The organism is Aeromicrobium sp. Leaf245 (genome assembly GCF_942548115.1).
Lineage (GTDB): Bacteria > Actinomycetota > Actinomycetes > Propionibacteriales > Nocardioidaceae > Aeromicrobium.
In genome coordinates this window covers 2,480,540-2,594,614 of record NZ_OW824151.1, presented here as the reverse complement: position 1 = coordinate 2,594,614, position 114,075 = coordinate 2,480,540, and the positions used below count along the sequence as shown (strand labels likewise).

Here is a 114,075-nt window from a genome sequence, read left to right as displayed (position 1 = left end):
GGGTCGCCCAGGCCGAACGCGATGTCGCTCAGCGTGATCGTGGCCTCTCCAACGGGGTCCTGAGCCGGCCACTCCGCGATCAGCCGGTGCACGAGCCCGGCGAGCACTGCGCTCGACATGGCCCGGTCGATGCGGCGCTCCGCGCCGCGTCCGTCGGGCACGGTGCCGCGCACGCGGACCTCGGGCAGGCCGAACTGGGCCAGTCCGTCGGTCACCAGATCACCGTCGAGCAGGGCCGCGTGGTCCAGCACGTACCACTGGGCCGCGTGCGCGAGGGAGACCTGCTCGCTCGTCAGCTCCACCACGCGCGGTGTCAGCAGCTCCACCACCACACCGTCGTGCCGGGCGGCCATCTCGAGGGCCTGGATGCGCGCGTCGCGCGCTGCGGCGGCGGCGGTCTCGACCGGTGCCTGGCTCTGCAGCACGACCTGGTGGGGGCACCGCTCGAGGCGGGCGAGGCCGACCTGCGAGGTCCCGTGCGCGCGCAGGAGCGCCGCGTTCGGGAGGGGCAGGTGGTCCTCGTGCTCGAGGGGCTCCGGCGTCATCACCGCATACATCCACTCGCACGTGGTGGGCACCGGCACGGGTCGAGAGGTCATAGCCGTCCATCCTAGGTCGGGCGCCGACTAGACTGGCGCGCGTGATCAGCGACGAGTTCCACGTCTACGACACCACGATGCGCGACGGTGCCCAGCAGGAGGGTCTCAACCTCTCCGTGCAGGACAAGATGCACGTGGCGCGCCACCTCGACGACCTCGGGGTGGGGTTCATCGAGGGCGGTTGGCCGGGCTCGAACCCGAAGGACACGGAGTTCTTCGCGCTGGCCGCGAAGGAGCTCGAGCTGCAGAACGCCACGCTCGCCGCGTTCGGCGCCACACGCCGTGCCGGCGTGGCCGCCGCCGACGACCCGCTCGTCGCCGCTCTCCGGGACTCGGGAGCCTCCGTGGTCACGCTCGTGGCCAAGAGCCACGACCGGCACGTCGAGCTGGCCCTGCGCACCACCCTCGAGGAGAACCTCGCCATGGTGCGCGACACCGTGGCCCACCTGCGCGCCGAGGGGCAGCGGGTCTTCGTCGACTGCGAGCACTTCTTCGACGGGTACGCGGCGAACCGCGACTACGCGCTGCAGGTCGTCGCCGAGGCGGCGGGCGCCGGCGCCGACGTGGTGGTGCTCTGCGACACGAACGGCGGCATGCTTCCCCACCAGGTGGAGGAGGTCGTGGCCGACGCGCTCGGGGTCGGGGCGCGTCTGGGCATCCATGCGCACAACGACACGGGCTGCGCCGTGGCCAACTCGATGGCGGCCGTGCGGGCCGGTGCCACGCACCTGCAGGGCTGCATCAACGGCTACGGCGAGCGCACCGGCAACGCCGACCTCGTCACGTCCGTGGCCAACCTCGAGCTGAAGCTCGGCATGAGCGTGCTGCCCGAGGGCGCGCTCGCCGACGCCACGCGCATCGCCCATGCCGTCGCGGAGATCACCAACTACCCGCCGTCGGCGCGTCAGCCCTACACCGGGGTCTCGTCGTTCGCGCACAAGGCGGGCCTGCACGCCAGCGCCATCCGGGTCGACCCCGACCTGTACCAGCACGTCGACCCGGCGCTGGTCGGCAACGACATGCGCCTCCTGGTCTCGGAGATGGCCGGCCGGGCCACCATCGAGCTCAAGGGTCGCGAGCTCGGCTACGACGTGGCTGCCGACGCCGGCCGGCTCGCCCGGGTGACCGACCGGGTCAAGGCGATGGAGCAGCAGGGCTACACGTTCGAGGCCGCCGATGCGTCCTTCGAGCTGCTCCTCGCCGAGGAGATGGAGGGCGGCCGCCCTTCCTACTTCGACGTCGAGTCCTGGCGCGTGCTGGCCGAGTCGGCCCGGGGCACGGAGGCGACCGTCAAGCTCCGCGCGGCCGGACAGCGGCTGGCCGTCATCGGTGAGGGCAACGGCCCGGTGAACGCCCTCGACCACGCCCTGCGCCAGGCCATCGAGCAGCTCTACCCCGACGTCGCGCGGTTCCACCTCATCGACTTCCGGGTGCGCATCCTCGACCAGGGCCACGGGACCGACGCCGTCACACGGGTGCTCATCGAGACGTCCGACGGTCAGGACTCCTGGGTCACGGTGGGCGTGGGAGCCAACATGATCGAGGCCTCGTGGGAGGCCATGGTCGACGCCCTCACGTACGGGCTGCGCCGCCACGGTGTCCCGGTCGGCAGTGCCTGAGGAGCGAGCGGCGTGACCCGGGGCCGCCTCCTCGCGCTGGTCCTCGCGCCGACGCTCGTCCTCGGGCTGGTGATCGGTGGGTTCGTCGTGGTCGACGCCCGCGCCCGTCAGGCGGACGTGGAGCGGGCCGACGACGTCGCCCAGAAGTACGCCGGCGAGGCGGCCGGCTTCCGTGCGGCGCTCGTGAAGGACCTGGAGGCCGTGGACGCTGCCGATCCGACCGACGTCGCCGAGGTGATCGAGGCACGCGGTGACGACCTGCCGGAGCTGGCGTCGGCACCCGAGCGCGGCGAGTCGGGGTCGAGCGCCTACGCCGCAGCGCGCCAGGACGTGGTGACCCTGCGCGAGTCGTGGCAACGGCTGGGCGACGTGGTCGACGTCTCCGTCGACGCCCGGTCCTTCGTGCTGGCCGCGAACCGTGCCCTCGACCTGAACCCGGCCGAGCTCGCGCCGCCGACCGTCGTCACGAGCGGCGATCCGCTGCGGACGCAGCTGCTGCCGCCGATGCGCTCGGCCCTCGCCACGTTCGAGTCCACGGACGCGCCGGAGGCCGCCACGCCCGCTCGCGACGCCGTGCGCGCCGCCTTGCAGCACGTGGTCACCGAGGCCGAACGGCTCGCCGCCCGCCTCGACGCCGGGCAGGGTGGGAGCTTCCAGTACGCCGAGCAGTACACCGCGGCGCGCGCGGCCGTTCGCCAGTACGCCGACGGCGTGCGCGCCGACCTGCGTGAGGCGCTCGACGCCGTCGTGGCCGACTCCACGGTCGTGGGCTGAGCGTCACGCACCCGGCGCGCGGCGCATCGGGACGTGGTCGATCCCGGCCTCGAGGAAGTTCTCGCCGCACCGTTCGAAGCCGAAGCCGGCGTACCAGTCGTGCAGGTACGCCTGGGCGCCGAGCCGGATCTCGGCGTCGCCCCACCGGTCGAGCACCTCGCGCAGGAGCCGGCTCGACAGGCCCTGCCCGCGGCTGTCGGAGCGGGTGGCCACGCGGCCGACCTTGCGCACGCCCGCGTCGGTGACGTAGGTCCGCAGGTAGCTGGTGGGTCCGGCCTCGTCGGCGTACCAGAGGTGGGTGCAAGTCGGGAGCAGGTCGATGCCGTCGACGTCGGGCTCGTCGCACTGCTGCTCCACCGCGAAGACGGCGTCGCGGATCTTCCAGATCGCGTAGACCTCCGCGGCGGTCAGGGCGTCACCGGCGCGGATGATGGGGAGGTCGGCCACCCGATGAGCCTAGTACCGGCGAGGACCGTCGATCCGCGACGGTGGTGGCTTCGACGGCGGGGGTGGCGGCTCCTAGTCCGGGGCGTCGAGCGCGGGGTGGGCGAGGAGCCGGTCGACGTGGTCGAGGAGGGTCCGGCGCAGTGGCTCGGCTCGGTCGGCGAACGCCCGTTGACGCCGCACGTACTCCGCCTTCCCCTCGGGGGTCTCGATCGCGATCGGCTCCAGCCCGAAGGCGCTCACGTCGTAGGGAGAGGCCTGCATGTCGACCGCGCGGATCTCGAGGGCCAGCTCGAAGGCGTCGAGCACCACCGTCGACTCCACGAACGGCAGCAGTCGGAAGGCGATGCGGTACAGGTCCATGTTGGCGTGGAGGCAGCCCGGCTGCTCCTGGTCGAGCTGGTGCTCGCGACCGAGGTGCTGGGCGTTCAGCGGCGCAGCCTGCGGCGTGAAGAAGCGGAAGGCGTCGACGTGGGTGCACCCGAGGGGGTGGGACTCCACGACCGCGTCGGTCCCGGAGCGTCCGAGGCGCAGCGGGAGGTCGTGGCGCGGTTGCTCGGCGCGGTAGACCATGGCCCACTCGTGGAGCCCGAAGCAGCCCCACCGGGCCGGCCGGTCGAGGGTGGCCGCCAGCAGGGCGCGGGTCCAGCGCAGGCCGGCCGCGCGCGACGTCAGGCGCTGCGCGTCCACGGTCGTCACCCCCTCGTGGGTGACGTAGGCGCCGAGGGCGGCGTGCGTCGGGGCGTGGAGGAGTCCGGTGCCGAGTCCGGGGTGCCAGCGCTCGAGCTGGCCGGGGGAGAGGTTGTAGTACTCGAACAGGAAGTCCACCACGGGGTGCGGCTCACGCCGTTCGCGTCGCAGCAGGTGCGGCGCGGTCCAACGACGAGCTCGGTCGCGATGGGCCAGTGCGAGGGTCTTCCACCGCTCCGGAGGCAGCGTCGTGGCAGGGAGCGTCGTGCTGGGGAGCGTGGTCACCGGGAGCAGTCGGCGCAGGTGCCGAAGATCTCCAGCGTGTGCTCGACGTCGGTGAAGCCGTTCTCCGACGCCACCTTGGTGGCCCACGACTCGACCGCGGGGCCGGCCACCTCGACGGCGCGACCGCACGAGCGGCAGACCAGGTGGTGGTGGTGGTCGCCGGCCTCGCAGCGGCGGTAGAGCACCTCGCCGTCGTTCCCACGCAGGGCGTCGACCTGCTCGGCGTCGACCAGAGCCTGCAGGTTGCGGTACACGGTGGACAGACCGACCTTCTCGCCGCGCTGGCCCAGCTCGCCGTGGATCTGCTGGGCGCTGGCGAAGCCCTCCAGCTCGTCGAGCACCGCGCTGACGGCGCGGCGCTGCCTGGTGTTGCGTACGTCGACCATGGTCCTCCTCAGGGCGAGCGTACCGACCGGCGCCGGAGCCCGACGGTCACTCCCCGAAGGACCGCGGCGAGGGCGAAAGCCACGAGGGCGAGGAGCACGATCGTCGGGCCGGGCGCGGTGTCGGCCTCGAAGCTGACGACCACGCCGGAGACCGCGGTGACCAGTCCGATCGCCATCGCAGCCAGGTGGGTGGAGCGGAAGCTCCGGCTGACCTGCTGCGCTGCGGCCACCGGCACCACCATCAGGGCCGAGACCAGGAGCAGCCCGACGGTGCGCATGGCGACCGTGATGGTCGCCGCCGCGAGCACCGCGATGAGCACGCCGTACAGACGCACGGGCACGCCGCACACCCGGGCGTGCTCCTCGTCCTGGCAGACCGCGAACAGCTGGGGCGAGAGCACCAGGCACAGGGCGACCACGACGACACCCAGCACCGAGACGACGGTGACGTCGGACGGCGTGACGGTCGTGATGGAGCCGAAGAGGTACCGGTTCAGCGTGGCGGCACCCTCGCCGGCGAGACCGATCAGCAGCACGCCTCCGGCGATGCCGCCGTAGAACAGCATCGCGAGGGCGACGTCGCCGCTCGTGCGGGTGAACGTGCGCAGCACCTCGATGAGCACGGCTCCCAGCACCGCCACGACGAGGGCGGTCAGGAGCGGCGCGGTGCCGGTGAGCAGGCCGATCGCCACGCCCGTGAGCGCCACGTGGCCCAGACCGTCGCCGAGCAGCGCGAGGCGGCGCTGCACCATGTAGGTGCCGATGGCGGGAGCGGCCAGGCCGGTGAAGACGGCGGCGACGATCGCCAGCCGCATGAACTCGTAGTCGAGGATCTGGAGCATCACCACACCCCTTCCTCGGGCAGGGGTCGAAGGCGACCGGGCTGGGCGGAGTGCGGGTGGGCGTCGCCGTGGTGCTCCTGGTGGGCCCCCGCGACGTGGTCGTCGACGGGCCCGTCGTGGACGACCCGGCCGCGATCGAGCACGACCGCACGGTCGATCAGGGGGAGCATCGGGCCCAGCTCGTGGGCCACCAGCAGCACGGTGGTGCCGTCGGCGGCGAGATCGGCCAGCAGCCCCGCGAGGTCCTGGGTGTGGTGGGCGTCGACGCCTGCGGTGGGCTCGTCCATGACCAGGAGGTCCGGCTCCCCGGCGAGCGCCCGAGCGATCGAGACCCGCTGCTGCTGCCCGCCGGAGAGCTCCACGAGCGGGGAGCCGGCACGGTGGGCGAGCCCGACGCTCTCGAGCGCCGTCGTCACGGCCTCCCGGTCGGGACGACGGGGCAGCCCGAACCGGGGCCGGCGCGACAGCCGACCGCTCGCGACGACCTCACGGACGGTGGCCGGGACACCCGCCACGGCCGCCGACCGCTGGGGCACGTAGCCGATGCGCTGCCAGCCGTGGAACCCGTCGAGCGGCTCGCCGAACAGCTCGATGGTGCCGGTCGACGGCACGAGCCCGACGGCGGCGCGGACGAGGGTGGACTTGCCTGAGCCGTTGGAGCCCAGCAGCGTGACGAACTCACCCTGCGCGACCTCCAGGTCGACGTCGCGCAGCACAGGGTCCCCGCCGAGCGTGACGTCCACGCCACGCATCAGGAGCGGAGGGTGTGTCATGAGCAGTCGTTGGCCTTCTGCAGGGTGGCGAGGTTGGTGCGCATGATCGAGAGGTAGTCCTCGTCGGACGTCGCCTTGGTGAGTCCCTCGATCGGGTCGAGCGTAGCCGTCTCGACCCCGGCCTCGCGGGCCACGGTGTTCGCCACGGCGGGGCTCACGAGCGTCTCCGTGAAGACCGTGGTGATGCCGTCGGTCCTGACCAGGTCCGAGATCGTGGCGAGCTGGGCGGCGGACGGCTCCGTGCCGGGGTCGATGCCGGCGATCGGGATCTGCGTCAGGTCGTAGGCCTGGGCGAGGTAGGCGAAGGCTGCGTGGCTCGTCACGATGTCGCGGACCTTGCAGTCGGCGAGCCCGGTCGTCAGGTCCTCGTCGAGGGTCGTCAGGTCCTCGACGAGCGCGGCGGCGTTCGCGCGGTACTCGTCGGCGTGGTCGGGGTCGATCTCGACCAGGGCGTCGCGCACGTGCTCGGTGACCGGGACGAGGTTGGTCGGGTCGAGCCACAGGTGCGGGTCGACCCCGCCGTGGTCGTGGCCGTGGTCATGACCCTCGTGCTCGTCGCCCTCCTCGTGCGCGTGCTCGTCACCCTCCTCGTGGGCATGGTCCTCGCCCTCGGCCTCATCCTCGGACTCCTCGATGAGCGTGACGCCGTCGGCGGAGTCGATGGTGGTGCCCTTGGTGCGGTCGGCCTGCTCGACGGCCTCGTCGACGGCCGTCTGGAACTGGCTCTGGTAGACGACCAGGTCGGCGTCCTGCACCGCGGCGACCTGCCGCGGGCTCAGCTCCAGGTCGTGCGGCTCCCCGCCGGGGGCCGTGAGGTTGGTGACCTCGGCGCGGTCGCCGGCGACGCGCTCGGTGACGAACTGGACGGGGTAGAACGACGTGACGACCGAGACGTCGTCGGTGCTCCCTCCGGAGCTGCCGCACCCGGCCAGCACGAGAGCACAGGACGACAGCAGGACGGCGGGGCGCACGAGGGAGAACGTCATGAGAACGATTCTCAAGAGTCACGGGAACGATTGTCAAATCGCCACCGTGTCGACCCGGTCACAACCGGCGTGGGTACGCTGAGGCCCACTCGGGCGCGCGCGGCCACGGACGCGCGCACGGCCCGCCGACACCCAGCCGGAACGGAGCGCCTCACCATGGCCACGAGCCTCATCGACACCGTCATCTCCCTCTGCAAGCGCCGGGGATTCGTCTACCAGTGCGGCGAGATCTACGGTGGCACGAAGTCGGCCTGGGACTACGGGCCGCTCGGCACCGAGCTCAAGGAGAACATCAAGCGTCAGTGGTGGCGCTCGATGGTGCAGGGGCGTGACGACGTCGTCGGACTCGACTCCTCGGTCATCCTTCCCACGTCCGTGTGGGAGGCCTCGGGCCACCTCGCTGCCTTCGTCGACCCGCTCGTCGAGTGCCTCTCCTGCCACCGTCGCTACCGCCAGGACCACCTGCAGGAGGCGTACGCGGAGAAGAAGGGCCTGGCCGACCCCGACGCCGTGTCCATGAGCGACCTCGTGTGCGCCAACTGCGGCACCAAGGGCCAGTGGACCGAGCCGCGGATGTTCAACGGCCTGCTCAAGACCTACCTCGGTCCCGTGGAGTCCGAGGAGGGTCTGCACTACCTGCGCCCCGAGACCGCGCAGGGCATCTTCGTGAACTTCGCGCAGGTCATGACCACCTCGCGCAAGAAGCCGCCGTTCGGCATCGGGCAGATCGGCAAGAGCTTCCGCAACGAGATCACGCCGGGCAACTTCATCTTCCGCACGCGCGAGTTCGAGCAGATGGAGATGGAGTTCTTCGTCGAGCCCGGGACGGACGAGGAGTGGCACGAGCGCTGGCTCGAGACGCGCATGAGCTGGTACACCGGCCTCGGCGTGGATCCGGAGAACCTTCGCTTCTACGAGCACCCCGCCGAGAAGCTCTCGCACTACTCCAAGCGCACCGTCGACATCGAGTACCGGTTCCGCTTCCAGGGCTCGGAGTGGGGCGAGCTGGAGGGTGTGGCCAACCGCACCGACTTCGACCTGCGCACGCACAGCGAGCACTCCGGGAAGGACCTGTCGTACTTCGACCAGGCCACGGGCGAGCGCTACACGCCGTACGTGATCGAGCCCGCGGCCGGCGTCAACCGCTCGATGATGGCCTTCCTCGTCGACGCCTACGCCGAGGACGAGGCCCCCAACACCAAGGGCGGCGTGGACAAGCGCACGGTGCTGCGCCTCGACCCGCGGCTCGCCCCGGCCAAGGCTGCGGTGCTCCCGCTGTCGCGCAACGAGCAGCTGTCGCCCACGGCCCGCGGGCTGGCCGATGAGCTGCGCGGCTTCTGGAACGTGGAGTTCGACGACGCCGCCGCGATCGGCAAGCGGTACCGCCGCCAGGACGAGATCGGCACGCCGTTCTGCATCACGGTCGACTTCGACACCCTCGACGACCAGGCCGTCACCATCCGTGACCGTGACACGATGCAGCAGGAGCGGGTGGGTCTGACCCAGGTGCGCGACTGGCTCGCGGCGCGCCTGCCCGGGTGCTGAACCCCGCCAGGGCCACAATCGTCCCGTGAGCACGCGCACCGGTCCCGTCGCCGCCTCCGTCCTGGTCCTGGCGCTGGCCGCTGCCTGCTCGTCCGAGGACGAGGCGCCGCCGGTCCCCACGCCGAAGGGATTCGACGTCCCGGCCGGCGTCACGCTCACCCAGCCGGGCACGTCCCTCGCCCTCGGCAAGCCCGCGACGGTCGTGCTGGACCTCGGCGACGGTGCCGCGAGCGCGGTCACCGTGATCGTCGACGAGGTGCGCAAGGGCACGCTCAAGGACTTCCGGTTCTTCAGCCTCGACGAGCAGAGCTCGACCGCGACGCCCTACTACGTCGACCTCACCGTGCGCAACGACGGACCGGCCGGTCTGGGTGGGTCGTCCCTGCCGGTGCTGGCGCACTCCAGTGCCGAGACGGTGTACCCGGCGAGCGAGCTGGTCGGTGACTTCGAGCCCTGCCCGTCGTCGGCGCTGCCGGGCCGCTTCCTGTCCGGCGCCTCCGCCACGCTGTGCTTCATCTACCTCGTGCCGAAGGGGGAGACCCTTCGGACGATCGACCTCCAGCCGTCGGACGCCTCCTCGGCGGTGCGCTGGAAGGCCTCGTCCTGACGGGGACCCGTCGCGGTCGACCGGTGGGAAGAATGACTTTTTCATGTTCTTTCTGTCATTCAGGAAGTTCTTTCCGGCGAGGTGTTCCGTTGTCGGGTGCCGTGTGCTCAAGATGGACGAGGATCACGCGTCGACCAGGGGCACGCAGATCTGCTGGGAGCATCGACGACGTTCGTCGACCCGGACCGGCGGCGAGCTCGTCGGTGCTCCCAGACCTCGGGTGGCGGCACCCGGCCCCCTGGCACAATTGAACTCGGGGTCGAACGCAGGGCCCCACTCGAGCCTCCTCGTGGGACATGCCCACGGCAGGCGAGCGGCGCCGGACGACTCTCCCATTCGCCCGGCCTGTACGTCGCCCGCCCTCGTCGCCGGGAACGGAGCCACTCCCGCTCCGGGCCCACCGGGCCACTGCTCACGAGGAACCCACCAGGGTCGGCGTCCGGCGACGGTCGGACGCCGACCCTGAGTGCTGTCCCGTGCACGAGCGACGAGGGCGACCAGGGATACTGGAACCCTCATGACCGTCACCGACCCGAGCGCCGCGCCCGGACTCCGCGAGCCCGCCGCGCTGCGCCTGGGGGGCCTCGAGGTCGACGTCCCGGTGGTCTTGGCGCCGATGGCGGGCGTCACCAACGTGGCGTTCCGGCGGCTGTGCGCCGAGCAGGGCGCCGGTCTCTACGTGTGCGAGATGATCACGTCACGCGGGCTCGTCGAGGGTGACGCCACCAGCCTGTCGATGCTGACGTTCGCCGACAACGAGACCGTGCGGTCGGTGCAGCTGTACGGCGTCGACCCGGTGGTGATGGGCCGGGCCGTCGAGATCCTCTGTGCGGACCACGGCGTGGAGCACGTGGACCTGAACTTCGGCTGCCCCGTCCCCAAGATCACCCGCAAGGGTGGCGGGGCCGCGCTGCCGTGGAAGGCCGGGCTGCTCGGACGGATCCTGGAGGAGACGGTGCGTGCGGCGCAGCCGTACGGCGTGCCGGTCACCATGAAGACCCGCCTGGGCATCGACGAGGACCACCTGACGTACCTGGACGCCGGCCGGATCGCCGAGGACGCGGGCTGCGCCGCCATCGCCCTGCACGGTCGCACCGCGGCGCAGCACTACTCCGGGCGGGCACGGTGGGATGCGATCGGCGAGCTCAAGGCCGCGGTCGGCATCCCGGTGCTCGGCAACGGCGACATCTGGGAGGCCACCGACGCCGCGAGGATGATGGCCGAGACGGGCTGCGACGGCGTCGTCGTGGGTCGCGGATGCCTGGGTCGGCCGTGGCTGTTCCGCGACCTCGCCGCCACCCTCGGCGCCGACCCCGGGGGTGGAGCACCCACGCCGACCCTGCCGAGGCTCGGCGAGGTGGCTGCCGTCATGCGGCGGCACGCTGAGCTCCTGGGCGACTGGCTGGGGGAGGAGCGCGGCTGCATCGAGTTCCGCAAGCACGTCGCCTGGTACCTCAAGGGCTTCGCAGCGGGCTCGCGGATCCGGACGGAGCTCGGCGGCGTCTCGTCGTACTCCTCGCTCGACCGGCTGCTCGGCGACCTGGACCCCGACGAGCCCTACCCGGTCTCCGAGCTCGGGACGCCGCGCGGTCGTCAGGGCAGTCCCCGCAAGGTGGCCCTGCCCGACGGGTGGCTCGGTTCACGCGAGGTCGTGGGTGCCGTCGACCCCGCGGCCGAGGACGCCACGAGCGGCGGCTGACCCGACGTCGGCCCGGGCCGACCGGGCTGCACCGACCGCCCGGAGCGCGACGTCCCGGGCGACGGGTCCCGCCAGGTGGTGGGCGTCGACGTCCACGGGTCCGTCGGGCGTGTGCAGCTCGACCGTGGCGACGCCGAGACGCCGCTGCAGCGGTCCCTGGCGCAGCGCGATCGACTGCACCTTGGCGTGGGGGGCACTGCTGGTCCGTCGTGCCAACCACCCCGTCGACGACGTCGCGCGCCGCGGGCCCAGGTCGATCCAGCGGTAGCGCCAGCCGATCGGTGCGAAGGGCCACGACCGCCGGCTCGCTCGGACCGGCCCCGTCCGGTCGACCTCGCCGACGACCGTCTCGGGAACGAGCTCGTCGACCAGAGCGGCGGCCAGGGCGCGGTCCGCGATGGGCAGCAGGGTGGTATCGCGGGCTGCCTCGTCGCCGGTGCCGCTTCCGGCGACGTCGACCTCGAGACGGCACCAGCCGAGAGATCGCCAGAGGATCGGCTCGACCACGGCGATGCCCTGCACCCGGGCGAACGGGATGGTCTGCGAGGTCAGGGACAGCAGACCTCGCTCGATCCGCAGACCGTGTGGCGTGCGCCAGAGGGTGAAGCCCCACTCCGCCACCACGCGCCGCGAGATCAGCTGGACCGCCCAGGAGAGCGCCGGGAGCACGCCACCGAGGAGCACGAGCGGCGCGCCGAAGCCGATGGCGGCCAGGACCACCGCGGCGACGGCCGCCAGCGCGGTGAGCAGGTCCAGGCTCAGGAGGGCGCCGAGCATCGTGCGCTCCGGCGTGACCCGGGTGATGAGGTCGCGGTCGTCCAGCGCCTCGACCGGGTCGGCATCATCGGCAGCGCCACCGTGCGCCCGCCTCAGGAGCAGTCGACGGACGTCGTGGGCCTGGTCGAGCGGGAGGAACCTGACGACGAGCCGGGACTCGTCCCCTCCGGCCAGCTCGATCCGCACCTCGGCGAGGCCCACGACCCGGGCCAGGAGCGGTTCGGCGACGTCGACGGCCTGGATGCGCTCGAACGCGGCACGGCGCGACCGACGGTTCAGGACACCGCTGTCGATGCGCACCTCGTCGTCGTCGACGACGTAGCGGGTGAACCACCAGGAGACGAAGCCTGCGGCCTGGCCGAGCAGGAGGCCTCCGCCGAGGACGCCGAGCAGGGCGGCCCACCACGGCACGCCGTCCCAGCGGTCCCCCTGGAGGTAGGAGGTGCCGATCGCGATCACCGCGGCACCGGCCCACAGCCCGCCCTGCACCGCACCGGTCAGGGGGTGGGTGCGGCTGCCGACGGTCGGCAGGGCGGTGCCCGGGTCGCCGGAGGTGGCAGCCTCGACGGGCTCAGACCCCGCCATCGCGCGCCTGCCCGAGCTCGGTGAGCCGGTCGCGGAGCAGGCGCGCCTCGTCGGCCGGGATGCCGGGCACGACGGCCGCGGTCTCGGTGCTGGCCGTGTGCAGGGAGACGCGGGCGATGCCCAGCCGTCGCTCGACCGGCCCGCCCTCGACGTCGACGAACTGGACGCGGCCGTAGGGCACCACCACGAGTCGGCGGAACATGACGCCCGAGGTGACGAGCAGGTCGTCCTCGGCCTCCGCCCAGCCCCAGGACCGACGGTTCCGCTCGGCCCACCACCAGGTCGTCGCGGCGGCCGCGGCGGCGCACGCCGCCAGGGCCCCGAGCCCGACGCTCACGAGGACGTGCGCGTCGACGGCGGTGGCCGTCGCGGCACCCGCGGCCAGCAGGACGGCGAGGACGACGAGCGGGATGACGAGCACGATGCGGCGACGCGTCGTGAGGGCAGGGGAGACGGGACGCCAGGTCTCGGCGACGGGCCGGAAGAGAGATGCGTCCACGTCCTGCAGCCTAGGTGCACGCGGGGCGGGTCCCGGTGGACGCCCGAGGTTTGACCCGGGCCCGGTCGCGGTGGGACACTGGCAGACGCAGCCGCCGCTGTACCCCAGTCCCGCCGCCCGGCACTCGAGCCGGAGCCGCGACCTTCCTGCGGAGGATCACTCATGGCCAAGGCTCTCGTCGGATTCGTCGGTGGACCGACGCTCGACCAGCTGAACGAGGTCGCGCGGCTGCGCCGACGTGTCGCCGACCTCGAGGCCGAGGTGCTGCGACTGAACACCGAGAACGACGGTCTGCTCAAGACCCTGTCCGAGCGGGTCGACCAGGTGACCGCGGGCGACCTGCTCGAGCCGCTCTCGCGCTGATCCCAGTACCCTCGCTCGCCTCCGAGGGCGGGACACGACGACGCACTAGGGTGGTCGCGTGTACCTGAAGAGCCTCACGCTGCGCGGTTTCAAGTCGTTCGCGTCGAGCACCACCCTGGAGCTCGAGCCCGGCATCACGTGCGTGGTGGGGCCAAACGGCTCCGGCAAGTCGAACGTCGTGGACGCCCTCGCCTGGGTCATGGGCGAGCAGGGTGCCAAGTCGCTGCGCGGCGGCAAGATGGAGGACGTCATCTTCGCCGGCACCTCCGGCCGCCCGCCGCTCGGCCGCGCCGAGGTGGTCCTCACGATCGACAACACCGACGGTGCACTGCCCATCGAGTACAGCGAGGTCACGATCTCGCGGACCATGTTCCGCAACGGCGGTTCGGAGTACGCGATCAACGGCACCAGCTGCCGTCTGCTCGACGTGCAGGAGCTGCTGAGCGACTCCGGCATCGGCCGCGAGATGCACGTGATCGTGGGACAGGGGCAGCTCGACTCGGTGCTGCGGGCCACCCCCGAGGAGCGTCGCGGCTTCGTCGAGGAGGCCGCCGGTGTGCTCAAGCACCGCAAGCGCAAGGAGAAGGCGCTGCGCAAGCTCGACGCGACGCAGGGGAACCTGACGCGTCTGCAGGACGTGCTCACCGAGCTACGGCGCCAGCTCAAGCCGCTCGGCCGGCAGGCCGAGGTGGCGCGGCGTGCCGTGACCATCCAGGCCGACGTGCGCGACGCGCGGTCCCGCCTGCTCGCCGACGACATCGTCACCGCGCGGTCCACGATCGCCGAGGAGATGGCCGACGAGGCCGCGCTCAAGCAGCGACGGTCGGCCGTCGAGCACGCGGTGTCCGTCGCGCGCCAGCAGGAGACCGAGCTCGAGGACCAGCTGCGCGAGGACTCGCCGGCGCTGTCGGCCGCCCAGGAGACCTGGTACGCCCTGTCGGGGCTGCGCGAGCGCATGCGCGGCACCGCCGGGCTCGCCAACGAGCGGATCCGACTGGCCGCCGTGGAGTCCGACGACCGGCCCTCCGGTCGTGACCCCGAGGAGCTCGAGGCGGAGGCCCGACGGGTCGAGGAGCAGCACCAGGCCATGACGACGTCGGTCGCCGAGGCGCGGGCCGCGCTCGAGACCGCCGTGGCGGCGCGGGGCGAGGCCGAGACGTCCTACGGCGAGGAGGAGCGACGGGTCGCGGGTCTGCTGCGGGCCGCCGCCGACCGTCGTGAGGGTCTCGCGCGCCTGCACGGGCAGGTCAACGCGCTCAAGAGCCGCGCCGAGGCCGCCGACGCGGAGGTGGCCCGCCTGCGCTCGGCGCGCGACGAGGCGCTCAAGCGGTCCGAGGAGGCGCAGAAGGCGTTTGCCGTGCGCGAGAGCGAGATCGCCGGGCTGAGCCAGGGCGAGTCAGGGCTCGACGAGGCGCTCGAGTCGGCCGAGGCCGCGCTGGCCGACGCCGAGGCGAAGGCCCGCGAGGTCACGACGGTGGAGCAGGAGGCCGGCCGCCGGCAGGCAGGTCTGGCCGCTCGTGTCGAGGCGCTGGAGGTGGGCCTGGCGCGCAAGGACGGTGCGGGTGCCCTGCTGGCGGTCTCCGACGAGATCAGCGGGCTGCTCGGCTCGGTGGCCGCGCTCATCACCGTGCGCCCCGGCTTCGAGGCCGCCATCGCCTCCGCGCTCGGGTCCGCCGCCGACGCCGTGGCCGTCGACCACCTCGACACCGCCGTCACGGCGATGGAGCTGCTCAAGACGGAGGACCTCGGTCGTGCCGGGCTGCTGCTCGGCGGTGACACCGAGCTGGACGACACCGGGTGGCCGGGTCTGCCGGACGGTGCCACCTACGCCGTCGACGTCGTCGACCCGCCCGCCACCCTGCACGCGGCGCTGCGTCGGCTGCTGTTCAAGGTCGCGGTCGTCGACGACCTCACGGCCGCCAAGGTGCTGGTCGCCCAGGCGTCCGACCTCACGGCGGTGACGCGCGACGGGGACATCCTCGGGGCGCACTACGCCTCCGGTGGCTCGTCGTCGCAGCAGAGCCTGCTCGAGGTCCAGGCCGCCATCGACCAGGCGCGCGAGGAGCTGGGCGAGGCCGACCGACAGCTGGAGACGCTCCGCTTCGATGCGCAGCGCATCGCGCAGGAACGTGCAGCGGCGCAGGAGCGGGTCGATGCGGCGATGGAGAAGCTGCACGAGTCCGACGCGGAGATGTCGGCCGTCGCGGAGTCCCTCGGCCAGCTCGGGTCGACGGCGCGCGCGGCCAAGGGCGAGGCCGAGCGGCTGACGGCGGCGATCGCGTCGGCCCAGGAGGCGCACGAGCGCGACCTGGGCGGCCTGGCCGAGCTCGAGGAGCGCCTCACGCAGGCCGAGGAGGCGCCGGAGGAGGAACCCGACACCTCGGCGCTGGAGGAGCTCGCCGAGGTCGCGTCGACCGCGCGTCGCACCGAGACGGAGGCGCGACTGGCGCTGCGCACGAACGAGGAACGGGCCCGCGCGCTCGAGGGCCAGGCCAGTGCGCTGGTGGCGTCGGCGGCTGCCGAGCGCGAGGCGCGCATCCAGGCCCGGTTGCGGCGTGAGCAGCAGCTGCGCGAGGCCGAGACGGCGCGCGCGGTGCTGGCGGTGAGCGACGTCGCGCTCGCCCGGCTCGAGACCACGATCGCCGAGGCGGCGGCGCTGCGGACCGAGATCGAGCAGTCGCGCTCGGGCCGTGAGACGGAGCTGCGCGACGTGCGCGCGCGGCTGCGGACGCTGGCCGAGGAGCTCGACGGTCTCACCACCTCCGTGCACCGCGACGAGATGGCTCGGGCCGAGCAGCGGCTCCGCCTCGAGGCGCTCGAGGCGCGCGCGCTGGAGGAGCTCGGCGTCGAGGTCGAGGCGCTCGTGGCCGAGTACGGTCCCGACCAGCTGGTGCCGCCCCCCGCCCCGGAGGTGGTCGAGGCCACCGACGACGCCGTCGCGACCACCGGTGACGCGGACGACCCGCAGGCCGAGCCGGAAGGTCGGCCCTTCGACCGGGCCGAGCAGACCAAGCGGTTGCGGGCCGCCGAGCGGGCCATGGCCATGCTCGGCAAGGTCAACCCCTTGGCGCTCGAGGAGTTCTCGGCCCTCGAGGAGCGTCACCAGTTCCTGTCCGAGCAGCTCGACGACCTCAAGCGCACCCGGCAGGACCTGCTCGACATCGTGGCCGACGTCGACGAGCGGGTGCAGCAGGTCTTCAGCGAGGCCTGGACGGACGTGTCGCGCGAGTTCGAGGGGGTCTTCTCCCGACTCTTCCCCGGCGGCGAGGGCCGTCTGCTGCTCACCGACCCCGACGACCTGCTCACGACCGGCATCGACGTCGAGGCGCGCCCGCCCGGAAAAAAAGTCAAGAGGCTGTCGCTGCTCTCCGGTGGCGAGCGGTCGCTCGTGGCCGTCGCGTTCCTCGTGGCGCTGTTCAAGGCCAGGCCCAGCCCGTTCTACATCCTCGACGAGGTCGAGGCGGCGCTCGACGACACCAACCTCGGGCGTCTGCTGGAGATCTACGAGGAGCTGCGCGCCAACTCCCAGCTCATCGTCATCACCCACCAGAAGCGCACGATGGAGGTCGGCGACGCCCTCTACGGCGTGTCCATGCGGGGTGACGGCGTGACGACGGTGATCAGCCAGCGACTGCGTGAGGACGAGATGGCGTGAGCGAGAAAGATCGAGCACCGGCCGACGACGGGTCCCGACGGCGCGATGATTTTCCCGTCGTGCGTCGCATCTCCACCCGGTGGGAGGACGAGGACGTCTACGGGCACGTCAACAACGTCGTCTACTACTCGTTCTTCGACACGGCGGTGAACGGCTACCTCATCGACGCGAGTGGCACCGACATCCGCACCCTGGACGCGTACGGGGTGGTGGCCGAGACGGGGTGTCGGTTCCTGCGCGAGCTGCGCTTCCCCGGCGACGTCGAGGTGGGCCTGCGGGTGGTCCGGCTGGGGACGTCGAGCGTGGTCTACGAGATCGGCCTGTTCCAGGGCGCGGCACCCGAGCCGGCCGCGATCGGACGGTTCGTCCACGTGTACGTGACCGGCTCCGAGCGCGCGGTCACCCCAGTGCCCGACGTCGTCCGCGCGGTCCTCGAGCCGCTCACCTGACGCGACGGGCGCGGGTGGCCCGTACCGGCAGCGTCGCACCGACCGGGGGCGGCGCGGCGTCGGTGCGCATGAGGACCCGGCGGCCCGGCAGGTCGAGCTCCACGAGCCACTCGTGACCGCGGTACGAGCGGCGCGCGACGACCGCCGGCGTCGCAGCCTCGTCGACCACCACGTGCTCGGGCCGTACGACCAGCCGGGTGCCGTCGTCGCCGTCGATCGTCGCGGCCGCGACCAGTGGGTCGTCCTGGGCGAGCACGGTGGCCTCACCGAGGAAGGTCGCGGTCCACGCGTGCTCGGGCTCGCGGTAGAGCACCTCGGGCTCGGCCTGCTGCAGGACCGTCCCGTCGTGCATGACGGCCACCTCGTCGGCAAGGGTGAGCGCCTCGGCCTGGTCGTGCGTGACGAGCAGGGCCGTCGCCCTCTCGGCCACGAGCAGCTCGCGCACCTCGTGGCGCAGGTCGTCGCGCAGACGGGCGTCGAGAGCGGAGAACGGTTCGTCGAGCAGCACGAGGGCAGGGCTCGGTGCCAGGGCGCGCGCCACGGCGACCCGGTGCTGCTGGCCGCCGGACAGCTCGTGCGGGCGACGGTGCGCCAGCTCGGTGAGACCGACGAGGTCGAGGAGGTGCAAGATCCTGTCGCGCGACCCGCGGGGCAGTCCGAAGCCGACGTTGGCCGCGACGTCGAGGTGGGGGAACAGCGCCGCCTCCTGCGGGACGAGGGTGATCGACCGGTGATGCGTGGGCACCGACGCTCCGGGTGCGTCGAGCGGTCGTCCGAGCAGGGTGGTGCTCCCCGAGAGGGTGGGGTGCAGACCGGCGACGCAGCGCAGCAGGGTGGTCTTGCCGCAGCCGCTCGGCCCGACGAGCGCGACGAGGGTCCCCGCGGGCACCCGGAGGTCGACGCCCTGCAGCACGGCTGCGTCGTCGTACCCGGCGACGAGGCCGGAGACGACGAGCCCGCGTGCCACGGGGTCCATGTCGTTCATTCCCATCGGCGGGCCTCCCAGGACGTCGGTCGGGACAGCAGGAACGCGGGGATCGCGGCGAGCGCCACGACGGCGAGCGCGTAGGGAGCAGCGGCCCCGTACGCTGCCGAGCTCGTGCGGCTCCAGACCTCGGTGGCGAGGGTGTCGAGACCGGTGGGGCGCAGCAGGAGCGTGGCCGGGAGCTCCTTCATGACGGTCAGCATGACGAGCAGCGCACCTGCGGCGACTCCCGGAGCGGCAAGGACACCGGTGGTGCGGGCCTGGGCCGGCAGGGGGTGCCGACCGAGGCTGCGGGCCACCTCCGACAGCACCGGTGGGACGAGCGCCACGCTGGTGCGCGTGGCGCCGACGGCCTTGGGCAGGAACAGCACCACGTAGGCGAGCACCAGCACCACGACGCCCTGGTAGAGCCCGGGAACCACGCGCAGCGAGAAGTACACGAGCGACAGGGCCACCACGATGCCCGGCAGCGCGTGCCCGGCGAAGGCGAGGCTCTCGACGAGGGCCACGAGCCGGCCGCGGTGCCGGGCCGCCAGCACGCCGACCGGCACGGCGAGGACCACGACGGCCAGCGCGGCGACCATGCCGAGCAGGGTGGTGGTGAGGATCGCCGAGAGCAGCTCGCCGACGTCGAGGGCGCGCGCGGTCCCGGCGGCGAGACGCCTGAAGAGAGCCAGGATCGGGACCCCGACGGCCAGCAGGGGGACGACGAGCAGGCTGCCCGCCACGAGGGCGGTGGGCGCCGGCCCCAGACGGACCGGGCGCGGTGGAGCGGCGGTTCCCCGTCCGGTGCGCCATCGCTCACCGCGACCACGCACCGACCGCTCGAGCACGACGGTCCCGAGGGCGAGGAGCACGAGGAGCAGCGCGAGGACGACGGCCTGCTCCCTGCCGACGAACGAGCCGTACTCGCGCGAGATGGCGAAGGTGAACACGTCGAAGCGCAGCATGGCGACGGCCCCGAAGTCGGACAGGACGTAGAGCGCCACCAGGAGCGTGCCCGCTGCCGCCGCGGGGAGCACCTGGGGCAGCACGGTGCCCGTCCAGGCGCGGAACGGAGGTCGACCGAGGGTGCGCGCGACGGCGGCGGCATCGGGGTCGACACGACGCAGCGCGGCGGCCACGGGGAGCGTGACGTACGGCGTGCACACGAGCGAGAGCACGAGCCACGAGGGCCAGAAGCCGGTCCAGCCCGGGACCGTGGTGAGCCAGCCGAAGGCCGCGACGTACGACGGCATCGCGAGCGGGATGGCCGCGAGCACCCACCACACGCGACCGCCGGGCAACCTCACCGCCGAGGTGGCCGCGGCCGTGGCGAGGCCGACCAGAAGGGTCGTGACGCACACCGCCGCGGCCAGGCCGACGCTCGAGCCGAGCAGGGACAACGTCCGGGCCCGGCCCAGGGTCTCGGCGAAGACGTCGGGCCCGATCTGTGCTCCTCGGACCAGGAGGTAGCCGAGCGGGAGCGCGGCGACGGCCCCGCCGGCTCCTGCTGCGAGGAGCAGGAGCCGGCGGGGTCGGTGCGCCGGGCGGGTCCGGTCCGAGGTCACGGTCAGGACAGTCCGGCGTCCTGGATCATGCGCACCGTGGCCTCGAGGTCGGCCAGGTCGGAGAGGTCGATGTCCGGACCCTGGAGGTCGGCCAGCGCAGGCAGGCCCTCCGGGGCGTCGATGCCCTCCACGAGCGGGTACTCGTAGGTGTTCTCGACGAAGTACGTCTGGCCGGCGTCGGACAGGAGGTACTCGACGAACGCTGCGGCATCGTCGTGGTCGGACAGGATGCCCGCGCCGGTGACGTTGACGAGTGCGCCCGGGTCGCCGGCCTTCGGGAACGTCAGCTGCGCACGCATCTGGCCGGCGCCCACCTCGGCGGCCGTCTGGAACCAGTAGTAGTGGTTGATCAGGCCGAGGTCGAGCTGGCCGGTGTTGACGGCCTCGAGCACGGCGCCGTTCTTCTCGTACGACTGGTAGTCGTTGGCGGCCATGCCCTCCAGCCACGCCTGGGCCGCGTCGTCGCCCCGGGAGACGCGGAAGCCCGTGACGAAGGCCTGGAACGACGCGTTGCCGGGCGGGAAGCCCACGCGGCCCTTCCACTCCTCGTCCGTGAGGTCGGCGACCTCGTCGGGGACGTCGGCCTCGTCCAGCTTCTCGCTGTCGTACGCGATGACTCGGGCGCGACCGGTCACGCCCACCCACGACCCGTCGGTGGAGGTGAGGGACGCCGGGACCTTGTCGGTCAGGTCCGCGTCGAGGTCGCTCAGCAGGCCCGCCTCGGAGAGTGCGCCGAGGGCGCCGGCGTCCTGGGACAGGAACACGTCGGCGGGGGTGGCGTCACCCTCCTCGAGGAGGGTGGCCGTGAGCTCCGGGGTCTCTGCGTAGCGCGCCTCGACCTCGATCCCGGTGTCCTTCGTGAACTGCTCGACGAGCGGCGAGACGAGTGCCTCGTCGCGCCCGACGTAGACCACGAGCGGTCCGTCGTCGTCGGCCCCGTCGTCGCTCGAGCCGCCGCAGGCGGAGAGCACGAGCACGAGGACCGTGAGGGGGAGCGCGACGCGCGCGCCGCGGTGCCGCGAACGAGGGAGGGGGGTGCGCATGCAGGTGTCCTTGGTCGGAGTGATGAAGCAAGGTGAGCCTAAGTAAGGTGAGCCTGCCCGTCACTCCCTAACCTAGGGGGGTCTGATCGGCCGGGGGTCAGGAGGCGGCATGGGTGGCATCGAGCGGGTGCTGGTGGTCGACGACCACCAGGTCTTCGCCGACCTCGTGTCCGTGGCGCTCGAGAGCGACCCCACCATGCGCTGCGTCGGATCGGCCGCGTCGGTCGAGGACGCCCGACGGCTGGCCGCGGAGCTCCGCCCGGACCTGGCGCTCGTGGACGTGCGCCTGCCCGACGGCGACGGACTCGACCTCGCGGCCGAGCTGCTGGCCGCCCGACCGGAGCTGCGCGTGGTCGTGCTCACCGCCTACCCGCGTGCGGACCTGGTGGAGCGGGCCCGAGCGGTGGGCGTGGCCGCGCTGCTGGCCAAGGAGCTGTCCTTGACCGAGCTCCTGGCCGCGTTGCGCGACGCGCGCCCCGACGCCCCGGTGCTCGTGCAGCTGCAGGAGCCGCAGCACGGCCTGACCCGTCGTGAGCTCGAGGTGCTGGAGCTGCTCGGCGAGGGATCGGACGTGCGAGCCATCGCCCGCACGCTCGGCATCAGTCCGCACACGACGCGTGACCACGTGAAGAACGTGCTCGCCAAGCTGGGAGCGCGCACGCAGCTCGACGCCGTGGTGATGGCGGCGCGCAGCGGCATCCTGAGGATCGGCGCGCCGTAGTGGTGCTCGGCGGCACGGTGCGGCGGCGAGGGCGGACGGCCCGGGTCCCGTTCGGTGCGGAGGGGAGCCCCGTGCGCGGAGCGGTGGTCCGCTACGTGGCGGGCGCGTCGATCGTGCTGGTGCTCGTGGTGACGGTGGCCGTCGTGGTCGCGGGCCGGATCGCCACGCGGGAGGCACTCGACCATGCGGAGCTGGACGCCCGCACGCTGGCCGAGCAGTACGTCGCACCCTTGGGTGTGGACGCCCTCGACCCGGTGGGCGAGCGTGGCCGGCTCGACGACGCCTTCCTCGGCCGGGTAGACCAGGGTGCGCTGCGGCAGGTCAAGATCTGGGCCGACCTCGGTGACGGTCGTGGACGGATCGTCTACTCCGACAACCGCCTGTACCAGGGTGCCGAGGTCGAGCTGGGCGAGGAGTACGCCCTGTTCGCGTCGGGACGGGCGGTGGCGCGTCGCGTGGAGCCGGCGGCCGAAGGACCACAGCCCTACCCGGAGGGGACCTACGAGGTGTCCGTGGGGTTCCGCGACGGCCGCGGCACCCCATTCCTGTTCGAGGCGTACCTGCCGACGCCGGCCATGGCGTTGAGCCGGAGCGAGCTGCTCCGGCAGTGGCTGCCGGTGGTCGTGGGTTCCCTGCTGCTGTTCGCGGTGGCGACGTTGCCGTTGGCGGTCGGTCTGGCGCGACGGGCGGGTGCGGCGGAGTCCGACCGCCGGCGCCTCGCGCAGCGAGGGCTGCGCGACGCCCTGTCCGACCGACGCCGGATGGCGCAGCGCCTGCACGACGGCCCGGTGCAGGAGCTGTCGGGTGCGGCGCTCGTGCTGGACAGCGTCGATCGTGGGGGGCTCTCTGAGTCGGACGCAGCCGCGCTGGACCGGGCCACCCGGGTGCTGCGCGACGGCGTGGGTGAGCTGCGTTCGGTGGGCGACGACCTGTTCCCCGACGCCGTGTCCGCCGAGGGTCTGCGGGCAGCGGTCGACGAGCTGGGGCGCGGCTCGGGCGAGGTCGGACTCGACGTGGCGGTGCGGGTGGACGGGGGCCTGGGGCTGGACGCCGACGCCTCGTTCCTCGTGTACCGCGTCGTGCGGGAGGGTCTGCGCAACGTGGTGCGGCACGCGGGCGCGCGCTCCGCGTCCGTCGAGGTCACACAGGTCGTCGACTCGTCGGTGCCCGGCGTGCGCGTGACCGTGACCGACGACGGCGTGGGGCTTCCCGCCGAGGTGCGCCACGGGCTGGGACTCCGCCTGCTCGCACACGAGGTGCACGGTGTCGGCGGGACGTTGCGGCTCGAGCCGGCCGAGGGCAGCGTCGACGGGTCGTGCTTGCAGGTGTGGCTTCCGGCGGACCTGCCGGAATGAGGCGTGGCTTGACTCAGGCGGCGGGCAGCAGCTCGGGCCACTGCTCGACGGGCAACGGGTCGGGGTCGCGGCGATAGACGTGTCCGGTGCGGGTGGTCCACTCCCAGGATCGTCCGCGACGTCTGAGTCGGTACAGGCGGGCGGTCTTGAGTCGATGGGCCCGGCGGTGGATCGGGCCGAGGTTGGTGCCCCGTGTGGGTGCGGGCCAGGCCTCGGTGTGGTCGATGTCGCTGCGTGAGGCGGGGACGTCGGAGGTCGGGAAGCTCGTCGTACCGTCGCGGAACCAGAGGGCGGTACGGATCTTCTCCGGTGCGAACCGGCCGAGGTGGGTGGCGTCGAGCAGATGCCCGTGGTCGTCGGTGAGCAGCCTGTAGAAGACCGTGCCGGGCTCCACGGCCTTCTCGCGGACGAGCGCCGCAGGCACGGAGGCCGAGCGGTCGGCCAGCTCGCCGGGGGCATCGGAGATGCCCATGAGCGAGGTGACCGGGACGGTGATGCCGATGACCGTGCTCACGCCGCCGCGGTCGGAGCCGGCGGACTCCGCCTCCGGGTCCGGCGAGCCGAGCAGCAGCCCGGTGAACAGGTCGGCGCAGCGCTGGTCGTGGGTGCGGGGGTCGGCGGTCATGCCACGGGCCTCGGTGTCGAGGCGTTGAAGGGCGGCGTGTCCGTCGAGCTCGGGCACCAGGGCGGAGAGCCAGGCCATGCCGTCCCCGGCCGGGCTGAGCCGCACGTGGCGGTCGGCACGCGCACGACGGTGCCGCTCCCGAGCGGTGTCGGCCTCGAGTCGCTCGACCTGGCGGGAGAGCCAGCGTCGCGTCTGGGGCACCGTGTGGTCGGCCGCGTACCGGGCGATGCGCTCGTCGAGGACGGCAGGGGAGTCCGGCTCGGTGAGCCGCTGCAGCTGGACGTCGACGATGTCTACGTGGTGCTGGCTGACGGACCCGCCCAGGAACGCCTTCCACACCGCGGGCAGGCGGCCTCGGACCCGTCGGGCCATGGCCAGGCGGGCGACCACGGTGCCGGGTGCGACTCCCAGGGCGAGCGAGAGGTCGTGCGCCGCTGCCTGGGCGGCCGTGCGTGCGGCGGACCGCGAGTACTGCTCGCCCTCGGCCCGCGCGGACTCCACGTAGTCGAGCATGTCGACCAGCTGCTCGGCCTCGAGCACGTGGAGGGCTCGCCGACGCACCGTCACCCGGTCGACCGCCTCCGCGCCGGCCGTGCGGAAGGGCACGTCCAGCTCGGTGTCGTCGAAGGTGAAGTCCAGCTCGTCCATGTCCTCGACCCTAGAAGCGCCTTCCGACACCGTGCTCGAAAGGTCGGGGCCGCTGACGGTCGCACCGCGTGGTCACCGCTCGAGCAGCACCTCGACCGCGTGGTACATCCACGGCACCGCGATGAAGACGGTCGGGACGACCAGCACCACCGCCGAGATCGCGATCGACGCGATGGCCGACGCTCGGCGTGCCCGGGTCGGGGCGGGGTCGCGCAGTCGCTCGAGACGCAGGAGCGCGTCGCTGCTCGCGCCGAGGGCGCCGGCCGGGGTGGGGCCTCCGGCGAGGGCGACGATCGCGCGGGCGAGGGGCGGGTCGCCCGTGACCTTGCGCGCCGCGTCGTCGGCCATGAGCTCGACCATCACCTGGCTCTGACGCAGGGGAGCGTCGGTGCGCAGGGGTCGGGGGAACGCGCGGTGCAGCACGCCGAAGGCCTCGAGCACGAGGTCGTGACGGGTGCGCACGTGCGAGCGCTCGTGCTCGAGCACGGCCTGGAGGGCGTCGTCGTCGAGGGACTCCACGGCCCCGCTGGAGATCACGACGCGGGCGTCGCGCAGGCGAGGGATGCAGTAGGCCACGGGTGTCTGCTCGGTCAGGACCCGCACGGCGGGGAGTGCGCCGTGGGGCTCGCCGAGGAGGTCCACCAGCGCGCGGTGGCGGGCGCGCCGGGTCGACGTCTCGCGCCAGACCTGCCAGGCCGCCCACCAGAAGCGCGCCCACACCAGGACGCCGATGCCCATGAGCGTCGCGTGGAGGGCGATCCGCCACCAGGTCGGCTCGTCGTCGGTGACGAGCCACAGCGCCGTGGAGAGCGCGGCCCCCGAGATGGCGAGCACGGCGGCGAGCGCCAACGACTGCCAGAGCACGATCCCTGCGGCCGGCGCGAGTCGCGGCCACGCGGCGCGCGACAGGAGGGCGGGCACCGGCAGGGCGAGCGCGAGGCCGATCGCGCCGAGGAGCAGCGGAGTCATGGTCGCGGGGTCATGGAGGCGGGTTCAGGGTCGCGGGTGCACGGTCAGCGGCCCGCGTCGATCTCGTCGAGCGCGGCCCGTAGCGCCGCGGCCTCCGCGGGGTCGACGGTGCGAGCGAAGTGGAGCAGGGCCGCGGTGCGGTCGCCGGAGCTGTCGAGCGTGGCGTTCAGCGCCTCGGCCGTGGCCGCCTCGCGGGAGAGGGCCGCCGTGTAGCGGAAGGCGCGCCCGTCGCGCTCGCGGCTCACCATCTCCTTGGTGCCGAGCCGGTCGAGCACCGTCATCACGGTCGTGTAGGCGAGGTCGTGCGTGCCCGAGGCCTCCAGTCCGTCCTGCACCTCGCGGACGGTGAGCGGGGACGTGGCCCCCCACAGCACGTCCATGACGGAGCGCTCGAGGGAGCCGAGGGAACGGGATGACTGCGGCATGTGACCTAATCTACTACGCCCGGTAGGAGTTCGGCTTGCCGGTGGACCCTCGAGGTCCTACGCTCGGTAGTAGTTACTACAGGATGTAGTAGATCAGCGAGCGGAGGCGACCATGGAAGCGCTCGACATCGCGCGGTGGCAGTTCGGCATCACGACCGTCTACCACTTCTTCTTCGTGCCGATCACGATCGGGCTCATCTTCCTCGTGGCCATGCTGCAGACCGCGTGGCACCGCACCGGCAAGGAGAAGTACCTCAGGCTCACCCGGTTCTACGGCAAGCTCTTCCTCATCAACTTCGCGATGGGCATCGCGACCGGGATCGTCCAGGAGTTCCAGTTCGGCATGAACTGGAGCGACTACTCCCGCTTCGTCGGCGACATCTTCGGCGCCCCGCTCGCGATCGAGGGTCTGCTGGCCTTCTTCCTGGAGTCCACGTTCCTCGGCCTCTGGATCTTCGGCTGGGACCGGCTCAAGCCGGGGCTCCACCTGGCCTGCCTGTGGCTCGCCGCCATCGGCACCGTGCTGTCGGCCTACTTCATCCTCGCGGCGAACTCGTTCATGCAGAACCCCGTCGGCTTCCGGATGAACGAGAAGGTCGGTCGCGCCGAGCTCACCGACTTCTGGGCCGTGATGACCAACAAGGTCGTGCTCGTCACCTTCCCGCACACGATCTTCGCGTGCTTCATGGTCGGCGGTGCCTTCGTGGCCGGCATCGCCCTCTGGCAGATGTTCCGCAAGGACCGCGAGGACGAGCGCGAGACCTGGCGCACCGCCGTGCGGCTCGGCGCCGTGGTGCTCCTCGTCTCCGGCGCCGGCACCATGATCTCCGGCGACTTCCAGGGCAAGGTCATGACCGAGGTCCAGCCCATGAAGATGGCTGCCGCCGAGGGCCTCTACGAGGACGAGGCGCCCGCCTCCTTCTCGCTGCTCACCGTCGGCACCCTCGACGGCAGCGAGCCGGTCCTCGAGCTCAAGCTGCCGCACCTGCTGTCCTACCTCGGCACCGGGTCGTGGAACGGGGAGATCCGCGGCATCAACTCCCTCCAGGCGGAGTACGAGGAGCTCTACGGCCCCGGCGACTACTCGCCGAACATCCCGGTGACCTACTGGACCTTCCGGGCGATGATCACCTCCGGTGGCCTCGCCATGGTCGGCGGTGCCTGGATGCTCTGGGCCACCCGTCGACGCCGCATGCCCAGCGCCGGGACCAGCGAGGGCCGATGGCTCCTGCGCACCGCCGTGGTCCTGCCGTTCCTGCCGCTGCTCGCCAACTCCTTCGGCTGGATCTTCACGGAGATGGGCCGCCAGCCGTGGGTCGTCTTCGGCCTCATGCCGACGTCGGCCGGGGTCTCGCCCGGCACCACCACGGCCGAGGTGCTCACGACGCTCATCGGCTTCACCGCCCTGTACGGCGCCCTGGCCGTCGTCGAGGTCAAGCTCCTGCTCACCTACATCCGCAAGGGCCTGCCCGACGCCGACCCGCCCCAGTACGTCGACGACCCGGACGCGCCGCTCGCGTTCGCCTACTGACCACCAGGAACCGGAGGAGACGACCATGGAGCTCACCACCGTCTGGTTCGTGCTCATCGCCGTGCTGTGGATCGGCTACCTCGTGCTCGAGGGGTTCGACTTCGGCGTCGGCATGCTCACCGCCGTGCTCGCTCGTGACGAGAAGGAGCGCCGCGTCCTGCTGAACACCATCGGTCCGGTGTGGGACGGCAACGAGGTGTGGCTGCTGGTCGCCGGTGGCGCGACCTTCGCGGCGTTCCCCGAGTGGTACGCCACCTTGTTCAGCGGCTTCTACCTGCCGCTGTTCCTCATCCTCGTCGCGCTCATCCTGCGCATCGTGGCCCTCGAGTACCGCAGCAAGCGGCCCGCGATGATCTGGAAGCGTCGCTGCGACCTCGGCATCCTCATCGGGTCCGTCGTGCCGGCGCTGCTGTGGGGCGTGGCCCTGGCCAACATCGTGCGCGGCGTGCCCATCGACGCCGACAAGGAGTTCGTCGGCTCCTTCTTCGACCTGCTCAACCCGTACGCGCTGCTCGGCGGGCTGGTGACCCTCACGGTCTTCCTGGTCCACGGCGCGGTCTTCGTCGGCCTCAAGACCGTCGGCGACATCCGTGACCGCGCCCGACTGCTCGCCCTGCGCGTCGGCGTGGTCGCAGCGGCGCTGGCCGTCGTGTTCATCGTCTGGACGGCCGCCCGCGACGGCGACCTCGCGGTCTGGATCGCCGGTGGCGTGGCTGCCCTGGCCTTCGTCGCGGCCCTGGCCGCCACCTCGGCGCGGCGCGAGGGATGGGCGTTCATCGGCACGGCGCTGTCGATCGCGGCGGTCACGGTCATGCTCTTCACGGCGCTCTTCCCCGACGTCATGCCGTCGTCGCTCGATCCCGCGTGGAACCTCACCACCACCAACGCCTCCTCGACTCCGTACACGCTCAGGATCATGACCTGGGTGGCGGCGGCCTTCACGCCGATCGTCATCGGCTACCAGGCGTGGTCGTACTGGGTGTTCCGCCGTCGCATCGGCACGCACCACATCCCGGACGACGTGCTCGCACCCACGCCGGACCTCGAGCCCAGTCGGGAGCGCTGAGCGGCCGTGGGTCCCGTCGATCCCCGCCTCCTGCGCCGGTCGCGGCCGGCGCGGCGCTTCCTCGTCGCCACCGTCGTGCTCGGGTCCGTCGCCGCCGTCGCGGTGGTGGCCCAGGCCTGGCTGGTCTCCGACGTCGTGGTCGGTCTCGTCGAGGGCGAGTCGACCCGTGCGATCGCCGCCGGGGCCGCTCTGCTCGCCGCGGTCGTGGCCGCGCGCGGCGTGCTCGCCTGGGCGCAGGCCACGGCCGGCGCCCGCGCCGCCGCCTCCGTGAAGGCCGGGCTCCGGCACGACCTCGTCGAGGCCGTGCTCGACCAGCGTCGGGTGGGCGCCGCGCCGTCGAGCGCGCGCGTCGCCACGTTGCTCGAGACCGGGCTCGACGCGCTCGACGGCTACGTGGCGCGCTTCCTGCCCCAGGTGGTGCTCACGGCCGTCGTGCCCGTGGCCGTGCTCCTGACGCTCGCGGTGGTCGACCCCCTCTCGGCGCTCATCGTCGTGCTCACGCTCCCGCTCGTGGTCACGTTCCTGGTGCTCGTGGGCCTCGTGACGCGCGACCGGCTCGACCACCGGTGGGGTGAGCTGCAGCGTCTCGGGCGGCACTTCTCCGACGTGCTCGCCGGCCTGACGGTGCTGACCGGGTTCGGTCGCGACTCGGCCCGTGGGCTGCGCGACGTGGGGGAGCGGCACCGTCGAGCCACGATGGAGTCGCTGCGCACCGCGTTCCTGTCCTCACTCGTCCTCGAGCTGTTCAGCACCCTGTCGGTGGCTCTCGTCGCCGTCGCCGCCGGGCTGCGACTCGTCGGCGGGGGGCTCGACCTGGGGACCGGTCTGCTGGTCATCGTCCTCGCTCCCGAGGCCTACCTCCCGCTGCGCCGGCTCGGCACCCAGTTCCACGACAGCACCCAGGGGCTGGCCGCGGCCGACGAGGCGCTCACGCTGCTCGACGGCCCCCAGCCCGACCGGGCGACCGGCCACTTCGTGGTGGACGGTCCGGCGCCGGTCACGGTGCAGGCCCTCGAGGTCGTCCATCCCGGACGTGAGCAGCCGGCCCTCGTGCTGCCGGCCTTCACTCTCCTGCCCGGCGACTTCGTCGCGGTCACCGGACCGTCCGGTTCCGGCAAGTCGACGCTGCTGTCGGTGCTGCTGGGCTTCGCCGCTCCCACCGCCGGGTCCGTACGGGTGGGTCGGCACCGGCTCGACGAGCTCGACCCCGAGGCGTGGCGCCGTCGTGTCGCCTGGGTCCCGCAGGACCCCCACCTGCTCGCCGGCAGCGTCGCCGACAACGTCCGGCTCGGTGACCCCGACGCCGACGACGCGCAGGTGCGCGCGGCCCTCGACGACGCGGGCGCCGACGACCTTCCCGCCGAGCGCCACGTGGGGGAGCAGGGACAGTCCCTGTCCGCCGGTGAGCGGCGTCGCGTGGCGGTGGCCCGGGCCCTGCTGCGCATCCGGGCGGGCGACACGTGGCTCCTGCTCATGGACGAGCCGACCGCGGGCCTCGACGCCCACCGCGAGAGCACCGTGCTCGGCACGCTCTGCCGGCTCCAGGAGACCGGCGACGTCACCGTCGTCGTGGTCGCGCACCGCGCCGAGACCGTGGCCGCCGCCTCGCGCGAGCTGCGGGTCACCGTGGCGAGCGCCGAGTCCGCGACGGTGGTCCGCTCGTGAACGTGGTGCGCAGGCTCATCGCCTCGCCCCGGGGGCACCTGGGTCTCGGGGCGAGCCTCGGCGTGGCGGCACAGCTGAGCTCCCTCGGCCTGCTGCTCACCTCCGGGTGGCTCGTGGTGCGGGCCGCCGAGCAGCCGCCGGTCCTCTACCTCATCGTCGCCATCACGTCGGTGCGCATGTTCGGCGTGGCCCGGGCGGCGCTGCGCTACGCCGAGCGGCTCCTCACGCACGACGCTGCCCTCGCCCGCGGGATCGACGACCGGGTGCAGGCCTACCGTGCCTTGGCACGCACGATGCCCGCCGCCGGTGCGATGCGCCGAGGCGACGTCGTGCGCACCGTCGTCTCCGACGTCGAGACCGTGCAGGACGGCCTGCTGCGCCTGCGGCTGCCGTGGATCTCGGCCGTGGTGGCATCGGCGGTGACCGTGGGGGTGGTGTCCGTCGTCCTCCCGGCCGCCGGGCTGGCGCTGGCTCTGTACGCCGGTGGGGTGCTGCTCGTCGCGCGGGTCCTCGTCCCTCGGCTCGCCGACGGCGGCACGGGGTCGGGGTCGGGGTCGGACGCAGCGACGTCGGTGGCCGGGAACGTCACCGAGCTGGTGCTGGCCGCACCGGACCTGGTCGCCTACGGGTCCGCGCGGGGACGCGACGCCACCGTGCACGCGGCGGTCGACGCGCTCGCCCTGCAGGACCGTCGACGTGCCTGGGCCGGTGGTGTGGGCTCGCTGGTGGTGCTGCTCGGCGGCGCTGCGTGCGTTCTCGCCACGGCGCTGGTCACGGCCGACGCCGGCCTCGCCGGACCCCTCGTCGGCGTGCTGGTGCTCGCACCCATCGGGCTGGTCGACGTGCTCGACGCCGTGGCCGAGGCCGAGCGCCTCCGCCCGCGCGTCGCCGCCGCTCGCGCACGCCTCGCCGCGCTCGAGGGCGCCACGGACCCGATGCCGGCTCCCGTCGCGGACGCGGCGCCCGTGGGCTTCGACCTCGAGCTGCAGGACGTGACGCTCGGCTGGGACCGTGACCTCGTCCGCGGGGTCATGACCCACGTCGGGGAGGGCGGGGTGCTGGTGGTCACCGGACCGAGCGGGGTCGGCAAGAGCACGCTCGCGGCCACGCTCTCGCGCCTCGTCGAGCCTCGTGCCGGGACGGTGCGTCTGGGCGGTGCGGACCTGCTCGACCTCACGCGGGAGCAGGTGCGCGGCGTCGTCGGCTGGATGCAGCAGGACGCCGTGCTGTTCGACACGACCATGCGCGAGAACCTGCGCGTCGCCGACCCCGCCGCCGGCGACGACCTCGTCTGGCGCACCCTCGGTCGGGTGCGGCTCGCCGACACCGTCGCGTCCTGGCCCGACGGTCTCGACACCGTCCTCGGTGAGGGCGGGGCCGTGCTCTCGGGCGGCGAGCGCCAGCGCATCGCCCTCGCCCGCATGCTCCTCGCCGGGCACCGGGTCCTCGTGCTCGACGAGCCCACCGAGCACCTCGACGCGCCCACCGCCCGAGCCCTGCTCGACGACGTCGACGCCCTCGCTCCCGAGCACACCCTCGTGATCGTGTCCCACGCCCCGGAGGTCGTCGCCCGGTACGACCACCGGCTCGACCTCGGCGCGTCGCTCGCGCCGGTGGGGGGCGCCTCTAGGGTGGGTGGGTGACCACCGAGCTCCTCGTCGCCCTCATCGCCGTCGCCGTCGTCGTCCTCGGCGGTGGTGCCGCCCTCCTCGTCCGCCGCGGACGTTCCGAGCTGCCGCCACCGCGCGACCTCGACGCGATCACCGAGGAGGTCATCGACCACCCGGAGCACCCGGAGCCGCACCTGCCGTCCGAGGACGAGGAGCCGCCGTTCGAGGAGGTGCCCGCCGACGAGAAGGCATCGGCGTCCCCGACCACCACGGTCGAGCGTCCCGAGCCCGCGCAGGGTCGGCTCGTGCGGCTGCGCGCACGGCTCGCCCGCTCCAACAGCTCGCTCGGGCGCGGACTGCTCTCGGTGCTCGGCCGGGCCGACCTCGACGACGCCGCCTGGGAGGAGCTCGAGGACACGCTGCTGGCCGCCGACGTGGGCGTGGGCCCGACCACCGAGCTCGTGGACCGTCTGCGCACCCGCGTCCGCGTGGAGGGCATCACCGACCCCGAGGGCGCTCGCACCGCGCTGCGCGAGGAGCTCATCGCCCTCGTCGACCCGTCCCTCGACCGTGCCGTCGCCACCACGGGTGCCGACGGCAAGCCCGGCGTCGTGCTCGTGGTCGGCGTCAACGGCACCGGGAAGACCACCACTGTCGGGCGGCTCGCGCGCGTGCTCGTGGCCGAGGACCGCACCGTGGTGCTGGGCGCCGCCGACACCTTCCGTGCCGCCGCCGCCGACCAGCTGAGCACGTGGGGCCAGCGGGTCGGGGTCGAGGTCGTGCGTGGCCCTGAGGGCGGCGACCCGGCCAGCGTCGGCTTCGACACCGTCAAGCGTGGCATCGAGCTCGGCGCCGACGTCGTGGTCATCGACACCGCGGGGCGTCTGCACACCAAGTCCGGTCTCATGGACGAGCTCGGCAAGGTCAAGCGCGTGGCCGAGAAGCAGGCGCCGGTCACCGAGGTGCTGCTCGTCATCGATGCCACCACCGGCCAGAACGGCCTGCGTCAGGCCCAGGTGTTCGGCGAGGTCGTCGACGTCACCGGCGTGGTCCTCACCAAGCTCGACGGCACGGCCAAGGGCGGCATCGTCGTGGCCGTCCAGCGCGAGCTCGGCGTCCCGGTCAAGTTCGTCGGTCTCGGCGAGGGTGCCGACGACCTCGCCCCGTTCGACGCCGCCGAGTTCGTCGACGCCCTGCTCGGCTGATCGGGTAACACGCCCGTAACGTGACCGCCGATCTCGTGACCTGAGCGAAACGTGGCGCTGCCGTGGAGGTAATCGGGGCGTTCCACAGTGTGACGCAGGCGCTGCCGCACGGCGTGCCGTCCCACCACGTCACCCCTCAGCCACTCGGAGGTTCCATGGATACCGGCGACACCGCCTGGATCTTGGCCAGCTCGGCGCTGGTCCTGCTCATGACACCCGGACTCGCCTTCTTCTACGGCGGCATGACCCGGGCCAAGAGCGTGCTCAACATGATGATGATGAGCTTCGCCGCTCTCGCGATCGTCCCCGTCCTGTGGGTGCTCTACGGCTACTCGTTCGCGTTCAGCCCCGGAGGCAACGGCTGGCTGGGCGGGTTCGACCGCCTGGGCTTCACCAACATCGGCGTCGAGACCGCCTACGGCACCATCCCCGAGTTCGTCTTCGCCGGCTTCCAGCTCATGTTCGCGATCATCACGGTCGCCCTGATCAGCGGTGCGATCGCCGACCGCGCCAAGTTCTCCGGCTGGGTCGTCTTCGTGGTCGTGTGGGTCACGATCGTCTACTTCCCGGTCGCGCACTGGGTCTTCGACTTCGGTGACGACGGCGGCTGGATCGCCACGCAGCTGGAGGCGGTGGACTTCGCGGGCGGCACCGCCGTGCACATCAACGCCGGTGCGGCCGGACTCGCACTGGCCCTCGTCCTCGGCAAGCGCACCGGCTGGAAGCGGGACCCGATGCGTCCGCACAACCTGCCGTTCGTGCTCCTCGGCGCCGGCCTGCTGTGGTTCGGCTGGTTCGGCTTCAACGCCGGCTCCGCCGTCGGTGCCAACGGCCTGGCCGGTCTCGCCTTCGTGAACACCGCCGTGGCCACGGGCGCGGCGATCGCCGGGTGGCTCGCCTACGAGCTCGTCAAGGAGAAGAAGGGCACCAGCCTCGGTGCCGCGTCCGGCGCGGTCGCCGGTCTCGTGGCCATCACGCCGGCCGCGGGCGCGCTGTCGCCGTTCGGCTCCATCGTGCTCGGCCTGATCGCCGGCATCGCCTGTGCGGCCGCCGTGAGCCTCAAGTGGAAGCTCGGGATCGACGACTCGCTCGACGTCGTCGGCGTGCACCTCGTCGGTGGCCTCATCGGCACGGTCCTCATCGGCTTCCTGGCCACCACCTCCACCGGAGGCGGTGCGCCGGTCGACGGACTCTTCTACGGCGGCGACGCCGCGCTGCTCGGCAAGCAGGTCCTCGCAGCGGTCGTCGTCCTGGTCTTCTCGTTCGTGCTCACCTACATCATCGGTAAGTTGATCGACGTGACCATCGGCTTCCGGATCGACCCGGACGACGAGGTCGCCGGCATCGACCAGGTCGAGCACCTCGAGTCCGCGTACGACTACACCGGTGGATCCGGTGGTTCGCCCTTCAAGACGGGAGTCTGAGATGAAGCTCGTGACCGCGGTCATCAAGCCGCACAAGTGGGAAGAGGTCCGCGAGGCCCTCGCCGCCGCCGGCGTCGCCGGCATGACCGTCACCGAGGCCAGCGGCTACGGCCAGCAGAAGGGCCACACCGAGGTCTATCGTGGCGCCGAGTACGACGTGACGCTCGTGCCGAAGATCCGGCTCGAGGTCGTGGTCGACGCGGCCGACGTCGAGAGCGTGGTCAGCACGATCACCGGTGCCGCGCAGACCGGCAAGATCGGCGACGGCAAGGTCTGGGTCGTCCCGGTCGACTCGGTGGTGCGGGTCCGCACCGGCGAGACCGACGAGGCCGCGCTCTGACCCAGTGCTCTGACCCGGGGCCCGCAGCGGTGCGCACGCAGCCCCCGACCCGCCCGGTCGGGGGCTGCGTCGTGCCGCCCGCCGAGGCGGGGAGACTGATCCCGTGAGCCACCCCCCGAGCACGGCGACGCAGCGGCGACGTCGGGCCGACGACGCAGACCGGCTGCTCGCCGACGTCTTCGCTACGGCTGTCGGTCCCGACCCCTCCGGTCTCGCCGCGGTGGCGGTGGGCGGGTACGGCCGGCGCGAGCTGTCGCCGTCGAGCGACCTCGACGTCGTGCTGCTCCACGACCCGGCGGTGCCGGAGAGTCGCGTGCGCGAGGTGGCCGAGGCGCTCTGGTACCCGCTGTGGGACGCGAAGATCCCGCTTGACCACTCCGTGCGCGACGCCGAGCAGATGCGGGCCACGGCCCGCGACGACCACCGCGCCGCGATGGGGATGCTCGACGCCCGCGCCGTCGCCGGCGACGCGGGCCTGGTGCTGGGCCTGCGGTCCCACGTGCTGGCCGACTGGCGACGCGAGGCGCGCACGCGCGTGGAGGAGGTCCGCGCAGGCCGGGAGCAGCGGATCGAGCGATCCGGGTGGCTGGCCTACGCCGCCGTCCCCGACCTCAAGGAGTCAGGTGGGGGACTGCGTGACGGCGTCGACCTGCGGGCACTCGTGGCCACCTGGCTCGTCGACGTGCCGCACGCCGAGGTCGAGGAGCTGAGGTCGGCGCTGCTGGACGTGCGCGACGCCGTGCACGCCACCACCGGCCGTCGGACCGATCGGCTGGTCGTCGACGACGTGCCCGCCGTCGCCACGGCCGTGGGCATGGACCCCGAGGCGCTCGACCTGCACGTGCGTCACCTCGGGCGGCGCATCGCGCACGTGGCCGACGTGACGTGGCGTCGGCTCGACGGCGTGCTCGTGCCGCGCACCAGCCCTCGGCCGCGCCCCGGCGTCCGTCGGGCCGGGCCCGCCGTCGTCCAGGTCGACACCGGTGTGGGCTGGCTCGGTGACGAGATCGTGCTCACGGCCGACGCCGCACCTCGCACCGACCCGGTGGTCGCCCTCAGGGCCGCCGCTGCGGCCGCCAAGGCCGGGCTGCCGCTCGGCGCCGGCACGGCCCAGCGCCTCGCCCGTGACCTCGGCGACCTGCCCGAGCCGTGGCCGGCGCCCGCGACGCGCTCGCTCGTCGACCTGCTGACGGCCGGGCGCGGGCTGGTGCAGGTGTGGGAGGAGCTCGACATCGCCGGCGTCGTCGACCGGTGGCTGCCCGAGTGGGCCGACGTGCGGCTGCGCGGCTCGAGCTCGCCGGTCCACCGCTTCACCGTCGACCGGCACAGCGTCGAGACGTGCGTGGTCGCCGCCGGTCTGCGCCGCGACGTCGACCGCCCCGACCTGCTCGCGGTGGCCGCTCTGCTGCACGACATCGGCAAGGGCCGCCCGGGCGACCACAGCGAGGTGGGTGCCCCGATGGCCGAGCAGGTCGCCCTCCGGTGGGGCTTCACCGACGCGGACGCCGACGTGGTCGGACGACTCGTGCGTTGGCACCTGCTGCTGACCAACGTGGCGACCCGCCGCGACATCGAGGATCCGGCGACCGCGGCGAACGTGGCGGAGATCGTGGGCGACACCGCCTTCCTGGACCTGCTGCTCGGACTCACGCAGGCCGACGCGGGCTCCACCGGGCCCACGGCCTGGACGGCGTGGCGACGAGGCCTCGTGGAGGGGCTCGTGGCCAAGACCCGCGACCACCTGGCCGGCGCGGTGCCCGCGGTGGCCTCCGACGACTACGAGGGCTGGCCCGCCGACCTGGCCCTGCCCGAGCCCGAGGTGCTGGCCCGCACGGGCGACGGCGTCGTGGAGCTGACGGCCGAGGACCACCAGGGCGGGTCGCTCCTGACGGTGGTCACCGGGGACCGGCCCGGTGTCATGGCGCGCATCGCCGGCGGGCTCGCCCTGCAGGGCCTGGCCATCCGCTCCGTCCGCGTGGTCACGCAGGGGGATGCGGCAGTCTCGCTCTGGGAGGTCACCCGCGCGGGCGTGCTCGCCAGCGCGGTGCGAGAGCGCCTGGTCCCGGTGCTCGGGGGTGAGGTCGCCCTGGAGGACCGGATGACCCTCACCGCCGTCGAGGGGGTCGCTGCGCGGGTGCGGGTCCTGCCCGACTCGTCGGACTCCGCGACCCTGCTGGAGGTGCGCGCCGCCGACCGTCGCGGCCTGGTCTGGACGGTGTGCGACGCCATCGCCCGCAGTGGGTGCTCGATCCGCTCGGCGCACCTGTCCACCTACGGCGACGAGGCCCGAGACGTCTTCTACGTGGTCGACGCGACGGGGGACCCCCTGTCGGGGCCGGCGGCGCAGGAGCTGCGCGCCACCGTCGACGACGCCCTCGTGTGAGCGCCGGGCGGGACTGGGCTGCGTCGGTGCCGCGACCCGCTCGGTAGGCTGGCCGTCATGTTCGACACCCTGCAGGACCGCCTCCAGTCCGCGTTCAAGAACCTGCGCGGCAAGGGGCGTCTCACCGAGGCCGACATCGACGCCACGGCACGCGAGATCCGCCTCGCGCTGCTCGACGCCGACGTCGCCGTGCCCGTCGTGCGCGACTTCGTCGCCCGCGTCAAGGAGCGCGCGCTCGGTGCCGAGGTGTCCAAGGCGCTCAACCCCGCCCAGCAGGTCATCAAGATCGTCAACGAGGAGCTCGTCGGCATCCTCGGCGGTGAGACGCGCCGGATCCGGTTCGCCAAGAACCCGCCGACCGTCATCATGCTGGCCGGCCTCCAGGGCGCGGGCAAGACGACCCTGGCGGGCAAGCTGGGTCGCTGGCTGAAGGAGCAGGGCAACAGCCCGATGCTCGTGGCCTGCGACCTCCAGCGCCCCAACGCCGTCAACCAGCTGCAGGTCGTCGGCCAGCAGGCCGGCGTCACGGTGTACGCGCCGGAGGCGGGCAACACCGGGTCAGGTGACGGTGGAGCCGAGGGCACCCGCTCCTACGGCGACCCCGTCCAGGTCGCCCGCGACGCGGTGGCCGAGGCCCGACGCACGCTGCACGACGTGGTGGTCGTCGACACCGCCGGACGCCTCGGCATCGACGCCGACCTCATGCAGCAGGCACGCGACATCCGCGACGCCGTGCAGCCCGACGAGGTGCTGTTCGTCATCGACGCGATGATCGGCCAGGACGCCGTGCAGACCGCCGAGGCCTTCAACGAGGGCGTCGACGTCACCGGTGTGGTCCTGACCAAGCTCGACGGCGACGCCCGCGGTGGCGCAGCGCTCTCGGTGCGTCAGGTCACCGGCCGGCCGATCATGTTCGCGTCGACCGGCGAGAAGCTTACCGACTTCGACGTGTTCCACCCCGACCGCATGGCCGGGCGCATCCTCGACATGGGCGACATGCTCTCGCTCATCGAGCAGGCCGAGAAGGTCTACGACGCCGAGCAGGCCGAGAAGGACGCCGAGCGCATGCTCGGCGGCACCTTCACGCTGCAGGACTTCCTCAAGCAGATGGAGGCCCTGTCGAAGATGGGGTCGATGACCAAGCTCATGGGCCTGCTGCCCGGCATGGGTCAGTTCAAGGACCAGCTGGCCGACTTCGACGACCGCGAGCTCGACAAGATCAAGGCGATCATCCTGTCGATGACGCCCAAGGAGCGCGACGACCCCAAGATCATCGACGGTTCGCGCCGCGCCCGGATCTCCAAGGGCTCGGGCACCACGGTCCAGGACGTCAACCAGCTCGTCACCCGTTTCTTCGACGCGCGCAAGATGATGCAGCAGATGGCCAAGGGCGGAGGCGTCCCCGGCATGGGTGGCGTCCCCGGGATGCCGGGCATGCCCGGCAAGCGTGCCGGTGCGCGTCAGAAGCCCCAGAACAAGGGCAAGAAGAAGGGCAAGCGCGTCTCCGGCAACCCCGCCAAGCGGGCCCAGGCCGCGCAGCCGAAGGACGCCCCCACGACCACCGGGGCCGACGCCTTCGGCTTCGGCAAGCAGGGCGGCGACCAGGACTTCGAGCTGCCGAAGGAGCTGCGGGACCTGCTGTAGGTCCAGCGAGGTGCACCTCCGCCTGCTCGGCACGGGATCGGCCGACGGCTGGCCGAACGCGTTCTGCCGCTGCGACTCGTGCGAGGCCCAGCGTGCCGCAGGCGTGCTGCGTGGTCAGACCAGCGCGCTGCTCCGGGTCGACGGCACCGCCGTGCTGCTCGATCCCGGGCCCGAGGTGCTCGCTGCCGCGACGCGCTGCGGTGAGTCGCTCGCCGACGTGCGTGTCGTCCTCGTGACCCACGCCCACGCCGACCACTTCGGGCCGCAGCTGCTGCTGTTCCGGTCCTGGGTGAACGACGAGCCCCTCGACGTCGTGGGTCCGGCCACCGTCGTCGACGAGGCGCGCCGGTGGGTGGCGCCGGACTCGACCGTGCGGTTCCACGCGGTGGACGCGGGTGACGTGCTGGACCTCGGCGCGGCCCCGCACGGGGGAGGGGAGCCGATCCGCGTGCAGGTGCTGTCCGCGGCTCACACGGTGATGGCCTCGGGCGACGCCGTCCTCTACGACGTCACGGGCTCCGACTGTGCTCGGGTGCTGTGGGCCTGCGACACCGGACCGTGGGAGGCGTCGTGGTTCGAGACGGTCCGCGACGCCGCCTACGACGCCGTGCTGGTGGAGGAGACCTTCGGCGACCGCGCCGACCTCGGGTCGGGGCACCTGCACCTCGGCACGCTCGGGTCGCTGCTCGAGCGGCTGCGCGAGGTCGGCGCCGTGACGACGTCGACCGACGTCGTGGCCGTGCACCTCAGCCACCACAACCCCCCGGAGGACGAGCTGGTGCGACGCCTGGCCGACCTCGGCGCGCGGCCGGGCACGGACGGCGAGCGGTGGGAGACCGGCCTCAGCGCAGGGCGGTGACCGTGTCGCAGGTGGTGGAGCCGGGCTCGGCGCGCGTGGTCTCGTCCGTGAGGCTCTGGTGGACGAAGGCCTGACCGTCCTTCACCTGGTGGTAGGTGTAGACGCAGAACTCCTCGTCGCCGAACGCGACCCCGTACCCGAAGCCCGCGGACGGCTCCTCCCCGACCGCCTCGAAGTCCTCCAGCCCCTCGACGACCGCGTCGAGCTTCTTCTTCCTGACCTTCTTCTGCTCCGCGGTGACGGCGCCGTCACCGACGGGCCCGTCGATGTAGACCGCGTCCACCAGGTCGGCGATGGCGGTCGCATTCGTTCGCAGGAAGTCGCCGATCTTCTCGCTCCTCAGCTTCGCCTCCTGGTCGGCGGGGGAGCTGCCGAAGGTCGGTGCGGGCGCCTCCTCGGTCGGGTAGACCGTCGGCTCGCAGTACGTCGGCTCCTCGTCCACCTCGGCGCTGGCGTCGTCGGCGCTCTGGTGGACGAACGACCGACCACTGTCGGGGTCCACGAGCCAGACGCAGTACGCGGGTGTGCCCGCGAGTGGCCGGCTCGGCACCGATCCTGCCGTGTAGCCCTTCGCCTCGAGGGCGGCGACCGCGTCGGGGAGCGGCATGCGCCCCTTGGCGTCCTTGTCCTTCGCCACGGCGTCCACGGCGGTGGCCAGGTCGGTCTGCAACCGCTTCGTCTCGGCCTTCTCGGCGGCGGCGCGGCGTTCCTCGGCCTGCTCCTCCTGGCTGGGACCGCAGCCTGCGAGCGCGACCAGGGCGGTCAGGACCATGACGGTGGTGCGCCTCATCGTTCCCCCCGGGGTCGTCGTGGAGCCACAGTCTGGCCCATGCTGGCCGCCCGCGTCACGACGCTCGGGGACGTGGAGGCTGGTTGTAGCCTGCAACGGTGCTGATCCCCCTGCTGCGCCGGTACCTGGCGCCCTACCGGGGAGCGATCGCGGTCGTGCTCGTCTTCCAGCTGGCACAGACCGTGGCCAACCTCTACCTCCCCGGTCTGAACGCCGACATCATCGACCGCGGCATCGTCACCGGGGACGTGCCCTTCATCTGGCGCACGGGCGCCACGATGCTGCTGGTCACGGTCCTCCAGGTCGGCGCGACGGTGGTGGCGGTCTACGTCGGAGCGCGGGTGGCGATGGCCCTCGGTCGAGACCTGCGCGCCGCCGTCTTCGACCGCGTCGAGACCTTCGCCGCGCGCGAGATGGCCCAGCTCGGCGCGCCGACCCTGATCACGCGGAGCACGAACGACGTCCAGCAGGTGCAGATGCTGGCCTTCATGGGCCTGACGTTGCTGGTGACCGCGCCGATCATGGCCGTCGGGGGCGTGGTCATGGCGCTGCGCCAGGACGTCGAGCTCTCGGCACTCCTCCTCGTGGCGCTGCCGGCGCTGCTGATCAGCGTGGGCCTGATCATCCGTCGGATGCGGCCGCTCTTCCGCCAGATGCAGGACCGCGTCGACGGCCTCAACGGCGTCATGCGCGAGCAGATCCAGGGCATCCGCGTCATCCGGGCGTTCGTCAAGGAGAAGCACGAGACGCAGCGGTTCGACGACGCCAACCAGGCCTACCTCGACGTCGCCGTGGCCACCGGTCGGCTCATGTCGCTGATGTTCCCCACCGTCATGCTGATCATGAACGTCTCGGTGGTGCTGGCCACGTGGTTCGGCGGCTACCGGATCGCCTCGGGCGACCTGCAGGTCGGCACCCTCACGGCGTTCCAGAACTACCTGATCCAGATCCTCATGGCGGTCATGATGGCCACCTTCATGCTCATGCTGTGGCCGCGTGCGGAGGTGTCGGCCGAGCGCATCACCGAGGTGCTCGAGACCGAGCCCAGCATCGTGGTCGACCCGGACGCCACGCCCGCGCACGTCGTCCGCGGCGAGGTCGAGCTGCGAGGCGCCTCCTACGCCTATCCCGGTGCCGAGGTCGACGTCCTGCACGACGTGGACCTCGTGGCCCGGCCCGGCGAGACCACCGCGATCATCGGCTCCACCGGCAGCGGCAAGACCACGCTCATGAGTCTCGTGCCGCGTCTGTTCGACGTGACCGGGGGAGCGGTGCTCCTGGACGGTCACGACGTGCGCGACCTCGAGCCGCAGGCCGTCTGGGCCGCCATCGGGCTGGTGCCGCAGCGTGCGTTCCTGTTCTCCGGCACCGTCGCGTCCAACTTGCGCTACGGCCGTGACGACGCCACCGACGAGGAGCTCTGGCAGGCGCTGGAGGTGGCGCAGGCCCGTGAGTTCGTCGAGGCGATGCCCGGCGGGCTGCAGGCCCCGGTCACCCAGGGCGGCACCAACGTGTCCGGTGGGCAGCGGCAGCGGCTGGCCATCGCCCGTGCCGTGGTCAAGCGACCGCTGGTCTACCTCTTCGACGACTCGTTCTCGGCGCTGGACTACGCCACGGACGCCGCGCTCCGCCGGGCGTTGCGTGCCATCACGCGCGAGTCCGCCGTCATCACCGTGGCCCAGCGCGTCAGCACCATCCGCGACGCCGACCGCATCGTGGTGCTCGACCAGGGCACGGTGGTGTCCACCGGCACGCACGCCGAGCTCATGGCCGACTGCGACGTGTACCGCGAGATCGTCCTCTCGCAGCTGACCGAGGAGGAGGCCGCGTGAGCGGGCGCGGTCCCGCGTGGGGCGGAGCCATGAACCACGAGAAGGCCAGCGACTTCCGCGGCACCCTCGGGCGCATGGTCCAGCGGCTGCTGTTCCACCGTCGTCTGGTGCAGGCCATCGGGCTGCTCGGCCTGGTGGCCACCGCGCTCTCGGTCGTCGGACCGCGGATCCTCGGCCACGCCACCGACATCGTCTTCAGCGGCTACCTGTCCGACCAGTTCCCGGCGGGCGCCGACAAGGCCGAGGTGGTCGCGGGGCTCGAGGCCCAGGGCGACGACCGGATGGCCGACCTCGTGCGCGGCACGGACCTCCGGCCGGGTGAAGGCATCGACTTCACCTCCCTGGCCTGGGTCCTGGCCGGCGCGCTGGTGCTCTACGTCGTGGCATCGGTGTTCATGTGGTGGCAGGGACGCCTCACGACCGTCGTCGTGCAGCGCACGGTGGCCGGTCTGCGCGGCGAGGTCGAGGACACCCTCAACCGTCTGCCGCTGGCCAGCGTCGACGCCCACGAACGTGGTGAGCTGATGTCACGGACGACCAACGACATCGACAACATCGCGCAGTCGCTGCAGCAGACCATCAGCCAGCTGCTGACCTCGGTCCTGACGGTCGTCGGGACGCTCGCCATGATGCTGTGGATCTCGCCGCTGCTCGCCCTCGTCGCCGTGCTGACGGTCCCGGTGGCCGTGGTCCTCACCCGCGCCATCATGAAGCGCTCCCAGCCCCAGTTCGTGGCCCAGTGGGCGGCGACCGGTGCGCTCAACGGCCACATCGAGGAGGTCTTCACCGGCCACGAGATCGTCAAGGTCTACGGCCGGCAGCAGCAGGCGCGCGAGGAGTTCGACTCCCGCAACGACGCCCTGTTCGGAGCCGCCTTCAAGGCACAGTTCATCTCCGGGGTGATCGCGCCGGTGATGATGTTCGTGTCGAACCTGAACTACGTGCTCGTGGCCGTGATCGGAGCGTTCCGCGTCGCCTCGGGGACGCTCTCCATCGGCGAGGTGCAGGCCTTCATCCAGTACTCGCGCCAGTTCACGCAGCCGCTGACGCAGGTGGCCTCCATGATCAACCTCCTGCAGTCCGGCATGGCCTCGGCCGAACGGGTGCTGGCGCTGCTCGACGAGCCGCACGAGGCCCCCGACGCGCCCGACGCGCCGTTCCCGGACCCGCTGCGTGGCCGGGTGGTCTTCGAGGACGTCAGCTTCTCCTACGGCGACGATCCCCTCATCGAGCACCTCGACCTGGTGGCGGAGCCGGGGCAGACCGTGGCCATCGTCGGGCCCACGGGGGCCGGCAAGACGACGCTCACGAACCTGCTGCTCCGCTTCTACGACCTCGACGGCGGACGCATCACGCTCGACGACGTCGACGTCGCCGCCATGGAGCGCGCTCGGCTCCGCGAGGCGTTCGGCGTGGTGCTGCAGGACGCGTGGCTCTTCCAGGGGAGCATCCGCGACAACATCTCCTACGGTGCGCACCGTGCCACCGAGGAGCAGGTGCAGGCCGCGGCCGAGGCGGCCTACGTCGACCACTTCGTGCGCACGCTCCCCGCCGGCTACGACACGGTCATCGAGGACGAGGGCGGCGGGGTCAGCGCCGGCCAGCGCCAGCTCCTCACCATCGCCCGCGCGTTCCTCGCCGACCCGGCCATCCTGGTGCTCGACGAGGCGACCAGCAGCGTGGACACCCGCACCGAGGCGTTGGTGCAGAAGGCCATGGAGCAGCTGCGGGCGGGCCGCACGTCCTTCGTCATCGCGCACCGGCTCTCGACGATCCGCGACGCCGACCACATCGTGGTGATGGAGGCGGGCCGCATCGTCGAGCAGGGCACGCACGACTCGCTCGTGGGCGCCGGTGGACCCTACGAGCGGCTCTACGCCGCGCAGTTCGCCGGCACACCGCTCTAGGGGGACGACTCAGCCCTCGCGGAGGAAGGCGTCGGCGCGGCTCTTCGGCCGACCGATGATCGCCCGGTCGCCGCGGTCCAGCACGGGGCGCTCCATGAGCCGGGGGTGCTCCACGAGCAGGTCCGCGACCTGCTCGGGCGTGGCGTAGTCGGCGGGGTCGAGCCCCTGGTCCTTGAAGAACGAGTCCTTGCGCACCAGGGCGGCCGGCTCGTCCTCGAGGCGGTCCAGCAGGTCGAGCAGGGCGGCCCGGTCGAGCGGCTCCTTGAGGTAGCGCACCTCCTCGACCTCGACACCGGCTGCCGCGGCCGCCTCGAGCGCGTGCCGCGAGGTGGAGCAGGCGGGGTTGTGCAGGATCGTGACGTCGGCCATGCGAGCAGCCTAGCCACGCAGGTCCTCCTGCCGACCTCGACGGATCGCTAGCGTGGAGCCATGTCCTCCGCTGCCGTCCGCTTCGACGTCGACGACGACGTCTGCACCATCACCCTCGACCGCCCCGACGTGCGCAACGCCGTCGACGGCCCCATGGCCGCCGAGCTCCTGGCGGCGTTCGATGCGTTCGAGGCCGACGACGCGCTGGCCGTGGCGGTGCTGCACGGCGAGGGCGGCAGCTTCTGCGCCGGAGCCGACCTGACGTCCGTCGGCGACCCCGACCGTCGTCACGTGCTCGACCCGGACGGTCCTGGTCCCATGGGGCCCACGCGGATGGCGCTCACCAAGCCGCTGGTGGCCGCGATCGAGGGACACGCCGTGGCCGGCGGGCTCGAGCTGGCGCTGCTGGCGGACCTGCGGGTCGCCGCGGAGGACGCCGTGCTGGGCGTGTTCTGCCGGCGCTGGGGTGTTCCCCTGATCGACGGCGGCACGGTGCGGCTCCCGCGTGTGGTGGGGCACGGCCGCGCGATGGACCTCATCCTCACCGGACGTGCCGTCGAGGCGCACGAGGCGCTGCAGATGGGGCTCGTGAACCGCGTCGTGCCCGCGGGGCGCGCCCTCGACGTCGCCCACGAGCTGGCCGAGCAGCTCGCCCGCTTCCCGCAGGAGTGCCTGCGCGTCGATCGAGCGTCGGCGATCGCCCAGTGGGACCTGCCGCTGCGCGAGGCCCTGCGCGCCGAGGGGGCGGGCGGCCTGCCCGTGGTGGCCTCCGAGGCCGTCGCGGGTGCCGAGCGCTTCGTCTCGGGGGCGGGACGGCACGGGTCGTTCGACGATCCGACGACTCCGCCGTGAGCCTGACCGGTCGACTCGCGAGGCGATGTGGTCGATCCGGGTCCCGTCTGGCAGAATGTCGGCTTGTGTCCGACGCGGACGGGACCCTCTCAGCCCGGCCGCATGGGCCCACCAGCTTCGTGCCCGGATCGTGACCCCACCCGGTCCGGCGCGTCACCACACCACAGAGACCTGAGGAGACACCACACTCGTGGCCGTCAAGATTCGCCTGAAGCGGATGGGCAAGATCCGCACCCCGTTCTACCGCATCGTCGTCGCCGACTCGCGCACCAAGCGCGACGGTCGCGTGATCGAGGAGATCGGCACGTACAACCCCAAGACCGAGCCGTCCACGATCCACGTCGTGTCCGAGCGCGCCCAGTACTGGCTCGGCGTCGGCGCCCAGCCGACCGAGGCCGTCGCCGCGATCCTCAAGATCACCGGTGACATCGGTGGCACCAGCACCCTCAAGACGCCGGAGCCGAAGGCCGACAAGGCTGCGCTGTTCGACGCCGCTCTCAAGGAGCTGCACGCCGAGCCGAAGACCGAGGCGACCACCAAGAAGAAGGCCGCCAAGAAGGCTGCGCCGAAGGCCGACGAGGCCAAGGCCGACGACGCCGAGAAGGCTGAGGAGCCCAAGGCCGAGAAGGCTGAGGAGCCGAAGGCCGAGGAGCCCAAGGCCGACGACGCCGCCGAGAGCACCGAGGCCTGAGCATGGCCGGTCGCACGCAGGAGGTCATCGAGCACCTCGTGTCGGGCATCGTGGACCACCCCGACGAGGTCGACGTGAGCGAGAAGCAGACGCGGCGCGGCGACCTCTTCGAGGTGCGCGTCAACCCGGCCGACCTCGGCAAGGTGATCGGCCGTCAGGGTCGCACCGCGTCGGCGATCCGCACCGTCAGCGGAGCGGTCGCCGGCACCAAGGGTGCCCGCATCGACTTCGTGGACGTCGACCGCCAGCGCTGAGGTCCTGACCATGCGCGTCGTGGTCGGTCGGATCGGCCGGGCTCACGGGATCAAGGGTGAGCTGACGGTCGACGTCCGCACCGACGAGCCCGAGCGAAGGTTCGCCCCGGGCACGGCGCTCGTGGCCGGCGACCGCACCGTCGTCGTGGCAGCCGCCCGGAACCACTCCGGGCGGCTGCTGCTGCGTCTGGAGGGGGTCGCCGACCGCACGGCGGCCGAGGCGCTGCACGGTCGTGTGCTGGAGGTCGACATCGATCCGGCCGACGAGCCCGACGAGGACGACGCCTACTACGACCACCAGCTCGTGGGCCTGCGCGTGCACGACCACCACGGAGTCGACGTCGGCATCGTGACCGAGGTGCTGCACCTGCCCGAGCAGGACCTGCTCTCCGTCGATCTCGACGACGGCGCCCGCGGCGTCCTCGTCCCCTTCGTCACGGCTCTCGTGCCCGAGGTCGACCTCGCCGCCGGTCACGTCGCGCTGGCCGACGTCCCGGGCCTGCTGGACCCCGACGCCCAGGCCGTCGCCACCCCGGACGTGGGCGACGGGACGTGAGCGGGGGACCGGGCGACCACGTCGCCCCGACGATGCGCATCGACGTCGTCTCGATCTTCCCCGCCTACCTCGACGCCCTCGACCTCTCGCTCGCCGGCCGGGCCCGCGCGAGCGGCCTGCTCGAGATCCGCACCCACGACCTGCGCGACTTCACCCACGACCGCCACCGCACCGTCGACGACACGCCCTACGGAGGCGGCGCCGGCATGGTCATGCGCCCCGAGCCCTGGGGCGAGGCTCTCGACGCCGTCACCAGCGACGAGGCCGTCGTCCTGGTGCCCACGCCCTCGGGCACGCCCTTCCGGCAGTCCCTCGCCCACGACCTGAGTCGCGAACGACACCTCGTCTTCGCCTGTGGCCGCTACGAGGGAATCGACCAGCGGGTCATCGACCACGCCCGCGGGCGCTGGCGCGTCGAGGAGGTCTCCCTCGGGGACTTCGTGCTCAACGGGGGAGAGGTCGCCGCGCTCGCCGTCATCGAGGCCGTCGTGCGGCTCGTCCCCGGCTTCATGGGCAACCCCGCCTCCCTCGCCGAGGAGTCCCACGGGGACGACGGGCTGCTCGAGTACCCGGTCTACACCAAGCCCGCGGCGTGGCGCGGTCTCGACGTGCCCGACGTGCTGCTGTCCGGCCACCACGGGGCCATCGCGGCCTGGCGGCACGAGCAGGCGGTCGCCCGCACGCGGGAACGTCGGCCCGATCTCCTGACCGACTGACGACGTCGAACACCCACCGACGAGGCCCTGTGCGCCGGATTTAACACGGGGGCCACCGGCGTCATGCAGGTGAAACATTCCGGGCGTGGTTGAGGAAACCTTGCCGCCCCATGATGAACGCGGCTCCTCCAAGAACAGCAGCGTGGCTGTGGGACGCCGATGTTCACTCAACCAGCTACAACGAGGTGGGTATGTCAGTCGATCTTTCATGGCAGCTGCTGTGCACGGCACTCGTCATCTTCATGACGCCGGGTCTTGCGTTCTTCTACGGCGGTCTGGTCAAGTCCAAGTCCGCGATCTCGATGATGATGCTGAGCTTCGGCTCGCTCGCCCTGGTCACGGTGCTCTACGTCCTCTACGGCGGCACGGGCATCGCCGGCAACGGCACGAGCGGCGGCAGCAAGCTCTTCGGCAACCCGTTCGAGGACTTCGGCATGTCGGACCTGATGTCGGGGGTCGGTGGCGGTGACGCGGCCAACGCCTTCGGCGGTCACGCGTTCCTCGTCGCCTTCTGCATCATCACGGTCGCCCTCGTCTCGGGCGCGGTCGCCGACCGGGCACGCTTCTGGCCGTGGATGCTCTTCGCCGGGCTGTTCACGACCTTCGTCGTCTTCCCGACGTTCCGCTGGCTCTTCGGGGTGGACGCCGACGGCAACTTCTACGGCTGGCTGGCCAACGACGTCTTCGGCTTCGGTGCGGCGCTCGACTGGGCCGGCGGTACGATCATCCACCAGTCCGCCGGTGCTGCGGCCCTCGCTCTCGCCCTCGTTCTCGGCAAGCGCAAGCTCGGGTTCTCCAAGGAGGAGTCCCAGCCGCACAACGTGCCGCTGGTGCTCCTGGGCGCCTCGATCCTGTGGTTCGGCTGGTTCGGCTTCAACACCGGTGTCTACGGCGCCGACGAGGGCCAGACGTCGCTGATCTTCTTCAACACGCTCATCACCCCGGCGGCCGCGCTGATCGGCTGGATCGTCGTCGAGACCTTCCGTGACGGCAAGGCCACCGCGGTGGGTGCGGCGTCCGGCATCGTGACCGGGCTCGTCGCCATCACGCCGGCCTGCGCCTTCGTCACGCCCCTCTGGGCGATCGTGCTCGGCATCGTGTCGGGTGTCGCCTGCGCCCTGGCTGTCGACCTGAAGTTCAAGCTCGGCTACGACGACACGCTCGACGTCGTGGGCATCCACCTCGTCGCCGGCTTCATCGGCTGCGTCTACATCGGTCTGTTCGGCTCGGAGGCCCTGACCGGTGGCAGCCTGTTCTTCGGTGGCGAGACCGACCTGCTGTTCGCCCAGATCCTCTCGTCGCTCACGATCATCGTGTTCTCGTTCGTCGTGGCCTTCGCCATCGGCTTCGGCATCGAGAAGACGATCGGCTTCCGCGTGACGGAGGAGGACGAGGTCGCCGGCATCGACACCGCGCTGCACGGCTCGGAAGGCTACGCGCTCGACTGAGTCGTCACCTGAACCCCACGGAGGGCTCCTGCTCGGGCAGGGGCCCTTCGTGGCGTCCGGGGGCCGATCCCGGGCGCCACGGTTCCCCCGGGCCACCGAGGGCCGGTCTCGGCCGGCCGGCTTCGTCGGGGCCGGTCTCGGCTGGGCCGGCTTCGTCGGGGCCGGTTTCGTTCGGGCCGGGCCGCTGTGGCAGAATCGTCCCTTGGTGCACCGCGGTTCTGCCACAGGGGAGCCGTCGACGAGCACCGGTACGACACCAAGACTTTTCTCACCATCGTTTCCGTGGGTGACCTGTGGCACCGGCGAGGAGTAGACATGACCAACTTGGTCGACCAGGTCGCAGCCGAGTCGCGACGCGACGACATCCCCGCGTTCCGCGCCGGCGACACCCTCAAGGTCCACGTCAAGGTCGTCGAGGGCAACCGCTCGCGCGTCCAGGTGTTCCAGGGCGTCTGCATCAAGGTGCAGGGCTCGGGCATCGGACGAACCTTCACGGTCCGCAAGGTCAGCTTCGGCGTCGGTGTCGAGCGCACGTTCCCGCTCCACACCCCGGTCATCGAGAAGATCGAGGTCGCCACCCGCGGCGACGTCCGTCGGGCCAAGCTCTACTACCTCCGCTCGCTGCGCGGCAAGGCCGCGAAGATCAAGGAGAAGCGCGAGGACTGAGCGTCCTCCCGCGTGGCCGTCGAGCCCGCCCAGGATGCTGCGTCTAGGCTCACGTCGTGAGTGAGACCACGAAGCGCCAGCTCCCCGTCTGGCAGGAGTCCATCCTCCTCGTCGTCACCGCCATGGTGATGGCCGTCGTGGTCAAGGCGTTCTTCCTCCAGGCCTTCTACATCCCGTCGGAGTCCATGGAGCCGACGATGCTCGTCAACGACAAGATCCTCGTCCAGAAGGTCTCCTACTGGACCGGGGATCCGCAGCGTGGCGACATCGTCGTCTTCGACGATCCCGGTGGATGGCTCGACCAGAGCGAGTCCGCCCGTGCCAGCAACCCGGCGCAGAAGGCGCTCGAGGTCATCGGGCTGTTCCCCACGGGCGGCCACCTCATCAAGCGCGTCGTGGGCGTCGGCGGGGACCGCGTGGCGTGCTGCGACGACGAGGGTCGTCTGACGGTCAACGGCGTGTCGATCGACGAGCCGTACCTGAGGGACCCGAGCGCCAACGCCGAGTCGCGCTTCGACGTCGTGGTGCCCAAGGACCACCTCTGGGTGCAGGGCGACAACCGGGGCAACTCCGCGGACTCCCGCGTGCACCAGGGCGACCCCGGTGGCGGCTTCATCCCCGTCGACTCGGTCGTCGGCAAGGCGTGGGTCCGCGTGTGGCCGTGGAAGCGGATCGGTCTCATCCGGGGCAGCGAGGCCTTCGCCGAGGTCCCGTCCGAGCCCGCGTCGTCGCAGTGACCGGTCGGCCCACCCTCCGACTCGAGCGCAGCCTCCTGCGCGAGCGCTGCACCGTGCTGGCGTGCGCCGACGAGGTCGGCCGCGGCGCCCTGAGCGGTCCGGTGAGCGTCGGCGTCGTGGCCATCACCGCGAGCACGCGCACCGCACCCCAGGGGGTGCGCGACAGCAAGCTGCTGACCCCTGACGCGCGCGTCCGACTCGCGCCCCGCATCCGGCGCTGGGCCGCCACCCACGGGGCCGGGTACGGCGTCGGCCACGCGTCACCCGCGGAGATCGACGACGTCGGCATCATGGCGGCCATGCGCCTGGCCGCGCGACGAGCGCTGGAGCAGGTCGGGACCCCGCCCGACCTGGTCCTGCTCGACGGCAACCACGACTACCTGAGCGTCCCGGACCAGGCCTCGCTCTTCGACGTCGCGGAGGTGCCGCTGCCGCCGGTGGTCACGGCGATCAAGGCCGACCTGCGCTGCGCGGCGGTGGCCGCGGCGAGCATCCTCGCCAAGACCGAACGTGACGCGCTCATGGTGGAGCTGGCGCGTGAGCACCCGGAGTACGGCTGGCACGAGAACAAGGGCTACGCGGCGCCGGCGCACGTGGAGGCCCTGCGCACCCACGGGCCCAGCCACCACCACCGCCGCTCGTGGAGCCTGCCGGGCAGCGTGCCGGCGGCCGGTAGTGTTCCGGTCATCGAGTCCGGTGCCGTCCGGGCGAGCGACGAGGCGATGGGGAGCAGATGAGCGCAGAGGACCTCGAGCGGTACGAGACCGAGGCCGAGCTCGCGCTGTACCGCGAGTACCGCGACGTCGTGAAGATCTTCAAGTACGTGGTGGAGACCGATCGGCGCTTCTACCTCTGCAACGCCGTCGACGTGAAGGTGCGCTCCGAGACGGGCGACGCCTACTTCGAGGTCTCCATGAACGACGCCTGGGTGTGGGACATCTACCGTCCGGCGCGGTTCGCCAAGAACGTCAAGGTGCTCACCTTCAAGGACGTCAACGTCGAGGAGCTGGCCGACTCCGACGTCAAGGTTCCGTCGAGCTGAGCCGAGCCGGCGCTCGCGGTCCGTCCACAGGACGTCGCACGCTCGAGCACCGTCGTCCACAGCCTGCGCCCGTGGCCTGTCGCCGGTCCGTCGTCCCGCCGACGCTGGAGGCATGACCTACGCACGCAACGACGCCGTCGGGCAGTACGGCGAGCAGGTGGCTGCGCGACACCTGGAGTCCCACGGCATGACGATCCTCGACCGCCGCTGGACGTGCCGGTGGGGCGAGCTCGACATCGTCGCCCGTGACGGTGCGACGATCGTCTTCTGCGAGGTCAAGACCCGCACCAGCCAGCGGCACGGCACGGGCTTCGAGGCGGTCTCGAGCCGCAAGGCGCAGCGGCTGCGTCGCGCGGCGTCGGCCTGGCTGCAGGCGCACGGGCTGGAGCCGCTGGGCGTGCGGATCGACGTCGTGTCCGTGCGCATCCCACGCCGTGGCGGGCCGGTCGTCGAGCGCGTGAGCGGGGTGGCCTGATGGCGGCCCTGCACTCGGTGACCCTGGACGGCCTCACCGGGCGGGCGATCGAGGTGGAGGTCGACATCGCCAACGGCTTCCCGTCGACCGTCGTCGTGGGTCTTGCCGACGCGATCGTCAACGAGGCTCGCGACCGGGTGCGTGCGGCGGTGGTCAACTCCGGCGCGTCCTGGCCCGACCAGCGGGTCACGATCAACCTCGCCCCGTCCACGCTGCCGAAGACCGGGTCCCACTACGACCTCGCCATCGCGCTCGCGATGTTCGTCGAGAAGAAGATCGTGCCGCTCGCGGCCACCGTCGGGACGGTGTTCATCGGGGAGCTCGCGCTCGACGGTCGCCTCCGCGCGGTGCGAGGCGTCCTGCCGGCCACGGTCGCCGCCGCCGAGGCCGGGTTCGAGCGCGTGCTCGTGCCCGAGTCCAACGTCGGCGAGGCCGAGCTGGTCGACGGCATCGGCGTGGTCGGCGTGCGGTCGTTGCGCCAGGTGGTGGCCATGCTGACCGGGCAGGAGGAGCCCGACGACCCGCCGGTCCCTCCGCTGGACGGTGGCGACGGTCTCGGCCACGCCTACAGCGACCGCGTGGCCGGTCTCGACCTCGCCGACGTGGCCGGGCAGGAGGACACCCGCACGGCGGTGGTGGTCGCTGCGGCCGGTGGCCACCACGTGCTGATGACGGGTCCGCCGGGCATCGGCAAGACCATGCTCGCCCAGCGGCTGCCTGGTCTCCTGCCGGACCTCACCCGCCCCCAGGCGCTGGAGGTCAGCGCGGTGCACTCCCTGGCGGGCGTCCTGCCGTCCGACGTCCCCCTCGTGCGGCGTCCTCCGTTCGTCGACCCGCACCACACGGCGAGCGCCGTCGCGATCGTCGGTGGAGGCCAACGGGTCATCCGGCCCGGTGCGCTGTCGCTCGCTCACCGCGGGGTGCTGTTCCTCGACGAGGCGCCGGAGTTCGCCTCGAACGTGCTCGACGCGCTGCGCCAGCCCCTGGAGAGCGGGCACGTGGTGGTCTCGCGGTCCGCCCAGACCGCGACGTTCCCGGCCCGCTTCCAGCTGCTCCTGGCGGCCAACCCGTGCCCGTGCGGACAGGGCGGGTCGGTGAGCGAGCCCTGCGAGTGCACCCCGCTGATGCAGCGGCGCTATCGCGACCGGATCTCCGGACCGGTGCGCGACCGCATCGACATCCACCGCACCCTCGTCGCGCCGACCCGGCCGGAGCTCGTCCACGGCGTCTCAGACGCCCGATCGACGCGGGACCTCGCGCCGCTCGTCGCGCGGGCCCGGTCCCGCCAGGCCGAACGACTGGCCGGCACGCCCTGGCAGGTCAACGCGGACGTGCCCGGCGTCGACCTGCGCAAGCACTGGCCGGCGACGGACGCGGCCAGGCGGCTCGTGGACTCCCAGCTGCGCGGTCAACGACTCTCCGCCCGTTCCGCGGACCGGGTGCTCCGCGTCGCCTGGAGCGTCTGCGACCTGCGCGAGGGGGAGCGGCCCGACGTCGAGGAGGTCGAGCTGGCGCTCGCCCTGCGCCGAGGTACCCCGCTCGGACCCCTGCTGCGGGACGTGGTGGTGGCGCCATGACCTCCGCGAACCGTCCCGCACGGCGGGGCACGCACGCCACGGACGCCGATGCGCGGATGGCGTTGAGCCTGCTCGTGGAGCCCGGCGACCCGCGCCTCGTGCAGTGGGTGCGCGAGCACGACCCGGCGGGCCTCCTCGAGGTGGTCCGTGATGGCTCCCGACGCTCCCGGCTGGAGGTCCCGCACGCCTGGCTGGAGGGGGCCGCGCGTCTGGACCGAGCCGTGAGCAGTGCGCGCGCGAGGTCCGAGGCGCACGGACTCCGCTGGGTCGTGCCCGGCGACGCGGCCTGGCCCGCGGCGCTCGACGACCTCGACCACGTGGAGCCCCTCGGCGGGAGCACCGGTGCGCCGCTCGGGCTGTGGGTGCGCGGCCCCGGCGACCTCGCGTCGCTCGTGGAGCACGGCATCGCCGTGGTGGGCGCCCGCTCGTGCACGGCCTACGGGAGCGACTGCGCCTCCGAGATCGCGGCCGACGTGGCCGACCAGGGCGGCACGGTCGTGAGTGGGGCGGCGTTCGGCATCGACGCCGCGGCCCACCGCGGCGCCCTCGTGCAGGACCGACCGACCGTGGCGGTGCTCGCCTGCGGTGCCGACGTCGAGTACCCACGCACCCACGCCGCGCTGTTGCAGCGCATCGCCCAGGACGGTCTCGTGGTCTCCGAGCAAGCGCCCGGGCAGGTCGCGATGCGGTCACGCTTCCTCACCCGCAACCGCATCATCGCCGGGCTCACGGTGGGCACGGTGGTCGTCGAGGCGGCCCGCCGCAGCGGATCGCTCAACACGTTGAACTGGGCCGACGCCCTGGGGCGGGTGACGATGGCCGTGCCTGGCCCGGTCACGTCGCAGCAGTCCGCCGGGGTGCACCAGGCGCTGCGCGACGGGCGGGCGGTCCTGGTGACGAACGGCCGCGAGGTCCTCGACGCCGTGGCCGGCGTGTCGGCCGACGTGCCCGAGCGGGTCCGGCCGTCCGACACCGACCACGACCGGTTGGGCGGGCTGGCTCGGCGGGTGCTCGACGCCCTCTCCTTCACCGAGGCGCGCAGCACCGCCGACGTCGCGGTCGCCGCGCGAGGCAGCAGGGCCGACGTCGCGGACCTCCTGGCGGGTCTCGAGCGGCAGGGATGGTGCGCCCGTGTGGGGGACCGGTGGCTGGTGCTCCCGCGTGGTGCCTCGATCGCGGCCCGCCGACCCGTCACGCTGGGACCATGAGTGGAGCCTGGGACGACGCGCTCGAGGCGTTCACCGAGCACCTGCGCCACGAGCGCGACCTCTCCGAGCACTCCGTCCGCGGCTACCTCGTCGACCTAGGCCACCTGGCCGACCACGCTCGGGCCCTCGGGGTGGGCGAGCCGTCGGGGCTCACCACGCGGGCGCTGCGCAGCTTCCTGGCCAACCAGCAGACCCTCGGCCGGTCGCGGGCCACGCTGGCCCGACGCGCGACGTCGATCCGCTCGTTCACGGCCTGGCTGGTGCGCACCGGCCGCGCGACGAACGATCCTGGGGCATTGCTCGCCAGTCCTCGCTCGCAGCGCGCCCTGCCCGACGTGCTCAGCCAGACCGAGGTCCGGGCGCTCCTCGACGCCACGTCGGCCGCGATCGAGACCGATGGTCCCGTGGGCCTGCGGGACCTGGCCATCCTCGAGCTGCTCTACGCGACCGGCGTGCGGGTGGGTGAGCTGTGCGGTCTCGACATCGACGACATCGACCGCGGCCGTCGCCTGCTGCGCGTCCTCGGCAAGGGTCGCAAGGAGCGCTCGGTGCCCTACGGGCTTCCGGCAGCCGATGCGGTCGACGCCTGGGTCACCATCGGGCGGCCGACGCTGGTCGGCCCGGAGAGCGGGCCGGCGCTCCTGCTGGGCGTCCGCGGCGGTCGACTCGACCCTCGCGCGGCCCGCAAGATCGTGCACGACCGGCTCGCAGTGGTCGAGGGCGCCCCCGACCTCGGCCCCCACGGCCTGCGGCACACCGCCGCCACCCACCTGCTCGAGGGCGGCGCCGACCTGCGCAGCGTGCAGGAGGTGCTGGGCCACGCCTCCCTCGGCACCACCCAGATCTACACCCACGTGAGCACCGAGCGGCTGCGCGCCGCGTACCGGTTGGCGCACCCGCGGGCCTAGGACACGGGTGCAGGACGACGCGTCCTGCGGCCGCCTCGTCGCCTCCGGCCGTCGACCTGCGGCTGCGTCGCAGCGGCTCCCAGGCGGGTCGGTCTCCGAAAGGGCCTCGACCGGAGCGGTGGGACTGGTCCCGGCTGGGTCTGCGGGGCGCGGCCACGATTCTTCATCTACGCGTGATCCACGCACGATTCTTCCTTCGCGTGGACCGTGCCACGCGAAGGAAGCATCGTGGCGACGACCAGGGGCCCCGGAGGGGCAGTGATTCTCCATCGTCGTGGGACGGTCCACGAGAAGGGAGAATCTCTGCCCACCCGACAGACGAGACGCCCCGGTGGACGCAGGATTCTGCCTTCACGCGCTGAAGCCCCAACGATGCTGCGTTGCTGACGGGATCCCGTACAGAACGCAACATCCTTCGCCCTCTCCCTCACGAACGCAGAATCTTGCGTCCCCGGAGCCGCGCTCCGAGAGCCCGGCCGAGCCCGGACCCGTCCGCCGGTCGAGGCCCTTTCGGAGACCGACCCGACTCGCAGCCACAGCAACGCAGCCGCAGGAGAAGACCCACCCGGGGGAGCGCAGCCGCAGGAGAAGACCCACCCGCGGGAGCGCAGCCACAGGAGAAGACCCACCCGCGGGAGCGCAGCCGCAGGAGAAGACCCACCCGCGGGAGCGCAGCCACAGGAGAAGACCCATCCGCGGGAGCGCAGCAGCAGGCGAAGACCCACCCACACCCACGCAGCCGCAGGCGAACGGGGAGCAGAGCCCCTCACCCCATCGGATCGACCGGCTTCCCGCCCCGCACCACCATGAAGTGCAGGTGACAGCCGGTCGACATCCCGGTCGAGCCCACGCGGCCGACGACGGTGCGCGGATCGACCCGGTCGCCGCGCGAGACCGAGGCCGAGGACAGGTGGGCGTAGGCGGTGCGCACGCCGCCGCCGTGGTCCAGCACGACCCGGAGTCCGTAGGCACCGTCGCGCCCCGCGGACCGGACGGTACCGGCCTTCGCCGCTCGGACGGGCGTGCCGCAGGAGGCGCCGAGGTCGACGCCGTCGTGCAGCTTGCGGATGCCAGTCACCGGGTGGACACGCATCCCGAACGCCGACATGACCGGCCCACCGACGGGCCGGGCGAGGTCGCCGAGCGAGCCGAGGGCGCCGGCCGGGGGCCGGGGGAGTCGGGCGTCAGGGTCCACGAGCACGAACCGCGACTCGCCGGTGAGCCGATCGCGCGGGTCGAGGTAGCGCTCGCCCTGCAGTCGCCCGAGGTGCAGGCACGCGCTCGCGCAGTGCGTCCCACCCGGCGCGAGTCGACCCAGGACCTCGCCGGGCTCGACCGCGTCGCCACGCTCGACCGTGCGCCGCTCCACCGGTTGGTAGGTGGAGCGCTCGCCCCCGTGGTCGACGGTCACCACGCCCACGCCGGCCACCGTCCCCGAGAAGCTGACCCGGCCGGCCGCCACGGCACGCACGGGCTCGCCCGGGGAGCCGGGCAGGTCGATCCCGCGATGCCCCGCACCGTAGGGGGTGTCGGGCGGGTCGAAGTCGGTGCCCACCACCCGCTGGCCGAGCGGCCACGACCACGACGGGCCGTCGTCCGAGGCCCGCGCCACACCGGTCGCCGTCGACAGCAGGATCGCGGCGGCAGCGCCGAGGGCGAGGAGGAGGCGAGGGTGGGGGGAGCGGGCCGGCATGACTCGAGCGAACCCCGTCGGCGCTCGTCGCGGCAGGCCCTCGTCGCGACCTGTGGACACGGGACGTCCGCAGGTGCCCACGGCGCCGGGTCTGTGGATTTCTCGTTCTCCCGCCCGGTGTCCTAGACTGACCCCATCACGTCCTCGGACGTGAAATTCGCACGCCCGTCTCCGTCGTGACGTCGCTCGTCGACCGAACGCCGGGCGCGATCCTGGTCCTGCTCGCAGGTTGGTTCGCGTGGCACGGGAGTCAGGGCACCGCCGACCGGCGGTGCATCAACCAGGAACGGACCACCCGCCGCAGGGCCGGTGCGTCCAGAGGAGGAATCGACCATGGCGGTCGTCACCATGCGAGAGCTGCTCGAGAGCGGGGTCCACTTCGGGCACCAGACCCGTCGTTGGAACCCGAAGATGAAGCGCTTCATCTTCACCGAGCGCAACGGCATCTACATCATCGACCTGCAGCAGTCGCTGGCCTACATCGATGCCGGCTACGAGTTCGTCAAGAACACCGTCGCCCGCGGCGGCACGATCCTGTTCGTCGGCACCAAGCGCCAGGCGCAGGAGCCGGTCGAGGAGCAGGCCAAGCGCGTCGGCATGCCCTTCGTCAACCAGCGCTGGCTCGGCGGCATGCTCACCAACTTCCAGACGATGCACCAGCGGCTCCAGCGCATGAAGGAGCTCGAGGAGATCGACTTCGACGACGTGGCCGGTTCGGGTCGCACGAAGAAGGAGCTCCTCCAGATGCGTCGCGAGTACGACAAGCTGAACCGCACCCTCGGCGGCGTCCGCGACATGGCCCGCACCCCGTCCGCGGTCTGGATCGTCGACACCAAGAAGGAGCACCTCGCGGTCGACGAGTGCAAGAAGCTCGGCATCCCGATCGTCGCGATCCTCGACACCAACTGCGACCCCGACGACGTCAACTACCCGATCCCGGGCAACGACGACGCCATCCGCTCGGTCAGCGTGCTGACCCGCGTGGTCGCCGACGCCGTCGCCGAGGGCCTGCTGCAGCGCGGCGGCGCCAAGACGGGCAACGAGGAGGCCGGCGCCGAGCTCGGTGGCGACGAGCCCCTGGCCGAGTGGGAGCGCGAGCTGCTCGAGAAGAAGGACGAGTCCGCTGCCCCCGCCGCCGAGGCCCCGGCTGCCGAGTCCACCGAGGCGCCCGCCGCCGAGGCTCCGGCTGCCGAGACGACCGAGGCTCCGGCTGCCGAGGCCCCCGCTGCCGAGGCCACCGAGGCTCCCGCCGAGAAGTGATCCCTGGTCGGGTGCCGGGCCATCCCCGGCACCCGACCCCACCACCTGCCACCACCACGATCAGGGAAGAGACCACGCATATGGCCATTGCTGCCGCAGACGTGAAGAAGCTCCGCGACGCCACGGGCGCCGGGATGATGGACGCCAAGAAGGCCCTCACCGAGGCCGACGGCGACTTCGACAAGGCCGTCGAGATCCTGCGGATCTCCGGTGCGGCCAAGGCCGCCAAGCGCGGCGCCGAGCGCGAGGCCTCGTCCGGCCTCGTCGCCAACACCGGCACCGCCATCGTCGAGCTCAACTCCGAGACCGACTTCGTCGCCAAGAACGAGCAGTTCATCGAGCTCGCCGAGCGCCTGGCCGCCGCGGCCGACGCCAGCAAGCCCGAGAGCGCCGAGGCCTTCGCCAAGACGACCCTCGACGACGGCAAGACCGTCGAGGAGACCGTCAGCGCCCTCGCCGCCGTCATCGGCGAGAAGATCGAGCTCGGCCGCGTGGCCGCGTTCGACGGCCAGGTCGCCGTCTACCTCCACCGTCGTGCCAGCGACCTCCCGCCGGCCGTCGGCGTGCTCGTCGAGTACACCGGCGACGACCTCGACGCCGCCCGCGGCGCCGCCATGCAGATCGCGGCCATGCGTCCGCGCTACCTCACCCGTGAGGACGTGCCCGCCGACATCGTCGCCAAGGAGCGCGAGATCGCCGAGGCCACGGCCCGCGAGGAGGGCAAGCCCGAGCAGGCGATCGAGAAGATCACCGAGGGTCGCGTCAACGGCTTCTTCAAGGACGTCGTGCTGCTCGACCAGCCGTCCGTCACCGACAACAAGAAGACGGTCAAGGCCGTGCTCGACGCCGCCGGCGTGACCATCACGCGCTTCGCGCACATCGAGATCGGCGCCTGAGCGCAGGAGTCGACCCACGCACGACCACAGGAAGGACCGGAGCATCGTGAGCATCCACCAGACGAACGGTGACCCGGCCGACCCCCGTGGCGTGCACGGCAGCACGGAGCTGTCGACGGCGGACGCCGGGACCCCAGGTCCCGGCGTCCGTCGCGTGCTGCTGAAGCTGTCCGGCGAGGTCTTCGGCGGCGGGAGCATCGGCATCGACCCCGACGTCGTCAACGCCATCGCCCGCCAGGTCGCCGAGGCCGTCCGCGAGGGCGCCCAGGTGGCGATCGTCGTGGGCGGCGGCAACTTCTTCCGCGGCGCCGAGCTCAGCCAGCGCGGCATGGAGCGGTCCCGCGCCGACTACATCGGCATGCTCGGCACCGTCATGAACAGCCTCGCCCTGCAGGACTTCATCGAGAAGCAGGGCATCGACACCCGGGTGCAGTCGGCCATCACCATGGGGCAGGTCGCCGAGCCGTACATCCCCCGGCGCGCCATCCGGCACCTCGAGAAGGGCCGCGTCGTGATCTTCGGCGCCGGTGCGGGCATGCCCTACTTCAGCACCGACACCGTCTCGGCCCAGCGTGCGCTCGAGATCAAGGCCGACGCGGTGCTCATGAGCAAGAGCGGCGTCGACGGGGTCTACTCCGCCGACCCGCGCACCGACGCATCGGCGCGACGCTTCGAGGAGATCACCTTCGCCGAGGCCCTGCGCCTCGGCCTCAAGGTGGTCGACGCGGCCGCGTTCGCGCTGTGCATGGAGAACGACCTGCCCATGATCGTGTTCGGCATGGAGGGCGAGGGCAACATCGCCCGCGTCCTGCGTGGTGAGAGGATCGGGACGCTGGTCCACGGTGGGACCGGACCACTCAACGGGACGACTACAGGAGACGCATCGTGATCGACCAGACCCTGCGCGAGGCCGGCAGCAAGATGGACAAGGCCGTCGAGCACACCCGCGAGGAGTTCGCCGCGATCCGCACCGGTCGTGCGCACCCGGCGATGTTCGCCCAGATCACGGCCGAGTACTACGGCACCCCCACGCCGCTGCAGCAGCTGGCGGGCTTCCAGGTGCCGGAGCCTCGCACGGTCATCATCAGCCCCTACGACCAGGGCGCGAAGAGTGCGATCGAGAAGGCCATCCGCGAGTCCGACCTCGGCGTCAACCCGTCCGACGACGGCAAGGTGCTGCGCGTGACCCTGCCCGAGCTCACCGAGGAGCGGCGCAAGGAGTACATCAAGCTCGCGCGCTCCAAGGCCGAGGAGGGCCGGGTGGCCGTGCGCGGTGTCCGCCGCAGCGCCAAGCAGGCCATGGACAAGGCCGAGAAGGACTCCGAGATCAGCCAGGACGACAACACCGGCGCCGAGAAGCGGCTCGACGGGCTGACCAAGCAGCACGTGGACCAGATCGACGAGATGCTCAAGAACAAGGAAGCCGAGCTCCTTGAGGTCTGAGGAGCCCGCCCCCACGGACGGACCCCTGGACGAGCCCGACCCCGCGGTGGCGCAGAAGAAGAGCCGCGCCGGGCGCAACCTGCCGGCGGCCATCGCCGTCGGTGCCGCGCTCGGCGGCACGGTCGTGGCGTCGCTGTTCCTCTTCAAGGACCTGTTCGTCGCCGTCGTCGTGCTCGCGCTCGGCGTCGGTCTGTGGGAGCTGGCCAGGGCCCTCGGCAAGGCCGGGATCACCGTCCCGTTCCTGCCCGTGCTCACCGGCGGCACCCTCATGCTGCTCGGCGCCTACTACGGCGGCATGGAGACCGCGGCCGTCGCGATGGCCCTCACCGTCATCGGCACCCTCGTGTGGCGACTCTCCGACGGCGCCGACGGCTTCGTGCGCGACGCGAGTGCCGGCCTGTTCTGCCTGTCCTACCTGCACCTCATGGGCGTCTTCGTCATGCTCATGCTCGTCGAGGACGACGGACCCTGGCGCATCGTCGCGTTCATCGTGGCCACGGTCGCCTCCGACATCGGCGGCTACATCGCCGGCGTCCTGTTCGGCAAGCACCCCATGGCCCCGACCATCAGCCCCAAGAAGTCCTGGGAGGGCTTCACCGGCTCGCTCGTCTTCGGCATCGGTGCGGGCATCGGCACCGTGGTGCTGGGGCTGGACGGCGACTGGTGGGTCGGCGTCCTGCTCGGCGTCGCCGGCGTCGTCATGGCCACGCTCGGTGACCTGTCGGAGTCCCTGGTCAAGCGCGACCTCGGCATCAAGGACATGGGCGACCTGCTCCCCGGCCACGGAGGTCTCATGGACCGTCTGGACTCCCTGATCGCCGTCGCCCCCGTCGCGTGGCTGATCCTGCACTACCTGGTCACGCCTGCCTGACCGACGCCCGGCCGGGCAACCGGGTCGGTGCCGTCACGGCCGTGAAACAGCCATGAGGCAGGCTTGCGCCATGTCGATCAAGGTCTCGCTCCGCCACCGCACGACCTACCGCTTCGACCGCCCTGTCGCCCTGGGCCCGCACGTCGTGCGGCTGCGTCCCGCGCCGCACAGCCGCACGCCCATCGACGCCTACGCGATGAAGGTCTCGCCGGGCGAGCACTTCGTCAACTGGCAGCAGGATCCCTTCGGCAACTGGCAGGCGCGGCTCGTGTTCCCCGAGAAGGTCACCGAGCTGGACATCGACGTCTCGCTCGTCGCCGACCTCATGGTGATCAACCCGTTCGACTTCTTCGTCGAGGAGTACGCCGAGACCTTCCCGTTCACGTACGAGCCCCAGCTGGCGGCCGACCTCGCGCCCTACCTGCGTCCGGTCGGGGAGAGCGAGGCCGACGCCGGTCCCGGACCGGTCGTCTCCCAGTGGCGCGACACCCTCCCGGACCTCCCGGACGACGGCGTGCCGCTCGTGCAGTTCCTCGCCGGGCTCAACGACGCCGTCCACCGCGACGTCGCCTACACCGTGCGCATGGAGCCAGGGGTGCAGACGCCCGACGAGACGCTCACGCGCGCGATCGGCTCGTGCCGTGACAGTGCCTGGCTCCTCGTGTCGTTGCTGCGCCAGTACGGGCTCGCTGCGCGGTTCGTGTCGGGCTACCTCGTGCAGCTGGCCCCGGACCCGCTGGTCGCGGCGCAGGCCCTCGACGGGCCGGCGGGTGCCACCGAGGACTTCACCGACCTGCACGCGTGGGCCGAGGTCTTCGTGCCGGGCGCCGGCTGGGTCGGCCTGGACCCGACGTCGGCGCTGTTCGCGGGGGAGGGCCACATCCCGCTCTCGGCCACGCCCCACCCGTCGTCGGCCGCCCCCATCACGGGTGCGTTGGAGCCGGCCGAGGTGGAGTTCTCGTTCGTCAACGAGGTGACCCGCGTCCACGAGGACCCCCGGGTCACGCTCCCGTACACCGACGCCCAGTGGCAGCGCGTCGACGCGGTGGGGGCCGACGTCGACGCCCGGCTCGACGCCGGCGAGGTGGGCCTCACGATGGGCGGCGAGCCCACCTTCGTGAGCGTCGACGACATGACCTCGGCGCAGTGGAACACCGACGCCGACGGTGACGAGAAGCGCGCCCTCGCCACCGAGCTCGCCGAGCGTCTGCGCCAGGTGTACGCCGCCGGTGGGCTCGTGCACCGCGGGCAGGGCAAGTGGTACCCGGGCGAACCCCTGCCGCGCTGGCAGATCTCGATGCAGTGGCGAACCGACGGTGAGCCGTTGTGGAGCGAGCCGGACCTGCTGTGCGACCCGTGGGCCGAGAACGAGGCCGTCGAGCACGGCACGGCCGAGCGGCTGGCGCGCGAGGTCGCGCGCTCGCTCGGGCTCCCGGCCGAGCAGGTGCTGCCGGCGTGGGAGGACCCGTTCGCCGTGCTCGCGCACGACGTGTCGCGTCCCGATGGCCCCCGCCCGGCATCCGTCGGTCCCCACGGGGCGGAGCAGGTCCCCGACGTCGCCCTCGTGGCCGAGCTCGACGCAGCCGTGGAGCGTCCGACCGGGTGGGTGCTGCCGCTGGCCACGGGGGAGACGTGGCGCAGCCCTGCGTGGCGCTTCCGGCGTGGTCGGCTCGTGCTGCTGCCCGGCGACTCCGCCGTCGGCCTGCGCCTGCCGCTGGACTCGATCACGTGGACCGACCCCGAGGCGTCGGGCGATCCGTCCTACCTCGAGGCCGGACCGACCCTCGTGCCCGGCGTGCCCGACGTCGTGGTCGTCGATCCCGACGAGCAGCCCACCACGGCGCTCGCCTTCGAGGTCCGTCCCGGCAGCGAGGACGGGGCCGAGGTCCTGCACGTCTTCCTGCCACCCACCGAGCGGCTGGAGGACTACGCCGACCTGCTGCACGTGGTCGAGGCCGCCGCCGTCGCCGTCGGGACACCGGTCGTGGTCGAGGGCTACGGCCCGCCGCCGGATCCTCGCCTGACCCAGCTGAGCGTCACCCCCGACCCGGGTGTCATCGAGGTCAACGTGCACCCGACCCGCTCGTGGGCCGAGCTGAGCGCGCTGACCGACACGCTGTACGACGCCGCCCGGCGCACCCGCCTCGCGACGGAGAAGTTCGACCTCGACGGCCAGCACACCGGCACCGGCGGCGGCAACCACATCACGCTCGGCGGCACGACCCCGGCGCACTCGCCCCTCCTGCGTCGTCCCGACCTCCTCGTGAGCCTGCTGACCCACTGGCAGCGACACCCGTCGCTGTCCTACCTGTTCTCGGGGCGGTTCATCGGTCCGACGAGCCAGGCGCCGCGCTTCGACGAGGGTCGTCCCGAGGCGGTCTACGAGATGGAGATCGCGATCTCCGAGGTGCACCGCCTGGCCGCCGAGGCGGCGGAGAAGGACGAGCCCGTGCGCCCGTGGCTCGTCGACCGCGCCCTGCGGCACCTGCTCACCGACCTCACCGGCAACACCCACCGCGCGGAGTTCTGCATCGACAAGCTGTACAGCCCCGACTCGTCGCGCGGCCGCCTGGGGCTGCTCGAGCTGCGCGGCTTCGAGATGCCTCCGCACCCGCAGATGGCGCTCGTGCAGGCCCTGCTCGTGCGGGCCCTCGTGGCGCGGTTCTGGGAGTCGCCCAGCACCGATCCGCTCGTGCGATGGGGCTCGGCCCTGCACGAGGACTTCCTGCTGCCCCAGGGAGCGATCCGCGACGTCGACGCCGTGGTGGGCGACCTGCAGGCCCACGGGATCGCGTTCGAGCGGTCCTGGCTCGACCCCTTCGTGGAGTTCCGCTTCCCGCGGATCGGCCTCACCCAGGTGGCCACGCCCGCCGGCCCGGTCGAGCTGGAGCTGCGCAGCGCCATCGAGCCGTGGCACGTGCTGGGCGAGGAGGCCACGGGCGGAGGGACGTCGCGGTACGTCGACTCCTCCCTGGAGCGGCTGCAGGTGACGGTTCGCGGCATCTCGCGGTCGAGCCACCTCGTCACGTGCCAGGGTGTTCCCGTGCCCCTCACCCCGACCGGCGTGCCCGGCGAGTACTACGCGGGCGTCCGTTACCGGGCGTGGCAGCCGTGGTCGGCGCTGCACCCCTCGATCCCGGTGCACTCCCCGTTGCACGTCGAGGTCGTCGACGTCGCGTCCGGCCTCGCGCTCGGCGGCTGCACCTACCACGTGGTGCACCCGGGTGGCCGTGCCTACGACCACCCGCCGGTCAACGCCCAGGAGGCCGAGGCGCGTCGGTCGAGCCGGTTCGTCACCCAGCCGGCCGGCACCGGCCCGGTCGACGTCGGCGCGCTCGTCGAGGCGGGTCGTCGCGCCCACAGCGACGAGTACCCCCACACGCTCGACCTGCGCCGGGTGCCCCCGGCGGGGGCGCCGGGCCCTGGGCGGCCGACGACCCCGGCGGGGGCGCCGGGCCCTGGGCGGCTGACGACATCGCCATGACGGTCCTGCGCGACTACGCCTCGGCAGTCGGCCAACCGACCCTGGACGCCGCCCCCGGTCGCTATGACGAGGTCGTCGACGCCGACGGCGCCCTGCGGCCCGCCTGGCGGAGCATCGCCGCAAGCGCCCTCGAGATCACCGGTCCCCAGCTGCGCCGGGTGCACCGCGACATCGACCGGTTCCTCGGTGACGACGGGGTCACCTACCGCCGACCGGGGAAGCCCCGCGCGACCTGGCGGCTCGATCCGCTCCCGATCGTGCTCTCGCCCCAGGACTGGGCCCCGCTGGAGGTCGGGCTCGCGCAACGGGCCGAGCTGCTCAACGCGCTGCTCGCCGACCTGCACGGTCCGCAGACGGTGCTGGCCGACGGCGTGCTCCCGCCCGAGCTCGTGTACGCCCACCAGGGCTACCTGCGCGTGACCGCCCGCGCCTCCTCCACCGACGCGCGTCCGCTCCTCGTCACGGCCACCGACGTGGCCAGGACGCCTGCGGGCGAGTGGATGGTCGTCGCGGACCGCGCGCAGGCCCCGTCGGGCCTCGGGTACGCGATGGAGAACCGCCACGTCATCTCGCGGGTGCTGCCCGAGATGTACCGCGAGGCCGGGCTGCACCAGATGGGCCCGTTCCTCCAGGCGTTGCGCTCGACCCTCATGCAGGCCGCACCCGACCACGTGGCGGACCCGCGCGTCGTGGTGCTCACGCCGGGGTCGTCGTCGGAGACGGCCTTCGACCAGGCCCACCTCGCGTCGAGCCTGGGCTTCTCGCTGGTCCAGGGCAACGACCTCGTGGTGCGCTCCGGGGCGGTGTGGATGCGCGTGTTCGGTCGACTCGAGCGGGTCGACGTGATCCTGCGGCGGGTCGACGCGTCCTGGTGCGACCCGCTCGAGCTGCGTGGCGACTCCCAGCTGGGCGTGCCGGGGCTGCTGGAGGCGGTCCGACGCGGGAACGTGCGCATCGTCAACGGTCTCGGGTCCGGTCTGCTGGAGAACCCCGCCCTCCTGCCGTACATGTCGCAGCTGTGCGAGCGGCTGCTCGACGAGCCCCTCCGTCTCGCGTCGGTCCCCACCTACTGGCTGGGGGATCCCTCGTCGCTCGCGTTCGTCCGCAAGCACGTCGACGAGCTGACCGTCCGCTCCATCGACCGCAGCGTCGACGTCGAGCACCTCGGTCCCGACGACCTGCTCCGACAGGTCGAGGCCGCACCGCACCGGTTCGCCGCGCAGGAGCTGCCCGCCTGGTCCCAGGCGCCCCGGCTCACCGGGGGTGCGGTGAGGCCCCAGTCGGTGGCCCTGCGAGCGTTCACGCTGCGGTACGGCGCCTCCTACCGACCTCTGCTCGGCGGGCTCGCCTCGGTGCTGGAGGGTGGCCGCACGGTCTCGAGCAAGGACGTGTGGGTGCTCAAGGAGAGCGCGGACGACCCCGACCAGCACCTGGCCGAGGTCCTGCCCGTCACGTCGTCGAGCAACGTCACCCCGCCGGTGCCGCGCGTGCTGGAGGACCTGTTCTGGTTCGGTCGGTACGCCGAGCGCGCCGAGGACACCCTGCGGCTGGTGCTGGTCGCGCACGCGCTGGCCGAGGACTACCGCAACCGGCCGTACAGCGCCGGCGGCGTCGCGCTGCGGGTGCTTCGGTCGGCGCTGCAGCAGCTGGTGCCAGGGACCTTCGACCTCACGGACCCGGCGGCCATCGACGCCGACCTGCGCTCGGTGCTGCTCGACGCGGGGCGACCGGCCTCCGTGGCGCAGTCGTTCGCCGCCTTGCGCTCGGCGGCACAGGGCGTGCGCGACCAGCTCTCCATCGACGTGTTCCGCGCCTTCGGCGCCACCGAGCGCGCCGCCGGGATGCTGGACGTCAACGACCACAGCCTGCAGGTCACGGAGAGCGCCGAGCGCATGCTCACGGGTCTGCTCGCCCTGCACGGCGCCACGGCGAACATGGTCCACGACGACGGCTGGCAGGTGCTCGAGGCGGGACGTTCCCTCGAGCGGTGCCTGCAGGTGGTCGCGCTGCTGCGTCGCTCGGTCACCGTGCGCCGCGGCATCGATGTCGACCGTCACCTGCACCAGGCGGTGCTGACGGCCACCGAGAGCGCCGTGACCCATCGTCGTCGCTACCGCGGGTTCGTGCGGGTCACCACCCTCGTCGAGCTGCTGCTCGCCGACCCGGGCAACCCGCGGTCCCTGCGCTTCAACCTCGAGGCGCTGCGGCGGCACGTCGCGGCGCTGCCCGCCTCGACGGGATCGACCCGTCCCGAGCGGCTCCTCGACGACCTCGCCGAGGAGCTCGACCGCGTCGACACGGCGGCGCTCGTGCCCATCGAGGGGGAGGCGCGGCCGAACCTGGAGCGGCACCTGGACACCGTCGCCGTGCACCTGTCGCGCTTCGCGGAGGCGTTCGAGGCCATGCACCTGGCCGCGGCCCCGGCCCCGCGGTCGTTCGGCCTGGCGGGACGGGGGCCGGCATGAGGCTCGACGTCACCCACCGCACCACCTACACCTACGACGACGACGTGACCGGCAGCTACGGCATCGGCTACCTGACCCCCCGCGAGCTGCCCTGGCAGCGCATCGAGCAGCACGAGGTCGTCGTCGACCCCACGCCGCTGGACCTCGCCACGGACGTCGACCACTACGGCAACACCGCCACGTTCTTCCAGCTCGACGAGGCCCATCGTGACCTCGCGGTGGTGGCGCGCAGCGTGGTGGAGGTCGACGTCCCGGTGATGGACCCCGTCGCGCTGGCCGTGCCGTGGGAGCAGGCGCGGCCGACCGAGCGCCGTGACGTGCCGGACGCCTGGCGGGCGATCGACCTCGCGCTCGCGTCGCCCTCGATCGACCATCCTGCTGCGGCCCACGCCTACGCGGCCGAGTCGCTGCGTCCCGGGCGGCCGCTGGGGGAGGCGGCACTGGAGCTGATGCACCGGATCTACGCGGACTTCGCGTACGAGCAGGGTGCGACGACCGTGACGACGACGATCTCGGACGTCCTGGAGGCCCGCGCAGGGGTGTGCCAGGACTTCGCGCAGCTGACCCTCGCGTGCCTGCGGTCGCACGGGCTCGCCGCCCGGTACGTGAGCGGCTACCTGGCGACCGAGCCGCCGCCGGGCAAGGAGCGGGTCCTGGGCGCCGACGCCACGCACGCGTGGGCCGCGGTGTGGGTGCCGGGCGGCGGCTGGCTCGCCCTCGACCCCACCAACGACCAGGCCGCCAACGAGCGGTACGTGACCGTCGCGTGGGGTCGCGAGTACGCCGACGTCCCGCCGCTGAAGGGCGTCATCTTCACGGAGGCGAAGACGTCGACGCTCAGCGTGGCCGTCGACGTCGTGCCGGTCTGAGATCACACCGGCCCGAGGTGCGCCGGGGGGCCGCGGCCCGGATGATGGGGCCGGTGAAGGCCTTCTCCTGCCGTGTGTGCGGCAACCCTCTGTTCTTCGAGAACTCCGTGTGCGTCTCGTGCGGGACCGCGCTCGGCTACTCCCGCGTCGAGCACGAGATCGTGCCCGTCGACGAGGACGGTCGCCACGTCGACGCCGAGGGTCTCGTGTGGCACGTGTGCGTGAACCTCAACCTCTCCGGCTGCACGTGGCTGGCGCGACTCGAGGGCGGTCAGTGCTTCAGCTGCGACCTGACGCGCACGCGACCGTCCGACGACGACCTCGAGGGGCTCTCGCAGTACCCGGTGGCCGAGGCCGCGAAGCGTCGCCTCGTGGTGGAGCTCGACGCGCGCGGCCTGCCCATCACCACGCGCGACGAGGACCCCGAGCAGGGCCTGTGCTTCGACATGCTGTCCAGCGTCGAGGAGAACGTGGTCATCGGCCACGCCGACGGCGTCATCACGATCGACCTCGCCGAGGGGGACGACGCGCACCGCAAGAAGGTGCAGGCCGAGCTGGCCGAGCCGTACCGCACGATGCTGGGGCACCTGCGGCACGAGGTGGGGCACTACTTCGAGTCCGTGCTGGTCCGTGGCGACGAACGCATGACCGCGTGCCGAGAGCTGTTCGGTGACGAGTCGAAGGACTACCAGGCCGAGATCGACCGCCACTACGCCGAGGGCCCGCCCGAGGACTGGCAGGAGTCCTACATCAGCACCTACGCGACGATGCACCCGTTCGAGGACTTCGCCGAGACCTTCGCGCACTGGATGCACATCAGCGACACCGTCGAGACCGCCCGCGCCTACGGGCTGACGACGGTCGACCCGACGGCGTTCAGCCTGTTCAGCGACCTGGTCCGGGGCGTCTGGGTGCCCCTGTCGACGGCGCTGAACCAGATCAACCGGGCGATGGGTGCCGACGACCTCTATCCCTTCGTGATCCCGGAGCCGGTGCTCACGAAGCTCGACTTCGTGGCCGATCTCGCCAAGGACCCCGTGCCCGCCGCCTGACCCGCGTCGCCGCGCCCCGTCCGACGTTTCGACACGGCTGGGGTCGGCCTGGGAGGATGGGCCGGTGAGCGAGCCCATCAAGACCCTGCCGCTCGTCCTCGAGCCTCCCCGTGGCCGCGGCAAGCCGCCGCGGCACCTCGCCGACTTCTCGGCCGAGGAGCGCAAGGCCGCGGCCGAGGAGCTCGGGCTGCCCGCGTACCGCGTCAAGCAGGTCGCGCACCACTACTTCGCCCGGCTGCAGCGCGACCCCGAGGCCATGACCGACCTCCCCGCCGCGCAGCGTGACGCGATCGCCGAGGCCCTGCTGCCGCCGCTGCTCACCCCGGTGCGCACGCAGGAGGCTGACAAGGGCGCGACCCGCAAGACGCTGTGGCGCCTGTTCGACGGTGCCCTCGTCGAGTCCGTGCTCATGCGGTACAGCGAGCGGGCGACCGTCTGCGTCTCCAGCCAGGCCGGCTGCGGCATGGCCTGCCCGTTCTGCGCCACCGGCCAGGGCGGGCTCCAGCGCAACATGAGCACCGCCGAGATCGTCGACCAGGTCGTCGACGCCGCGGCCGCGATGGCGAACGGGCTCGTGGCGGGCGGCCCCGGCCGTCTCTCCAACGTCGTGTTCATGGGCATGGGGGAGCCGCTCGCCAACTACAAGGCCCTGGTCGGTGCGGTGCGACGCATGACGTCGTCCGCCCCCGACGGCCTCGGCATGTCGGCCCGCAACATCACCGTGAGCACCGTCGGCCTCGCCCCGCGCATGCGCCAGCTGGCCGACGAGGGCGTGCCGGTCACGCTCGCGCTCTCGCTGCACGCACCCGACGACGAGCTGCGCGACGAGCTGGTGCCGATCAACACGCGGCACAGCGTCGACGACGCGGTCTCGGCGGCGCGCTACTTCTTCGACGTGACCGGACGCCGGGTGTCCATCGAGTACGCCATGATGCGCGACATCAACGACCAGGCGTGGCGCGCGGACAAGCTGGCCGACGTCCTCATCGCCCACGGTGGCCGCGCCTGGGTGCACGTGAACCTCATCCCGCTCAACGAGGTCCCCAGCTCGCAGTTCACCCGCTCCCGCGACGAGGACATGGACGAGTTCGTCCGTCGTCTCGACGCCCGGGGCATCAGCACCACCATCCGTGACACCCGCGGCGACGAGATCGACGCCGCCTGCGGCCAGCTCGCCGCCACCGGCGACTGACTCCTGCGGCTCAGGCCAGCGGGTTCGGCAGCACCAGCTCGGTGTTGCGGTCGGCGGCCTTGCCCTCGTAGCCGGCGGTGCGCTGCTGGGGGTCGTTGGCAGCGAGCTCGCGCGAGAGGGACGCCAGCTCGACGGTGCTCGCGAGCCCGGAGTGCTGCTCGGCTCCGGCGTGGTCGACCATCGTCGTGAAGATCGAGAGCGTGCCGTCGCGGTTGTCGACGAGCTCCACGAGTCGCGACTGCTGCGGGAAGTCGACGTGCGAGGCGCAGCTCATCTCGTAGAACCCGCCCGAGCCGTCGGGGCGGGCGTGCGCCGTGATCGCGTTCTTGTGCGTGTGCCCGTTCACCCACGCCACCACGTTCGGGTGCGCCAGCAAGGTCGAGACGACGGCCGGACCGAGCACGCGGACCTGCGCGTCGCCGCCCGTGAGCACGAGCGGGTTGGTCATCGTGGCCGACGTGTGGTGGCTGAAGACCATGACGTACCGGTCGGTCGATGCCGTGAGCACCTGCTCCAGCCACGCCGCCTGCGCCGCGTCGATGGAGCCGTCGGCGTACCCGTTGGGGTTCACGGTGTCGAGCACGACGCAACGGAGGGAGCCCTGGTCGAACGTGTAGTACGCCGTGCCCTTCGACCGGTTCTCCGCCGTGAAGCCGTGGCCCACCGGGGCGCCGCTGGTCCGGAAGTGCTCGTCCACGACCTGCTTGCGGGTCAGCGAGCGGCGCGCCGGGTCGGCTGACACCAGGCGTGCCGACAGCAACGACAGGGCTCCAAGCAGCGGCGTGGCGTTCGCGGTACGGAGCGCGTCGAGGACGTCGGCCTGGGACAGCCCGGGCGGCAGGCTGGTCGCCTTGAGCGGGCCGGTGCCGACCAGGCCGAGGGGCAGGGTCTGCGGGAAGTTGCCCTGCACGAGGCCGTCGTGGTTGCCGAACACCGAGTACCAGGGCATCGAGAGACCCTCGGGGGTGAAGGGCCGGCGCGCGGCGTCGAGCAGGCCGTTCTTCGCCGGGAACCCGTAGCGCGAGCGGTACTGGTCGTTCTTCCCGCCCTCGGGGTGCCAGTAGTGCGTGTCGGACGTGCCGCTGTCGTGCACGCCCTCCCACCGGTTCGGGTTGCCCGAGTCGGGCCGGACCGGCCGGCCGCCGTCGAGGACGTCGATGTTCCAGCGGACCTCGTTGTACTGGCAGTTGTCGGAGTTGTCGCCGGTCTGGATCGCGAACGCCAGCGGGCTGCCGGTGACCGGTCCCGCGGTCACGTCGTTGACGGCGCGGACCATCGCGTCGCTCGTCTGGGCCGTGAGCATCTCCTGGGGCCGGTAGCTCGACGTGAGGAGCCCGCCGAGCGTGGGGTCTCCGGGGGAGTAGGCGTCGTCGAGACGGTCGAGGTACTCCACGCGCATCGGGGACTGCGCGTCGATCACGTGCACGTCGGTGAGGTGGACGAACGAGACCACGGCCTGGCGGCCGGTGGCCCGCGCGTCGCCCGGGGTCGCCCCGAGATCGGCCCGGACGACGTGCGGCTCCCCATCAGCCGTCACCAGACGCGCGTACCCACCGGGGCCGGGGGTGCCGCGCACGAGGCGTCCCGCCAGCGTGGTGCCCGCCGACGAGGCCGGCGACACCGCCGCCCGCGAGATCGACGGCAGGCCGACCACGGCCGCCGTGCCGAGCAGGGTTCCGGAGCGCAGCAGGGCGCGACGAGTGACCGTCATGTCCCCATCAACGACGCGATGTGCTCCAGGTCACGTCGGACAGGTCGTGCGGAGCGACGCCGGCGCGGTCGGTAGCGTGGCCGCGAGCCGACCGAAGGAGCACCATGCTGGGAGTCCACCGCGACGGCGACGTCGTCGTCCTGGAGCTGCAGCGCGAAGAGCGTCGCAACGCCCTGAACCTCGACCTGTGCCGCGCGATCGACGAGGCGGCACGCGACGCCGTCGGTGACGGACCGGCGGCCGGGGGAGCCCGGGCGATCGTCATCACCGGTCAGGGCACCGCGTTCTGCTCCGGCGCCGACCTCGGTGGCGTGTACGGGGACGAGTTCCTGGAGGCGCTGTACGGCATGCTGCACGGCCTGGCGCTGCTGCCGGTCCCCATCGTCGCCGCCGTCAACGGGCCCGCCATCGGCGCGGGGACGCAGCTGGCCATCGCGTGCGACCTGCGCGTGGGTGACGACACCGCGCGGTTCGGCGTGCCGACCGCGCGCAACGGCATGGCGGTGGACGCCTGGACCATCCGCACGCTCGCGGCGCTCTCCGGCACAGGTCCGGCGCGTCGGATGATGCTCGCCGGCGAGCTGATCGACCGCGACGAGGCCCTGTCCCACGGGCTGGTCGACCGGGCCGGGACCCTCGACGACGCGTTGGCCTGGGCGCACGAGATCGCCACGCTGGCGCCGCTCACGCTCGCCCACAACAAGCTCGTGCTCAACGGCACCCATCACGACGATGCGGCGATCGAGCAGAGCTTCCGCGACGTGTGGGCCAGCGACGACGTGCGTGAAGCCGCCCAGGCGCGTGCCGAGAAGCGCACGCCCGTGTTCCGGGGACGCTGATGGCCAGCCTCGGCTTCGACCTGCTGGACCGTCACGTCGTCAGCGGCGGTGCGGACGACCCGGCAGCCGGGCGTCTCACCTTCGCCCGGCTCCTGGAGCGGTCCGCCTCGCTCGCGTCCGGACTCGGCATGCTCGGCGTCCGTCCGGGTGACGAGGTGGGCGTCCAGGTCGACGACGTCGACCGGGTCCTCGTCGTGTGCGCCTGCATCCGCATCGGGGCCCTGCCCGCTCCCGACGGCGTGGTGGTCGTGGTCCCCTCCGACGACGGACCCGTGGTGCGGGTCGGCGACGACGTGCACCCGCTCGACCTGGTCCGGCAGGCCGGGTCGGGTGATGCCGCGATGGCCCTGGCCGACGACACCGCGGGCTACCGCGACGCGGTCTTGCGGCACGCGGCCGACGTCGTCGAGCCGCTGCTGGAGCGCCGCCCCGTCCTCTGAGCGGGCCGCCGCCTGCTGCTGCGTTGCTTCGGCTGGGCGTTCGCTCACTGCTGCGTCGCTCCTGGTGGGCGTTCGCTCGATGCTGCGTCGCTGTGGCTTCGCGTTCTCCTGCGGCTGCGTCGCTGTGGCTGCGAGTCGACCTGCTCTCCGAAAAGGGCCTCGACCGGAGCGGGGGGTCTGGTCTCGGGTGGGTCTGCGGGGCGCGGCCACGATTCTTCATCTGTGCGTGATCCGCGCACGATGCTTCCTTCGCGTGGACCGTGCCTCGCGAAGGAAGCATCGTGGCGACGAAATGGCGCCCTGGAGGGCAGTGATTCTCCTTCTGCGTGGAACGGTCCACGAGAAGGGAGAATCCCTGCCCAACCGTCGTGCACCATCGCCCCGCGGACGCAGGATTCTGCCTTCACGTGCGGAAGCCCGAACGATGCTGCGTTGGTGACGGGATCCCGTAGCGAACGCAGCATCCTTCGCCCTCTCACGCACGAACGCAGAATCTTGCGTCACCCCGAGCCACGCTCCGAGGGCCCGACCGAGCCCGGACCCCGCCGCCGGTCGAGGCCCTTTCGGAGCGCAGGTCGACTCGCAGCCACAGCGACGCAGCAGCAAGGCACGACCAGACCACAGCGACTCAGCAGCGCGTGCAGGCCCAGCGGAGGCGACGGGTCGTCCACATCCCGTCGAGACGACCGACAGGGGAAGGCTCAGGAGCCCTCGACGTCGAGTCCGGCCCAGGTGGCCACGCGGTCCCAGACGCGGCGCCGAAGAGCCGGGTCCTCCTTCGGCCACGGGGCGTAGTGCGGCGAGCGACGTCGGCGGTCGCACCAGAACCCGTCCTGCCCGGTCCGTGACGTGGGCACCGCGGCCAGCCAGACCATGGTGTCGGCCCCCTCGGCGGCCGTGCGGAGCACCGGACCCAGGACCTTGGCGAAGCCGGGCAGGGAGTCGGTGATGCCGGGCGTCTGCGCCCAGCCGGGGTGCATCGAGTGGCTCGGCAGCTGCGGGTGCCGCTGGGCGAGCAGCTCGGCCACCACGACCTGCAGCCGCTTCGTGCGGGCGTAGGCACGCACGCCGTCGTAGGTGCCCTCGCGGTACTGCAGGTCGTCCACGAGTGCCTCCGTGAGCGGGGCGGTGTACATGCCGCCCGACGAGACCCACACGACCCGCCCGTCGTCGGCCGCCCCGAGCAGCGGGCGGACGAGCTCGGTGAGCAGGAGCGGGCCGAGCACGTGCGTGGCGAGCGTCAGCTCGTGACCCTGTGCCGACTCCGTGCGCTCGGTCGGCATGACGCCGGCGTCGTGCACGATCGCGTGCAGCGCGCCGAGGTCGGCCCGAAGACGCTCCGCGTAGCGGCGCACGTCGTTTAGATCGCTGACGTCGCACACCTCCTCGCGGAGCTCGGCCGACGGTAGCGAGCGGCGGATCTCGCCGGCGGCGTCGGCCAGGCGGTCGGCCTTGCGTCCCACCAGGTGCACGGTGGCGCCGAGCTCGGCGAGTCCCGTCGCCGCCGCGGCGCCCAGGCCACCGCTCGCTCCCGTCACGACCACGTGGCGACCTCGGAGCGAGTCGGGCTCGGGGTCGGCCGGCCACCAGCGACGACGCAGCCGCGGTCCGATGCTGGAGTACCCGGGCAGCACCGTCTTGTCGAGGATCGTGTCGGCCAGGTCGGTCAGCGTCGAGGACATGCCTCCACGCTAGAGAGGTGGATCGCTGCAGGCACCTCCAGACGACGTGCCGTGCGCTACAGGAGGCCCGCGTCGTGCATCGTGATCGCCACCTGCACCCGGTTCACGGCGTCCAGCTTGGTGAAGAGGTGGGAGATGTGCGCCTTCACGGTCGCGAGGCTGAGGTGCAGCTCCGAGGCGATCTCGGCGTTGGACGCGCCTCTCCCGATCGCCCGGGCCACGTCGCGCTCGCGGTCGGTCAGCGACGCCACCAGGACCGCGGCCCGCGTCTCGCGGCCGTCGCCCGACCCGTCCGTCACCTGCTCGATGAGTCGACGGGTGATCGCCGGCGACAGCGCGGGCTCGCCGGAGGTCACCGTGGCGATGGCCTCGACGATCTGCGCCGGCGGGGTGTCCTTCAGGAGGAACCCGTGCGCCCCTGCGGCCAGGGCCCGTACGACGTAGTCGTCGGCGTCGAAGGTGGTCAGCACCAGGACGCGCGGCGCCGAGGGCAGGGCGACGATCGCGGCGGTCGCGTCGATCCCGTCCATCACCGGCATCCGCAGGTCCATCAGCACCACGTCGACGTCGCCCTCGCGGACCCGGGCGACCGCCTCGCGGCCGTTGGACGCCTCGGCGACGACCTCGAGCTCGTCGGACCCGCCGAGCATGAGCGCCAGGCCGGCTCGCACCAGTGCGTCGTCGTCGACGAGGAGCAGCCGGGTCACGCCGGCCACGGTACCCACGCCTCGAGCACGTAGCGCTGGTCGGGCGTCACCTTCTGCGTCAGCCGACCGCCGGCGAGCTCCACCCGCTCCCGCAGGCCCACCAGGCCCAGGCCGGCCCCCGGTGGTGGCGCCGCGGTGCGGGTGGTGCCGACGCGCAGCGGGTTCGTCACCACGGCCCGCACACCCGCTCCGCCCTCGGCCTCCACGCGCACCGTGACGGCGGTGTCGGTCGCGTGCTTGTGCGCGTTGGTGAGACCCTCCTGCACGACGCGGAAGATCGTGCGGCCCTCCGCGTCGGGAACGTCGTCGAGATCGCCGTCCACCGACAGGTCGACGCGCATCCCGGCACGCGCCCACTCCTCCACGAGGATCCGCAGGTCGCCCGCGGACGGCTGCGGCAGCTCGGGGGCCGCGTCGCCGGGACCGTCGCGGAGCACGCCGAGCACACCCCTCAGCTCGGTCATGGCCTGGTGGGCCGTCTCCTGGATCGTGCGGGCGGCCTCACGCACCTGCTCCGGCGGGAGGTCGTCCCGGTAGGCCAGCGCCCCCGCGTGCATGGTGACCAGCGAGATCCGGTGCGCGAGCACGTCGTGCATCTCCCGGGCGATGCGCGTGCGCTCGGCGCCGCGGGCCTGCGCCACCTTCGCCGCCTGCTCCGCCTCGGCGATCTCGGCCCTGGAGCGGAGCGTGGCCAGCAGCTCACGCCGCGACCCGACGTAGAGCCCCACCGCCACCATGAGGCCGATGACGACGACCACCACGGCGGCGTCGAGTCGTGGGTCGGGCCCCGGGACCGGGTTGATGGCCACCACGACCGGGATCGTCAGCGCCACCACGATCGTGACAGGGACGATCTCGCGCCAGCGTCGGCGCGTGGCCAGCGAGACGAGCGCGAGGCTCGCCGCGCCCCCGGAGCTGAACGACACGATGCTCACGACGTTGGTGACCAGCGCGGTCGCCACCGGGAAGCGGTGCCGCCACCGGAAGGTGGCCACCGTGCTCACCACCCCGATCGCGATGTCGGCAGCGAACCACCCGGGCGCGTTGGCGAGCTGCCACGGGGCGAGCTCGACCCACGACAGGCCCGTGACCGCGAGCACGAGCAGGAGTCGCCAGACCTGCCCCCATCGCGTCACGGTCGGGGGCGGGGGGCTCACCGGCGTCACGCTACCGACGTGGGTGCGGGCCGTGCCACGTCCACCCGGCCGACGAGGCTCATACTTTCGGCGACCGGATCGTGGCTGCGTGGCGGATGCCCACGACGCACCACGTCGGGCAGGCTGGGGTCATGATCCAGGTCCAGAACCTCACCAAGACGTACGCCGGCTTCACCGCCGTCGACGACGTCAGCTTCACCTGTCGCCCAGGGGCCGTCACCGGCTTCCTCGGGCCGAACGGTGCCGGCAAGTCGACGACGATGCGCATCATGACCGGCCTCACCCCGGCCTCCGTCGGCCAGGCCCTCATCGACGGCGTCGACTACCGCGACATCCCCAACCCGGGCACGCAGGTCGGCGTGCTCCTCGACGCCTCGGCGCAGCACGCCGGCCGTACCGGCCGCGAGATCCTCACCCTGTCGGCCCTGACCATGGGTCTGCCCAGCAGCCGCGTCGACGAGATGCTCGAGCTCGTCAGCCTGAGCGACACCGAGTCCAAGCGCCGGGTGAAGAACTACTCGCTCGGCATGCGCCAGCGACTCGGCATCGCCAACGCGCTGCTCGGCGATCCCAAGGTGCTCATCCTCGACGAGCCGGCCAACGGTCTCGACCCGGCCGGCATCCACTGGATGCGCAGTCTGCTGCGCCACTACGCCGACCGCGGCGGCACGGTGCTGCTGAGCTCGCACCTGCTGCACGAGATCGAGATCATCGCCGACGAGATCATCGTCATCGGCCACGGCAAGATCGTCGCCCAGGGCACGAAGGACGAGCTCATGCACCGCGCACGCGGCGGAGCGGACTCCACCTTCGTCCACTCGGTCGACGACGAGCAGCTGCAGAAGGCGCTTGTGGGCGCCGGGCAGCAGCCCACCGCCGTCCAGGGCGGCCTGCAGGTCGCCGTCGGCGCCGAGCAGGTCGGCCAGGCCGCCCTCGCGGCCGGCGTCGCCCTCGTCGAGCTCCGGCCCGCCGGAGGCGCGGGGCTCGAGGACATGTTCCTCGAGCTCACGTCCTCGACCCAGCGCGAGAAGACCACCACCGAAGGAGGCGTGGCATGAGCGCCACCACCGCAAGCCCGCTGCCCGCGTCGGTCTCCACCGACCGTCCCGGCATCCCGTTCGCCCGGCTCGTCCGGGTCGAGCTGCGCAAGATGTTCGACACCCGCGCCGGTCGCTGGCTGATGATCAGCATCGTCGTGCTGTCGCTGATCGCGGCCGTCTCGGTGATCGCGTTCGCTCCCGACAGCGTCATCTCCTACGCCGTCTTCGCGACCGCCTTCGGCGTGCCGCTCGGCATCCTCCTGCCGGTGGTGGCGATCCTGTCCGTCACGGGTGAGTGGAGCCAGCGCAGCGGCCTGACGACGTTCACGCTCGTGCCGCACCGCGGCTCGATCATCAACGCCAAGATCGTCGCCTCGGTGCTCGTCGGCATCATCTCCGTGCTGGTGGCCTTCGCGATCGGCGCGGTCGGCAACCTCGCCGGTGCCGCGATCAACGGGATCGACGCCGACTGGGACGTCACGCTCACCCAGTTCCTCACGATCCTGCTGGCCAACATCCTGGGCCTGCTGCTGGGCTTCACCCTCGGCGCACTGTTCCGGAACACGCCCGCCGCGATCGTCGGCTACTTCGTGTACGGCTTCGTCCTGCCGACCGTGTTCGGGATCCTGGCCGCGTTCCAGGACTGGTTCAAGGACCTGCAGCCGTGGATCGACTTCAACTTCTCGCAGAGCAAGCTGTTCGAGGGCAACCTCACCGGCGAGGAGTGGGCACAGCTGGGCACGTCCGGGGTCATCTGGTTCGTGATCCCGCTGGCACTGGGCATCTGGCTGATCCGTCGGTCCGAGGTCAAGTGACCCGACGGCGATGAGACCTCCGGCGCCCGGGCGGGACACCCGGTGCCGGTGAGAGAGAATGGCGACATGCGAAAGCGTGTCGCCATTCTCGGTTCCACCGGCTCCATCGGTACCCAGGCCCTGGAGGTGGTCGAGGCCGCCCCGGAGCGGTTCGACGTGGTGGCGCTCGCAGCCGGCGGCTCGGACCCGGGCCTGCTGGCCGCCCAGGCGATCCGGCACGAGGTGGAGCTGGTCTCGGTGGCCAGGGCCACCGCCGCCCAGGACGTGCAGCTGGCGCTCTACGCCGAGGCCAAGCGACGCGGGTGGTCCGAGGGCGACCACCGCCTCCCGAAGCTGCTCGCCGGACCGGACGCCGCCACCGAGGTGGCCCGGGCCGACGTCGACGTCGTGCTCAACGGCATGACCGGGGCCGTCGGGCTCAGGCCGACGCTGGCCGCGCTCGAGACCGGGACCACGCTCGCCCTCGCCAACAAGGAGTCCCTGATCGTCGGAGGCGACCTGGTCACCTCCCTCGCCGCACCGGGTCAGATCGTTCCGGTCGACTCCGAGCACTCGGCCATCGCGCAGGCCCTGCGTGGCGAACGGATCGAGGACGTCCAGCGTCTCCTGGTGACGGCCAGTGGTGGACCGTTCCGTGGGCGGACCCGCGACGAGCTGGCCGACGTCACGCCCGAGCAGGCCATGGCGCACCCGACGTGGGACATGGGTCCGGTCATCACGATCAACTCGGCCACGCTCGTCAACAAGGGTCTCGAGGTGATCGAGGCGCACCTGCTGTTCGGCATCGGCTTCGACCGCATCGACGTGGTCGTGCACCCGTCGTCGGTCGTGCACTCCATGGTCGAGTACGTCGACGGGTCCACGATGGTCCAGGCCTCGCCGCCCGACATGCGCCTGCCCATCGCCCTCGGGCTGGCCTGGCCCGAGCGCGTGCCCGGCTCGGCCCGGGCCTGCGACTGGAGCGCCCCGACCGCCTGGGAGTTCTTCCCCCTGGACGAGATCGCGTTCCCCGCCGTCCGCCTGGCGCGCCAGGCGGGGGAGCACGGTCGGACGGCGCCGGCGGTGCTCAACGCGGCCAACGAGGTGTGCGTCGACGCCTTCGTGGCCGGCGAGTTGGACTTCCTTGGCATCGTTGACACCGTGGGAGCGGTCCTGGCCGAGCACCTCGACGACCCCGACGTCGCCCACGCCGACCTGACCCTCGACCTCGTGCTCGAGGCCGACACCCGAGCCCGGGACCGGGCGAGGGCCCTGGTGGAGGAAGCTTCCATGCGATCGAACACCGTGACAGCACCGGGCGGGACCCGCGCGTGACCGGGCTCGTCTACGCCCTCGGCGTCGTCGTCTTCGTCCTCGGCGTCATCGCCTCGATCGCCCTGCACGAGCTCGGCCACCTGTACCCGGCGAAGAAGTTCGGCATCAAGGTCACCCAGTACTTCGTCGGGTTCGGCAACACGGTCTGGTCGTTCCGACGCGGCGAGACCGAGTACGGCATCAAGTCGATCCCGCTCGGCGGCTACGTGAAGCTCGTCGGCATGCTCCCGCCGGAGCGGCGTTCGCAGGAGGACGTGCCCGTCGGGGGAGCGACGGCACCCGAACGGGTCCGCGACACGAACACCGGCCTGTTCACCCAGCTGGTGAGCGACGCCCGCCACGCCGAGTACGAGCTCGTCGACGAGGACGACGCCGACCGGCTGTTCTACAAGAAGCCGTGGTGGCAGAAGCTCATCGTGATGGCCGGCGGCCCCATGGTGAACGTGGCCATCGCGGTCGTGCTGTTCGCCGTCGTCCTCATGGGCTTCGGCGCGCTCACCCCCACCACCACCGTGGCGGCGGTCTCGGACTGTGCCATCACCGACGCCGAGGCCGGTCGCACGTGCACCGACGCCGACCCCGTCACGCCGGCCAAGCAGGCCGGTCTCCAGCCGGGGGACCGGTTCGTCTCGTTCAACGGCGAGCGGATCACCTCGTGGGAGCAGCTCTCGGCGCTCATCCGCGGCAACGGTGGCGACGAGGCGCGGATCGTCGTGGAGCGGGACGGTCGCGAGATCGCCGCGGAGGTGCCCACCACGGTCCTGGCCCGGGCGTCGGTCGACGACCCCGAGCGCACCGAGCGCGTCGGGTTCCTCGGCGTGGAGCCCACCCAGGCGATGCAACGCCAGGGACCCGGCACCGTGGCCGAGGTGATGGGTGAGCAGGTGGTGGCCACGGCCGACGCCATCGCCCACCTCCCGGTGCGGATGGTCGAGGTCACCAAGGCCGCCTTCGGTGCCGAGCGCCCGGCCGACGGACCGATCAGCGTGGTCGGCGCGAGCCGCGTGGCCGGCGAGCTGGTCACCGTCGACGAACCCACGTGGTCCGAGCGGGCGCAGCGGATCCTCGGTCTGCTCGCCTCGCTGAACCTCTTCCTCGCGCTGTTCAACTTCATCCCGCTGCTGCCGCTCGACGGTGGTCACATCGCGGGCGCCCTGTGGGAGGCGATCCGGCGGGGCTGGGCGCGGCTGCGGAGGCGTCCCGACCCCGGATACGTCGACGTGGCGAGGATGCTGCCGGTCGCCTACGTGGTGGGTGGCATCCTGATGGTCATGAGCGTCATCCTGATCTACGCCGACATCGTGAACCCGGTGAGCATCTCGTGAGCATCCCCGTATCGCTCGGCATGCCCGAGGCGCCGCCGCCCGTCCTCACGCCGCGGCGCAAGACCCGCAAGATCAAGGTCGGCTCGATCGACGTGGGCGGCGACGCCCCGGTGTCGGTGCAGTCCATGACCACGACGCTCACCTCCGACGTCAACAGCACCCTGCAGCAGATCGCCGAGCTGACGGCCGCCGGCTGCGACATCGTGCGCGTGGCGTGCCCGAGCCAGGACGACGCCGACGCACTTCCCGACATCGCGCGCAAGTCGCAGATCCCCGTGATCGCCGACATCCACTTCCAGCCGAAGTACGTGTTCGCGGCCATCGACGCCGGCTGTGCCGCCGTGCGCGTGAACCCGGGCAACATCCGCAAGTTCGACGACCAGGTCGGCGCGATCGCGAAGGCCGCCAAGGATGCCGGGGTCTCGCTGCGCATCGGCGTCAACGCCGGCAGCCTCGACAAGCGCCTGCTCGAGAAGTACGGCAAGGCCACGCCCGAGGCGCTCGTGGAGTCTGCCGTGTGGGAGGCCTCGCTGTTCGAGGAGCACGACTTCCACGACTTCAAGATCTCGGTCAAGCACAACGACCCCGTGATCATGGTGAAGGCCTACGAGCTGCTCTCCGAGCGCGGCGACTGGCCGCTGCACCTCGGCGTCACGGAGGCCGGTCCGGCGTTCCAGGGCACCATCAAGAGCGCCGTGGCCTTCGGGCACCTGCTGGGCAACGGCATCGGCGACACGATCCGGGTCTCCCTGTCGGCACCGCCGGTCGAGGAGGTCAAGGTCGGCATCCAGATCCTGCAGTCGCTCAACCTGCGCCCGCGCAAGCTGGAGATCGTCTCGTGCCCGTCGTGCGGTCGCGCGCAGGTCGACGTGTACACGCTGGCCGAGCAGGTCACGGCCGGGCTCGACGGCCTCGAGGTCCCGCTGCGCGTGGCCGTCATGGGCTGCGTCGTCAACGGACCGGGCGAGGCTCGCGAGGCCGACCTCGGTGTCGCCTCGGGCAACGGCAAGGGTCAGATCTTCGTCAAGGGCGAGGTCATCAAGACCGTGCCCGAGAGCAAGATCGTCGAGACCCTCATCGAGGAGGCCATGCGCATCGCCGAGACGATGGAGCCCGTGGAGGGCGCCACCGCCTCGGTCGACGTGTCGGGCTGAGGCCCGGACGACCGGCGCTAGTCGACCACGCTGTCGATCGGCCGTGACCGCGGCGCGGAGGCGTCGTCCTGACCGCGCAGCACCAGTACGGGGCACGACGCGTGTCGGACCAGCCGGTCGCTGACCGAGCCGAGCAGCAGCCCGGCGAAGCCGCCCAGGCCGCGGGGGCCGATCACGACCATGGTGGCGCCGCGCGACGCCTCGAGCAGGGTGTCGTCCGCAGGCCCGTGCACGGCCTCGAGGGTGACCGGCACGTCGGGGTGCGCCGCACGGGCGTCGGCGGTGTCGGCCTCGAGCGCGGCCTGCGTGGCGCGGCCCAGCTCGTCGACGCCCGGGACGAAGCCGGGGCGGGCGTCGGCCGGGCGCGCGGCGGTGGAGATCGACCAGGCGCGCACGACGTGCACGGGCAGACCAGCGGCCTCGGCGTGGTCGAGCGCCCAGGCGAGGGCGGAGTCGGAGAAGCGGGAGCCGTCGTGACCGACGACGAGGGGACCGGGTGACGTCATGACTCATCGTAGGACGGCGTGGGATCACCTCCGGCGCTACGCTGACGAGGTCTCGGCACGCCGTGCTGCGGACGGACGGAGGTGCGCGATGACCCAGCTGGTCGACGCGCGTGCCGGCGCCGGGCCTGGAGACCAGGTGGTCCGAGCGCTGACCCCCGGTGACGTCCCCGACCTCGTGCGCCTCACCGCCCGCGACGCGCGAGCCAACCTCTTCGTCCGGCACCGCGTCGCGGAGACCGGGCTGCGCGACGTGCTGCTCGGCGGGTCGATCCTCGGCTGCTTCCGGGACGGCGTCCTCGTCGCCGCCTGCCACAGTGGCGCCAACCTCGTCCCGGTTCAGGCCGACGCGGTGGCGATCGACGGCTTCGCCGAGCACCTCCTGGCCGCCGACACGGGCCCCGGCGGACGCCGCAGTGCCTCGCTGGTGGGTCCCCAGGAGGCGGTGCTGCGGCTGTGGTCACGTCTGGAGGGGCTGTGGGGCCCGGCGCGCTCGGTCCGGGCCGACCAGCCGTTCCTCGCCATCGACCACGACCCCGCTCTGCCGGCGGACCCGCGGGTCCGCCACGTCATGATCGACGAGGTCGACGCGCTGTACCCCGCCTCCGTCGCGATGTTCCGCGAGGAGGTCGGGATCGACCCGGAGGCCGGCGGGAGCGTCGGCTACCGGGCTCGGGTCGGGCAGCTCGTCGCGCGAGGCTGGGCGTTCGCGATCATCGAGCGCGGCCAGGTGCTGTTCAAGACCGAGGTCGGGGCCGCGGTCGACGGGGTGTGCCAGCTCCAGGGCGTGTGGGTGCACCCGGACCACCGCGGCCGTGGGATCGCAGCCCCGGCACTCGCGGGCGTGGTGCGCCTCGTCCGGCGCGACGTCGCACCCGACGTCACGCTCTACGTCAACGACTTCAACGCCCCGGCTCGCGCCACCTACGACCGCGTCGGGATGCGCCAGGTCGACACCTTCGCCTCGATCCTGCTGTAAGGCGTCCGGAGTCAGTCCGACGTGCTCCACCGGGTGAGCACGGGTGCCGCAGCCAGCAGGGCGGCCAGCGCGGGACGCTGCCCGTCGCCCGCCCGCCAGGTGCGGTAGGCGTCGTCGTGCTCCAGGCTCTCCCAGCGCTCGAGGGCGGTGACGTGCGTGGGGTCCTCGACGTCCGTCAGCACCTCGACCCCGTGGTTGCCGGGGAAGGCCCGGGTCTCGGCGAGGACCTCCTCGAGGACGGCCGGCGCGTCGTCCAGCCGGTCGGGCCGCAGCCGGAGCTCGAGGGTGGCGATGACGGTCATGGAGTACTCCTGGGGCTGGTCGGGTCGGCAGGGCCGGGACCGATCCTTCCACGCGTCACCTCGCTAGGGTGCGGGCATGGATCGTGACGTGAAGGCGCTCGCCGGACTCCTCGCCGCCGCGGGGGTCGCCCACTTCGTGAAGCCGGCACTCTTCGAGTCGATGGTCCCGAGGCCCCTGCCGTACAAGCGCGAGCTCGTCCTGGGCTCCGGCGCGGTGGAGATCGCGTGCGCGGCCCTGCTCGTCCACCCCCGCACCCGTCGTGCGGGCGGGACGGCATCGGCCGCGCTGCTCGTCGGGGTGTTCCCGGCGAACCTGCAGATGGCGGCCGACGCGGTGCGCAGCCGGCGCGCGTCGACGGGGTGGAAGGTCGGCACCCTCGCGCGTCTGCCGCTGCAGGCCCCGCTCGTGCGCACCGCGCTCAAGGCGTCCCGCGGCTAGGACACGCCCTGGCCCCACCCTGGGCCACCTCGCGCGCGAGGTACCGCCGACACCCTCGATAGGGTCGGTCCATGCGCATGTCCCAGCTGTTCCTGCGAACCCTGCGAGACGACCCCGCCGACGCGGAGGTCCCGAGCCACAAGCTGCTCGTCCGGGCGGGCTACGTGCGTCGCGTGGCGCCCGGTATCTACTCGTGGCTGCCGCTGGGGCTCAAGGTGCTCGCCAAGGTCGAGCAGATCGTCCGCGAGGAGATGGACGCCATCGGCTCGCAGGAGGTGCGGTTCCCCGCGCTGCTCCCGCGTGAGCCCTACGAGGCCACCAACCGCTGGGTCGAGTACGGCCCGAACCTGTTCCGGCTGAAGGACCGCCGCGGGACCGACATGCTGCTCGGCCCCACGCACGAGGAGATGTTCGCCCTCCTGGTCAAGGACCTCTACTCCTCGTACAAGGACCTGCCCCTGAGCCTCTACCAGATCCAGACGAAGTACCGCGACGAGGCGCGTCCCCGTGCCGGCATCCTGCGCGGACGCGAGTTCGTCATGAAGGACTCCTACTCCTTCGACGTCGACGACGCCGGCCTGGAGGCCAGCTACCGGGCCCACCGCGAGGCCTACGTCCGGATCTTCGACCGGCTGGGGCTGGACTACGTCATCGTCCACGCCGACTCCGGAGCCATGGGTGGCTCGGCCAGCGAGGAGTTCCTCGCCGTCGCCGAGGTCGGCGAGGACACGTTCGTGCGTTCCCCCGGCGGCTACGCGGCGAACGTCGAGGCCGTCACCACCGTGGTGCCCGACCCCCTGCCCCTCGACGACGCGCCCGCTGCGCACGCCGAGCAGACCCCCGACACCCCCACCATCGAGACGCTCGTCGCGCACCTGCAGGAGCACTTCCCGCGCGAGGACCGACCCTGGCACGCGGGCGACACGCTCAAGAACGTGCTGGTGGTGCTGCGGCACCCCGACGGCAGCCGCGAGCCGCTCGCCATCGGCGTGCCCGGCGACCGCGAGGTCGACCCCAAGCGCCTGGAGACCCAGGTCTCGCCCGCCGAGGTCGAGCCGTTCACCGAGGACGACTTCGCCGCGCACCCGCTCCTGGTCAAGGGCTACATCGGTCCGGCCGCCCTGGGCGCGGAGTCCGAGAGCGGCATCCGCTACCTCGTCGACCCCCGCGTCGTCGAGGGCAGCCGGTGGGTCACGGGTGCGAACGTCCGCGGGTCCCACGTCGTCGATCTCGTGGCGGGCCGCGACTTCACGCCCGACGGCACGATCGAGGCCGCCGAGGTGCGCGCCGGCGACCCGGCTCCCGACGGCTCCGGGCCGCTCGAGCTGGCCCGCGGCATCGAGATGGGCCACATCTTCCAGCTGGGACGCAAGTACGCGCAGGCCCTCGGGCTCCAGGTGCTCGACGAGAACGGCAAGCTCGTGACGGTCACGATGGGCTCCTACGGCGTCGGGATCTCCCGTGCCGTGGCGGCCGTGGTGGAGAGCTCGCACGACGAGATCGGCATCGTCTGGCCCCGCGAGCTCGCCCCCTACGACGTGCACCTCGTCGTGGCGGGCAAGCAGCCCGAGCAGTTCGAGGCCGCCGACCGGCTGGTCGCCGACCTCGAGGCCGCCGGCGTCACCGTGCTCCACGACGACCGGCCCAAGGTCTCGCCCGGCGTCAAGTTCAAGGACGCCGAGCTGCTCGGGATGCCCACGATCGTGGTGGTCGGCAAGGGTCTGGCCGACGGTGTCGTCGAGGTGAAGGACCGCGCGACGGGATCACGACGCGACGTGCCGGTCGCGGGTCTCGTCGACGAGCTGCGCGCCGTGTGCCGCTGATCGACCCGCCGGGCCGGGTAAGGCGGGCCGGGTCAGGCGGGCCGGGTCAGCCGAGTCCGGGGAACGCGGTCGGGGAGGCGCCCCAGTCGACGGCCTCCAGCGCGGAGGCACGCAGCGAGGCCAGGGCCTCGCGGCGGTCGCCGGCTCCGCCGAGCGTCACGAGCGGCAGGGTGGCCGTGCACAGCCGGTCACTGACGTCGGCCAGACGCTGCCGAGCGTCGTCGGCCGTCGCCGGTGCGGTGCCGTAGGACGCCTGCGGGCCCACCGGCGTGGCGCCCGCCGCCGCGACCCGGGCGATCAGGCTGTCCCGCGACCGACGGTGGCGGACGAGGGCGTCGCTCGCGGCGTCGCGCAGGGCCGAGAAGCGACCGGCCACCAGCGAGGCGAGCCAGACCGCCTCGTGCTCGAGGGCGAGGCGCCGTTGGAGGGCGCCGACCGGGGACGGAGTGCTCATGGTCGCGCCCTCAGCCCCGACGTCCGAGCGTCCGGGCGACCTGGGCCTGGCCGGCGGCCAAGGACGCCAGCACCCGCGCGAGGTCGGGGGAGACCGCCGTCAACGCGTCGGACTCGCGGCGTCGCGCGGCGGCGGCGACGGCACGCGCCACGTCGCCGGCGCCGCCGGTGATCTCCGAGGCCGGGGGAGTGGAGCCGCCCGGAGGGCCACCCAGCGCCTCCAGCTGCTCGCGCAGCACGTCCACCAGGGTCTCGTCGGCGCCGCCGAGCTGCTCGACGGCGCTCACCAGCGAGACCTGCTCGGAGGCCGCCGTCCGAAGCAGCGCGGTGTCCGACGCGTCCGGGATCGGGTGCGGGCGGGCGCCGAGTGCACGCAGCAGGTCGTCGTCGCGTCCGGCCACGTGCAGGCCCGCCCCGGCCGCGACGACGGCGAGCCCGGACCCCACGACGACGCGACGGCTGACCACCACGGCAGCCTAGTCCGTGACCGCTAGAGTGGTCGCCTGCGGCAGGCCGTCCCCTCGGCTCGCCGCACGTGACGTGTCGACAACAGAACACAGGAGGCTGCTCGAGATGGCGGACCCGCAGGCCGACCGCGTGGAGGACGAGGTCCGAGGCGCGCTGACGCCGCTCGGACTGGACCTGGAGGCGGTGGAGCTGTCCCGCTCGGGGTCCAAGCGCCTCCTGAGGATCGCGGTCGACGCCGACGGTGGCGTCCCGATCGACCTCATCACCGACGCCACGCGCGTCGTGTCCGCCGCTCTCGACGAGGGCAGCGCCATGGGCGAGGAGCCCTACACGCTGGAGGTCACCTCCCGTGGTCTCGACCGCCCTCTGACCGAGCCCCGGCACTGGCGGCGCAACGCCGGCCGGCTGGTGGCGGTGACGCTTCACGACGGTCCCTCCGTCACGGGGCGTGTCGTGGGCAGCGACGACACGGGCGTCGAGCTCACCGTCAAGGGCCAGCAGCGCCGTCTGGAGTACTCCGAGGTCGCCCGTGCCCTCGTGACGCCGGAGCTGGGTGCCCCCAAGGCCCCCACGACGGGTCGCTCCAAGCAGCCCCGACGGCCGGCGCAGGGCCGGCCCGGCACGTCACGCCCCACCGACCGGAACCGCGAGAAGGACTCCTGATGGACATCGACATGAGCGCACTGCGTGCGCTGGAACGCGAGAAGGACATCTCCTTCGAGGTGGTCGTGGAGGCCATCGAGACAGCGCTGCTGTCGGCCTACCACAAGACGCCCTACGCCCACTCCCACGCGCGGGTCGTGCTCGACCGCGCGAGCGGCCACGTCACCGTGTGGGCGAAGGAGCGACTCGAGCCCGAGCCGCAGGCCCGGCCCGAGACCGCGCCCGAGACCGCGCCCGACACTGGGACCTCGACGGAGACCGGGCAGGAGGGCGCGGCCGAGGACGCAGCGGCCGACACGGACGGGACCGTCGCTGCCCAGCTGGCCCCCGCTCCCACCACCGCCCCGGCCCCGCCGCGGTTCTCCGAGGAGTTCGACGACACCCCCGAGGACTTCGGCCGGTTCGCCGCCGCAGTGGCGCGCCAGCTGATCATGCAGCGTCTGCGTGACGCGGAGGACGAGCAGAAGTTCGGCGAGTTCTCCGGCAAGGTCGGCGACATCGTCTCCGGCGTCATCCAGCAGGGCAGCCGGCCCGGCGACGTCATGATCGACCTGGGCCGTGTCGAGGCGCTGCTGCCGGCGTCCGAGCGCGTGGCGGAGGAGAAGTACGCCCACGGCGAGCGCATCAAGGCCTACGTGTACGAGGTCGAGAAGGGCATGCGTGGGCCGCGGGTCAAGGTCTCGCGCACGCACCCGAACCTGGTGCGCCTGCTGTTCGCGCTGGAGGTGCCCGAGATCGCCGACGGTGCGGTCGAGATCATGGGCGTGGCCCGTGAGGCCGGACATCGCACGAAGATCGCCGTGCGCGCCAAGGCGGCCGGGGTCAACGCCAAGGGCGCCTGCATCGGACCGATGGGCCAGCGCGTCCGCAACGTCATGCACGAGCTGCACGGCGAGAAGATCGACATCGTCGACTACAGCGACGAGCCGGCTGCGTACATCGGTCACGCGCTCTCGCCGTCGCGCGTCAAGCAGGTGACGGTGGTCGATGAGCAGGCTCGTGCGGCGAGGGTGGTCGTTCCCGACTTCCAGCTCTCCCTCGCGATCGGCAAGGAGGGCCAGAACGCCCGCCTCGCCGCGAAGCTCACGGGCTGGCGCATCGACATCCGGTCCGACACCGAGGACCCCTCCGTGGCCGGGGGGGCAGCGCGCCCGTCCGGTGCGTCGAGGCCCGAGAACGGAGCATGAGCGCGGACGGGGTAGACTCGACCCTGGTCACTCGCACGTGCATCGGCTGCCGGTCGCGCGACGCAGTGACCGCTCTGGTGCGACTCGTCGCGGTCCCGGGGGAGACGACCACGGTCGTCACGCCCGATCCACGGCGGTCCATGCCGGGGCGAGGGGCGCACCTGCACCCCGACCCTCGGTGCCTGGAGCTGGCACGTCGCCGCAAGGCGTTCGGCCGGGCCCTCCGCCTGGAGGGACCACTCGACCTGACGCCGCTCGACGCCGTCGCCGACCGCACCACGCACCAGTGACACCGATCCAGGGGGCCACCCGGCCCCACGACCCGAAAACGGAGCAACCGCTCATGAGCTCTCGATGAGAACCAACCGATGAGCCTGCACGTCAACTAGGGTCCGCACCTCCTTCGGGGCGGGCGGACCCCCCTGAAGGAGAACAGTGGCTGTCAGAGTCCACGAGCTCGCACGAGAGCTCGGAGTCCAGAGCAAGGACATCCTGTCCACGTTGAAGGACATGGGTGAGTACGTGAAGTCCGCGTCGTCCACCGTCGAGGCGCCGGTCGTCCGCCGCCTCAAGGAGGAGCACGGCGACACCCTGCGCGACAAGGGTGCGAAGAAGGCTGCCAAGAAGGCGCCTGCGGCCAAGCCGGAGGCACCGGCCCAGGCCGAGGCCACGGCCCCCGAGGCCCCCGCGCCCGTCGAGCAGCCCGCTGCGGCCGAGCCCGCCGCGGAGGCTCCTGCCCCGGCGGCGCCCAAGGCCGCGCCGGCACCCGGCCCGCGTCCCGGTCCGCGTCGTCCGGCCGAGCCGGAGGCCCCGGCGGCCGAGGCCGCTCCGGAGGCACCTGCGGCGCAGCCCGGCCCGAAGCCGGCCGCTCCCGGACCCCGTCCGGGACCGCGCGGTGGCGGTGCCCGCCCGGGCAACAACCCGTTCTCGTCGCGCCAGGGCATGCAGCAGGACCGTCCCCCGCGCCCGCCGGCCGCCCGTGAGGGTGGAGCGGCTCCTGCGCCGGGCGGTCGCCCGGGCATGCCGCGTCCCAACCCGGCCATGATGCCCAAGCAGTCCGGTCTGGCCGGCTCCCGTCCCGGCCCCGGTGGCCGTGGCGGCCCCGGCGGCCGTCCCGGCGGTCCCGGTGGCCGACCCGGTGGCGGCGGCGCTCCCGGCGGTCGTCCCGGCGGTGGCGGTGGCGGCGGCTTCGCCGGTCGTCCCGGCGGCGGTGGCGGCTTCGGTGGCCCCGGCGGTCGTCCCGGCGGCAACCGTCCCGGTGGCCGCGGTGGCACCCAGGGCGCGTTCGGTCGCGCCGGTGGCCCGGTCCGACGCGGACGCAAGAGCAAGCGCGCGAAGCGTCAGGAATTCGACCAGATGCAGGCGCCCGCCATCGGCGGCGTGCGTGTGCGCAAGGGCAACGGCGAGACGATCCGTCTCACCCGCGGTTCGTCGCTGAGCGACTTCGCCGACAAGATCGGTGTCGACGCGGCATCGCTCGTCGAGGTGCTGTTCCACCTGGGCGAGGTCGTCACGGCCACCCAGTCGGCCAACGACGAGACGCTGCAGCTGCTCGGCGAGGAGCTCAACTACACGGTCGAGGTCATCTCGCCCGAGGACGAGGACCGCGAGCTGCTCGAGTCGTTCTCGCTGGAGTTCGGCGAGAACGAGGGCGATGACGACGACCTCATCGCGCGGCCGCCGGTCGTCACGGTCATGGGTCACGTCGACCACGGCAAGACCAAGCTCCTCGACGCGCTGCGCTCCAGCAACGTCGTCGACAAGGAGGCCGGTGGCATCACGCAGACCATCGGCGCCTACCAGGTCGCCACCGAGGTCGACGGCGACGAGCGTCGCATCACCCTGATCGACACCCCCGGTCACGAGGCCTTCACGGCCATGCGTGCCCGTGGTGCGCAGGCGACCGACATCGCGATCCTCGTGGTCGCGGCCGACGACGGCGTCATGCCGCAGACGGTCGAGGCGCTCAACCACGCGAAGGCGGCCGGCGTGCCGATCGTCGTCGCGGTCAACAAGATCGACAAGCCCGACGCCGATCCGACCAAGGCTCGCGGCCAGCTCACCGAGTACGGACTCGTGCCCGAGGAGTACGGCGGCGACACGATGTTCGTCGACGTCTCGGCCAAGGCCGGGACGGGCCTGGAGGACCTGCTCGCCGCCGTCGTGCTGACGGCGGACGCCGAGCTCGACCTGCGCGCCAACCCGACGCAGAACGCCGAGGGCCTGGTCATCGAGGCGCACCTGGACCGCGGTCGCGGCCCGGTCGCCACGGTGCTGGTGCACCGCGGCACCCTGCGCGTCGGCGACTCGCTCGTCGCCGGACCGGCCTTCGGTCGTGTCCGCGCGATGCTCGACGAGCACGGCGAGAACATCGAGGAGGCCACGCCGTCGCGTCCCGCGCTCGTGCTCGGCCTCACAGCCGTTCCCGGCGCCGGCGACAACTTCATGGTCGTCGCCGACGACCGCCTGGCTCGCCAGGTGGCCGAGAAGCGCGAGGCGCGCGAGCGCAACGCACTGCTCGCCAAGCGCAGTGGTCGCCGGACCCTCGAGGACTTCATGTCCTCGATGGAGAAGGGCGAGACCGACGAGCTGCTGCTCATCCTGAAGGGTGACGGCTCCGGCTCGGTCGAGGCGCTCGAGGACGCGCTCGCCAACATCGACGTCGGCGAGGAGGTCGACCTGCGTGTCATCGACCGCGGCGTCGGTGCGATCACCGAGACCGACGTCAACCTGGCTGCCGCGTCGAACGCCGTCATCATCGGCTTCAACGTCCGGCCGCAGGGCAAGGCCACCGAGCTCGCCGACCGCGAGGGCGTCGAGATCAAGTACTACTCGGTGATCTACCAGGCGATCGACGAGATCGAGGCGGCCCTCAAGGGCATGCTCAAGCCCGAGTTCGAAGAGGTCCAGCTGGGCACGGCGCAGATCCGCGAGATCTTCCGCTCGTCCAAGATCGGCAACATCGCCGGCTGCATGGTCACGAGCGGCACGCTGCGGCGCAACGCCAAGGCTCGCCTGCTGCGCGACGGTGCCGTGGTGGCCGACAACCTCGACCTCTCGAGCCTGCGGCGCGAGAAGGACGACGTGTCCGAGGTCCGCGAGGGCTTCGAGTGCGGTCTGGTGCTCCGTGGCTACGGCGACATCAAGATCGACGACGTCGTGGAGATGTTCGAGCTGCGCGAGAAGCCGCGCGCCTGAGGTGACCCGGGTCGGGCCCGACACCCGTCGGGCCCGACCCAGCACCTGTACTGACCCGGCACGAGGGTGCCGGACGAGGAGGAATCATGGCCGGACAGCGCACCCAGCAGCTCGCTGACCGCATCAAGGTGATCATCGCCCAGATGCTCGAGCGTCGGGTCAAGGATCCGCGTCTCGGCTTCGTGACCATCACCGACGTCCGGCTCACCGGTGACAACCAGAACGCCTCGGTGTTCTACACCGTCATGGGTGACGAGCGGGCCATCGCCGACACAGGCGCTGCGCTCCGCAGCGCCACCGGGCTTCTGCGGGCCGAGGTCGGCAAGCAGCTCGGGACGCGGCACACGCCCACGCTCGAGTTCTTCCTCGACGCGGTGCCCGAGACGGCACGCCAGATCGAGGACCTGCTGGCCAGGGCGCGCGAGATCGACGAGCGCGTGGCCGCGGAGTCGGCCGGCGCGCAGTACGCCGGCGACCCTGACCCGTACAAGCAGCCCCGCACGGACGAGTCGTCCGACGAGGACGACGAGGACGACGGACGCGCATGAGCCCCGTGGGGCTGGTCGTCGTCGACAAGCCCGCAGGGTGGACGTCGCACGACGTCGTCGCGCGCACCCGACGCCTGGCCGGGACCCGCAAGGTCGGTCACGCCGGGACGCTCGACCCGATGGCCACGGGTGTGCTCGTGCTCGGGGTCGGACGTGCGACGCGGCTGCTCGGCCACCTGCAGCTGGCCGACAAGGAGTACCTCGCCACGATGCGGCTGGGGCAGACCACCGTGACCGACGACGCCGAGGGGGACCTGCTCGAGCAGGTCGACGCCTCCGGCATCGGCGAGGCCGACGTCCGGGCCGCGGTGCTGCCGCTGACCGGCGACATCGAGCAGGTGCCGACCGCGGTCTCGGCCATCAAGGTCGACGGCAAGCGGTCCTACGCGCGGGTCCGGGCCGGCGAGGACGTCCAGCTGGCGGCGCGGCCGGTGACGGTCTCGACCTTCGAGGTCACCGACGTGCGCCTCGTGGACGTCGACGGCACCCCCGTGGTCGACGTCGACGCCCGGGTCGTGTGCTCCAGCGGCACCTACGTCCGCGCGCTCGCACGCGACCTCGGCGCCTCGCTCGGGGTGGGCGGCCACCTGACCATGCTGCGGCGCACCCGGGTGGGCGGCTTCGGCCTCGACGTCGCCAGCACGCTCGAGGAGCTCGAGCGTTCGTGGACCCACGTGGATCTCGACGCTGCGGCGCGGGCGGCGTTCGTGTCGATCGACCTCGACGAGTCCGCCGCTCAGGAGGTGCGGTTCGGGCGCGCGCTCACCGGCACCGCTCTCGGTCACGACGGCCCGGTGGCGCTGTTCGCGCCCGACGGAGCCTTCCTCGCGCTCTACGAGCAGCGCGGCCCCGACGCCCGGGCGGTCGCCGTCTTCGTGTGAGCGGCACCGAACGAGGACGTGTCGGTCGCACGATGTCCTAGGGTGACGCCGTGGCTCGCATCTCGACCCGAGGTCTCCTCTGGCGCCCCCTGCAGACCTGGTTCCTCTCCGTCGTCGGGATCGTCTCGGGCCTGATGCTCACGACCAAGGTGCGCAAGATCCTGCGCGCCGGCGGGCAGAAGCCCTTCCCGACCGTCGCGCCGCTGACGCTGCCCGTCGGGCAGGAGAACCACGCCACCACGTACACCTACGGCGAGGACCTCTACGCCGACATGCTGGCGGCCATCCGTGGCGCCCGGACCCGTGTGCTCTTCGAGACCTTCATCCTCAAGGCCGACGAGGTCGGTGCCGAGTTCAAGCGGGAGCTCGTGGCCGCTGCCGAACGAGGCGTCCACGTGCACGTGATCTACGACGGGTTCGCCAACCTCGTCGTGCCGCGGTCCTTCCTGCGCTTCCCGCCGAGCGTGCACGTGCTGCGGTTCCCCGTCCTGAACTCCGGGCTGCAACCCTTCAACCCGCGCCGGTGGGGGCGTGACCACCGCAAGATCCTGGTCGTCGACGACCAGGTCGGCTTCGTGGGCGGCTACAACGTCGGGTCGCTCTACGCGACGCAGTGGCGCGACACGCACCTGAAGGTCGAAGGCGCCGCGGTGTGGGACCTCGACAACGCGTTCATCGACTTCTGGAACGACCGCCACCCGGTGCGGATCGAGCCCCTGGGCGAGGCCAGCTGGGAGCCGACGGTGCGGGCCCACCGCAACGTCCCGCAGCAGCTGGTGTTCCCGATCCGCGGGATGTACCTGGAGGCGATCGACCGTGCGCGGCACCACGTGCACATCACGGCGGCCTACTTCATCCCCGACCACGACATCCTGCGGGCGCTCCTCGACGCGCGGTCACGGGGCGTCGAGGTGACGATCATCGTGCCCGAGATCAGCAACCACGTCGTGGCGGACTGGCTGTCGCGCGGGTTCTACGGCGAGCTGTTGAGGCACGGCGTGCGGATCCAGCTGTACCAGGACGCGATGGTGCACGCGAAGACCATGACGATCGACGGCCACTGGTCGACGGTCGGCACCGCCAACATCGACCGACTGAGCCTCACGGGCAACTACGAGATCAACCTCGAGGTGATCGACCCGAACCTCGCCGAGCATCTCGAGCGGGTCTTCGAGACGGACCTGGAGAACTGCCGCGAGCTCACCCTCGAGCAGTGGCAGTCGCGGCCGTTCGTGGCCCGGGCGTGCGAGCTGCTGCTCACCCCGCTGCGACCCCTGCTCTGAGGTGCGTGACCGGTGCGGACCCGCGCATGAGAGTCCTCTCATCGGGGTCTCACGGAGGGCTCACGGGCGCTGGCGAGAGTGAGGGCATCACATCGACACCAGGAGGAACCATGAAGCTCTCAGTCCGCACCGGAATCGCCGCCGTCGCCGGCACCCTCGCCCTCGGCACCGCCGGGTTCGCCCTGTCGGCGGCCAACGCCGACGACACCGACCGCGACCCCGCCCTCAAGCGCGAGGACACCAGCACCTCGTGGACGGTGCCGGCCGCCGACGACGATGACGACGACCGCGACGGCCGCGACGACGACCTCAACACGCAGGTGACCGCGCAGACGGCCAACACGGCTCAGACCGCGCAGACCCGGAACACGGCCCCCACGGCCAACACCAAGAACACGGCGCAGACCAAGAACACCGCGCCGACGAAGAACACGGCCAAGACGGTGCAGTCGGCTCCCACCAAGAACACCGCCAAGACGGTCCAGTCGGCGCCCACGAAGAACACCGCGCCGAGCGCCCCGACCAAGAACACCGCCCCGACGAACGACACGAACAGCTGATGTCCGACGACCGCTGGGGCCTGGCCGGGGGCGACGAGATCGCCCCCGGCCTCACGGCCGTGAAGGACCTCGGGGGAGGCACCGTCTACGAGGCGTGGCTCGCCTTCGACGAGCGCCTGCACGCCCCCGTGGTCGTCAAGGTGCTGCGGCCCGGCCACGTGGAGGACCCCGCCTCGCGCGCCGGCTTCGACCGCGAGATCGGGCTGCTGTCGCGGCTGGCGCACCCGGGCATCACGCGGGTCTTCTCCTACGACGACGAGGCCGAGCGCCCGTACTTCGTGCTGGAGCACGTGGACGGTCCCAATCTCTCGCGCCTGATCGGCAAGCACGGTGCGGTCCCCGAGCACCAGCTGCTGCCGCTGGCGCTCGAGCTCGCGTCGGTGCTGCACTACCTGCACGGTGAGGACGTCCTCCACCTCGACATCAAGCCGAGCAACGTCATCATGGGCTCGCCGGCCCAGCTGATCGACCTGTCCGTCGCCCTGGACGCCTCCGAGGCCGCCGCCCTCGACCACGCGGTCGGCAGCGACGAGTACATGGCCCCCGAGCAGTGCCTGCCGGGGGAGCGCGGCACCGTCGGTCCCGCGGCCGACGTCTGGGGCCTCGGCGCCACGTTGTTCCGCGCCGCGGCCGGCTTCCGCGCCTTCGACCGCGACCCGCGCTGGGCCCAGCTGCAGGACGAGCCGAAGCCGCTTCCCGCCCACGTGCACCCGGGCGCCGCCGACCTCATCAACCGCTGCCTCGACCCCGACCCGGCGGCGCGTCCCACGCCGACGCAGATCGCGCACGACCTCGAGCCGATGATCGCCGGCCTGCCCAGCGCCCGGTTGTCGGGGTTCACGCTGAAGCGCTGAGCCTCTTCGTCGTTGCGTAGCCGTCCGTCCGGGTCTCGACCTGCGGTTGCGTCGCTGTGGCTGGGGCGTTCCTTGCTGCTGCGTTGCTGTTGCTGCGAGTCGACCTGCGCTCCGAAAGGGCCTGGACCGGCGGTCGGGTGCGGGGTCGGCCGGGCTCTCGGAGCGTGGCTCGGGGGGGACGCAAGATTCTGCGTTGGAGCGTGAGAGCTTGAAGGATGCTGCGTTCCGGTCCGGATCCTGTCGTGAACGCAGCATCGTTCGGGGTCCTGCACGCGAAGGCAGAATCCTGCGTCCGCGGGGCTTCGGTGCACGGTGGGTGGGCAAGGATTCTCCCTTCTCGTGGACCGTTCCACGCAGATGGAGAATTCCTGCCCTCGAGGACGTCATGTCGTCGCCGTGATTCTTCCTTGACGAGGCACGGTCCACGCGAAGGAAGAATCGTGCGCGTATCCCGCACAGAAGAAGAATCGTGGCCGCGCCCCGCAGACCCAGCCGAGCCCAGACCCCCCGGTCCGGTCGAGGCCCTTTCGGAGACCGCGCCCACTCGTAGCCACAGCGACGCAGCAGCACGTGAAGGCCCCACGGCAGCGACGCAGCAGCAAGCGAAGCCCCTACGGCAGCGACGCAGCAGCAAGCGAAGCCCCTGCGGCAGCGACGCAGCAGCACGGAAAGACCCAGCCACGGCGACGCAGCATGCCGGGCGGACCTCAGTCCACTCGGTACCCCAGCCCCCGCACGGTGGTGACGAGCTCGGCACCCAGCTTCCGTCGCAGGTACCCGACGTAGACGTCCACGACGTTGGAGCCGGGGTCGAAGTCGTAGCCCCACACGTGCGAGAGCAGCTGCTCACGCGACAGGACCTGACCACGGTGGCTCATGAGGACCTCGGCCAGCGAGAGCTCGCGGGCCGAGAGCTCCACCTCGCGCTCGCCGACGTAGGCCCGCCGCCGACGCAGGTCCAGCCGGACGTCGCCGGCCACGAGCTCGTCGTCCGGGGCGGCCTGGGCGGGGGAGCGGAGCCTCAGCCGCACACGGGCCAGCAGCTCGGCGAAGCGGAACGGCTTGCTCATGTAGTCGGCGGCGCCGCCCTCCAGCGCCTGGACCGTGTCGGTCACCGAGTCGCGAGCGGTCAGCACGATGACCGGCAGCTCGGGGCGCTCGGCCTGCACACGCTCGAGGATGGTGAACCCGTCCAGGCCGGGCAGGCCGATGTCGAGGATCATCAGGTCGAACGGGCCGGTGAGGGCGTAGTCGAGCCCGCTCACGCCGTCCGCGACCACCGTGGGGGTGAACCCCTCGGCCTTGAGGCCCTTGGAGACGAACGAGGCGATGCGGTCCTCGTCCTCGACCACCAGGATCCGGTTCACCACTGTCCTCCTGCCGGGACGACCAGCCGGAACGTCGCGCCGGTGCCACTGGTCGGTCCATGGTCGCTCGTGCTGGGCTCATCTGTGCTGGGTTCGTCGAGCACCACCTGGCCCTCGTGGGCCCGGGCGATCACCGCGACGATGGAGAGCCCGAGGCCGAAGCCGGCGTGCTCGTCCTCGCCCTGCGAGAAGCGCTCGAAGATCGTCTCACGCAGCGCGGGCGAGACGCCGGAGCCCGTGTCGCGGACCCACAGCTCGACGTTCCCCTCGTGCAGGCGCGATCCGATGCCGATCTCGTCACCGGCGGCCGTGTGGCGGACGGCGTTGTCCGCCAGCTGGAGCAGCGCCTGGGTGATGCGTTGTGGATCGACCTCCACCGTCGTGCGCGCGACGCCGTCGAGCACCCAGGAACGCTCCGCGAGCCCGCGGGCTCGCTCCAGCACACCGACCGTCAGGGCCTCGACGTCGGTGCGCTCGAGCCGCACGAAGTCGGGACGCTCGGCCTTGGCGAGCAGCAGGAGGTCGTTCACGAGCCGGGTCATCCGGTCGATCTCGTCGAGCAGCAGCACGCGGGTCGTGCGCACGTCGTCGGGGTCGGTGAGGTCGAGGACCTCCAGGTGCCCCTGCAGGACGGTGAGAGGGGTGCGCAGCTCGTGCGCGGCGTCGTCGAGGAGTCGACGCTGGCTGGCGAAGGCCTCCTCCAGGCGGTCGAGCATGTCGTTGAACGTGCGCTGCAGCTCGCTCAGGTCGTCGTTGCCGCTCACCTCGAGCCGTCCGCTCAGGTCACCCTCGGTGATCCCCTGCGCGGTCTCACGGAGGCGGCGCACGGGGGAGAGGAGTCGGCCGGCGAGCCACGACGCGATCGCGGAGATCAGCACCACCGACAGCGCACTGAGCAGGGCGTAGGTGACCATCAGCTCGTCCAGCTGGTTGCGCGACTCGCTCACGTCGTGCGAGACGACGAAGGAGGCGCGCGCGGATCCCTGCTCCACCGGCTGGACCGCCACGCGGTAGTCGCGGTCGGCGACGGTCAGGTCGGCCACGCCGCCTGCGGTCTGGAGCCGCTCGACCAGGGCCGGGAAGCGCGGCGAGGTGCGCAGCGCCCGTTGGCCCTCGCCGACGAACGTGGGCTTGCCCGTGACGGGGAACTGCCAGAGGTTCTCCTCGGCGTCGGGCACGTTGCGGGACAGGAAGAACGCGATCAGGCGGTCGGGGTCGGCGAACCGTTCGCCCGTCTCCGGGTCGACTCCCTCGGCCTGGAGCCGACGCAGCTCGCCGACCTCCTGGGCCAGGCTGGTGTCGATCACGCGGTCGATGCGGCGCGACTCGAGCACGAAGAGCGTGGCACCGACGGCGACGAGGGCCGCCGCCGTCAGGAGCGCGACGGCGGCGGTGAGACGTTGGCGGACGGAGTAGCGGGGGCTGCGGCTCACGTCCACGGGTCGCTCCTGCGTCCACGGCGGAGCCGGGGAGGGAGGTCAGTCGTCATCGTCGTCCCGGTCGTCCCTGTCGTCATCGTCGTCGTCATCATCGTCGATGGGGCGCGGTGTCTGGGGGACGCGCTCGTAGTCGTCGTCGTCATCGTCGTCGTCCGCCGACGGGGTCGGCGACGGGGTGGGGGTGGGGCTCGGGGTGGAGCTCGTCGTCGTCGGCACCGTCACGGGGGCGAAGTCGCCGGCCGGTGCGTCGTCCTGCGCCACGACGCGCGCCGCCACGATGCCGAGCAGCACGACGGCGACCCCCACGACGAGGGGGACGAGGAGGCGGGAACGCGTCATGCGCACACTGTGCCGCACGGAGCACCTCGCCACGATGAGGTGGCGATGAGAGAACTCTCATCGAACGTCACCGCGCACGCGTGCCGCGAGCGCCGCTGTGGCACAGTTCTGGCGTGGCCACGTGGACAGAGCTGGGCGGGGCGTCGACCGCGCCGATCGCCGAGGACTCCGCCGTCACCATCGGGACGTTCGACGGCGTCCACCGAGGGCACCAGGCACTGCTGCAGCGGACGCGCGAGGTCGCCGACGGTCTGCCGGTCGTGGCCGTGACCTTCGAGCCGCACCCGGTCGCGGTCTTCGCCCCCGAGCGGGTCCCCGCCCGTCTCACGTCGCTCGAGCGCCGCGTGCAGCTGCTGCTCGAGCCGGCGCCCGGCGTGCGCGGGGCCGACCACGTCCGCGTCCTCGACTTCGACCGCGAGATGGCCTCCTGGTCACCTCGCGAGTTCGTCGAGCGCGTGGTGGTCGAGCAGCTGCGGGCCCGTCACGTGGTGGTCGGGGAGAACTTCACGTTCGGCGCCAAGGCCGCCGGCACCACGGAGGTGCTGCGCGAGCTGTGCGCCGAGCACGGCTGCTCGGCCGACGCGCTCACGCTCGTGGGGGACGCCGGGGCCCGGGGGGACGACGGGTCCGGCACCTGGTCGTCCACGCGGGTGCGGGGTCTCGTCGCCGAGGCCCGTCTCGCCGAGGCCGCAGCGGTGCTCGGCCGTCCGTACGAGGTGGACGGTGTGGTCACTCCCGGTGACCGCCGTGGCCGTGACCTCGGCTTCCCTACCGCCAACGTCCCGGTCGACGCCGGGTACTGCGTCCCGCCCGACGGGGTCTACGCCGGTCGCCTCGTCACCGGGGACGCCGCCTACCCGGCGGCCGTGTCCATCGGCACCAACCCGACCTTCGCCGGCACCGAGCGGCGGGTCGAGTCCTACGTGATGGACCACGGGCACGACCTCGACCTCTACGGACGCACCGTCCGGGTGGAGCTGGTCGAGCGGCTGCGCTCGATGGTGGCCTACGAGGGTGTCGAGGCCCTCGTCGAGCAGATGCACGCCGACGTCGCCGCCGCCCGCGCCGTGCTCGCTCGACCGTCCTGACCCGGGCGATTCGCCTGGAGGTGCCGCCCGCTGATAGCCTGGCAGGCGGCGTACCAACGCCCACGGATCATCAGAGCCCCGGTGGACATGCCCGGGAGCGCCGTGCAACGACCTCCCAGGAGAAGAATGTCGAAGAAGACCGCTGCCCCCACCGTCGCCGGCACGCCGCGTGACGAGATCATCAAGCAGTACGCCCGCAGCGAGGGCGACACCGGCTCCCCGGAGGTCCAGGTCGCGCTGCTCACCGAGCGCATCTCGCACCTGACGGAGCACCTGAAGGAGCACAAGCACGACCACCACAGCCGTCGTGGCCTGCTGCTGCTCGTCGGCCAGCGCCGTCGGCTGCTCAACTACCTCCAGGCCAAGGACATCGAGCGCTACCGCTCGCTCATCGAGCGCCTCGGTCTGCGTCGCTGACTTCGATCAGGCGGTCTCCCCAGTCGGGGTGGCCGCCTGATCCGCATCCGGGCCCGCCCAGGTCGTAGGACCTGGACGACCGCCCACCACAACTGAACATCGACACATCCACGGACGAGAGCCGCCACGTCGGGTCCGGTCCTCGGTAGTGGCCCTCGGGACGGCGATCGCCGCGCCGCGGGCCTCGATCGAAGACCGAAGGCCATCATCACGGCAGGTCCGGAGCTCGTCCCACCGCGCGACGACCGTCGCGAGAAGGGACTTCTATGTCCGACTCCATCCACACCACCGAGACCGTCATCGACAATGGTCGTTTCGGTACCCGCACGATCCGTTTCGAGACGGGTCAGCTCGCTCGCCAGGCCGCCGGCTCCGTGTCCGCGTTCCTGGACGACGACACGATGCTGCTCTCGGCCACCACGGCCGGCAAGCACCCCAAGGACCACTTCGACTTCTTCCCCCTCACGGTCGACGTCGAGGAGCGCATGTACGCCGCGGGACGCATTCCCGGCTCGTTCTTCCGTCGTGAGGGCCGCCCGGGCGAGGACGCGATCCTCACCTGCCGCCTGATCGACCGCCCGCTGCGGCCGACCTTCAAGAAGGGTCTGCGCAACGAGGTCCAGGTCGTCATCACGGTCCTGGCCCTGAACCCCGACACCCCGTACGACGTGCTGGCCATCAACGCCGCCTCCGCGTCCACGCAGATCTCGGGCCTGCCGTTCTCCGGTCCGATCGGCGCCACCCGCGTCGCCCTGATCGACGGCCAGTGGGTCGCCTTCCCGACGCACAGCCAGCTCGAGGACGCCGTGTTCGACATGGTCGTCGCGGGCCGCATCGCCACGCAGGCCGACGGCTCCAGCGACGTCGCGATCATGATGGTCGAGGCCGAGTCCACCGAGAACACCTGGGACCTCGTGCAGTCCGGTGTCCAGGCGCCCACCGAGGAGGTCGTGGCCGGTGGCCTCGACGCCGCCAAGGGCTTCATCCGCCAGCTGTGCGAGGCGCAGCAGCAGCTCGCCGAGGCCGCGGCCAAGCCCGTCCAGGACTTCCCGGTCTTCCTCGACTTCCAGGACGACGTCTACGACGCCGTCGCCGCAGCCGCCTCCGGCCCGCTGGCCGAGGCCCTCACGATCTCCTCCAAGGCCGATCGCGAGGACCGCGAGAGCCAGATCAAGGCCGACGTGCTCGACCAGCTCGGCGAGCAGTTCGAGGGTCGCGAGAAGGAGGTCGGTGCCGCGCTGCGTGCCGTCACCAAGAGCCTCGTCCGCCAGCGTGTGCTCCGCGACAAGGTGCGCATCGACGGTCGTGGACTCGCCGACATCCGTGAGCTGTCGGCCGAGGTCGGCGTCATCCCGCGCGTGCACGGCTCGGCCCTGTTCCAGCGTGGCGAGACCCAGATCCTGGGCGTGACCACGCTGAACATGCTCGACCTGGTGCAGAAGCTCGACACGCTGAGCCCCGAGAGCACGCGTCGGTACATGCACAACTACAACTTCCCCCCGTTCTCCACGGGTGAGACGGGCCGCGTCGGTTCGCCGAAGCGCCGCGAGATCGGCCACGGTGCGCTCGCCGGCCGCGCGCTCCTGCCGGTCCTGCCCACCAAGGAGGAGTTCCCCTACGCGATCCGTCAGGTCTCCGAGGCGCTGAGCTCGAACGGCTCCACGTCGATGGGCTCGGTCTGCGCCTCGACGCTCGGTCTGCTCAACGCCGGTGTGCCGCTGCGCGCCCCGGTCGCGGGCATCGCGATGGGCCTCATCTCCGGTGAGGTCGACGGCGCCACCGAGTACGTCACCCTCACCGACATCCTCGGTGCCGAGGACGCGTACGGCGACATGGACTTCAAGGTCGCGGGCACGCCCGAGTTCATCACGGCCCTGCAGCTGGACACCAAGCTCGACGGCATCCCCGCCGACGTGCTCGCCGGTGCCCTCACGCAGGCCAAGGGTGCGCGCCTGACGATCCTCGACGTCATGTCCGAGGCCATCGACGCGCCCGACGAGATGAGCGAGTTCGCCCCGAAGATCATCACGGTGAAGGTGCCGGTCGACAAGATCGGCGAGGTCATCGGCCCGAAGGGCAAGATGATCAACCAGATCCAGGACGACACCGGCGCCAAGATCTCGATCGAGGACGACGGCACCGTCTACATCGCCGGCGAGGCCGGCGGTGCGGCCGACCGTGCGCGCGACGCCATCAACGCGATCGCCAACCCGACGATGCCCGAGGTCGGCGAGCGCTACCTCGGCACCGTCGTCAAGACGGTCGACTTCGGTGCGTTCATCGCGCTCTCGCCGGGCAAGGACGGGCTGCTGCACATCAGCAAGCTGCGCGACCTCAACGGCGGCCAGCGCGTGAACAACGTCGAGGACGTCGTCTCGGTGGGCCAGAAGATCCAGGTCCAGATCGCCGAGCTCGGCGACCGCGGCAAGATCTCGCTGATCCCCGTCCCCGAGGACGCAGCTCCCGAGGACGCCACCGACGAGGCCCCGGCCGACGCCGAGGAGTCCACGGACGCCTGATCGGTCCACGTCACGAGGCCCTCACCCCTTCGGGGGTGGGGGCCTCGTCGCGTTCGGTCCGGGCGGTCGACCGGGAGGTGGGGTCACGGCCCTCGGCGTGAGACGATCCGCGAGATGACCGACTTCCGTGAGCGCGCCGCCGCGCTCGATGCTGCCGACCCGCTGGCCGTGTACCGCCAGCAGTTCGTGCTCGACGCCGACATGGTGGCCTACCTCGACGGCAACTCGTTGGGTCGGCTGCCTCTGCGCACGCGAGAGCGCCTCGCCTCGTTCGTGCGTGACGAGTGGGGCAGCCGTCTGATCCGTGGCTGGTCGGAGGGCTGGACCGAGCTGCCGGTCGAGGTGGGCGACGAGGTGGGCGCCCTCGTCGGTGCCGCACCCGGTCAGACGGTGGTGGCCGACTCGACGTCGATCTGCATCGCGAAGGCCCTGCACGCCGCGGCGTCGATCGTGCCCGGACGCAGCCGGATCGTCGTCGACGCCGGCGACTTCCCGACCGACCGCTACCTGGCGTCGCACGTGGCGGCAGCCCGTGGCATGGAGCTGGTCACGATCGAGCGTGACGCCGAGGGCGACCTGACCGACTCGTTGGACGCCGTGCTCGACGAGCGCACTGCCGTCGTGCTGCTGAGCCACGTCGACTACCGGTCCGGCGCCCTGCTGGACCTGGCCGCGCTCACCGACCGGGTGCACGCGGCCGGTGCCCTGGTCGTGTGGGACCTGTGCCACTCGGTCGGGGTGGTGCCCACCGCGCTCGACGCCGCGGGCGTGGACCTCGCGGTCGGCTGCACCTACAAGTACCTCAACGGTGGACCGGGCTCACCGGCGTTCCTGTACGCGGCGGCTCGCCACCTCCCCGTGCTCGAGCAGCCGCTGCCGGGCTGGTGGAGCGCCGACGACCTCTTCGCCATGGCCGACGACTACCGCCCCGCCGTGGACGCACGTCGGTTGCTGTCGGGGACGCCGAACGTCGCCGGCCTGCTGGCGGTGCGCGAGGGTGCGGCCATGGCCGCCGAGGCGGGCGTGGACGCAGTGCGGGTCAAGTCGGTGCTGCTCACGACCTTCGCGATCGACGCGCTCGACGTGCTGGCCGCCGACGGCAGTCCGGTCGAGGTGGTCACACCGCGTGACGCGGCACGTCGCGGTGGTCACGTGACCGTGCGGGTCCCCGACGCGCGCGCCGTCACGGCAGCGCTGGTGGACCGTGGCGTGGTGCCCGACTTCCGCGAGCCCGACCTGGTGAGGCTCGGGCTCGCGCCCCTCACCACGTCGTTCGCGGAGCTGCACGCCGGGCTCGTGGTGCTGCGCGACGTGCTCGCTCGATAGCCTGAGGTCATGACTCGTGTAGCCGTGCTGGGCGCCCGTGGGCGCATGGGTTCGACCTCCGTCGAGGCGCTCGACGCCGCCGACGGGATCGAGGTCGTCGCCCAGGTCGACGTCGGCGACTCCATCGACCTGGTGGGGGAGTCCGGAGCCGAGGTGGCCCTCGTCTTCACCACGCCCGACGTCGCGCTCGACCAGGTCCTGTGGTGCATCGAGCGCGGGGTGCACGTGGTCGTGGGCACCTCGGGATTCGACGGCGAGCGGCTGCGGTCGGTGCGTACGGCCGTCCACGAGCGCACCGGGGTCTCGGTGCTCGTGGTGCCCAACTTCTCCATCGGCGCGGTGCTCCTCATGCGCTTCGCCGCCACGGCCGCGCCCTTCTTCGAGTCCGTCGAGGTGATCGAGATGCACCACCCTGCGAAGGTCGACGCCCCCTCGGGGACGGCCGTCCGCACGGCCGAGCTGATCGCGGCCGCCCGCGCCGAGGCCGGTTCGCCGCCGGTCCCCGACGCCACCACCACCGACCCCGACGGTGCTCGGGGTGCCCAGGTCGACGGGATCACGGTGCACGCCGTGCGCTCGCGTGGCTTCGTCGCGTCCCAGGAGGTGCTCCTGGGCGGCGAGGGGGAGATCCTGAGCCTGCGGCACGACTCGTCCACGCGGGAGTCGTTCATGCCCGGCGTGGTGGCGGCCGTGCGTCACGTGGCCGACCGGCCGGGTGTCACCGTCGGTCTCGACGTGGTCCTCGGCCTCGGCGACTGATGGAGGTCGCGTACGCGCCCGGTCGGGTGGCGGACGTCGTCGGCGACGGTCCCACCGTCCTGCTCTGGCACGGCTCCGGCCCGAACGAGCGCCACGCCCTCGCCCGACTCGCCACCGCCGTGGCGACGTCCGGGCACCGGACCGTCACGCCGGACTGGGACGTGACCTCCTCGGACGGCGGACGCGCCGACCTGCTGACCTCCCTACGCTTCGCCCGGGAGACCGCTGACCATGATCCCGACGGTCTGGTGCTCGTCGGCTGGTCCCGCGGGGGCGTCGCAGCAGCGAGCCTCACCCTGAACCAGCGACGGCTCGGGGTCGGCCTCGCACGTACGGTCTGCGTCGCCGCCGCTCCGTTCCCTCGCGCCGACCCGATCAGCGGCGCGATGCTCGGACCGGCGTCGCCACCGGTGGCGCGCGGGACGACGGTCGCGTTCGTGACCGGGCTGCGTGACGAGCGGACACCGATCGACGAGGTGCGCGCCGTCCACCGGCAGTGGAACCACGCGGGCTGGCCCACGACGTTGCACGAGCTCGACGCCGACCACTTCTCCGTCGTCGAGGACCACGCCGAGGACGTCGCCGCCGTCGTGGTCAGCTGACCCGGGGCTACAGACGCAGGAGGGCGGCGCTGAGGGCTGCTGCCCCCACCACGGCGAGGAACGGCACACGCAGCACCAGCAGCACCGCCGCCACGGCGAGGGCGGCGAGGCGCGCGTCGACGGCGACGCGCTGTCCATCGGCCAGCACCTGCACGGCCACCAGGGCACCGAGAAGAGCCACCGGGATCAGGTCGACGGCACGTCGGGTGGCGGGGTGCTCGAGGACCCGCTCCGGCACCGAGAGCCCGGCGAGCTTCAGGGCGTAGCAGCCGACGCACGTGAGCACGATGCCCAGCCAGGTGGCGCTCACGACGCGGGCCGTCCGAGCCGGTCACGCAGCAGCAGGCCTGCCGCGACGGCCACCGCGCCGCCGGCGATGATCGGCACGCCGGCGGGGGAGAGCGGCACCAGGCCCAGGGCCACCCCGGCGCCGACCAGCGCGACGACCCGGGCGAGTGCTCCGGACAGGCGTGGCCAGAGCAGGGCCAGGAACGCCGCGCCGACCGCGGCGTCGAGCCCGTAGGTGCGGGGGTCGCCGATCGCGGTGCCCGCGAGCGCGCCGGCGAGGGTCGACAGGTTCCACAACAGGTAGATCGAGGCGCCGGTCCACCAGAACCCGAGCCTGCCGAGGACGTGGTCGCGCTGGGCGACGGCGACGGCCGTCGACTCGTCGATCACGAGGTGCGCGCCCAGGGTCCTCCGCACCCCGGTGAGACGCAGGATCGAGGCGAGGCTGAGACCGTAGAACAGGTTGCGCGTGCCCAGCAGCACGGACGTGAGGGCACCGGTCAGCGGAGCTCCGCCGGCCGCGACCACGCCGATGAAGGCGAACTGGGAGGCACCGGTGAAGGCCACCAGGGACAGCACGCACGTCTGCAGGACGCTGAGTCCCGACGCGGTGCCCAGGGCGCCGAACGAGACGCCGTAGAGACCGGTGGCCACGCCGACCCCCAGGGAGTCGGCCACGACTCGGCGACGGGCGGCACTGGATGGTTCGGGGGAGCGGTCGCTCACTCCTCGACCAACGAGGTGACGAGTCGCACCTGCTTCACGGTGTGGGCGCCGGTCTCGTCGGCGAGCTCACGGTGGGCCCCGTCGGCGGCCCACCCGGTGCCGACCACGAAGGCTCGCAGGGCGTCGTCGGTCGTGGGCAGCCACCACCGGGCTCGCTCGAAGCCGTCGGCGCGCAACGTGTCGATGGCGGCCTGGAGCAGCCGCGAGCCGTGACCCTCGCCGCGGTGGCCGGGGTCGACCAGCAGCTCGCCGACCTCGCCGTCGGCGACCTGGTCGGCGTCGGGGTCGTGGCAGGGGTGCACGAAGGCCACCCCGCGGAGCGTGGCCTGCTCGAGCGCGACGAGCACCCGGGCGCGAGCGTCCGGGGGAGTCGTGAGGAGTGCGTGCCACGCCGGGGCGACGTCGACGGTGGTCATGTCCCCGAAGGCGTCACGCCAGGCGGCCTGCTGGACGGTCGCGATCGCCGCCACGTCGTCGGGCCAGGCGAGCCGGACGCTCACGTCGGCGGTCACCACGACCGGAAGCTCTCGACGAGTCGTGTCTCGGCGCCCTCGGCCTCGAGCATCGCAGCGGTCATGGTCAGGTTGCGCAGGCCGGGCCACGTCTCGAAGCCCAGCAGGAACAGGCCCGGGACCCCGGCGAGCAGGATCGGCCAGCCGCCCCAGGTGCCCACGAACGAGACGAGGATCGCCAGCAGCACGGACGCCTCGCAGAACATCAGCTTGCGCACCGTCTGCGCGGCGTAGATGCCGATCGCGCGGCGCTCGAGGTCGTCGGGGTCGTCGTCGGGATCGAGCGGGGAGGCCTGCAGCCAGACTCGTTCGGAGAGCACGGCGGCGACCACGACCACCAGCAGCAGCACCGCCAGCAGCCACCACGGCGGAAGATCGGCGTCGGTGCCACCGAGGGCCAGGAAGATCAGCGTCATGAAGCCTGCGGTCAGACCGATCTGCAGGAGGGCGAAGCGGCGGACCTCCTGCGGGGAGGCCTCGTACTCGGCGAGGGGCACGACCAGAGTTTCGCACAGGACCTGTCGGCGTCGGCGGGTATCCTCCGGAGCATGCAGGCCTACCTCGACCTCGTCCGCCGGATCCTCGACGAGGGCGTCGAGAAGGGCGACCGCACCGGAACCGGCACCCGCAGCGTGTTCGGGCACCAGATGCGCTTCGACCTCACGGCCGGGTTCCCGCTGGTCACCACCAAGAAGGTGCACCTCAAGTCGGTCGTCGGCGAGCTCCTCTGGTTCGTCTCGGGCGACACCAACACCCGGTGGCTCCGCGAGAACGGCATCACCATCTGGGACGAGTGGGCCGACGAGAACGGCGACCTCGGGCCGGTCTACGGCCACCAGTGGCGCTCGTGGCCGACGCCGGACGGCGAGACGATCGACCAGCTGGTGGGTGTCATCGAGTCGCTGAAGGCCGACCCGGACTCCCGGCGCCACATCGTCAGCGCCTGGAACGTGGCCGACCTGCCCGCCATGGCGCTCGCGCCCTGCCACGCCTTCTTCCAGTTCTACGTCGCACCGGCCGACGACGGGGGCCCGGGCCGCCTGTCGTGCCAGCTCTACCAGCGGTCGGCCGACGTCTTCCTCGGCGTGCCGTTCAACATTGCGTCCTACGCGCTGCTCACGCACATGGTCGCGCAGGTCGCCGGGCTGCGGGTGGGTGACTTCGTCCACACCTTCGGCGACGCGCACCTGTACCTCAACCACCTCGACCAGGCCCGCCTGCAGCTCGAGCGCGAGCCGCGCCCCCTGCCCGAGCTGTGGCTGGACCCGTCGGTCACGAGCATCGACGGGTTCACCTTGGACTCGGTCAAGGTCACCGGGTACGACCCCCACCCGGGCATCAAGGCACCGATCGCCGTCTGAGCACACGCATGACTACCGCCACCACCACGCTCGTCGTCGCGATGGGCGCCAACCGGGTGATCGGGGTCGACGGCGCCCTGCCCTGGCGGCTCCCCGAGGACCTGGCCCACTTCAAGCGGCTCACGCTCGGCCACCCGATGGTCATGGGGCGGGCCACGTACGAGTCCATCGGCCGGCCGCTGCCGGGCCGCACCACCATCGTCGTCACCCGCGACGCGCGGTGGAGCGCCGAGGGTGTCGAGGTGGCGCACTCCCTCGACGAGGCGCTCGACCGCGCCCGGTCGCTCGACGACGAGGTGTTCCTGGTCGGTGGCGCCCAGGTCTACGCTGCGGCGCTCGAGCGCGACCTGGTCGACGTCCTGGTGGTCACCCGCGTGGCCGCGGCGCCGGACGGCGACACGTACTTCCCGCGGATCGACTGGGAGCGCTGGCACGAGGCGGGCCGGGTCCCGCACGTCGGACCGGAGCCCGAGCGGGTGCCGTTCGACATCGTCACCTACGTGCGCGCCTGACCCGGCGCGCCGTCGGCCCCGGGCCTCAGTCGAGGTAGGTCGCCGCGAAGTCGTCGTGGTGGACCGGACGCCCGATCACGTACCCCTGGGCGAAGTCGACGCCCTCGGCGCGCGCCACGTCGAGGACGGCTCCCTCGGCCACGAACTCCGCGACCGTCTCCTTGCCGAGCGCCTTCGCCATGGCCACCACCGATCGCAGGATCGTCCGGTCGACACCGTTGCGGTGCGAGTCGGCCACGAACTCGCCGTCGATCTTGAGCAGGTCGAAGTCGAGGTGCTTGAGGTAGGAGAGGGACCCGAACCCCGCGCCGAAGTCGTCGAGGGCCAGCCGGCATCCGGTCGACGCGACCCGTCGGGCGAAACCACGCGCGTTCTCGAGGTCGGAGACCGCCGCCGTCTCCGTGATCTCCAGCACGAGTGACTGCGGTGGGAAGGCACCCGAGGTGGCTGCCGAGACGATCATCCGTTCCAGCTCGGGATCGCCGATCGTCAGCCCGGACACGTTCACCTCGAGCACGAAGCCCGGCCGGACCCGCTGCAGGTCGGTCAGGATCGGCAGCGCATGGGCAAGGACCCAGCGGTCGAGGGCCGCGATGAGACCCGCACGTTCTGCGATGTAGAGGAATCGGCCGGGCATCACGAGAGCCCCGTCGGGGTCCCGCATGCGCAGCAGCGCCTCTGCGCCGGTGATCCGTCCCGACGCGACGTGCTGGATCGGCTGGAGGTGGAGCTCGAAGTCGTCGTGCTCGAGCGCGTGCTCGAGGCGCTCGCGCCAGCGCAGTCGCGCCCCGAGACGGGGGACCTCGTTCAGGGCGACACCGAGCACGGCGGCCCGGTCGCGGCCTGCGTCCTTGGCGTCGTACATGAGCATGTCGACCGTCGCGAGGGCGTCGTCACCGGACAGGCTGTCGGCGTAGGTGATCGGCAGGACTCCCACGCTGGCCGTGACCCGCCGCCGCGTCCCGTCGAGGGTCGCCGTGTGGTCGCGGATGCGTTCGACGAGTCGGTTCGCGAGCGCTGACGCCTCCTCCGGTCCCGCGGACGGCAGGAGCACTCCGAACTCGTCGCCGCCGAGTCGCGCCACGATGTCCGCGTCCCCCAGCTCGCGGCGCAGGACCGCGGCGACCGAGGAGATCAGCTCGTCGCCGGCCCGGTGCCCGAGCGTGTCGTTCACCTCCTTGAAGTGGTCCAGGTCCAGCAGGAGGAGCGCGCCGCGTGCCCCCGTGCGGCGGCACTCCACGAGGTGGCGTTCGAGGTCGCGGTCGAAGCGGCGCCGGTTCACCAGACCGGTGAGTGCGTCGTGGTCGGCCATGTGGGTGAGCTGGAGCTCGTAGCGCTGGCGGTCCGACACGTCGACGACGTTGACGATGATGTCGGCCGACGACGTGTCCTCGTCGGCTCGCAGTCGTGCCAGCGACAGGGAGAGGTGGACCACGTGGTCGTCGTTGGACTCCCACGTCCACGACGTGGTCGCGAGGCGCGCCGGGCTCTCGTCGAGCTCGGCCAGGAGGCGTCGGCTGGACTCCGGGTCGGGGGAGAGGTCGACGAGGTTCCGGCCCACGAGCGCTCCCGCGGGGAGCGGCAGCATCCGCTCGAGTGCGCCGTTCACCTCGAGGACGACACCGTCGGCGTCGAGGACGGCGATGCCGTGCGGCGCGTCCAGGAAGAGGTGCTCGGCGCGGTCCCGGGCCCGAGCCACCTCGCGCTCACGCCGACGCTCCGCGCTGACGTCGCGCGCCACGATCAGTGCGCGTGGACCGTCCGCCGTGTCCAGGGGCGTGACGACGACGTGGTGCTCGTCCCCGGTGCGGGTCGCCGCGAGGTCCTCCTCCGACGTGGTGCCGTCGATGGCGAGCGGGACGAGCCGGTTCCAGATCGCCATGTTGACCGGTCCCGAGAAGGCATCGAGCGGCTGACCCACCTTGCCCTCGATCCCCTGACGCATGGCCCCGGCCCCGGCGACGAGCTCGATGGTCATCGACGGGTCGACGACGACGACCGTCGCGTCCGGCAGCTGGTCCATCACCGTGCGCCATCGGGCTTCTGCGGCCGCGAGCCGGCGCTGGTCCGAGACCGCGGCAGTCGCGTCGATGGCGACGTGGAGGTAGCCGACCACGGTGCCGTCGTCGTGGCGGAGCTCGGTGACCGCGAGGCGCACGAAGATCCTCGTCCCGTCGGCGCGCAGGTAGGTCCAGACCTGGCTCGGCGCGTCCTCGGCGGCGAGCTCGGCGAGGACGTGCCCCGGGTCGCTGTCGCGGGCCGTCGCGGTGGCCGCGAGCTCCTTCGGGTCGTGCAACGACGAGACGTTCACGCGTCCCACGACCTCGACGGCTCGGTACCCCAGGAGGTGCTCGGCCCCCACGCCGAAGGACGTGATCAACCCGGCGCGGTCGGTCGCGACCATGCTGCTCAGTCGCGCGCCTCCCAGCAGGCCGCGCGCCTCGGCCGCAGCCTGCTGGTGCTCGCGCCGTTCGACGGCGAGACGGCGCACGACGTCCTGGATGGCTGGGCCGATGAAGAGGGAGACGCCCGTCCAGATGAGGGCCATCCGCCACCCGCTGGTGGGGTAGCGCGGATCGCCGATGAGCAGCGCGGGCACCAGGAAGAGCACCAGGGTGGCCAGGGCAGAGAGCCAGAGGTCCTTGCGGCGACCGAACAGGGCCAACCACAGGACGGGGAGCGCGACGAGCCCGCCCCCGCCGCCCATGGCGCCGCCGCTCACCTCGCGCGCGGCGGCGATCACCACGAAGAAGAACAGCGGGGCACCGGGATCGGCCCAGGTGCGTACCGGCGACGTGAGGCTGCGAGCGAGGATCGCGAGGGTGACGGCGAAGAGTGCCACCACGTGCCACGGCTGCACGGGTGTCGTCGACTCCGGGTGGGGCGGTACGAGGAGGCCGAGGAGGCCGAGCGTGCCGACCGCGACGAACGGGGCGGCGGTGCGCAGGGTCGGTCGGTCCTCGACCGGCGTGGCGCGGGTGTCCCTCGTCATGGCTCAGGGTAGGAGCGAGCCGGGGTCACGTGGTGGACCTGAGACCACTGACGACTGCATATTGACGTAGGTAACTTAATCTGTGCACCATGGTCGGGTGGCCTACGACCCGACGCAACCGGCCTACCGGCTGCACACTCTCGTCTCGGCGCTCGACGCCGCGGCCGACCGCATGCTCGGCGAGTCGTTCGACATCAGCTACGGCCGGTTCCTGACCCTGGTCACGATCCAGGTGCTCGGCGCGCCCACGCAGGTCGAGCTCGCCGGCGCCCGTGGCGTCTCCGCACCCGCGGCCAGTCGGATGGTGCAGTCGCTGGTCGCGGCCGGGCTCGTCACCGCGACCCGGACGGACGGGGCGGGCAATCGTCGAGTCGTGCAGCTCACCGACGCGGGATCCACGCTCGTCGCCGACGGGGGACGGCTGCTGGAGTCCTCGTTCGAGCAGCTCCTGGCCGCGACCACCGTCACCGCCGACCAGGTGCGCTCGGTCACCGACCCCCTGCTCGCCCTCCTGAAGCCGGAGCTGTCATGACACCCCTGATCGCCACCCATGCCTTCGCCGCCGTCGTCGCGCTCCTGGTCGGGGCGTGGCAGCTCTTCCGGGGCCCGCGCGGCACCCAGGGGC

General features: G+C 72.2%; 109 protein-coding genes (2 of these 109 only partly in view). 75 read left to right on the top strand and 34 right to left on the bottom strand.

Going from position 1 to position 114,075, the window contains the following annotated elements; all coding sequences use genetic code 11:
* A protein-coding gene (locus NBW76_RS12685; protein ID WP_156364757.1) for a hypothetical protein crosses the window boundary here: on the bottom strand, positions 1-599 show its 5' portion. Its footprint begins 118 nt before the window's first position; only the first 599 of its 717 coding nucleotides appear in the window; its start codon is at positions 597-599; the stop codon falls past the left edge of the window.
* Between the two features lie 41 nt (positions 600-640).
* Here NBW76_RS12685 and cimA point away from each other — a divergent pair, with 41 nt between their 5' ends.
* Together cimA and NBW76_RS12675 are read left to right on the top strand one after the other, a co-directional pair.
* Entirely contained in the window at positions 641-2,218 is a 1,578-nt protein-coding gene (cimA, locus tag NBW76_RS12680; protein ID WP_156364758.1) for a citramalate synthase, read from the top strand.
* Positions 2,219-2,230: 12 nt separating this feature from the next.
* A complete protein-coding gene (locus tag NBW76_RS12675) occupies positions 2,231-2,992 on the top strand; it encodes a hypothetical protein (RefSeq protein ID WP_055967201.1) in 762 nt (253 codons plus the stop codon).
* 3 nt (positions 2,993-2,995) lie between these two features.
* On the opposite strand, the gene NBW76_RS12670 is transcribed toward NBW76_RS12675, so the two are convergent.
* The 6 genes from NBW76_RS12670 to NBW76_RS12645 all read right to left on the bottom strand — a co-directional run bounded on the left by NBW76_RS12670 (position 2,996) and on the right by NBW76_RS12645 (position 7,398).
* Positions 2,996-3,439: a GNAT family N-acetyltransferase gene (locus tag NBW76_RS12670; RefSeq protein WP_055967205.1), complete on the bottom strand. Its 444-nt coding sequence runs from the start codon at positions 3,437-3,439 to the stop codon at positions 2,996-2,998.
* 72 nt (positions 3,440-3,511) lie between these two features.
* Positions 3,512-4,411, bottom strand: a complete 900-nt coding sequence (locus tag NBW76_RS12665; protein WP_056554077.1) for a hypothetical protein — start codon at positions 4,409-4,411, stop codon at positions 3,512-3,514.
* Complete coding sequence (locus NBW76_RS12660) at positions 4,408-4,797, bottom strand: Fur family transcriptional regulator (RefSeq protein WP_055967211.1); 390 nt, start codon at positions 4,795-4,797, stop codon at positions 4,408-4,410. The genes NBW76_RS12665 and NBW76_RS12660 overlap by 4 nt, the downstream gene beginning before the upstream one ends.
* An 8-nt stretch (positions 4,798-4,805) precedes the next feature.
* A complete protein-coding gene (locus NBW76_RS12655) occupies positions 4,806-5,639 on the bottom strand; it encodes a metal ABC transporter permease (protein ID WP_055968532.1) in 834 nt (277 codons plus the stop codon).
* Positions 5,639-6,412 (bottom strand): metal ABC transporter ATP-binding protein, encoded by a 774-nt coding sequence (locus NBW76_RS12650; RefSeq protein WP_055967214.1) that lies wholly within the window; start codon positions 6,410-6,412, stop codon positions 5,639-5,641. The genes NBW76_RS12655 and NBW76_RS12650 overlap by 1 nt, the downstream gene beginning before the upstream one ends.
* Positions 6,409-7,398 carry a metal ABC transporter substrate-binding protein gene (locus tag NBW76_RS12645; RefSeq protein ID WP_056554080.1) on the bottom strand — a complete coding sequence of 330 codons (990 nt, stop codon included), beginning with the start codon at positions 7,396-7,398 and terminating at the stop codon, positions 6,409-6,411. The genes NBW76_RS12650 and NBW76_RS12645 overlap by 4 nt, the downstream gene beginning before the upstream one ends.
* A gap of 156 nt (positions 7,399-7,554) precedes the next feature.
* Between NBW76_RS12645 and NBW76_RS12640 the strand changes: the two genes are divergently transcribed.
* The 3 genes from NBW76_RS12640 (at position 7,555) to dusB (ending at position 11,249) form a co-directional block, all read left to right on the top strand.
* On the top strand, positions 7,555-8,943 hold the full coding sequence (locus NBW76_RS12640; RefSeq protein WP_056554083.1) for a glycine--tRNA ligase: 1,389 nt from the start codon (positions 7,555-7,557) through the stop codon (positions 8,941-8,943).
* A gap of 25 nt (positions 8,944-8,968) precedes the next feature.
* Entirely contained in the window at positions 8,969-9,550 is a 582-nt protein-coding gene (locus NBW76_RS12635; RefSeq protein ID WP_055967225.1) for a hypothetical protein, read from the top strand.
* 517 nt (positions 9,551-10,067) lie between these two features.
* Positions 10,068-11,249, top strand: coding sequence for a tRNA dihydrouridine synthase DusB (gene dusB / locus NBW76_RS12630; RefSeq protein WP_056554086.1), 1,182 nt, complete (start codon positions 10,068-10,070; stop codon positions 11,247-11,249).
* Here dusB and NBW76_RS12625 read toward each other — a convergent pair.
* Together NBW76_RS12625 and NBW76_RS12620 are read right to left on the bottom strand one after the other, a co-directional pair.
* The gene (locus tag NBW76_RS12625; RefSeq protein WP_056554089.1) at positions 11,190-12,611 is read right to left on the bottom strand and encodes a PH domain-containing protein; all 1,422 of its coding nucleotides are present in this window, start codon (positions 12,609-12,611) and stop codon (positions 11,190-11,192) included. The two genes, dusB and NBW76_RS12625, sit on opposite strands and share 60 nt — an antisense overlap.
* Complete coding sequence (locus NBW76_RS12620; protein ID WP_055967234.1) at positions 12,598-13,110, bottom strand: PH domain-containing protein; 513 nt, start codon at positions 13,108-13,110, stop codon at positions 12,598-12,600. The genes NBW76_RS12625 and NBW76_RS12620 overlap by 14 nt, the downstream gene beginning before the upstream one ends.
* Positions 13,111-13,272: 162 nt before the next feature.
* On the opposite strand from NBW76_RS12620, the gene NBW76_RS12615 reads away from it, so the two are divergent.
* Genes NBW76_RS12615 through NBW76_RS12605 form a run of 3 tightly spaced genes read left to right on the top strand, consistent with a single transcriptional unit; the run spans position 13,273 to position 17,577 of the window.
* Positions 13,273-13,473 (top strand): hypothetical protein, encoded by a 201-nt coding sequence (locus tag NBW76_RS12615; protein ID WP_055967237.1) that lies wholly within the window; start codon positions 13,273-13,275, stop codon positions 13,471-13,473.
* A 58-nt stretch (positions 13,474-13,531) separates the two neighbouring features.
* Positions 13,532-17,128 carry a chromosome segregation protein SMC gene (gene smc / locus NBW76_RS12610; protein ID WP_056554092.1) on the top strand — a complete coding sequence of 1,199 codons (3,597 nt, stop codon included), beginning with the start codon at positions 13,532-13,534 and terminating at the stop codon, positions 17,126-17,128.
* Entirely contained in the window at positions 17,125-17,577 is a 453-nt protein-coding gene (locus NBW76_RS12605) for a thioesterase family protein (RefSeq protein ID WP_082480777.1), read from the top strand. Before smc ends, NBW76_RS12605 begins: the two co-directional genes overlap by 4 nt.
* On the opposite strand, the gene NBW76_RS12600 is transcribed toward NBW76_RS12605, so the two are convergent.
* From NBW76_RS12600 to NBW76_RS12590, 3 genes are read right to left on the bottom strand one after another with little or no spacing between them, the layout of a single operon-like run.
* Entirely contained in the window at positions 17,570-18,568 is a 999-nt protein-coding gene (locus tag NBW76_RS12600; RefSeq protein WP_200931757.1) for an ABC transporter ATP-binding protein, read from the bottom strand. The two genes, NBW76_RS12605 and NBW76_RS12600, sit on opposite strands and share 8 nt — an antisense overlap.
* On the bottom strand, positions 18,559-20,112 hold the full coding sequence (locus NBW76_RS12595; protein WP_235492939.1) for an iron ABC transporter permease: 1,554 nt from the start codon (positions 20,110-20,112) through the stop codon (positions 18,559-18,561). Before NBW76_RS12595 ends, NBW76_RS12600 begins: the two co-directional genes overlap by 10 nt.
* A gap of 2 nt (positions 20,113-20,114) precedes the next feature.
* Entirely contained in the window at positions 20,115-21,155 is a 1,041-nt protein-coding gene (locus tag NBW76_RS12590; RefSeq protein WP_056554094.1) for an iron ABC transporter substrate-binding protein, read from the bottom strand.
* 109 nt (positions 21,156-21,264) lie between these two features.
* On the opposite strand from NBW76_RS12590, the gene NBW76_RS12585 reads away from it, so the two are divergent.
* Positions 21,265-21,876: a response regulator transcription factor gene (locus tag NBW76_RS12585; RefSeq protein WP_055967252.1), complete on the top strand. Its 612-nt coding sequence runs from the start codon at positions 21,265-21,267 to the stop codon at positions 21,874-21,876.
* Positions 21,877-21,947: 71 nt separating this feature from the next.
* Positions 21,948-23,231, top strand: a complete 1,284-nt coding sequence (locus NBW76_RS12580; protein ID WP_156364759.1) for a sensor histidine kinase — start codon at positions 21,948-21,950, stop codon at positions 23,229-23,231.
* A 13-nt stretch (positions 23,232-23,244) separates the two neighbouring features.
* Here NBW76_RS12580 and NBW76_RS12575 read toward each other — a convergent pair whose 3' ends face one another.
* From NBW76_RS12575 to NBW76_RS12565, 3 genes are all read right to left on the bottom strand, one after another.
* Positions 23,245-24,504: a DUF222 domain-containing protein gene (locus NBW76_RS12575; RefSeq protein WP_056554100.1), complete on the bottom strand. Its 1,260-nt coding sequence runs from the start codon at positions 24,502-24,504 to the stop codon at positions 23,245-23,247.
* A 72-nt stretch (positions 24,505-24,576) separates the two neighbouring features.
* Positions 24,577-25,473, bottom strand: a complete 897-nt coding sequence (locus NBW76_RS12570) for a M56 family metallopeptidase (protein ID WP_055967260.1) — start codon at positions 25,471-25,473, stop codon at positions 24,577-24,579.
* Between the two features lie 44 nt (positions 25,474-25,517).
* Complete coding sequence (locus NBW76_RS12565) at positions 25,518-25,898, bottom strand: BlaI/MecI/CopY family transcriptional regulator (protein WP_082481891.1); 381 nt, start codon at positions 25,896-25,898, stop codon at positions 25,518-25,520.
* 112 nt (positions 25,899-26,010) lie between these two features.
* Between NBW76_RS12565 and NBW76_RS12560 the strand changes: the two genes are divergently transcribed.
* The 10 genes from NBW76_RS12560 (at position 26,011) to NBW76_RS12515 (ending at position 39,625) form a co-directional block, all read left to right on the top strand.
* Positions 26,011-27,429 (top strand): cytochrome ubiquinol oxidase subunit I, encoded by a 1,419-nt coding sequence (locus NBW76_RS12560; RefSeq protein WP_056554103.1) that lies wholly within the window; start codon positions 26,011-26,013, stop codon positions 27,427-27,429.
* Positions 27,430-27,454: 25 nt separating this feature from the next.
* Positions 27,455-28,495 (top strand): cytochrome d ubiquinol oxidase subunit II, encoded by a 1,041-nt coding sequence (gene cydB / locus NBW76_RS12555; RefSeq protein WP_056554106.1) that lies wholly within the window; start codon positions 27,455-27,457, stop codon positions 28,493-28,495.
* A gap of 6 nt (positions 28,496-28,501) precedes the next feature.
* Positions 28,502-30,160, top strand: coding sequence for a thiol reductant ABC exporter subunit CydD (gene cydD / locus NBW76_RS12550; RefSeq protein WP_056554109.1), 1,659 nt, complete (start codon positions 28,502-28,504; stop codon positions 30,158-30,160).
* A 2-nt stretch (positions 30,161-30,162) separates the two neighbouring features.
* Positions 30,163-31,803, top strand: a complete 1,641-nt coding sequence (cydC, locus tag NBW76_RS12545) for a thiol reductant ABC exporter subunit CydC (RefSeq protein WP_162239209.1) — start codon at positions 30,163-30,165, stop codon at positions 31,801-31,803.
* On the top strand, positions 31,800-32,975 hold the full coding sequence (gene ftsY, locus NBW76_RS12540) for a signal recognition particle-docking protein FtsY (RefSeq protein ID WP_056554114.1): 1,176 nt from the start codon (positions 31,800-31,802) through the stop codon (positions 32,973-32,975). The genes cydC and ftsY overlap by 4 nt, the downstream gene beginning before the upstream one ends.
* A 155-nt stretch (positions 32,976-33,130) precedes the next feature.
* On the top strand, positions 33,131-34,399 hold the full coding sequence (locus NBW76_RS12535; protein ID WP_082480779.1) for an ammonium transporter: 1,269 nt from the start codon (positions 33,131-33,133) through the stop codon (positions 34,397-34,399).
* Between the two features lies 1 nt (position 34,400).
* On the top strand, positions 34,401-34,739 hold the full coding sequence (locus NBW76_RS12530) for a P-II family nitrogen regulator (RefSeq protein WP_055967282.1): 339 nt from the start codon (positions 34,401-34,403) through the stop codon (positions 34,737-34,739).
* A gap of 103 nt (positions 34,740-34,842) precedes the next feature.
* Positions 34,843-37,122 (top strand): [protein-PII] uridylyltransferase, encoded by a 2,280-nt coding sequence (locus tag NBW76_RS12525; protein WP_056554118.1) that lies wholly within the window; start codon positions 34,843-34,845, stop codon positions 37,120-37,122.
* Between the two features lie 57 nt (positions 37,123-37,179).
* Entirely contained in the window at positions 37,180-38,766 is a 1,587-nt protein-coding gene (ffh, locus tag NBW76_RS12520) for a signal recognition particle protein (protein WP_055967288.1), read from the top strand.
* A 10-nt stretch (positions 38,767-38,776) separates the two neighbouring features.
* Positions 38,777-39,625, top strand: coding sequence for an MBL fold metallo-hydrolase (locus NBW76_RS12515; RefSeq protein WP_056554122.1), 849 nt, complete (start codon positions 38,777-38,779; stop codon positions 39,623-39,625).
* Here the strand turns inward: NBW76_RS12515 and NBW76_RS12510 are convergent.
* Positions 39,609-40,415, bottom strand: coding sequence for a hypothetical protein (locus NBW76_RS12510; protein WP_056554124.1), 807 nt, complete (start codon positions 40,413-40,415; stop codon positions 39,609-39,611). The genes NBW76_RS12515 and NBW76_RS12510 overlap by 17 nt on opposite strands.
* Before the next feature lie 98 nt (positions 40,416-40,513).
* Between NBW76_RS12510 and NBW76_RS12505 the strand changes: the two genes are divergently transcribed.
* Together NBW76_RS12505 and NBW76_RS12500 are read left to right on the top strand one after the other, a co-directional pair.
* Positions 40,514-42,247, top strand: coding sequence for an ABC transporter ATP-binding protein (locus NBW76_RS12505; RefSeq protein WP_055967296.1), 1,734 nt, complete (start codon positions 40,514-40,516; stop codon positions 42,245-42,247).
* A complete protein-coding gene (locus NBW76_RS12500) occupies positions 42,244-44,154 on the top strand; it encodes an ABC transporter ATP-binding protein (RefSeq protein ID WP_235492940.1) in 1,911 nt (636 codons plus the stop codon). The genes NBW76_RS12505 and NBW76_RS12500 overlap by 4 nt, the downstream gene beginning before the upstream one ends.
* Positions 44,155-44,163: 9 nt before the next feature.
* Here NBW76_RS12500 and NBW76_RS12495 read toward each other — a convergent pair whose 3' ends face one another.
* Complete coding sequence (locus tag NBW76_RS12495; protein WP_056554126.1) at positions 44,164-44,523, bottom strand: ArsC/Spx/MgsR family protein; 360 nt, start codon at positions 44,521-44,523, stop codon at positions 44,164-44,166.
* Between the two features lie 60 nt (positions 44,524-44,583).
* On the opposite strand from NBW76_RS12495, the gene NBW76_RS12490 reads away from it, so the two are divergent.
* The 14 genes from NBW76_RS12490 to NBW76_RS12425 all read left to right on the top strand — a co-directional run bounded on the left by NBW76_RS12490 (position 44,584) and on the right by NBW76_RS12425 (position 55,653).
* Positions 44,584-45,375, top strand: a complete 792-nt coding sequence (locus NBW76_RS12490) for a crotonase/enoyl-CoA hydratase family protein (RefSeq protein ID WP_056554129.1) — start codon at positions 44,584-44,586, stop codon at positions 45,373-45,375.
* A gap of 190 nt (positions 45,376-45,565) precedes the next feature.
* Complete coding sequence (gene rpsP, locus NBW76_RS12485; RefSeq protein WP_055967308.1) at positions 45,566-46,066, top strand: 30S ribosomal protein S16; 501 nt, start codon at positions 45,566-45,568, stop codon at positions 46,064-46,066.
* Positions 46,067-46,068: 2 nt separating this feature from the next.
* Positions 46,069-46,320 carry an RNA-binding protein gene (locus tag NBW76_RS12480; RefSeq protein WP_055967311.1) on the top strand — a complete coding sequence of 84 codons (252 nt, stop codon included), beginning with the start codon at positions 46,069-46,071 and terminating at the stop codon, positions 46,318-46,320.
* Positions 46,321-46,330: 10 nt separating this feature from the next.
* Complete coding sequence (rimM, locus tag NBW76_RS12475; RefSeq protein ID WP_056554132.1) at positions 46,331-46,876, top strand: ribosome maturation factor RimM; 546 nt, start codon at positions 46,331-46,333, stop codon at positions 46,874-46,876.
* A 32-nt stretch (positions 46,877-46,908) separates the two neighbouring features.
* A complete protein-coding gene (gene trmD, locus NBW76_RS12470; RefSeq protein WP_056554878.1) occupies positions 46,909-47,592 on the top strand; it encodes a tRNA (guanosine(37)-N1)-methyltransferase TrmD in 684 nt (227 codons plus the stop codon).
* 191 nt (positions 47,593-47,783) lie between these two features.
* Positions 47,784-49,040 carry an ammonium transporter gene (locus NBW76_RS12465; protein ID WP_055967317.1) on the top strand — a complete coding sequence of 419 codons (1,257 nt, stop codon included), beginning with the start codon at positions 47,784-47,786 and terminating at the stop codon, positions 49,038-49,040.
* A 315-nt stretch (positions 49,041-49,355) separates the two neighbouring features.
* Positions 49,356-49,706 (top strand): 50S ribosomal protein L19, encoded by a 351-nt coding sequence (gene rplS / locus NBW76_RS12460; RefSeq protein ID WP_055967319.1) that lies wholly within the window; start codon positions 49,356-49,358, stop codon positions 49,704-49,706.
* Positions 49,707-49,762: 56 nt separating this feature from the next.
* A complete protein-coding gene (gene lepB, locus NBW76_RS12455; protein WP_235492941.1) occupies positions 49,763-50,443 on the top strand; it encodes a signal peptidase I in 681 nt (226 codons plus the stop codon).
* Positions 50,440-51,180 carry a ribonuclease HII gene (locus tag NBW76_RS12450; protein WP_055967323.1) on the top strand — a complete coding sequence of 247 codons (741 nt, stop codon included), beginning with the start codon at positions 50,440-50,442 and terminating at the stop codon, positions 51,178-51,180. Before lepB ends, NBW76_RS12450 begins: the two co-directional genes overlap by 4 nt.
* On the top strand, positions 51,177-51,485 hold the full coding sequence (locus NBW76_RS12445) for a DUF2469 domain-containing protein (RefSeq protein ID WP_055967326.1): 309 nt from the start codon (positions 51,177-51,179) through the stop codon (positions 51,483-51,485). The genes NBW76_RS12450 and NBW76_RS12445 overlap by 4 nt, the downstream gene beginning before the upstream one ends.
* A 112-nt stretch (positions 51,486-51,597) precedes the next feature.
* Positions 51,598-51,960: a YraN family protein gene (locus tag NBW76_RS12440; RefSeq protein WP_055967329.1), complete on the top strand. Its 363-nt coding sequence runs from the start codon at positions 51,598-51,600 to the stop codon at positions 51,958-51,960.
* Entirely contained in the window at positions 51,960-53,537 is a 1,578-nt protein-coding gene (locus NBW76_RS12435) for a YifB family Mg chelatase-like AAA ATPase (RefSeq protein ID WP_055967332.1), read from the top strand. Before NBW76_RS12440 ends, NBW76_RS12435 begins: the two co-directional genes overlap by 1 nt.
* On the top strand, positions 53,534-54,745 hold the full coding sequence (dprA, locus tag NBW76_RS12430) for a DNA-processing protein DprA (RefSeq protein WP_056554135.1): 1,212 nt from the start codon (positions 53,534-53,536) through the stop codon (positions 54,743-54,745). The genes NBW76_RS12435 and dprA overlap by 4 nt, the downstream gene beginning before the upstream one ends.
* Positions 54,742-55,653, top strand: a complete 912-nt coding sequence (locus NBW76_RS12425; protein WP_056554138.1) for a tyrosine recombinase XerC — start codon at positions 54,742-54,744, stop codon at positions 55,651-55,653. Before dprA ends, NBW76_RS12425 begins: the two co-directional genes overlap by 4 nt.
* Before the next feature lie 766 nt (positions 55,654-56,419).
* On the opposite strand, the gene NBW76_RS12420 is transcribed toward NBW76_RS12425, so the two are convergent.
* Positions 56,420-57,346: a M23 family metallopeptidase gene (locus NBW76_RS12420; protein ID WP_056554141.1), complete on the bottom strand. Its 927-nt coding sequence runs from the start codon at positions 57,344-57,346 to the stop codon at positions 56,420-56,422.
* Between the two features lie 333 nt (positions 57,347-57,679).
* Between NBW76_RS12420 and rpsB the strand changes: the two genes are divergently transcribed.
* From rpsB to rlmN, 10 genes are all read left to right on the top strand, one after another.
* On the top strand, positions 57,680-58,606 hold the full coding sequence (gene rpsB / locus NBW76_RS12415; RefSeq protein WP_056554144.1) for a 30S ribosomal protein S2: 927 nt from the start codon (positions 57,680-57,682) through the stop codon (positions 58,604-58,606).
* Positions 58,607-58,686: 80 nt separating this feature from the next.
* Positions 58,687-59,502: a translation elongation factor Ts gene (gene tsf / locus NBW76_RS12410; protein WP_056554147.1), complete on the top strand. Its 816-nt coding sequence runs from the start codon at positions 58,687-58,689 to the stop codon at positions 59,500-59,502.
* A gap of 109 nt (positions 59,503-59,611) precedes the next feature.
* Entirely contained in the window at positions 59,612-60,391 is a 780-nt protein-coding gene (gene pyrH, locus NBW76_RS12405) for a UMP kinase (protein ID WP_200914549.1), read from the top strand.
* Entirely contained in the window at positions 60,391-60,945 is a 555-nt protein-coding gene (gene frr / locus NBW76_RS12400; protein ID WP_200914550.1) for a ribosome recycling factor, read from the top strand. Before pyrH ends, frr begins: the two co-directional genes overlap by 1 nt.
* Positions 60,935-61,816, top strand: a complete 882-nt coding sequence (locus NBW76_RS12395) for a phosphatidate cytidylyltransferase (protein ID WP_056554150.1) — start codon at positions 60,935-60,937, stop codon at positions 61,814-61,816. The genes frr and NBW76_RS12395 overlap by 11 nt, the downstream gene beginning before the upstream one ends.
* 70 nt (positions 61,817-61,886) lie before the next feature.
* Complete coding sequence (locus NBW76_RS12390) at positions 61,887-65,300, top strand: DUF2126 domain-containing protein (RefSeq protein ID WP_056554153.1); 3,414 nt, start codon at positions 61,887-61,889, stop codon at positions 65,298-65,300.
* Complete coding sequence (locus NBW76_RS12385) at positions 65,297-67,765, top strand: circularly permuted type 2 ATP-grasp protein (protein WP_056554156.1); 2,469 nt, start codon at positions 65,297-65,299, stop codon at positions 67,763-67,765. The genes NBW76_RS12390 and NBW76_RS12385 overlap by 4 nt, the downstream gene beginning before the upstream one ends.
* The gene (locus NBW76_RS12380; protein WP_056554159.1) at positions 67,762-68,634 is read left to right on the top strand and encodes a transglutaminase family protein; all 873 of its coding nucleotides are present in this window, start codon (positions 67,762-67,764) and stop codon (positions 68,632-68,634) included. Before NBW76_RS12385 ends, NBW76_RS12380 begins: the two co-directional genes overlap by 4 nt.
* Positions 68,635-68,687: 53 nt before the next feature.
* On the top strand, positions 68,688-69,686 hold the full coding sequence (locus NBW76_RS12375) for a putative zinc-binding metallopeptidase (RefSeq protein WP_056554885.1): 999 nt from the start codon (positions 68,688-68,690) through the stop codon (positions 69,684-69,686).
* A gap of 76 nt (positions 69,687-69,762) precedes the next feature.
* Positions 69,763-70,878, top strand: a complete 1,116-nt coding sequence (gene rlmN / locus NBW76_RS12370; protein ID WP_200932666.1) for a 23S rRNA (adenine(2503)-C(2))-methyltransferase RlmN — start codon at positions 69,763-69,765, stop codon at positions 70,876-70,878.
* A gap of 10 nt (positions 70,879-70,888) precedes the next feature.
* Here rlmN and NBW76_RS12365 read toward each other — a convergent pair whose 3' ends face one another.
* Positions 70,889-72,589 carry a TIGR03767 family metallophosphoesterase gene (locus NBW76_RS12365; protein ID WP_056554164.1) on the bottom strand — a complete coding sequence of 567 codons (1,701 nt, stop codon included), beginning with the start codon at positions 72,587-72,589 and terminating at the stop codon, positions 70,889-70,891.
* Between the two features lie 104 nt (positions 72,590-72,693).
* On the opposite strand from NBW76_RS12365, the gene NBW76_RS12360 reads away from it, so the two are divergent.
* Positions 72,694-73,428: an enoyl-CoA hydratase gene (locus tag NBW76_RS12360; RefSeq protein WP_055967374.1), complete on the top strand. Its 735-nt coding sequence runs from the start codon at positions 72,694-72,696 to the stop codon at positions 73,426-73,428.
* The gene (locus NBW76_RS12355) at positions 73,428-73,868 is read left to right on the top strand and encodes an AMP-binding protein (protein WP_055967377.1); all 441 of its coding nucleotides are present in this window, start codon (positions 73,428-73,430) and stop codon (positions 73,866-73,868) included. Before NBW76_RS12360 ends, NBW76_RS12355 begins: the two co-directional genes overlap by 1 nt.
* A gap of 701 nt (positions 73,869-74,569) precedes the next feature.
* Here the strand turns inward: NBW76_RS12355 and NBW76_RS12350 are convergent.
* The 3 genes from NBW76_RS12350 to NBW76_RS12340 are packed head-to-tail and all read right to left on the bottom strand — an operon-like array spanning position 74,570 to position 77,414.
* Complete coding sequence (locus tag NBW76_RS12350; protein ID WP_056554168.1) at positions 74,570-75,550, bottom strand: SDR family NAD(P)-dependent oxidoreductase; 981 nt, start codon at positions 75,548-75,550, stop codon at positions 74,570-74,572.
* Positions 75,551-75,606: 56 nt separating this feature from the next.
* Positions 75,607-76,257, bottom strand: a complete 651-nt coding sequence (locus tag NBW76_RS12345; RefSeq protein WP_200914536.1) for a response regulator transcription factor — start codon at positions 76,255-76,257, stop codon at positions 75,607-75,609.
* On the bottom strand, positions 76,254-77,414 hold the full coding sequence (locus NBW76_RS12340) for a sensor histidine kinase (RefSeq protein WP_235492943.1): 1,161 nt from the start codon (positions 77,412-77,414) through the stop codon (positions 76,254-76,256). Before NBW76_RS12340 ends, NBW76_RS12345 begins: the two co-directional genes overlap by 4 nt.
* 131 nt (positions 77,415-77,545) lie before the next feature.
* On the opposite strand from NBW76_RS12340, the gene NBW76_RS12335 reads away from it, so the two are divergent.
* The 5 genes from NBW76_RS12335 (at position 77,546) to ispG (ending at position 83,062) form a co-directional block, all read left to right on the top strand.
* The gene (locus NBW76_RS12335; protein ID WP_055967386.1) at positions 77,546-78,472 is read left to right on the top strand and encodes an ATP-binding cassette domain-containing protein; all 927 of its coding nucleotides are present in this window, start codon (positions 77,546-77,548) and stop codon (positions 78,470-78,472) included.
* On the top strand, positions 78,469-79,269 hold the full coding sequence (locus NBW76_RS12330) for an ABC transporter permease subunit (RefSeq protein ID WP_055967388.1): 801 nt from the start codon (positions 78,469-78,471) through the stop codon (positions 79,267-79,269). The genes NBW76_RS12335 and NBW76_RS12330 overlap by 4 nt, the downstream gene beginning before the upstream one ends.
* A 66-nt stretch (positions 79,270-79,335) precedes the next feature.
* Positions 79,336-80,583 (top strand): 1-deoxy-D-xylulose-5-phosphate reductoisomerase, encoded by a 1,248-nt coding sequence (dxr, locus tag NBW76_RS12325; protein ID WP_056554174.1) that lies wholly within the window; start codon positions 79,336-79,338, stop codon positions 80,581-80,583.
* Positions 80,580-81,908, top strand: coding sequence for an RIP metalloprotease (locus tag NBW76_RS12320; protein ID WP_056554177.1), 1,329 nt, complete (start codon positions 80,580-80,582; stop codon positions 81,906-81,908). Before dxr ends, NBW76_RS12320 begins: the two co-directional genes overlap by 4 nt.
* A gap of 2 nt (positions 81,909-81,910) precedes the next feature.
* Complete coding sequence (gene ispG / locus NBW76_RS12315) at positions 81,911-83,062, top strand: flavodoxin-dependent (E)-4-hydroxy-3-methylbut-2-enyl-diphosphate synthase (RefSeq protein WP_055968544.1); 1,152 nt, start codon at positions 81,911-81,913, stop codon at positions 83,060-83,062.
* 17 nt (positions 83,063-83,079) lie between these two features.
* Here ispG and NBW76_RS12310 read toward each other — a convergent pair whose 3' ends face one another.
* Positions 83,080-83,568 carry a universal stress protein gene (locus tag NBW76_RS12310; protein WP_055967394.1) on the bottom strand — a complete coding sequence of 163 codons (489 nt, stop codon included), beginning with the start codon at positions 83,566-83,568 and terminating at the stop codon, positions 83,080-83,082.
* Positions 83,569-83,656: 88 nt separating this feature from the next.
* Here NBW76_RS12310 and NBW76_RS12305 point away from each other — a divergent pair, with 88 nt between their 5' ends.
* Positions 83,657-84,544: a DUF4081 domain-containing GNAT family N-acetyltransferase gene (locus NBW76_RS12305; RefSeq protein WP_055967397.1), complete on the top strand. Its 888-nt coding sequence runs from the start codon at positions 83,657-83,659 to the stop codon at positions 84,542-84,544.
* A gap of 11 nt (positions 84,545-84,555) precedes the next feature.
* On the opposite strand, the gene NBW76_RS12300 is transcribed toward NBW76_RS12305, so the two are convergent.
* Positions 84,556-84,846: a putative quinol monooxygenase gene (locus NBW76_RS12300; RefSeq protein WP_056554180.1), complete on the bottom strand. Its 291-nt coding sequence runs from the start codon at positions 84,844-84,846 to the stop codon at positions 84,556-84,558.
* A 76-nt stretch (positions 84,847-84,922) separates the two neighbouring features.
* On the opposite strand from NBW76_RS12300, the gene NBW76_RS12295 reads away from it, so the two are divergent.
* The gene (locus NBW76_RS12295; protein WP_055967404.1) at positions 84,923-85,285 is read left to right on the top strand and encodes a MauE/DoxX family redox-associated membrane protein; all 363 of its coding nucleotides are present in this window, start codon (positions 84,923-84,925) and stop codon (positions 85,283-85,285) included.
* Positions 85,286-85,362: 77 nt separating this feature from the next.
* Positions 85,363-87,108, top strand: a complete 1,746-nt coding sequence (locus tag NBW76_RS12290) for a proline--tRNA ligase (protein WP_200931171.1) — start codon at positions 85,363-85,365, stop codon at positions 87,106-87,108.
* 46 nt (positions 87,109-87,154) lie between these two features.
* On the opposite strand, the gene NBW76_RS12285 is transcribed toward NBW76_RS12290, so the two are convergent.
* Both NBW76_RS12285 and NBW76_RS12280 read right to left on the bottom strand, forming a co-directional pair.
* Entirely contained in the window at positions 87,155-87,562 is a 408-nt protein-coding gene (locus tag NBW76_RS12285; RefSeq protein ID WP_056554183.1) for a DUF4439 domain-containing protein, read from the bottom strand.
* 10 nt (positions 87,563-87,572) lie between these two features.
* On the bottom strand, positions 87,573-88,028 hold the full coding sequence (locus tag NBW76_RS12280; RefSeq protein WP_156364760.1) for a hypothetical protein: 456 nt from the start codon (positions 88,026-88,028) through the stop codon (positions 87,573-87,575).
* Between the two features lie 106 nt (positions 88,029-88,134).
* Between NBW76_RS12280 and rimP the strand changes: the two genes are divergently transcribed.
* The 9 genes from rimP to NBW76_RS12235 all read left to right on the top strand — a co-directional run bounded on the left by rimP (position 88,135) and on the right by NBW76_RS12235 (position 97,203).
* A complete protein-coding gene (rimP, locus tag NBW76_RS12275; protein WP_082481894.1) occupies positions 88,135-88,692 on the top strand; it encodes a ribosome maturation factor RimP in 558 nt (185 codons plus the stop codon).
* Positions 88,692-89,879 carry a transcription termination factor NusA gene (gene nusA / locus NBW76_RS12270; protein WP_056554188.1) on the top strand — a complete coding sequence of 396 codons (1,188 nt, stop codon included), beginning with the start codon at positions 88,692-88,694 and terminating at the stop codon, positions 89,877-89,879. Before rimP ends, nusA begins: the two co-directional genes overlap by 1 nt.
* Complete coding sequence (locus tag NBW76_RS12265; RefSeq protein ID WP_082481895.1) at positions 89,876-90,169, top strand: YlxR family protein; 294 nt, start codon at positions 89,876-89,878, stop codon at positions 90,167-90,169. Before nusA ends, NBW76_RS12265 begins: the two co-directional genes overlap by 4 nt.
* A 145-nt stretch (positions 90,170-90,314) precedes the next feature.
* The gene (infB, locus tag NBW76_RS12260) at positions 90,315-93,077 is read left to right on the top strand and encodes a translation initiation factor IF-2 (protein WP_056554191.1); all 2,763 of its coding nucleotides are present in this window, start codon (positions 90,315-90,317) and stop codon (positions 93,075-93,077) included.
* An 86-nt stretch (positions 93,078-93,163) separates the two neighbouring features.
* Positions 93,164-93,625, top strand: coding sequence for a 30S ribosome-binding factor RbfA (gene rbfA / locus NBW76_RS12255; RefSeq protein WP_055967423.1), 462 nt, complete (start codon positions 93,164-93,166; stop codon positions 93,623-93,625).
* The gene (truB, locus tag NBW76_RS12250) at positions 93,622-94,506 is read left to right on the top strand and encodes a tRNA pseudouridine(55) synthase TruB (protein ID WP_056554194.1); all 885 of its coding nucleotides are present in this window, start codon (positions 93,622-93,624) and stop codon (positions 94,504-94,506) included. Before rbfA ends, truB begins: the two co-directional genes overlap by 4 nt.
* A gap of 50 nt (positions 94,507-94,556) precedes the next feature.
* Positions 94,557-95,789 carry a phosphatidylserine/phosphatidylglycerophosphate/cardiolipin synthase family protein gene (locus NBW76_RS12245; RefSeq protein ID WP_055967429.1) on the top strand — a complete coding sequence of 411 codons (1,233 nt, stop codon included), beginning with the start codon at positions 94,557-94,559 and terminating at the stop codon, positions 95,787-95,789.
* Between the two features lie 110 nt (positions 95,790-95,899).
* A complete protein-coding gene (locus NBW76_RS12240) occupies positions 95,900-96,349 on the top strand; it encodes a hypothetical protein (RefSeq protein ID WP_055967432.1) in 450 nt (149 codons plus the stop codon).
* Positions 96,349-97,203 (top strand): serine/threonine-protein kinase, encoded by an 855-nt coding sequence (locus tag NBW76_RS12235; protein WP_056554197.1) that lies wholly within the window; start codon positions 96,349-96,351, stop codon positions 97,201-97,203. The genes NBW76_RS12240 and NBW76_RS12235 overlap by 1 nt, the downstream gene beginning before the upstream one ends.
* A gap of 707 nt (positions 97,204-97,910) precedes the next feature.
* Here NBW76_RS12235 and NBW76_RS12230 read toward each other — a convergent pair.
* From NBW76_RS12230 to NBW76_RS12220, 3 genes are read right to left on the bottom strand one after another with little or no spacing between them, the layout of a single operon-like run.
* Entirely contained in the window at positions 97,911-98,570 is a 660-nt protein-coding gene (locus NBW76_RS12230) for a response regulator transcription factor (protein WP_055968550.1), read from the bottom strand.
* Positions 98,567-100,009, bottom strand: coding sequence for a cell wall metabolism sensor histidine kinase WalK (locus NBW76_RS12225; RefSeq protein ID WP_056554200.1), 1,443 nt, complete (start codon positions 100,007-100,009; stop codon positions 98,567-98,569). Before NBW76_RS12225 ends, NBW76_RS12230 begins: the two co-directional genes overlap by 4 nt.
* 39 nt (positions 100,010-100,048) lie before the next feature.
* The gene (locus tag NBW76_RS12220) at positions 100,049-100,348 is read right to left on the bottom strand and encodes a hypothetical protein (RefSeq protein WP_056554203.1); all 300 of its coding nucleotides are present in this window, start codon (positions 100,346-100,348) and stop codon (positions 100,049-100,051) included.
* A gap of 113 nt (positions 100,349-100,461) precedes the next feature.
* Here NBW76_RS12220 and NBW76_RS12215 point away from each other — a divergent pair, with 113 nt between their 5' ends.
* From NBW76_RS12215 to NBW76_RS12190, 6 genes are all read left to right on the top strand, one after another.
* Positions 100,462-101,436 (top strand): bifunctional riboflavin kinase/FAD synthetase, encoded by a 975-nt coding sequence (locus NBW76_RS12215; protein ID WP_235492947.1) that lies wholly within the window; start codon positions 100,462-100,464, stop codon positions 101,434-101,436.
* 126 nt (positions 101,437-101,562) lie between these two features.
* Positions 101,563-101,853 carry a 30S ribosomal protein S15 gene (rpsO, locus tag NBW76_RS12210; RefSeq protein ID WP_055967444.1) on the top strand — a complete coding sequence of 97 codons (291 nt, stop codon included), beginning with the start codon at positions 101,563-101,565 and terminating at the stop codon, positions 101,851-101,853.
* A 266-nt stretch (positions 101,854-102,119) separates the two neighbouring features.
* Positions 102,120-104,372: a polyribonucleotide nucleotidyltransferase gene (locus tag NBW76_RS12205; protein ID WP_055967446.1), complete on the top strand. Its 2,253-nt coding sequence runs from the start codon at positions 102,120-102,122 to the stop codon at positions 104,370-104,372.
* Positions 104,373-104,486: 114 nt separating this feature from the next.
* Positions 104,487-105,698, top strand: a complete 1,212-nt coding sequence (kynU, locus tag NBW76_RS12200; protein ID WP_056554205.1) for a kynureninase — start codon at positions 104,487-104,489, stop codon at positions 105,696-105,698.
* Between the two features lie 9 nt (positions 105,699-105,707).
* Positions 105,708-106,457 carry a 4-hydroxy-tetrahydrodipicolinate reductase gene (gene dapB / locus NBW76_RS12195; RefSeq protein WP_055967452.1) on the top strand — a complete coding sequence of 250 codons (750 nt, stop codon included), beginning with the start codon at positions 105,708-105,710 and terminating at the stop codon, positions 106,455-106,457.
* Complete coding sequence (locus NBW76_RS12190; RefSeq protein WP_056554208.1) at positions 106,457-107,059, top strand: alpha/beta hydrolase; 603 nt, start codon at positions 106,457-106,459, stop codon at positions 107,057-107,059. The genes dapB and NBW76_RS12190 overlap by 1 nt, the downstream gene beginning before the upstream one ends.
* A 7-nt stretch (positions 107,060-107,066) precedes the next feature.
* Here the strand turns inward: NBW76_RS12190 and NBW76_RS12185 are convergent, their stop codons facing one another.
* Genes NBW76_RS12185 through NBW76_RS12170 form a run of 4 tightly spaced genes read right to left on the bottom strand, consistent with a single transcriptional unit; the run spans position 107,067 to position 109,082 of the window.
* On the bottom strand, positions 107,067-107,369 hold the full coding sequence (locus tag NBW76_RS12185; RefSeq protein ID WP_055967458.1) for an AzlD domain-containing protein: 303 nt from the start codon (positions 107,367-107,369) through the stop codon (positions 107,067-107,069).
* Positions 107,366-108,025 (bottom strand): AzlC family ABC transporter permease, encoded by a 660-nt coding sequence (locus NBW76_RS12180; protein ID WP_235492948.1) that lies wholly within the window; start codon positions 108,023-108,025, stop codon positions 107,366-107,368. Before NBW76_RS12180 ends, NBW76_RS12185 begins: the two co-directional genes overlap by 4 nt.
* 44 nt (positions 108,026-108,069) lie before the next feature.
* Complete coding sequence (locus NBW76_RS12175) at positions 108,070-108,588, bottom strand: GNAT family N-acetyltransferase (protein ID WP_055967464.1); 519 nt, start codon at positions 108,586-108,588, stop codon at positions 108,070-108,072.
* Positions 108,582-109,082, bottom strand: a complete 501-nt coding sequence (locus NBW76_RS12170) for a hypothetical protein (RefSeq protein ID WP_056554213.1) — start codon at positions 109,080-109,082, stop codon at positions 108,582-108,584. The genes NBW76_RS12175 and NBW76_RS12170 overlap by 7 nt, the downstream gene beginning before the upstream one ends.
* Before the next feature lie 51 nt (positions 109,083-109,133).
* Here NBW76_RS12170 and NBW76_RS12165 point away from each other — a divergent pair, with 51 nt between their 5' ends.
* Both NBW76_RS12165 and NBW76_RS12160 read left to right on the top strand, forming a co-directional pair.
* Positions 109,134-109,946 (top strand): thymidylate synthase, encoded by an 813-nt coding sequence (locus NBW76_RS12165; protein WP_055967469.1) that lies wholly within the window; start codon positions 109,134-109,136, stop codon positions 109,944-109,946.
* An 8-nt stretch (positions 109,947-109,954) separates the two neighbouring features.
* Positions 109,955-110,458 (top strand): dihydrofolate reductase, encoded by a 504-nt coding sequence (locus NBW76_RS12160; RefSeq protein WP_055967472.1) that lies wholly within the window; start codon positions 109,955-109,957, stop codon positions 110,456-110,458.
* Positions 110,459-110,483: 25 nt separating this feature from the next.
* On the opposite strand, the gene NBW76_RS12155 is transcribed toward NBW76_RS12160, so the two are convergent.
* Entirely contained in the window at positions 110,484-113,450 is a 2,967-nt protein-coding gene (locus tag NBW76_RS12155) for an EAL domain-containing protein (RefSeq protein ID WP_056554216.1), read from the bottom strand.
* A gap of 97 nt (positions 113,451-113,547) precedes the next feature.
* On the opposite strand from NBW76_RS12155, the gene NBW76_RS12150 reads away from it, so the two are divergent.
* On the top strand, positions 113,548-113,982 hold the full coding sequence (locus NBW76_RS12150) for a MarR family winged helix-turn-helix transcriptional regulator (protein WP_056554219.1): 435 nt from the start codon (positions 113,548-113,550) through the stop codon (positions 113,980-113,982).
* A protein-coding gene (locus NBW76_RS12145; protein ID WP_055967480.1) for a DUF2306 domain-containing protein crosses the window boundary here: on the top strand, positions 113,979-114,075 show its 5' portion. Its footprint extends 377 nt past the window's final position; only the first 97 of its 474 coding nucleotides appear in the window; the start codon lies at positions 113,979-113,981; the stop codon falls past the right edge of the window. The genes NBW76_RS12150 and NBW76_RS12145 overlap by 4 nt, the downstream gene beginning before the upstream one ends.

Coding starts and splice junctions, on each gene's coding strand:
- NBW76_RS12660 (WP_055967211.1), bottom strand. CDS start 4,797: ATGGTCGACGTACGCAACACCAGGCAGCGCCGCGCCGTCAGCGCGGTG.
- NBW76_RS12655 (WP_055968532.1), bottom strand. CDS start 5,639: ATGCTCCAGATCCTCGACTACGAGTTCATGCGGCTGGCGATCGTCGCC.
- NBW76_RS12650 (WP_055967214.1), bottom strand. CDS start 6,412: ATGACACACCCTCCGCTCCTGATGCGTGGCGTGGACGTCACGCTCGGC.
- NBW76_RS12645 (WP_056554080.1), bottom strand. CDS start 7,398: ATGACGTTCTCCCTCGTGCGCCCCGCCGTCCTGCTGTCGTCCTGTGCT.
- NBW76_RS12640 (WP_056554083.1), top strand. CDS start 7,555: ATGGCCACGAGCCTCATCGACACCGTCATCTCCCTCTGCAAGCGCCGG.
- dusB (WP_056554086.1), top strand. CDS start 10,068: ATGACCGTCACCGACCCGAGCGCCGCGCCCGGACTCCGCGAGCCCGCC.
- NBW76_RS12625 (WP_056554089.1), bottom strand. CDS start 12,611: ATGGCGGGGTCTGAGCCCGTCGAGGCTGCCACCTCCGGCGACCCGGGC.
- NBW76_RS12615 (WP_055967237.1), top strand. CDS start 13,273: ATGGCCAAGGCTCTCGTCGGATTCGTCGGTGGACCGACGCTCGACCAG.
- NBW76_RS12600 (WP_200931757.1), bottom strand. CDS start 18,568: ATGGGAATGAACGACATGGACCCCGTGGCACGCGGGCTCGTCGTCTCC.
- NBW76_RS12590 (WP_056554094.1), bottom strand. CDS start 21,155: ATGCGCACCCCCCTCCCTCGTTCGCGGCACCGCGGCGCGCGCGTCGCG.
- NBW76_RS12585 (WP_055967252.1), top strand. CDS start 21,265: ATGGGTGGCATCGAGCGGGTGCTGGTGGTCGACGACCACCAGGTCTTC.
- NBW76_RS12575 (WP_056554100.1), bottom strand. CDS start 24,504: ATGGACGAGCTGGACTTCACCTTCGACGACACCGAGCTGGACGTGCCC.
- NBW76_RS12570 (WP_055967260.1), bottom strand. CDS start 25,473: ATGACTCCGCTGCTCCTCGGCGCGATCGGCCTCGCGCTCGCCCTGCCG.
- NBW76_RS12565 (WP_082481891.1), bottom strand. CDS start 25,898: ATGCCGCAGTCATCCCGTTCCCTCGGCTCCCTCGAGCGCTCCGTCATG.
- NBW76_RS12560 (WP_056554103.1), top strand. CDS start 26,011: ATGGAAGCGCTCGACATCGCGCGGTGGCAGTTCGGCATCACGACCGTC.
- cydB (WP_056554106.1), top strand. CDS start 27,455: ATGGAGCTCACCACCGTCTGGTTCGTGCTCATCGCCGTGCTGTGGATC.
- NBW76_RS12535 (WP_082480779.1), top strand. CDS start 33,131: ATGGATACCGGCGACACCGCCTGGATCTTGGCCAGCTCGGCGCTGGTC.
- NBW76_RS12530 (WP_055967282.1), top strand. CDS start 34,401: ATGAAGCTCGTGACCGCGGTCATCAAGCCGCACAAGTGGGAAGAGGTC.
- ffh (WP_055967288.1), top strand. CDS start 37,180: ATGTTCGACACCCTGCAGGACCGCCTCCAGTCCGCGTTCAAGAACCTG.
- NBW76_RS12510 (WP_056554124.1), bottom strand. CDS start 40,415: ATGAGGCGCACCACCGTCATGGTCCTGACCGCCCTGGTCGCGCTCGCA.
- NBW76_RS12495 (WP_056554126.1), bottom strand. CDS start 44,523: ATGGCCGACGTCACGATCCTGCACAACCCCGCCTGCTCCACCTCGCGG.
- NBW76_RS12490 (WP_056554129.1), top strand. CDS start 44,584: ATGTCCTCCGCTGCCGTCCGCTTCGACGTCGACGACGACGTCTGCACC.
- NBW76_RS12480 (WP_055967311.1), top strand. CDS start 46,069: ATGGCCGGTCGCACGCAGGAGGTCATCGAGCACCTCGTGTCGGGCATC.
- rimM (WP_056554132.1), top strand. CDS start 46,331: ATGCGCGTCGTGGTCGGTCGGATCGGCCGGGCTCACGGGATCAAGGGT.
- trmD (WP_056554878.1), top strand. CDS start 46,909: ATGCGCATCGACGTCGTCTCGATCTTCCCCGCCTACCTCGACGCCCTC.
- NBW76_RS12465 (WP_055967317.1), top strand. CDS start 47,784: ATGTCAGTCGATCTTTCATGGCAGCTGCTGTGCACGGCACTCGTCATC.
- rplS (WP_055967319.1), top strand. CDS start 49,356: ATGACCAACTTGGTCGACCAGGTCGCAGCCGAGTCGCGACGCGACGAC.
- NBW76_RS12445 (WP_055967326.1), top strand. CDS start 51,177: ATGAGCGCAGAGGACCTCGAGCGGTACGAGACCGAGGCCGAGCTCGCG.
- NBW76_RS12440 (WP_055967329.1), top strand. CDS start 51,598: ATGACCTACGCACGCAACGACGCCGTCGGGCAGTACGGCGAGCAGGTG.
- NBW76_RS12435 (WP_055967332.1), top strand. CDS start 51,960: ATGGCGGCCCTGCACTCGGTGACCCTGGACGGCCTCACCGGGCGGGCG.
- dprA (WP_056554135.1), top strand. CDS start 53,534: ATGACCTCCGCGAACCGTCCCGCACGGCGGGGCACGCACGCCACGGAC.
- NBW76_RS12425 (WP_056554138.1), top strand. CDS start 54,742: ATGAGTGGAGCCTGGGACGACGCGCTCGAGGCGTTCACCGAGCACCTG.
- NBW76_RS12420 (WP_056554141.1), bottom strand. CDS start 57,346: ATGCCGGCCCGCTCCCCCCACCCTCGCCTCCTCCTCGCCCTCGGCGCT.
- rpsB (WP_056554144.1), top strand. CDS start 57,680: ATGGCGGTCGTCACCATGCGAGAGCTGCTCGAGAGCGGGGTCCACTTC.
- tsf (WP_056554147.1), top strand. CDS start 58,687: ATGGCCATTGCTGCCGCAGACGTGAAGAAGCTCCGCGACGCCACGGGC.
- NBW76_RS12390 (WP_056554153.1), top strand. CDS start 61,887: ATGTCGATCAAGGTCTCGCTCCGCCACCGCACGACCTACCGCTTCGAC.
- NBW76_RS12385 (WP_056554156.1), top strand. CDS start 65,297: ATGACGGTCCTGCGCGACTACGCCTCGGCAGTCGGCCAACCGACCCTG.
- NBW76_RS12380 (WP_056554159.1), top strand. CDS start 67,762: ATGAGGCTCGACGTCACCCACCGCACCACCTACACCTACGACGACGAC.
- NBW76_RS12365 (WP_056554164.1), bottom strand. CDS start 72,589: ATGACGGTCACTCGTCGCGCCCTGCTGCGCTCCGGAACCCTGCTCGGC.
- NBW76_RS12360 (WP_055967374.1), top strand. CDS start 72,694: ATGCTGGGAGTCCACCGCGACGGCGACGTCGTCGTCCTGGAGCTGCAG.
- NBW76_RS12355 (WP_055967377.1), top strand. CDS start 73,428: ATGGCCAGCCTCGGCTTCGACCTGCTGGACCGTCACGTCGTCAGCGGC.
- NBW76_RS12350 (WP_056554168.1), bottom strand. CDS start 75,550: ATGTCCTCGACGCTGACCGACCTGGCCGACACGATCCTCGACAAGACG.
- NBW76_RS12335 (WP_055967386.1), top strand. CDS start 77,546: ATGATCCAGGTCCAGAACCTCACCAAGACGTACGCCGGCTTCACCGCC.
- NBW76_RS12330 (WP_055967388.1), top strand. CDS start 78,469: ATGAGCGCCACCACCGCAAGCCCGCTGCCCGCGTCGGTCTCCACCGAC.
- dxr (WP_056554174.1), top strand. CDS start 79,336: ATGCGAAAGCGTGTCGCCATTCTCGGTTCCACCGGCTCCATCGGTACC.
- NBW76_RS12310 (WP_055967394.1), bottom strand. CDS start 83,568: ATGACGTCACCCGGTCCCCTCGTCGTCGGTCACGACGGCTCCCGCTTC.
- NBW76_RS12305 (WP_055967397.1), top strand. CDS start 83,657: ATGACCCAGCTGGTCGACGCGCGTGCCGGCGCCGGGCCTGGAGACCAG.
- NBW76_RS12300 (WP_056554180.1), bottom strand. CDS start 84,846: ATGACCGTCATCGCCACCCTCGAGCTCCGGCTGCGGCCCGACCGGCTG.
- NBW76_RS12295 (WP_055967404.1), top strand. CDS start 84,923: ATGGATCGTGACGTGAAGGCGCTCGCCGGACTCCTCGCCGCCGCGGGG.
- NBW76_RS12290 (WP_200931171.1), top strand. CDS start 85,363: ATGTCCCAGCTGTTCCTGCGAACCCTGCGAGACGACCCCGCCGACGCG.
- NBW76_RS12285 (WP_056554183.1), bottom strand. CDS start 87,562: ATGAGCACTCCGTCCCCGGTCGGCGCCCTCCAACGGCGCCTCGCCCTC.
- rimP (WP_082481894.1), top strand. CDS start 88,135: ATGGCGGACCCGCAGGCCGACCGCGTGGAGGACGAGGTCCGAGGCGCG.
- nusA (WP_056554188.1), top strand. CDS start 88,692: ATGGACATCGACATGAGCGCACTGCGTGCGCTGGAACGCGAGAAGGAC.
- NBW76_RS12265 (WP_082481895.1), top strand. CDS start 89,876: ATGAGCGCGGACGGGGTAGACTCGACCCTGGTCACTCGCACGTGCATC.
- rbfA (WP_055967423.1), top strand. CDS start 93,164: ATGGCCGGACAGCGCACCCAGCAGCTCGCTGACCGCATCAAGGTGATC.
- truB (WP_056554194.1), top strand. CDS start 93,622: ATGAGCCCCGTGGGGCTGGTCGTCGTCGACAAGCCCGCAGGGTGGACG.
- NBW76_RS12240 (WP_055967432.1), top strand. CDS start 95,900: ATGAAGCTCTCAGTCCGCACCGGAATCGCCGCCGTCGCCGGCACCCTC.
- NBW76_RS12235 (WP_056554197.1), top strand. CDS start 96,349: ATGTCCGACGACCGCTGGGGCCTGGCCGGGGGCGACGAGATCGCCCCC.
- NBW76_RS12220 (WP_056554203.1), bottom strand. CDS start 100,348: ATGACGCGTTCCCGCCTCCTCGTCCCCCTCGTCGTGGGGGTCGCCGTC.
- rpsO (WP_055967444.1), top strand. CDS start 101,563: ATGTCGAAGAAGACCGCTGCCCCCACCGTCGCCGGCACGCCGCGTGAC.
- NBW76_RS12205 (WP_055967446.1), top strand. CDS start 102,120: ATGTCCGACTCCATCCACACCACCGAGACCGTCATCGACAATGGTCGT.
- kynU (WP_056554205.1), top strand. CDS start 104,487: ATGACCGACTTCCGTGAGCGCGCCGCCGCGCTCGATGCTGCCGACCCG.
- dapB (WP_055967452.1), top strand. CDS start 105,708: ATGACTCGTGTAGCCGTGCTGGGCGCCCGTGGGCGCATGGGTTCGACC.
- NBW76_RS12190 (WP_056554208.1), top strand. CDS start 106,457: ATGGAGGTCGCGTACGCGCCCGGTCGGGTGGCGGACGTCGTCGGCGAC.
- NBW76_RS12165 (WP_055967469.1), top strand. CDS start 109,134: ATGCAGGCCTACCTCGACCTCGTCCGCCGGATCCTCGACGAGGGCGTC.
- NBW76_RS12160 (WP_055967472.1), top strand. CDS start 109,955: ATGACTACCGCCACCACCACGCTCGTCGTCGCGATGGGCGCCAACCGG.
- NBW76_RS12155 (WP_056554216.1), bottom strand. CDS start 113,450: ATGACGAGGGACACCCGCGCCACGCCGGTCGAGGACCGACCGACCCTG.